General features: G+C 63.4%; 88 protein-coding genes. 28 read left to right on the forward strand and 60 right to left on the reverse strand.

Annotated features, from left to right (window positions below; translation table 11 throughout):
- The first annotated feature begins 82 nt into the window (after positions 1–82).
- Positions 83–781, forward strand: a complete 699-nt coding sequence (locus tag ACPEES_RS10635; protein ID WP_435103544.1) for a transposase — start codon at positions 83–85, stop codon at positions 779–781.
- 336 nt (positions 782–1,117) lie between these two features.
- Here ACPEES_RS10635 and ACPEES_RS10640 read toward each other — a convergent pair whose 3' ends face one another.
- Together ACPEES_RS10640 and ACPEES_RS10645 are read right to left on the reverse strand one after the other, a co-directional pair.
- Complete coding sequence (locus ACPEES_RS10640; protein WP_435103457.1) at positions 1,118–2,998, reverse strand: hypothetical protein; 1,881 nt, start codon at positions 2,996–2,998, stop codon at positions 1,118–1,120.
- Between the two features lie 162 nt (positions 2,999–3,160).
- A complete protein-coding gene (locus ACPEES_RS10645) occupies positions 3,161–4,234 on the reverse strand; it encodes a glycosyltransferase (RefSeq protein WP_435103458.1) in 1,074 nt (357 codons plus the stop codon).
- Positions 4,235–4,484: 250 nt separating this feature from the next.
- Here ACPEES_RS10645 and ACPEES_RS10650 point away from each other — a divergent pair, with 250 nt between their 5' ends.
- Positions 4,485–5,195 carry a phosphoadenylyl-sulfate reductase gene (locus ACPEES_RS10650; protein ID WP_435103459.1) on the forward strand — a complete coding sequence of 237 codons (711 nt, stop codon included), beginning with the start codon at positions 4,485–4,487 and terminating at the stop codon, positions 5,193–5,195.
- A complete protein-coding gene (locus tag ACPEES_RS10655) occupies positions 5,192–6,109 on the forward strand; it encodes an NAD-dependent epimerase/dehydratase family protein (RefSeq protein ID WP_435103460.1) in 918 nt (305 codons plus the stop codon). Before ACPEES_RS10650 ends, ACPEES_RS10655 begins: the two co-directional genes overlap by 4 nt.
- Before the next feature lie 71 nt (positions 6,110–6,180).
- Here ACPEES_RS10655 and ACPEES_RS10660 read toward each other — a convergent pair whose 3' ends face one another.
- The 12 genes from ACPEES_RS10660 to ACPEES_RS10715 form a co-directional block, all read right to left on the reverse strand.
- On the reverse strand, positions 6,181–8,310 hold the full coding sequence (locus ACPEES_RS10660) for a glycosyltransferase (protein ID WP_435103461.1): 2,130 nt from the start codon (positions 8,308–8,310) through the stop codon (positions 6,181–6,183).
- On the reverse strand, positions 8,307–9,290 hold the full coding sequence (locus ACPEES_RS10665) for a glycosyltransferase family 2 protein (RefSeq protein ID WP_435103462.1): 984 nt from the start codon (positions 9,288–9,290) through the stop codon (positions 8,307–8,309). Before ACPEES_RS10665 ends, ACPEES_RS10660 begins: the two co-directional genes overlap by 4 nt.
- Positions 9,277–10,167: an ABC transporter ATP-binding protein gene (locus ACPEES_RS10670; protein ID WP_435103463.1), complete on the reverse strand. Its 891-nt coding sequence runs from the start codon at positions 10,165–10,167 to the stop codon at positions 9,277–9,279. The genes ACPEES_RS10665 and ACPEES_RS10670 overlap by 14 nt, the downstream gene beginning before the upstream one ends.
- Positions 10,168–10,174: 7 nt before the next feature.
- On the reverse strand, positions 10,175–10,960 hold the full coding sequence (locus tag ACPEES_RS10675) for an ABC transporter permease (protein WP_435103464.1): 786 nt from the start codon (positions 10,958–10,960) through the stop codon (positions 10,175–10,177).
- 208 nt (positions 10,961–11,168) lie between these two features.
- On the reverse strand, positions 11,169–12,446 hold the full coding sequence (locus ACPEES_RS10680) for a hypothetical protein (RefSeq protein WP_435103465.1): 1,278 nt from the start codon (positions 12,444–12,446) through the stop codon (positions 11,169–11,171).
- A gap of 95 nt (positions 12,447–12,541) precedes the next feature.
- Positions 12,542–13,552, reverse strand: coding sequence for an NAD-dependent epimerase/dehydratase family protein (locus tag ACPEES_RS10685; RefSeq protein WP_435103466.1), 1,011 nt, complete (start codon positions 13,550–13,552; stop codon positions 12,542–12,544).
- A complete protein-coding gene (locus ACPEES_RS10690) occupies positions 13,549–14,745 on the reverse strand; it encodes a glycosyltransferase (protein ID WP_435103467.1) in 1,197 nt (398 codons plus the stop codon). The genes ACPEES_RS10685 and ACPEES_RS10690 overlap by 4 nt, the downstream gene beginning before the upstream one ends.
- An 83-nt stretch (positions 14,746–14,828) precedes the next feature.
- A complete protein-coding gene (locus ACPEES_RS10695; protein ID WP_435103468.1) occupies positions 14,829–16,400 on the reverse strand; it encodes a glycosyltransferase in 1,572 nt (523 codons plus the stop codon).
- A 342-nt stretch (positions 16,401–16,742) separates the two neighbouring features.
- Positions 16,743–18,587, reverse strand: coding sequence for a glycosyltransferase (locus ACPEES_RS10700; RefSeq protein WP_435103469.1), 1,845 nt, complete (start codon positions 18,585–18,587; stop codon positions 16,743–16,745).
- Between the two features lie 20 nt (positions 18,588–18,607).
- Complete coding sequence (locus ACPEES_RS10705) at positions 18,608–19,792, reverse strand: NAD-dependent epimerase/dehydratase family protein (protein ID WP_435103470.1); 1,185 nt, start codon at positions 19,790–19,792, stop codon at positions 18,608–18,610.
- A 64-nt stretch (positions 19,793–19,856) separates the two neighbouring features.
- Positions 19,857–20,900, reverse strand: a complete 1,044-nt coding sequence (locus tag ACPEES_RS10710) for a polysaccharide biosynthesis protein (RefSeq protein WP_435103471.1) — start codon at positions 20,898–20,900, stop codon at positions 19,857–19,859.
- A gap of 15 nt (positions 20,901–20,915) precedes the next feature.
- Positions 20,916–22,205, reverse strand: a complete 1,290-nt coding sequence (locus ACPEES_RS10715) for a glycosyltransferase (RefSeq protein WP_435103473.1) — start codon at positions 22,203–22,205, stop codon at positions 20,916–20,918.
- Positions 22,206–22,315: 110 nt separating this feature from the next.
- Between ACPEES_RS10715 and ACPEES_RS10720 the strand changes: the two genes are divergently transcribed.
- Positions 22,316–23,455: a glycosyltransferase gene (locus ACPEES_RS10720; RefSeq protein WP_435103474.1), complete on the forward strand. Its 1,140-nt coding sequence runs from the start codon at positions 22,316–22,318 to the stop codon at positions 23,453–23,455.
- 130 nt (positions 23,456–23,585) lie between these two features.
- Here the strand turns inward: ACPEES_RS10720 and ACPEES_RS10725 are convergent, their stop codons facing one another.
- The gene (locus ACPEES_RS10725) at positions 23,586–24,536 is read right to left on the reverse strand and encodes an Rpn family recombination-promoting nuclease/putative transposase (RefSeq protein WP_435103475.1); all 951 of its coding nucleotides are present in this window, start codon (positions 24,534–24,536) and stop codon (positions 23,586–23,588) included.
- Positions 24,537–25,016: 480 nt separating this feature from the next.
- Between ACPEES_RS10725 and ACPEES_RS10730 the strand changes: the two genes are divergently transcribed.
- The 3 genes from ACPEES_RS10730 (at position 25,017) to ACPEES_RS10740 (ending at position 29,220) form a co-directional block, all read left to right on the forward strand.
- On the forward strand, positions 25,017–25,919 hold the full coding sequence (locus ACPEES_RS10730) for a DUF4351 domain-containing protein (RefSeq protein ID WP_435103476.1): 903 nt from the start codon (positions 25,017–25,019) through the stop codon (positions 25,917–25,919).
- Positions 25,920–26,662: 743 nt separating this feature from the next.
- Positions 26,663–28,402 (forward strand): hypothetical protein, encoded by a 1,740-nt coding sequence (locus tag ACPEES_RS10735; protein WP_435103477.1) that lies wholly within the window; start codon positions 26,663–26,665, stop codon positions 28,400–28,402.
- Entirely contained in the window at positions 28,399–29,220 is an 822-nt protein-coding gene (locus tag ACPEES_RS10740) for a VanZ family protein (protein WP_435103478.1), read from the forward strand. Before ACPEES_RS10735 ends, ACPEES_RS10740 begins: the two co-directional genes overlap by 4 nt.
- Before the next feature lie 58 nt (positions 29,221–29,278).
- Here the strand turns inward: ACPEES_RS10740 and ACPEES_RS10745 are convergent, their stop codons facing one another.
- The 5 genes from ACPEES_RS10745 to ACPEES_RS10765 all read right to left on the reverse strand — a co-directional run bounded on the left by ACPEES_RS10745 (position 29,279) and on the right by ACPEES_RS10765 (position 33,020).
- Positions 29,279–29,707 (reverse strand): type II toxin-antitoxin system VapC family toxin, encoded by a 429-nt coding sequence (locus ACPEES_RS10745; protein ID WP_435103479.1) that lies wholly within the window; start codon positions 29,705–29,707, stop codon positions 29,279–29,281.
- A gap of 2 nt (positions 29,708–29,709) precedes the next feature.
- Entirely contained in the window at positions 29,710–29,958 is a 249-nt protein-coding gene (locus tag ACPEES_RS10750) for an antitoxin (protein ID WP_435103480.1), read from the reverse strand.
- 252 nt (positions 29,959–30,210) lie between these two features.
- On the reverse strand, positions 30,211–31,950 hold the full coding sequence (locus ACPEES_RS10755; RefSeq protein ID WP_435103481.1) for a hypothetical protein: 1,740 nt from the start codon (positions 31,948–31,950) through the stop codon (positions 30,211–30,213).
- The gene (locus ACPEES_RS10760; RefSeq protein WP_435103482.1) at positions 31,937–32,320 is read right to left on the reverse strand and encodes a DUF2304 domain-containing protein; all 384 of its coding nucleotides are present in this window, start codon (positions 32,318–32,320) and stop codon (positions 31,937–31,939) included. The genes ACPEES_RS10755 and ACPEES_RS10760 overlap by 14 nt, the downstream gene beginning before the upstream one ends.
- Before the next feature lie 4 nt (positions 32,321–32,324).
- On the reverse strand, positions 32,325–33,020 hold the full coding sequence (locus tag ACPEES_RS10765; RefSeq protein WP_435103483.1) for a glycosyltransferase family 2 protein: 696 nt from the start codon (positions 33,018–33,020) through the stop codon (positions 32,325–32,327).
- A gap of 548 nt (positions 33,021–33,568) precedes the next feature.
- Here ACPEES_RS10765 and ACPEES_RS10770 point away from each other — a divergent pair.
- From ACPEES_RS10770 to ACPEES_RS10780, 3 genes are all read left to right on the forward strand, one after another.
- Entirely contained in the window at positions 33,569–34,534 is a 966-nt protein-coding gene (locus tag ACPEES_RS10770; RefSeq protein ID WP_435103484.1) for a hypothetical protein, read from the forward strand.
- Positions 34,535–34,649: 115 nt separating this feature from the next.
- On the forward strand, positions 34,650–36,020 hold the full coding sequence (locus tag ACPEES_RS10775; protein WP_435103485.1) for an MBOAT family O-acyltransferase: 1,371 nt from the start codon (positions 34,650–34,652) through the stop codon (positions 36,018–36,020).
- A 9-nt stretch (positions 36,021–36,029) separates the two neighbouring features.
- A complete protein-coding gene (locus ACPEES_RS10780; protein WP_435103486.1) occupies positions 36,030–37,709 on the forward strand; it encodes a hypothetical protein in 1,680 nt (559 codons plus the stop codon).
- 343 nt (positions 37,710–38,052) lie between these two features.
- Here the strand turns inward: ACPEES_RS10780 and ACPEES_RS10785 are convergent, their stop codons facing one another.
- The 21 genes from ACPEES_RS10785 to ACPEES_RS10885 form a co-directional block, all read right to left on the reverse strand.
- Complete coding sequence (locus ACPEES_RS10785; protein ID WP_435103487.1) at positions 38,053–38,973, reverse strand: peptidylprolyl isomerase; 921 nt, start codon at positions 38,971–38,973, stop codon at positions 38,053–38,055.
- Between the two features lie 98 nt (positions 38,974–39,071).
- Positions 39,072–39,767: a hypothetical protein gene (locus ACPEES_RS10790; RefSeq protein WP_435103488.1), complete on the reverse strand. Its 696-nt coding sequence runs from the start codon at positions 39,765–39,767 to the stop codon at positions 39,072–39,074.
- A gap of 180 nt (positions 39,768–39,947) precedes the next feature.
- Entirely contained in the window at positions 39,948–41,207 is a 1,260-nt protein-coding gene (locus tag ACPEES_RS10795; protein WP_435103489.1) for a hypothetical protein, read from the reverse strand.
- Between the two features lie 356 nt (positions 41,208–41,563).
- Positions 41,564–41,995: a hypothetical protein gene (locus tag ACPEES_RS10800; protein ID WP_435103490.1), complete on the reverse strand. Its 432-nt coding sequence runs from the start codon at positions 41,993–41,995 to the stop codon at positions 41,564–41,566.
- Positions 41,996–42,061: 66 nt separating this feature from the next.
- Complete coding sequence (gspD, locus tag ACPEES_RS10805) at positions 42,062–44,314, reverse strand: type II secretion system secretin GspD (protein WP_435103491.1); 2,253 nt, start codon at positions 44,312–44,314, stop codon at positions 42,062–42,064.
- 5 nt (positions 44,315–44,319) lie between these two features.
- Positions 44,320–44,931 carry a hypothetical protein gene (locus tag ACPEES_RS10810; protein WP_435103492.1) on the reverse strand — a complete coding sequence of 204 codons (612 nt, stop codon included), beginning with the start codon at positions 44,929–44,931 and terminating at the stop codon, positions 44,320–44,322.
- Positions 44,928–45,524: a type II secretion system protein GspM gene (gene gspM, locus ACPEES_RS10815; protein ID WP_435103493.1), complete on the reverse strand. Its 597-nt coding sequence runs from the start codon at positions 45,522–45,524 to the stop codon at positions 44,928–44,930. The genes ACPEES_RS10810 and gspM overlap by 4 nt, the downstream gene beginning before the upstream one ends.
- Positions 45,521–46,492, reverse strand: coding sequence for a type II secretion system protein GspL (locus ACPEES_RS10820; protein WP_435103494.1), 972 nt, complete (start codon positions 46,490–46,492; stop codon positions 45,521–45,523). Before ACPEES_RS10820 ends, gspM begins: the two co-directional genes overlap by 4 nt.
- 84 nt (positions 46,493–46,576) lie before the next feature.
- A complete protein-coding gene (locus ACPEES_RS10825) occupies positions 46,577–47,500 on the reverse strand; it encodes a general secretion pathway protein GspK (protein WP_435103495.1) in 924 nt (307 codons plus the stop codon).
- Positions 47,497–48,135, reverse strand: coding sequence for a prepilin-type N-terminal cleavage/methylation domain-containing protein (locus ACPEES_RS10830; protein ID WP_435103496.1), 639 nt, complete (start codon positions 48,133–48,135; stop codon positions 47,497–47,499). The genes ACPEES_RS10825 and ACPEES_RS10830 overlap by 4 nt, the downstream gene beginning before the upstream one ends.
- Complete coding sequence (locus ACPEES_RS10835; RefSeq protein WP_435103497.1) at positions 48,132–48,521, reverse strand: type IV pilus modification PilV family protein; 390 nt, start codon at positions 48,519–48,521, stop codon at positions 48,132–48,134. Before ACPEES_RS10835 ends, ACPEES_RS10830 begins: the two co-directional genes overlap by 4 nt.
- Positions 48,522–48,710: 189 nt before the next feature.
- A complete protein-coding gene (locus ACPEES_RS10840; RefSeq protein ID WP_435103498.1) occupies positions 48,711–49,169 on the reverse strand; it encodes a GspH/FimT family pseudopilin in 459 nt (152 codons plus the stop codon).
- A gap of 15 nt (positions 49,170–49,184) precedes the next feature.
- Positions 49,185–49,628, reverse strand: coding sequence for a type II secretion system major pseudopilin GspG (gene gspG / locus ACPEES_RS10845; protein ID WP_435103499.1), 444 nt, complete (start codon positions 49,626–49,628; stop codon positions 49,185–49,187).
- A gap of 455 nt (positions 49,629–50,083) precedes the next feature.
- On the reverse strand, positions 50,084–51,298 hold the full coding sequence (locus ACPEES_RS10850) for a type II secretion system F family protein (RefSeq protein WP_435103500.1): 1,215 nt from the start codon (positions 51,296–51,298) through the stop codon (positions 50,084–50,086).
- A 273-nt stretch (positions 51,299–51,571) separates the two neighbouring features.
- Positions 51,572–53,284: a type II secretion system ATPase GspE gene (gspE, locus tag ACPEES_RS10855; protein WP_435103501.1), complete on the reverse strand. Its 1,713-nt coding sequence runs from the start codon at positions 53,282–53,284 to the stop codon at positions 51,572–51,574.
- Between the two features lie 160 nt (positions 53,285–53,444).
- On the reverse strand, positions 53,445–54,536 hold the full coding sequence (gene rfbB / locus ACPEES_RS10860) for a dTDP-glucose 4,6-dehydratase (protein WP_435103502.1): 1,092 nt from the start codon (positions 54,534–54,536) through the stop codon (positions 53,445–53,447).
- A 139-nt stretch (positions 54,537–54,675) separates the two neighbouring features.
- Entirely contained in the window at positions 54,676–55,551 is an 876-nt protein-coding gene (gene rfbD / locus ACPEES_RS10865; protein ID WP_435103503.1) for a dTDP-4-dehydrorhamnose reductase, read from the reverse strand.
- On the reverse strand, positions 55,548–56,096 hold the full coding sequence (gene rfbC, locus ACPEES_RS10870) for a dTDP-4-dehydrorhamnose 3,5-epimerase (RefSeq protein WP_435103504.1): 549 nt from the start codon (positions 56,094–56,096) through the stop codon (positions 55,548–55,550). The genes rfbD and rfbC overlap by 4 nt, the downstream gene beginning before the upstream one ends.
- Positions 56,086–56,985, reverse strand: a complete 900-nt coding sequence (gene rfbA, locus ACPEES_RS10875) for a glucose-1-phosphate thymidylyltransferase RfbA (protein ID WP_435103505.1) — start codon at positions 56,983–56,985, stop codon at positions 56,086–56,088. Before rfbA ends, rfbC begins: the two co-directional genes overlap by 11 nt.
- Positions 56,986–57,132: 147 nt before the next feature.
- Positions 57,133–58,857, reverse strand: a complete 1,725-nt coding sequence (locus tag ACPEES_RS10880; RefSeq protein ID WP_435103506.1) for a bifunctional sulfate adenylyltransferase/adenylylsulfate kinase — start codon at positions 58,855–58,857, stop codon at positions 57,133–57,135.
- 13 nt (positions 58,858–58,870) lie between these two features.
- Positions 58,871–60,079 carry an MFS transporter gene (locus tag ACPEES_RS10885; protein ID WP_435103507.1) on the reverse strand — a complete coding sequence of 403 codons (1,209 nt, stop codon included), beginning with the start codon at positions 60,077–60,079 and terminating at the stop codon, positions 58,871–58,873.
- Positions 60,080–60,197: 118 nt separating this feature from the next.
- Between ACPEES_RS10885 and uvrA the strand changes: the two genes are divergently transcribed.
- Positions 60,198–63,059: an excinuclease ABC subunit UvrA gene (gene uvrA / locus ACPEES_RS10890; protein ID WP_435103508.1), complete on the forward strand. Its 2,862-nt coding sequence runs from the start codon at positions 60,198–60,200 to the stop codon at positions 63,057–63,059.
- A gap of 49 nt (positions 63,060–63,108) precedes the next feature.
- On the opposite strand, the gene ACPEES_RS10895 is transcribed toward uvrA, so the two are convergent.
- Positions 63,109–65,097, reverse strand: coding sequence for a methyl-accepting chemotaxis protein (locus ACPEES_RS10895; RefSeq protein ID WP_435103509.1), 1,989 nt, complete (start codon positions 65,095–65,097; stop codon positions 63,109–63,111).
- A gap of 421 nt (positions 65,098–65,518) precedes the next feature.
- On the opposite strand from ACPEES_RS10895, the gene metH reads away from it, so the two are divergent.
- The 3 genes from metH to ACPEES_RS10910 all read left to right on the forward strand — a co-directional run bounded on the left by metH (position 65,519) and on the right by ACPEES_RS10910 (position 70,592).
- Positions 65,519–69,211, forward strand: coding sequence for a methionine synthase (gene metH, locus ACPEES_RS10900; RefSeq protein WP_435103510.1), 3,693 nt, complete (start codon positions 65,519–65,521; stop codon positions 69,209–69,211).
- Positions 69,212–69,403: 192 nt separating this feature from the next.
- Positions 69,404–69,931, forward strand: coding sequence for an REP-associated tyrosine transposase (locus ACPEES_RS10905; protein ID WP_435103511.1), 528 nt, complete (start codon positions 69,404–69,406; stop codon positions 69,929–69,931).
- 280 nt (positions 69,932–70,211) lie between these two features.
- Positions 70,212–70,592, forward strand: a complete 381-nt coding sequence (locus tag ACPEES_RS10910) for a hypothetical protein (RefSeq protein ID WP_435103512.1) — start codon at positions 70,212–70,214, stop codon at positions 70,590–70,592.
- Between the two features lie 63 nt (positions 70,593–70,655).
- Here ACPEES_RS10910 and ACPEES_RS10915 read toward each other — a convergent pair whose 3' ends face one another.
- Complete coding sequence (locus tag ACPEES_RS10915) at positions 70,656–71,096, reverse strand: YtoQ family protein (RefSeq protein ID WP_435103513.1); 441 nt, start codon at positions 71,094–71,096, stop codon at positions 70,656–70,658.
- Between the two features lie 87 nt (positions 71,097–71,183).
- Entirely contained in the window at positions 71,184–71,405 is a 222-nt protein-coding gene (locus ACPEES_RS10920) for a glutathione binding-like protein (protein ID WP_435103545.1), read from the reverse strand.
- Positions 71,406–71,473: 68 nt separating this feature from the next.
- Between ACPEES_RS10920 and ACPEES_RS10925 the strand changes: the two genes are divergently transcribed.
- Positions 71,474–71,752 carry a hypothetical protein gene (locus ACPEES_RS10925; protein WP_435103514.1) on the forward strand — a complete coding sequence of 93 codons (279 nt, stop codon included), beginning with the start codon at positions 71,474–71,476 and terminating at the stop codon, positions 71,750–71,752.
- 9 nt (positions 71,753–71,761) lie between these two features.
- Here ACPEES_RS10925 and ggt read toward each other — a convergent pair whose 3' ends face one another.
- Positions 71,762–73,486: a gamma-glutamyltransferase gene (gene ggt, locus ACPEES_RS10930; protein ID WP_435103515.1), complete on the reverse strand. Its 1,725-nt coding sequence runs from the start codon at positions 73,484–73,486 to the stop codon at positions 71,762–71,764.
- A 364-nt stretch (positions 73,487–73,850) separates the two neighbouring features.
- On the opposite strand from ggt, the gene arfB reads away from it, so the two are divergent.
- Positions 73,851–74,267: an alternative ribosome rescue aminoacyl-tRNA hydrolase ArfB gene (arfB, locus tag ACPEES_RS10935; RefSeq protein ID WP_435103516.1), complete on the forward strand. Its 417-nt coding sequence runs from the start codon at positions 73,851–73,853 to the stop codon at positions 74,265–74,267.
- A 19-nt stretch (positions 74,268–74,286) separates the two neighbouring features.
- Here arfB and ACPEES_RS10940 read toward each other — a convergent pair whose 3' ends face one another.
- From ACPEES_RS10940 to ACPEES_RS10950, 3 genes are all read right to left on the reverse strand, one after another.
- Complete coding sequence (locus tag ACPEES_RS10940) at positions 74,287–74,727, reverse strand: DUF6691 family protein (RefSeq protein WP_435103517.1); 441 nt, start codon at positions 74,725–74,727, stop codon at positions 74,287–74,289.
- A gap of 241 nt (positions 74,728–74,968) precedes the next feature.
- Positions 74,969–75,406 (reverse strand): YeeE/YedE family protein, encoded by a 438-nt coding sequence (locus ACPEES_RS10945; protein ID WP_435103518.1) that lies wholly within the window; start codon positions 75,404–75,406, stop codon positions 74,969–74,971.
- Entirely contained in the window at positions 75,403–76,305 is a 903-nt protein-coding gene (locus tag ACPEES_RS10950) for an MBL fold metallo-hydrolase (protein WP_435103519.1), read from the reverse strand. Before ACPEES_RS10950 ends, ACPEES_RS10945 begins: the two co-directional genes overlap by 4 nt.
- Before the next feature lie 400 nt (positions 76,306–76,705).
- Here ACPEES_RS10950 and ACPEES_RS10955 point away from each other — a divergent pair, with 400 nt between their 5' ends.
- From ACPEES_RS10955 to ACPEES_RS10995, 9 genes are all read left to right on the forward strand, one after another.
- Entirely contained in the window at positions 76,706–77,395 is a 690-nt protein-coding gene (locus tag ACPEES_RS10955; protein ID WP_435103520.1) for a MarR family winged helix-turn-helix transcriptional regulator, read from the forward strand.
- On the forward strand, positions 77,392–78,141 hold the full coding sequence (locus tag ACPEES_RS10960) for a hypothetical protein (RefSeq protein ID WP_435103521.1): 750 nt from the start codon (positions 77,392–77,394) through the stop codon (positions 78,139–78,141). The genes ACPEES_RS10955 and ACPEES_RS10960 overlap by 4 nt, the downstream gene beginning before the upstream one ends.
- A gap of 177 nt (positions 78,142–78,318) precedes the next feature.
- On the forward strand, positions 78,319–79,362 hold the full coding sequence (locus ACPEES_RS10965; RefSeq protein WP_435103522.1) for a LacI family DNA-binding transcriptional regulator: 1,044 nt from the start codon (positions 78,319–78,321) through the stop codon (positions 79,360–79,362).
- A 127-nt stretch (positions 79,363–79,489) separates the two neighbouring features.
- Positions 79,490–79,750, forward strand: a complete 261-nt coding sequence (locus tag ACPEES_RS10970) for a hypothetical protein (protein ID WP_435103523.1) — start codon at positions 79,490–79,492, stop codon at positions 79,748–79,750.
- Positions 79,747–80,727: a TRAP transporter substrate-binding protein gene (locus tag ACPEES_RS10975; protein ID WP_435103524.1), complete on the forward strand. Its 981-nt coding sequence runs from the start codon at positions 79,747–79,749 to the stop codon at positions 80,725–80,727. Before ACPEES_RS10970 ends, ACPEES_RS10975 begins: the two co-directional genes overlap by 4 nt.
- 337 nt (positions 80,728–81,064) lie before the next feature.
- Positions 81,065–81,619 carry a TRAP transporter small permease gene (locus ACPEES_RS10980; RefSeq protein ID WP_435103525.1) on the forward strand — a complete coding sequence of 185 codons (555 nt, stop codon included), beginning with the start codon at positions 81,065–81,067 and terminating at the stop codon, positions 81,617–81,619.
- Positions 81,606–82,913, forward strand: a complete 1,308-nt coding sequence (locus ACPEES_RS10985) for a TRAP transporter large permease (RefSeq protein ID WP_435103526.1) — start codon at positions 81,606–81,608, stop codon at positions 82,911–82,913. The genes ACPEES_RS10980 and ACPEES_RS10985 overlap by 14 nt, the downstream gene beginning before the upstream one ends.
- 9 nt (positions 82,914–82,922) lie before the next feature.
- Entirely contained in the window at positions 82,923–83,870 is a 948-nt protein-coding gene (locus ACPEES_RS10990) for a 2-hydroxyacid dehydrogenase (RefSeq protein ID WP_435103527.1), read from the forward strand.
- Entirely contained in the window at positions 83,867–84,379 is a 513-nt protein-coding gene (locus ACPEES_RS10995; RefSeq protein WP_435103528.1) for a gluconokinase, read from the forward strand. Before ACPEES_RS10990 ends, ACPEES_RS10995 begins: the two co-directional genes overlap by 4 nt.
- 22 nt (positions 84,380–84,401) lie before the next feature.
- Here ACPEES_RS10995 and ACPEES_RS11000 read toward each other — a convergent pair whose 3' ends face one another.
- A complete protein-coding gene (locus ACPEES_RS11000; RefSeq protein WP_435103529.1) occupies positions 84,402–86,339 on the reverse strand; it encodes a winged helix-turn-helix domain-containing protein in 1,938 nt (645 codons plus the stop codon).
- Between the two features lie 475 nt (positions 86,340–86,814).
- On the opposite strand from ACPEES_RS11000, the gene ACPEES_RS11005 reads away from it, so the two are divergent.
- Together ACPEES_RS11005 and ACPEES_RS11010 are read left to right on the forward strand one after the other, a co-directional pair.
- On the forward strand, positions 86,815–87,420 hold the full coding sequence (locus ACPEES_RS11005; protein ID WP_435103530.1) for a DUF1326 domain-containing protein: 606 nt from the start codon (positions 86,815–86,817) through the stop codon (positions 87,418–87,420).
- Positions 87,421–87,446: 26 nt separating this feature from the next.
- The gene (locus ACPEES_RS11010; RefSeq protein WP_435103531.1) at positions 87,447–88,187 is read left to right on the forward strand and encodes a DUF2182 domain-containing protein; all 741 of its coding nucleotides are present in this window, start codon (positions 87,447–87,449) and stop codon (positions 88,185–88,187) included.
- 24 nt (positions 88,188–88,211) lie between these two features.
- Here ACPEES_RS11010 and ACPEES_RS11015 read toward each other — a convergent pair whose 3' ends face one another.
- From ACPEES_RS11015 to ACPEES_RS11055, 9 genes are all read right to left on the reverse strand, one after another.
- Positions 88,212–89,393: an NAD(P)/FAD-dependent oxidoreductase gene (locus tag ACPEES_RS11015; RefSeq protein ID WP_435103532.1), complete on the reverse strand. Its 1,182-nt coding sequence runs from the start codon at positions 89,391–89,393 to the stop codon at positions 88,212–88,214.
- On the reverse strand, positions 89,393–90,790 hold the full coding sequence (locus ACPEES_RS11020; RefSeq protein WP_435103533.1) for an NAD(P)/FAD-dependent oxidoreductase: 1,398 nt from the start codon (positions 90,788–90,790) through the stop codon (positions 89,393–89,395). Before ACPEES_RS11020 ends, ACPEES_RS11015 begins: the two co-directional genes overlap by 1 nt.
- Positions 90,787–91,083, reverse strand: a complete 297-nt coding sequence (locus ACPEES_RS11025; RefSeq protein ID WP_435103534.1) for a (2Fe-2S)-binding protein — start codon at positions 91,081–91,083, stop codon at positions 90,787–90,789. The genes ACPEES_RS11020 and ACPEES_RS11025 overlap by 4 nt, the downstream gene beginning before the upstream one ends.
- A complete protein-coding gene (locus tag ACPEES_RS11030) occupies positions 91,064–92,176 on the reverse strand; it encodes an NAD(P)/FAD-dependent oxidoreductase (protein WP_435103535.1) in 1,113 nt (370 codons plus the stop codon). Before ACPEES_RS11030 ends, ACPEES_RS11025 begins: the two co-directional genes overlap by 20 nt.
- Positions 92,177–92,178: 2 nt before the next feature.
- Positions 92,179–92,973, reverse strand: a complete 795-nt coding sequence (locus ACPEES_RS11035) for an ABC transporter permease (RefSeq protein ID WP_435103536.1) — start codon at positions 92,971–92,973, stop codon at positions 92,179–92,181.
- A gap of 3 nt (positions 92,974–92,976) precedes the next feature.
- Positions 92,977–93,888 carry an ABC transporter permease gene (locus ACPEES_RS11040; RefSeq protein WP_435103537.1) on the reverse strand — a complete coding sequence of 304 codons (912 nt, stop codon included), beginning with the start codon at positions 93,886–93,888 and terminating at the stop codon, positions 92,977–92,979.
- On the reverse strand, positions 93,881–94,948 hold the full coding sequence (locus ACPEES_RS11045) for an ABC transporter ATP-binding protein (protein ID WP_435103538.1): 1,068 nt from the start codon (positions 94,946–94,948) through the stop codon (positions 93,881–93,883). The genes ACPEES_RS11040 and ACPEES_RS11045 overlap by 8 nt, the downstream gene beginning before the upstream one ends.
- A 52-nt stretch (positions 94,949–95,000) precedes the next feature.
- Positions 95,001–96,038, reverse strand: a complete 1,038-nt coding sequence (locus ACPEES_RS11050; RefSeq protein WP_435103539.1) for an ABC transporter substrate-binding protein — start codon at positions 96,036–96,038, stop codon at positions 95,001–95,003.
- A 142-nt stretch (positions 96,039–96,180) separates the two neighbouring features.
- Positions 96,181–97,077 (reverse strand): LysR substrate-binding domain-containing protein, encoded by an 897-nt coding sequence (locus tag ACPEES_RS11055; protein ID WP_435103540.1) that lies wholly within the window; start codon positions 97,075–97,077, stop codon positions 96,181–96,183.
- A 205-nt stretch (positions 97,078–97,282) separates the two neighbouring features.
- On the opposite strand from ACPEES_RS11055, the gene ACPEES_RS11060 reads away from it, so the two are divergent.
- Positions 97,283–97,747 carry an RT0821/Lpp0805 family surface protein gene (locus tag ACPEES_RS11060; RefSeq protein WP_435103541.1) on the forward strand — a complete coding sequence of 155 codons (465 nt, stop codon included), beginning with the start codon at positions 97,283–97,285 and terminating at the stop codon, positions 97,745–97,747.
- A gap of 95 nt (positions 97,748–97,842) precedes the next feature.
- On the opposite strand, the gene ACPEES_RS11065 is transcribed toward ACPEES_RS11060, so the two are convergent.
- Both ACPEES_RS11065 and ACPEES_RS11070 read right to left on the reverse strand, forming a co-directional pair.
- The gene (locus ACPEES_RS11065) at positions 97,843–98,898 is read right to left on the reverse strand and encodes an alpha/beta fold hydrolase (RefSeq protein WP_435103542.1); all 1,056 of its coding nucleotides are present in this window, start codon (positions 98,896–98,898) and stop codon (positions 97,843–97,845) included.
- Positions 98,899–99,167: 269 nt separating this feature from the next.
- A partial coding sequence (locus tag ACPEES_RS11070; protein ID WP_435103543.1) for a transketolase-like TK C-terminal-containing protein occupies positions 99,168–99,376 on the reverse strand: 209 nt, incomplete at its 5' end.

Below are 99,376 nucleotides of genomic sequence, written 5' to 3' on the forward strand. Positions count from 1 at the left end.
CACGTCCGGTTCGGAAGGCGGGTCGCAGAAACCCAGCCGGTGAAAACCGGCCAGGGCGCTGCGACCCGACCCTTACACCAAGCTGCCCACGATCCAGCGCGGGGTCTATCTCAACCTCTACCAGGTGCTGGATCTGTTCAGCCGCTACCCGGTCGCCTGGATGATCAGCGGCAAGGAGAATGCGGCGTTGGCGCGGCATCTGTTCGAGCACGCCTTCCAGGCCCATGGCATCGAAGCGGGCACGCTGGTGATCCATCAGGACCGCGGCGCACCGATGATTGCCCACAGCTACCGCGACTTTCTCGATGCCTACGGCGTGCGCCGCAGTTACTCCCGACCCCGGGTCTCCAACGACAACCCCTACAGCGAGGCGCAATTCAAGACTCTGAAGTACACGCCCGGCTATCCGGGCCGATTCGATGACATCGACCATGCCCGGGCCTGGATGAGCGGCTTCACCGCCGAGTACAAACACCGGCCCCACGAGGGGCTGGCCTTCTACACACCGGCCGATGTTTTCGAGGGACGGGTGGACGCTGTCCATGCCAGACGACAGGCCGCCATCGATGCCTACTACGCCGAATACCCGCAGCGTTTCCCGAAGGGGCCGCCGGCCGCAAGCCGGCCCCCCAAAAGAGTCTGCATCAACCCGGACGACGGCATCACTTCTCCGGCCGGTGGCCTGCTGACTGATTCGGGCGCCTGTGAGCGCGCCAATCCTCCGGTCAGCACCGCGAACATTGATGAGCAAACCGATCGCTCACTGTCGGATAAAGGTTGACACATTCCGATGGGCTGGATATATACGGAAAAACAGCAAGGTACGGAGCGCCTTGTGCGATGCCGCAGTACCTACAATGACCACGTTATACGGAACGGCCTTTGTCCCAGCAATTGGAAGGAGGAAATGGAACTCGGATGGGCTTATCCTAATTGATAGGGGAATGAGACTGCCGCGGGCACAGGTATTGACCTGTGCCCATAGCCTATTGACGGGATGAGGTTTCAGTCTCCAGACTTAGGTGACTCGACGCCCGCAGAACAGAAGTCATCTGACGATAGCAAGCCTGCGAAGCGCTACCGTTCCGATAGACTCAAGACATATTTGATTTAGCGGTCACTGGTGTGCAGTAGCGCTTTCGATACTCGGCGTGCGTTCGGAAACCTGAGCGGCTTCCCCGGTCACCGCATCATGGCGAGACACGACTTCGGCGGCCAGCTCAAGCGCCCTGCGCAACCGTTTCCCTTTGATGGCACTTTCCAGCGCCATCACCGACGCTACCAGCAGCATGTGCTCGATACTGACATCTGCTCGTACTGCGCCCGCTCGCTGCTTCGCCGCCAGTGTCTCCGTCAGCATATGCCTATGCATTCGCAAGAGCGCAGGCTCACCCCCCAGCGGCTCTATACTCCAGTTAGTCCAGGTCAGGCAGATTGGCTGGTCATGGTCGCCCAAGACCCAATTCGCGCGGTTTGTTAGCGCGGGATTACGCAAGACGAGCGGCAGGTCGGCGATCACGTCACGCACACTTGCCCAGCGCTCCTGCAAGGATGCCAGAGCCGTTTCCTCATCCGGCGAGTCCGCTGCAGCATGCATCTGCCCAAACGCACGGGGACCAAGCCGGTCTGTTGCCAACTGGTGCGTTCGTAGGTACGCCTCCACCAGCTCCTCTCCGGGGGAGAACGCCCACACATCCAGTAACGCCTCGACCTCCAGTGCATTCCACTGTTCGGCGCCCGGACGCCGCCACGCCCCTCCCTTGAACACCAGAAGCCGATTATTTCCCACGAAGGTCTCACCGAGGTAACGGGGAGCGCCGGGAATCTCCTCGGGATACGTCGCGAGCAGATATGCCTCATGCGCCGCGCGCAACGGGTGGCGCTTATAATACTTGACGAAATAGTATTCCGGCTTATTCGTCGTCCAAGCGTCCAGAAAAACAACCCCTGGGACACCGCTATCAACCCAACGGGAATGCAGGTCCGGAACATCCTGACTCAACGCGTTGCTCACTGCCTTTGGCAGCCAGACATTTCGACGTGCCGGCTCCAGCTCATCCGGCACCCCCTCCTGCTCGGGGACATACTGTACAGAAGCGAAAAACAATGCCTGGAGCCGCATTCTGTTGTTCGCGAGATAGCTCAGCCCCCGTAACAGGCTCCCCATCTGCTGCAGCAGCTGCCGCGTGAGGACGATGCTTGCAACTGCCATGAGCGGATGCAGTCCACCGACAGCCATCAATTGCGTCAATAGCAGCGTAAAGAAAACTAGGAAGTTGATTGAGGTCAGAACACCACAGGCGGATCCGAAACGGTTTTCGAAGGCATTGGCCAATACTCTTGAAACCGTGCCGCGCATGGCGAGTAAACCGGCTATCAGCAGGTACTCGGCCACTGCCATCGCAGTGAAGGCCAAGTAAAGAGTGCTATCGAGCACCATACCCAACGCCAAGAACAACGTGACCTGGAATACGGCAGATAGCACTTCGGCCACACGATGGCAGCCCCGATGAGCCAACTCATCTTGATCAGCAAAAACATGTAGCTTACGCGTATCCGCCTGGGCGCGGGCCGCAGCGGCGGCCAATGCCGTGCTAGCCGCCCACCTGCACGCATGAAACAAGCCATAGCTGGCGATAGCTCCCGCAGCAATACCGGCTATGAAGGCATCCTTGTTTGCCGGAGTGACTACAGGGGCGAGAAACGCCGGTACACCAGGTCGTGCTACCAGTAGGAGGATCTTGATCGGGAGCATGAACGCGAGCAGCGTGAACACTTGGCTCGCGGACAGCGCCGCGACACCGAACGCGATCTGCAGTGGTGCGATACGGCACATGGTCCGCGCTAGCTGGTACAGCCAATGCAACTGTTCCCCGGTGATACGGAACAGATTCAGGCGCGTCCCCCCGTGTATATCGACAGACATCTCGTTTACCCAGCTGCGAACCGCACCAGTCGCCGAATAACTGATCGTATCACCCACCCGCAATGCGAGCACTCGACCGCTCCAGCGGGCCCCTACCAGCATTGGTTAGCATGGACTACGCTCCCTTGGCGATCACCCGCCGCCCGTCGAGTAAGGCTCATGGAGCAGCGACCCACACAGACCCGCACGACGCACGACTTGAGCCGCATCACTCCGAGCCACGGGTGCCAGCTATTAACGCTGGCCCCGTACGATCTTCCGCATAAGATCACGAAAATGATCGGCAGAGAAGAGCGCGGCACGAGCTTCGCAGGCCTGTCGCATCCCTCTGACGTCAGACGGCGACAGCTGCTGCACGGCACACACCACATCGTCTATGCTGGGCTCCGCTGGTATCAGCAAGCCCGTCTCCTCGTGAACCACGGTCTCGAGCAGCCCGCCTTCAGCGACCCCGATCACCGGTTTACCCGCCGCCATCGACTCGACGGGTGACATGCCAAAGTCTTCGTCCCTGGGAATATAGACCGTGGCCCGGGCACCGCCGACGAGCGCACGCAACCTTTCACCATCGCACCAGCCGACGAACGTAATATTCGGAGCGTCCGCGGCAAGCCTGCGCACGCGCACCTCGTCGCTACCGCCGGAGGCGACTACCAACCGCTTGTCGGGCATTCTGCGAAAAGCTTCGACCACCAGGTCGACCCGCTTGTATGGCTCCAACCTCGCAGTGGAGAGGTAATAGTCGCCCTCTTCCCGCCACTGGTAACTGTCGACATCGCAGGGCGGATAAACCACCTCGGCGTCTCGCGCCAGATAGCGACGGATACGCGCCCGTACGTTCTCGGAATTTGCCACCAACGTGTCCATCCGGGCCATCGCCGCCTCGAATTGCGGCTGCACATAGCGTATCAGGGCTGCCAGGAACGGCCGCTGCCATGGGGACAACGACTGCATGTAGTACGCCCGCAAGTCGTAGATGAACCGCGGAATCGTATGACAATAGTAGACGTTAAGCGCATTCGGATGATGGCGGACTGCCACAGGTGCAGTCGTTCCGCTATACACAATCCAGTCGTACTCTCCGCCCCGCGCGGGGTGTCTACGAAAGGCACGTAGCCCACTGATGGTCCGCCAAACAGGATGATGCACCGCTGTGCCGAGCTCGGTTAACCCGGTGCCCGTAAGCATCTCGTCCGGAAATGCCGCCACATCGCGAAAGGCGCAATAAAGCTCTGCCCGAAAATCCCGGGCAAGCTGCAGCGTGACCTGTTCTGCACCGCCACGCACGTACAGCGCATCATAGAGCACAGCCCCTCGCCGCTCGCCAGGAGCTATCCGCTGCCCTTTCACCGCCAAGCTATCACCTGAGCTCAACGTATACACCTAAGGCTCCCTCGACACGAAGGGGATCGCTTGCCGACACCGAATACACACCGTACGCGCCGTCGGATGCTCGCCGCAGCAATGGCGGGCGGCGTATTCTAGTCTCCGTGCGACGCGCCTGCTACTATCACGGGCCCTGCCTGGATCAGGAACCGCCCACAGATCGCGAGGACTCATGAACCCACGAGGCCAGGACGCACTGCGCTCCGCGGAAACCAAGGCAGAGTGGATTCTGCAACGCTTCGAGGCGTACAGTGCCGAAGACAAGCGCCTCTTCGCCACGTCTTCGTTTCAAACTCAGAGTCTTCCACTGCTACATATCCTATCGCGTAGCCGAATCGCGGTACCGGTGGTGTTCCTGAACACCGGCTATCTGTTTCCGGAAACGTTACGGTTTCGCGACCAGCTGGTGCAGCGGCTGGGCCTTCAGCTGGTCGACCTCAGGCCGAACCTCCCGAAGTCGGAGCAGCGAACGCCGGACGGCAAGCTGCTGTTTGCAGCGAACCCGGACAAATGCTGCCACATCAATAAGGTCGAGCCGCTTGACCCCTATCTAAGCGCCTACGATGTCTGGATCAGCGGCGTCAGGGCAGATCAGAGCAGTACGAGAGCCGGCTTCGAATTCGAGCAACAGGGGCCGCATGAGACCGTGCGCTTCCACCCGATGCTCGACTGGAACGCACGCGAGGTGCACGCCTACAGAGTGGCGCACGAGCTTCCCGCCCACCCACTTGAGAGTCAGGGCTACCTCAGCATCGGTTGCATGCCCTGCACGATGCCCTACACCGCAACCCTTAATGAACGTGGCGGCCGCTGGAGTGGCCAGTCCAAGACCGAGTGCGGATTGCACACGGAACTCGCATCAACGCAAGAGAACCAGGCATGAAAGTAGTCGTGACCGGCGCAGCCGGCTACATCGGATGGAGTGTCGTCAACGCCCTCATTGACCGCGAAGCGGTCACGGAAGTGGCTGTTTACGACAACTTCTCCCGCCGCAACTACGGCCTGCTGCTTACCGGCAAGCGTCCCGGCTACGAAAAGCTCTCCGTCAACGTGGACGACATCCTGAACTCGCGGGGACTACGCACTGTATTCAGCGGCGCGGACTGCGTATGTCACCTGGCCGCCCTCGCACCTTCGCCATATAGCGACGATCACCCCCACTCGTTCGACCAGGTCAATCACTGGGGCACGGCGGAGGTATGCTACGCCACAGAAGACGAAAACGTCCCCCGTATCGTCTACGTCAGCAGCGGTGCCGTCTATGGCTTTGGCGACAGCCCATTCGATGTGAGCGTCGACCCCATGCCGGCAACAGCGTACGGCACCTCCAAACTTGCGGGAGAGCGGCACGTCGACCGCCTCTCGGATAGCCGCGACGCCGTCATCCTGCGGGCGGGCACCGTCTACGGACTGAACCCAGTCGCACGTTTCGACACGTTCCTGAACCGGTTCGTCCTCGATGCCGCACTAGGCCGGCCGGTACAGGTTCACGGCAGCGGCGAACAATCCCGGCCCGTGATCCACGTCGAGCGTCTTGCCGACGTTATCACCGCCGCAATCCTTGGCGAGGTCGGGACCGGACGCTACGATGCAGTTGACGAGAATGCCACCGTCAACGCAGCCGTGGATGCCCTGCGCAGCCACACGGAGAAGCTGGAGGTCATCCACATGAGCCAACAGGAGCGGTTGCGAGACCTGAAGATGCGGCCGGACACCAAGATACAGAGTGTAAGCGGCACGACCCACGCGGTCGCTTCCGAACTCCCGCAAATGCTCGACCAGGTCGCGTTGAAGTAACGAACCGAAATCCGGCCACATTGTCCCGGTAACGACTACGACACTATCCGGCGCTCACCCGACTCCGTACGTTATTCAAGCAGGTGATCAAGCTCGGACCGACCCCCCACGGTCGCCGAACGCCGCTTGAGCTCGCTGTCATCGGCACGCCAAGTATGCCGACTCTTGTCCCCTTGCCGAAGGGCAGCGAAACCGTAGATGCTCGAGAGATACACGCGTAAGCCAGCAGCTTTGCAGCGTCTCATGAACTCCGTATCCACTGACGCCCGGAGCTGCTCGGAAAAGGGCTCGCGTGTTATTGACTCACGCCGTCCCGAGATAGTGGCCCCACACATGTGAGGGACCTCCTCACAGCCGTACAGGTGCTGCGCGTTCAATGCGCCTCCCCGACGGATTAGCAGGTTTTCCGCTTCGAGGTAAACGAACGCCGTCGGCTTTCCAAAGATATCCGCTTCTACCCCGCGCAGCTCCAGCATCATGTCCGCAACGTAGTGCGGACCATAGAAATCGTCGTCATCCATCTTGAACCAGTAACGGCCGTTCGAACGGCGAATCCCCAGGTTCAGACAGGCGCCAATATTATGCTCCCCATGGACCCGGATCACCTGCACCGCGGGATCCGCACGCAGTGCTTCCAGGCTGTCTTCCTGACCCTCCTCAACGTCCGTGTTCACGAGTACGACCCATTCCTTGTTGGGATAGCTCTGCGCACGGAATACCTGATGCGCCGCTGGAAGATAGTCAGGCCGCTTGGTTGGCGTGATGACGCTTACCGGAGGGAACTCCTCCCAGTCATTATCGATACCGGTCAACCGGCAGATCTCTCTGAGACGGTGTACATAGGTGTGTTCGGACAGAACAATCCGCCTTGCCCACAACGCGGCAAGCTCGGTACCGTGTCTATCCTCCAGCAGCTCTCCGCACAGCTTGGTAATCTCTTTCTCACTGCCAGCGCGCGCCACCACACCTTCCGGCAGGTACGGATTGGGTGAGCCAAGCCACATGACGCGCGCACCACATGCCGCCGCTTCCATCGCCCGCACTGCCTGGGTCAACGGTGAAGACAGCGAGCGTTCCGTCATCAGAACGAGGCGGTACTCCCTGAGTGCCGTAAGCAACCCGCGATAGGAAATATTGCCGAGAATGCTCGACTCCAGGGCAGGCAAGTCATCGAGCTTGTTCGCAACGAAGCGGTATCGCGACTCCACGACGCGCAGACCGTGCTTGATCAACTTTTCGAGGTAACTGAACGATTCGGGCCATTCCAACGCGTCCGCCCAACCATCGAAGAGCACGGATCCCGCCCGGCTACGCGGCCCATCCCCCGCCGGCCGGGCCGGGTTGTGCAATGCCGGCTGCACCGCCGGCGGCAAATGCCGAACGCGGGAATTCTCCACGACAGCACCGTAGTGCTCAGCGCTCTTCGGATCGGCGGCGAAAATGAAATCAAAGTGTTGCGCAACGGGTTCGAACAGTTCGCAATGAGTGTGGTGATGCGTATCCCAAAAACACGCAGGAATGCCCCTCTCTTGGCAAAACGCCACGAGGCGCTGCAACTCCCCGCCTTCACCACCGGCAACCGCTTCCGCCCAATCGCCGTGGCTGAAACGCCAACCCGCCTCAACGATGACAAGATCCGGCCGGTGCTCCGCAAGCTGGGTCTCCCAGGCCTCCGGCTTAAGCGGAAGAAGCTCGGCGTCCCAGTCGAGGCACTCGAACAAATGCTCCGAAACGACACAACCGATCTTTAGCGACGTGCTACGGGTTTCGCGGACGGGGGAATACGCCTTATACGCATCGCACCAGTGCTCCTCGATACCAGGCTGAAGATACCGCCGCGTATTCTCCGGAACCGCCAATCCTGATGGCCCCGCCTCACCATATGGCCCCTCCGCGCGCGAGGAACGCAGGTAATCACGTACAAGCCGATGCAGGTCGACCGGCAGTCGCCTACCCTTACGCCACGGCGACACGAGCGCTTCAACAAGGAGGTTGCCCAAACGGAACGAGACGGACTGGCGCGTAGCGGCCAACTCACCTCGGAGCTTGACGATGAGCTCACGATTTCGCCGATCGAATTCCGCGTTGCCAGTCGAGTCTCCATCACGGGTTTCCGCGGTTCCCTTGTGTTTACCACCCTCGGACGGACGCTCCCCCCCTCGGTTCCACTCGCTCGACGCCGACTGTTCCGTACGCTTCAACGCACACCTCCGCCGCCCCGTGGCAGCCACCGCGCAGCGGCCATGCTCATCTCACTGATACGCGCCCGCAACTTTTCAACCGTACCCCTTCGATCGTATGGGTCGATCGCTCCCGGTCTTCTTTGATACCAACGTCCATACTGCTTCTGAAGCCCGTTAATCTCCGGTGCCAGATAACGAAAATACCGCCGGGAAAGCGCATGTCTCGCTTTCTTCGCTGCCAGATTTGCCCCTGCCGCATAATCGTGATAAATCTTGATGCCTGGCCAATAAAAAATATCCCGCTGTGGGAACATTTTCTGACAGCGGTAGGTCAACTCGGTTCCCTCTCCGCCAAATACCAAAGGGTCGAAACCGCCCACTTCGCGAAACACAGATGCAGGGATCGCCATATTTCCTTCTGTAATCAAAACCGCAGGGACTGGGAACTGACCTAAATCGTAATGCCCCACAAAATCTTCATTCCCCGCGCCCCCCTTTGGTAGAACTCGACCCCGTATAGCCGAAAACTCAAAATTCTTCCAAGCATATTTTAAACTGGTGACATAACCTCTATCGACCAATGCGTCATCATCAATGAACGCGATATATTCACCTCTCGCAAACTCTCCTCCTATATTTCTACCTTCCGATGGAAACACGTTCATCGGTGGCGCAACATGCAACAACCGCCTCGTCTTCAATTCACCCCATACACCTTCATTCCCACCGTTATCAACAAGAACAATTTCAAAATCGGGATCTTCTTGCGCTAGTAGTGAATCAATACACTCAACCAGACCCTGCCTCCCTTTATGCGATACGACAACAAATGTAACCGTAACCGCCACATCCGAACGCCGGTCTGATTGCCAGAGACTATAGTAATCCACCTCCTCCTGATACTTTTCCTTTACAGCCACCGCCCTCTCAAAAAAACCATTACGATAATAATCTAGCGAACGGCGGAACAACTCAAACGAATCATCAACAGTGCTCATTTTTTTTCTCAGAGACTATATTAGCCACCCAACCTTCACCTTCCTGACGCTCCATAGCAAACATTTCGGGATTCGCGCGCCGGTAGGCGTCTGGATTCTTTGAAAAACGCTCATAGGCTGGGACAACTTCCGCCGGACCTCCCTGAAGCACACACCGACCGCGGTCCAACCACATCACCCGATCACACAACTGCCTGACCTGTCCAGTGCTATGCGAGACTATCAACGCACACTTTGCAACTGCGTGAAGATCTTTCATACGCGCAATAGCCTTTTCCTTAAACGCTTTATCCCCGGTCGCCATAACTTCGTCTAGAATCAGTATTTCAGGGCGAACTGCAGTAGCAATTGCGAATCCTAAGCGGCCGCGCATACCACTTGAATAGGTCCGAACCGGTTCATCAATAAAGTCGCCGATATCAGCAAAATCTTCTATTTCGCCCATCCTAGCCCGGATTTCCCTCTTCCTCATGCCCAGCAAAGTCCCACTTACATAGACGTTTTCTCTCCCGCTAAGGTCTTGCTGAAACCCGAGACCTAGCGTCAACAACTGCACGCGCCCATTTACCGAAACACTACCCCGGTCCGGCTTATACACTCTCGAACAAACGAGCGACAGAGTGCTTTTCCCGGATCCATTTCGCCCGATAACCCCTAACGTTTCCCCCTCATAGATCGAAAAACTAACATTTTTCAGCGCCCAGAATTCCGAGGCATTAGAGCGCTGCCTCCGGCGAAGCATATCCAGCAAAGATCGATGTCGCCGGAAACGAAGCCCAACGGAATCAAACTGAACAAGAGGGCAACTCGCAGCCGATGTCGCCTTCCCCGCCTGCTCCGTTCCCACACCTACCTCATTAACTGGTTGCTTACCCATTATTCATCTACAAACGCTTCGGCAAATGCGGAGCCGCGACACGAAAGAACGACAAACCTACTTGTATAACCGCGAGAGTAATGGCAAGCATAATCATCAAACTAGACCAGTCCAACACCTTCCCGTAAAAGAGAACGTCTCTAATCCAAGTTATTATATGCACCATTGGATTAATTTCATAAAGCGCCAACGACCACTCGGGCACCCCTTCGAGACCATATACTCTATCCGGTGAATACAAAACGGGGCTAAGATAGAAACCAAACCTCAACAAATATGTCACCAATTTTCCCGTATCTCGCGAGAACACTTCAAACACAGAAAGAAAAAGCCCTATCGCAAAGGGCACCAAAACCATAACTGGAAGAACCGCTAAGATCGAAAAGCTATGCCAGCCTGCGTCATCCCAATTCCATACAAGAATAATAGACAAACCGATAAGGTAAAAGAAGACCTGAACCACAGGCGAAATGATTACATATACCGTCATAGGCAACGGCGCCTGCTTAATAAGCGCCGCATTCCTTGTTAACGCACCAGTACACAGGTTTACAGATCGCCCAAATGCTTGCCACGTAACTATCCCGCATAGCGCAAAAAGATGGTACCCCTCCCCTCCCCTATCAAAAACTACTTTCACGACAAAATAATAAATCAACATCAAAAACAAGGGGTCAAGTATCCACCATAAAACGCCTAGCCTAGTTGTGGCTACCGTTGTCTTTATGTTTACGTAAAACTGACTCTGCAGCGCGTAACGGCTGCCCCAAAGCTCTTTAACAAACTCAATCATTCCTAATCGCCAGCTCCAATACATCCCGACTTTCGCAATCGCCTGCGGCCCTGCGTTAAAAGCACCTCTAGATTAGCCTTTCTACTAAACGGCAAATCAACATGATAAAGATCAATGACTAAAAAAATTAGCGCCCTACTTAAAATCAGTCGCGGACATCCGTCATCAAAAGCCGACTCTCACATCCACTTTCCGGAACGGTCGCCAGTCAGCGACGAAGAACATATTCTAGAACAATACGCACAAAGTTAAATGGCAGAAGAACGGTATTCTTGCCGGGCTTAGCAATAGCGTTCACAAAAACCTGACCAATTCTAAACGAATACGATTCACGCACGTCGTGCAACTCTTTTTGCAAACGTGACACGTCATTGTATCTAACATCACGCCTAGGACCACTTTCCCGAGCATCAAACTGCTTACGTCCGCTTCCACGTTGCGAATTTTGCTTCTCACTACCCGCCTCTCTAGCAAGTCGCTCGTTCTCTTTCTGCAGCCCCAAATTTTCTCTTCTGAGAAACTCGACCTCGTCATTCAACTCTTTAATCGCATTCAGGTATTTCCCGTTTTCTTGCACAAGAGATTCGGCATCAGACCTCACCGACTCATACGCCGCTTGCATTTCGCTCTGATCCATTTCTTTGGCATGCACTTCCACGTCAAGATCCTCCGAAACGCATCCTATTTTTTCAACCATCCCCTCCCCCTTTTTTCCCGGAAACGCTCGCCACACGGAAAACCCATCGATCATTTCTCGCACGTCCCGCACAACTCCCATCACTTTGTCGCGATCAAAATCAGAGCCGCTGGCATCCGTCAAAACATCATAAAGGTCCCGCACACACCTGTTGCGTATAACCGTACCCTTGCTCCAATAAACCGCCCGATTCCACTCGCTGCGTACTATATGCGCGATGCCCGACGCGACGTCATGAGTTCGAGGCCCATTTAAACCGGAATAATCAGCGAGCTCTCTAGCTAATTCACTTGGACGTGAAAACCAGTCCTCATAGTGCAGAACGAAACAATTTCCACCGCTCCAATACAACGACTCCACAGTTCGCTGCAGCCAAAGCAGCTCATTAACGGCGCTATTTCGATTCGTCTGAGACGCGAGCGAAGCCATAACGTCATTGGGGTTCCGCATCGCGAGGACATAAACAGGTACTATACCTGGTGTATCAAACACACTAGTCCAAAGAGGCATAAAATTCGAAGATCGAGGATCTTTAAAACCCCAAATCCCGGTGCAACCTTTCAGCCTGTCTCTAACTATCCCACGTAGGCGATCCCGCATGCGCTTCGCCGCCTGGGACTCGAGCCATCCTTCTGGTAGCGGCGCTGCCGGATGTCCTCCTAAAGTTGCTAAAAGCTCTTTATGAGCATCCACAATTTCCTTGTCTTCATAGAAACCGCCAGGGTTAGTTCCACTGCCTGGAATCATCTGTGCAGACGTAGACATTCCAAGCGCTTTCAGAACCTGCATGAGCAGAGATGTACCCGATCTTCCCGGGCCCAATACAACAACTACCCTACGCGATTCTGCTAGGTTTCGGCTTGAAATAAGGGAACGTTCGACCGCTACCACGACGTGTCTCCGGCCAGGAAATATGCGACTGTTCGCTCAATACCTTCCTGAAGTTCTATTTCCGCTGACCATCCAAGTAGTCTGCGCGCCTTACGCGTATCGGAAAAATTCCGTCGAACATCGCCAGTACGGAACTTACCGTGCAAAACACGCATATTTCGGCCATACCGTTCCAACGCATTGCCGACCAATTCCGCAACCTCGCTCACGGTTCTTTCATTCCCCGTTGCGATTTGAAACGTCTCCCCATCGACGTTCTCGTGCATTGCGAGCATAATAGCACGCACAAGATCGTCGATATAAATAAAATCTCGCGTTTGCTCACCGTCCCCAAATATCTCACAGACCTCATCATTGAGAGCTTGTCGAACGAACTTTGCCACCACACTGGATTTATGCAAAGAGCCTGGGCCATAAACGTTCCCAAACCTCAGACAAACCGTTCCCACACCAAATGTATGAAAGTATGCTGAACAATACCCCTCACCTGCCAGCTTACTCGCCCCATAGGGCGACGTCGGATGTGGGGCCAACTCCTCATGAATAGGAGGAGTTACCTGTCCTGCAGGTGCTCCCGACGAAGCAAAAACAAACCGTCGTACTCGGTTTATGCGGGCTGCTTCCAATACATTGAATGTCCCAACAACATTGTACTCCATATCCACGCGCGGATCGGCAACCGATGGGGCAACGCCAGTATTCCCCGCAAGATGTATGACACAGGCACAGCCACGGGATGCAGCTATAACAGTATCTCTATCCCTTATGTCACCTTTTATGAGGACAACGCCTTCTTTTCCTACGCAGTTCTCTGACGATTTTCGTTCGAAAGCCGCCACCTTTCCTAAGCGTTCTTCTGACCCAGTTTCTAGATTATCAAGAACGCGAATATTTAAATTAGGCCACGTAGCGCGAACAGCAGCAATCAGCGAGGTTCCAATAAAGCCACATCCGCCCGTCACTAAAATTGATTCTTTTAACATAGACAAAAACCAGCCCTTCACCCAATGATACTGGACAACATTCTTTGCCGATGCATTACCATCTCTTTCTTTATCCCTCTACCTGAACAGACCGTCTTTTCACTATTGCCTACAGATTTAAAAAAATCCATCCAATTTTTACGAAACTGCTCAGGACCATATTGCTTGGCGTCGACCACCGCCTTCTTTCCAAACCGAGCACGTAACGTATCGTCCTCCATCAAGGTCTTAAGAGATTCCCGCAAGTCGCTGGAATCCTCAATTGAATCGACCAAAAGTCCGTTCTCATTTTGGGCGACGAGCTCACGAACGCCAGCACAACAATTCATTCCAACCGTAGGAACTCCACATGACATCGCCTCCAATGTCGAAAGGGAAAAATTCTCCTCCAACGAGGTAATCACGTGAATGTGTGCCTGTGCGTACTTCTCATATATATGATCAACTTCTCCATGGAAAAACACGTTGTCATCTAGCGCTCGCTCTTCTATAAAATCCATAACTTTATCTGCATAGCCTCCCTGCCATGATGACGGTATGGTACCGAACACGTCGATAACCCAGCGATCATGCAGCTCTTTTAGCTGGGAAAACGCCTCAAGAAAAAACAAAAGATTTTTGTTCGCTTTCATCCCCCCAATAAATATTACACGATACAACCCATCGCCACCTGGTATCCCTACGTTAGCTACAAGGTTATGACGCTCATATGAATTAAAAAACACGGAAACCTTGGCCTGAATGTCGGAAGGGACGGAGTCAACAAACTCATGCCTCGTGAACCTTATACGTGAAGCACAGGAGAGAGCGATTTCTCGTTCCCATCTTGCACCTGTTTCAGATAGTTTCGTGCCAACTCGCCAGTTTCGAATAATACGATCCGGAGTTGTGCATTCTTGCAATGTGATGGACACATCCTTCGGGCAACTTCGCAAATACTTGAACAAGCGTCGGTTAAAATAAAATATTTGACATATGTCTAACTCCAACTCCTCCAAGACCTTACGAAGCCGCACTTCCCATCCTTTGCCTACGGAGTACGGTATTTGCCCCACAGCGGCATCGATTGTATACGCTGGCGGACGACCCGTTTCTTTATAGGCAACCCAAACCTCGTGCCCTTCATCCGCCAACTCGTTACATAATCGTGCAGCAACTCGTTCCGCGCCACCTTTTCCTGCCGCTAATGAATCGCACATGATACAGATACGCATAAATCAAAACCTCAAGACAGAAACGAATCCCAAAGAATACAATCACTATAAATTATCATTGATACTCAAAATATACTGATTTTCTACGGCATGTAGTGCTCTATATCGTCAGCGGCCACTTCCAGGCGCTCTTTTAACTTTTCACGAGAAACTTGCCAAGTATGCGTGGTCGCGTCGGCCCTTCGTTCGGCGATCAAATTGAAATCGTCCCCAAGAAAAATAACCGCGTTCCTTTCTGTATTAACTATAGCAGCGGAATCATTCCCATCTATCGCATAGAACGGGTAAGGTGTCATCTCGAATGACTTAGCGCGACCGGCAATAGAATTTCCTCCTGGCCAAATGGAACCCCGCGCAAACACCTCCCCCTCTGCAACGGTAAATGGCTGTGTACGAGGAGTCTTGCGCCGGTAGACTTCGTTTTCACCTTCAAAAGCAAACGGGCAGGGCGGCTTACCAAAACGGTCAGAGTCGATGGCGTGCTGAGCAAGCATTAAATCCAATATGTAGTGAGTGCCATAATGATCATCGTCGTCTACCTTGAATGCGTAATCGCCCTTGATGTTTGCATGCCCAATTTCCATAGCGGAGCCGGTAAAATGACCTTGAGGCAAGTACGTCAAAACCACATCTTTTCTCGGTTTATCTAAACCCAACTCTTGGTAGGTTGGAGGTTCATTGCCATTGAACACAAGCACGAGCTCTTTATTGGGATAACTCTGCCGCTCGAAAGTTTTATAGCAACGCGGCAACAGCTCTTTGCGATATGTCGGGGTTATCAATGACGCTTTTGGATACTCTTCCCAATCGTGGCTCACATTTAGCTGTTCACATATCGACCGTAACCGGTGGGAGAAAGTATGGCTCTGATATGTCTCACGCCAAGCAACATGCGCTTGGCGCTTTCGGTAGAGCTCATCCTGTTTCAAACGATAAAGCTCGATCAGGAAGCCAGATTCCGTCTCCTCTGCCAACACCAAGTTATGGCGTACGTCAACCCTATTCAATTGCCCTAGATGCACAATCGGCAAGTAGCTAGCCGCGGCCTCGAGCGCCATCCATTGCTGAGTGGTCGGTGTCGACAATGATCGCTCAGTGCTTATATAGGCCTTCGCGTATTTAAGCACATTGATACGACTTTCCCGTGTAACACAACCACGTATGCACGGGGCGAGCTCTTTATCGACCGCTTCCAACCGCCGTTTCGTTAGCTGATACCGCGACTCTACAATATCTAAAGCATGATCACGAGTCACTTCCTTGAGAAAATCAAAATTCTCCGGACGACGATCAAGGTCTCCCCATCCGTCAAACAGCACGCCCAATTCCAAGGCGTCATAATATTCATGCTTCCGGAAAGGATTATAAAGTGCAGGCTGTACACACGGAGGCAAATGCGTTGACTTAACTCCTTCAGCAGCCAAACGGCCAACTTCTCGGTAGTCCGCGCAAAAAACTTTCCGAAAGTTTTTTGCGAAATCCTTGTAATGATGATGATAAACCTGGTCAACCGTCAGCCAATAAGCTGTAGGAACTCCTGCCTTCTCAAAAGCATTAACTAACTCCACAAGGCTCTCAGCTTCCCCACCAAAAGTACACTGCGCCAAGCTCCAATGCCCCGTCGCCGTTTCCCACGTAGACTCAACGATTAACAAGTCGGGGCTTCCGTAATCCAGTATTGAACGCCAGTTCGAAGGGGTAAGCAGAAACAGTTCTCCCTCAAAACGCAGTCCGTGATATAAGTGATCACTAACTATCGCTGCAATGCGAAGTGTCGAATTAGCTGACTTTCTCGGCTCCCACCGTGGCACCGCAGGTGACCAATAAGCGAACATCGCCAACGCTCGATCCGACATACGCCGCTGCGCTAATATTGGTGCACACGCTGAAGAAACGCTATCTAGAGACTCTTGACACATACTCAAATTTCTTTATCCACGGATACAAAGAAAGCAGGGACACACGAAAAGAAACGCACCTTTAATTAAAGAACAGCACTAAACCATTAACTCATCAATGCTTTCATATATAACAGCATCTTTCTTCAAAGGAGCTGCGTTAATTTGCCAGGTATGAGTTGTCAAATCAACGCGCCGCTCTGCTACCAAATTCATGTCGTCGCTTGTCAATACGACAGCATCTTCAGCTACATTCCTATTCAAAATAGTATCCGCACCATCAATTGTACTTGGATGGTAATCTTGTTCGACGAAACTCCTCTTAGATCCTGACATGGAGTTCCCCCCAATCCACATATCACCTGCAGCAAGGTTTTTTCCATCCGATAACGTGTGGCGACGCATCTTGATTTGTCGGCGCAAATAGACACCAGGCTCCTTTTCAAACACGAAGGGACAAGGAGGCTTACCGAAACGACTAGCATCAACGCTTCTCTGAACGAGCATCAGGTCTAGAGTATAATTTTCTCCGTAATAGTCATCGTCATCGACCCTAAAAAAGAACTTTCCCTCCGCTCGTTTATGCCCCATATTTAAACATGCACCAGCGAACCACTCTCCCGGCACATACGTCAAAACCACATCTTTTCTCGGTTTATCTAAACCCAACTCTTGGTAGGTTGGAGGTTCATTGCCATTGAACACAAGCACGAGCTCTTTATTGGGATAACTCTGCCGCTCGAAAGTTTTATAGCAACGCGGCAACAGCTCTTTGCGATATGTCGGGGTTATCAATGACGCTTTTGGATACTCTTCCCAATCGTGGCTCACATTTAGCTGTTCACATATCGACCGTAACCGGTGGGAGAAAGTATGGCTCTGATATGTCTCACGCCAAGCAACATGCGCTTGGCGCTTTCGGTAGAGCTCATCCTGTTTCAAACGATAAAGCTCGATCAGGAAGCCAGATTCCGTCTCCTCTGCCAACACCAAGTTATGGCGTACGTCAACCCTATTCAATTGCCCTAGATGCACAATCGGCAAGTAGCTAGCCGCGGCCTCGAGCGCCATCCATTGCTGAGTGGTCGGTGTCGACAATGATCGCTCAGTGCTTATATAGGCCTTCGCGTATTTAAGCACATTGATACGACTTTCCCGTGTAACACAACCACGTATGCACGGGGCGAGCTCTTTATCGACCGCTTCCAACCGCCGTTTCGTTAGCTGATACCGCGACTCTACAATATCTAAAGCATGATCACGAGTCACTTCCTTGAGAAAATCAAAATTCTCCGGACGACGATCAAGGTCTCCCCATCCGTCAAACAGCACGCCCAATTCCAAGGCGTCATAATATTCATGCTTCCGGAAAGGATTATAAAGTGCAGGCTGTACACACGGAGGCAAATGCGTTGACTTAACTCCTTCAGCAGCCAAACGGCCAACTTCTCGGTAGTCCGCGCAAAAAACTTTCCGAAAGTTTTTTGCGAAATCCTTGTAATGATGATGATAAACCTGGTCAACCGTCAGCCAATAAGCTGTAGGAACTCCTGCCTTCTCAAAAGCATTAACTAACTCCACAAGGCTCTCAGCTTCCCCACCAAAAGTACACTGCGCCAAGCTCCAATGCCCCGTCGCCGTTTCCCACGTAGACTCAACGATTAACAAGTCGGGGCTTCCGTAATCCAGTATTGAACGCCAGTTCGAAGGGGTAAGCAGAAACAGTTCTCCCTCAAAACGCAGTCCGTGATATAAGTGATCACTAACTATCGCTGCAATGCGAAGTGTCGAATTAGCTGACTTTCTCGGCTCCCACCGTGGCACCGCAGGTGACCAATAAGCGAACATCGCCAACGCTCGATCCGACATACGCCGCTGCGCTAATGTCGATCCATTTCGCGTGAACTCCTCCGCCACTGCAGAATCCTGATAGGTAAATTGCATATCCGTGCCCCTTCTGCCACCTACCACTTCACGCCACGGAAAATCACATCCTTGCGGATGTTACCTCGGTAACGCTCCACCACTCGGAACATACCGGCCATCACCTCATCGGTGAGGTAGTGTGGCTCGACGCCGATATCGATCAGCCCCTGGTACGTCGGGTTGTAGTAGTGCTCCTCGGCCTCCTTGCGCGGATTGTCGAGGTGGTCGATCTGCACGTCGTAGCCCAAGTTGGCGCCAACGCGCTGGGTGAACTCCGCGAGCTCCAGCGCGGTAAACGTCTCCATGATCTGGTTGAAGATGCGGAATTCGCCGGCTTTTGCGGGGGTTTCGACCGACTTGCCGACGCACTGGAGCGTGTCATTGATGTTGAGGTAGCCACGGGTCTGACCGCCACGCCCGTAGACAGTCAGCGGATAGCCGACGACGGCCTGGGTGATGAATCGATTGACGATCGTGCCGAACACTTCGTCGTAATTGAAGATAGGGTAAAGACGCTCGTCGCCCTCGGTCTCGTGGGTCTCTAGTCCGTAGACCGGCCCCTGCATGAGGTTGGTGACGCGAAGCCCCCACATGCGCACGCAAAACCATATCAGGTCCGTGTCCATGACCTTGGTGGTATGGTAGAGAGAGCCAGCCTGGCGCGGGAAGAGGAATCGGTCCTGCCGGCCCTTGTGCTCGATATCGATCCAGCCTTCTTCGATATCGATGTTGGGCGTGCCGTACTCACCCATGGTCCCGATGTGCACGACGTGCGTGTCAGGGCTCAGGTCCTTGAGAGCGAACATGAGGTTGTTCGTCACCAACAGGTTGTTGGAGACGGTCAGGTTGGCCGTCTTGTAGTCGATCAGCGAGAACGGTGCGGAAGGCTGTTCGGCATAGTGAATGACGGTTTCCGGTACGCCCGTAAATTCGTCATTTACCGCCCAGCTATATGTCACCCGACCGTCGAACAGCGACCGCATGAGCTCCGCATCGGTCAGATCGCCGATCACGACCTTGATTTCCCGCCCGGTCTTCTCGTACCAGAGCTTGGCGCGCGCTTGCAGCGTCGGCACCGGGTAAAGCATACCCACGTCAATGGCGGTGCAGTTGTTACGGCGCAGATAGTTGTCAACGACGGTGACGTCGTATCCACGCTTGGAGAAATACATGGCCGTCGGCCAGCCAAGGTAACCGTCACCACCGAGGATCAGAACGTGCATGCTATTCACCTTAAACCAATACGTTCGCAGACCTGAGTCCACCCCTCACGGGCAGAAGCGAATCCTAGTCGTCGTCCATGAGGCCGTTGCTCAACAGGAAGTCGCGAATTGCCTCCTGGCTCAGAACGGGCTCATTGCTCGAGTTATATGGATTTCTCACCTCGCGCGAAACGACGTCAGGATACTCGTATTCAATATCCTGGTAGAGCGCCGTAAACGCGGGCAGGACGGAGAAATACGATTGCAGCTCGACGGTCCGCCGCATCTCCTCCGCGCTCATCAGCTCCTCATAGAGTTTCTCGCCGGGCTTCGAGCCGATCACCTTGATTTCGATCTCGTCAGCGTCCAATCCGTAGCGGGGTGCCAACTCACGGATCATGACTTCGGCGAGGTCTTCGATGCGAATGACGGGCATTTTGGTGACGAAGACTTCGCCGCCATGGGCAAGAATGGCAGAATCGATGACCAACCGGGTCGCCTCGTCGATGCTCATGATGAAGCGCGTCATATCCCGGTCGGTGAGGGTTATCGGACCGCCCTTGCGGACCTGATCCCGGAACACCGGTATAACAGACCCCCGGGAGCCCAGCACATTCCCGAACCGCGTGGAGGCGAACACGGGGCCACCTGCGTGGCCATTGCTGTTGGCTGCCGTGATCAGGCGCTCCCCCATCAGCTTGGACGTTCCCATCACATTCGTGGGGTTCACCGCCTTGTCCGAGCTCGTGAAAATTACAGTGTTAACATCCGCCGCCTGGGCGGCTTCTATGACGTTCTGAACGCCCAGGATGTTCGTTTGAACCGCTTCGAATGGAGACCGCTCGCACAGGATCACATGCTTGAATGCAGCAGCGTGGAAGACGATGTCGACGCCCCGGAACTTCTCGGTTAGCTTCGCGGTGTCGCGAGCATCCGCCAGGAAGAAGTGTACCTCTGGGTGCTCCGCGTACTGCTGGTCTATGAAGAAAAGCTCGGATTCGTTGTTATCCAATCCGATGAGGGAACCGACGTCGTAGTCACTGACGAGATGCTCGACAAGCTTCGAGCCGACAGTTCCACACGCGCCAGTCACCACAACCTTTTTGTCGCTGAAGTAGGCCTGTTTCATCCCGGGTTATTGTCCTTACGCTAGGTTCAATGCAGCCAGGATCCGGCCTAGCTGCCCATTCCAGTCATATCTTTCGGCGTATCGCCGCCCCGCCGAAGGATCGTGTGAGTGGGTGAGCGCACGTTCCACCAGAGCAACGAGGTCGTCGACGTTCCTGTACCGCCACACAGGTATATCCTCTGCCTCGGTCTCTGCCCAGCTTGCGGAGATGACCGGCAGGCCAGCCGCGAGGTATTCCAGCATCTTGAGCGGACGTACACCGCGGAGTGCATGCGGCTCGTCCGCCGCCCCCCTGAACGGAACGATCCCCGCCACTGCATGCTGCATGCAGGCGGGCAACTGCTCGTGAGCGACATGCCCTGTAAAGACGACGTTTTCGGGCAGGGACATGCCTCGCGACGAGACGTCCCGCGGCCCCATCATGACGAACGATACGTGCGGTAACCGTCGTGCGGCCCGTGCGATCGTGTCAAGGTCCACCCGGTCATCTATGGCCCCCGTATACAGCACCAGGGGGCGCTTTACGCGCCGTATTGCGTCGGGAATTGTACGCGTGCACTGTCGGCCGGAGAAGGCATCGACGTCCACGCCGTTGGGCACCAACGCAGCCTTACAGGGGTTCAGGCTATCGACATAGTCCGCCAGCGTCGCTGCCGAATAGACCGTGAGGTCGACCTTCTGTGCAATGTCCCGCGCGAGGCCGTGCGCTCTGCCCTGCCACCCCGGAAATCGCTCGTGGTCATCCATCACGCGAAAAACGGAATAGTCATAGGGCAACCAGTCGAGCAGCCAGCCATAAGAAAGATTGTCTATGTAGAGCAACGTCGACTCGTGCCGTAGGACGTTGCCGCGTAGCCGGCGTCGAACTTGCGGGAGAAGCGTTCGCCACCAGTGGCGGCTCGTAATCGGCGCTCGCAGAAACGGACGACCATCCGGTGCGACAACGGCGAATGGGACATAGGACTCTATGGCGCCGCCCTCGTGCCGCGTCGGCGATGAGCATGCCGTGCGTACCCGCTGCGACACCTCCGGTGCAGCGATCCTGGCCATGTGAAAAGGCGTGACGGCCGCGGAGAGGTAGTAGACTTTCCAGCCGCGCCGGGCGAATTGACGCGCCAAGTGCTGGCTACCCACTTGTCGGGCGGACCAGTAGGGGTGCGTACACGCCATCACCACCGCGTTATCGCCGCTGGCCGGCTCGCCGTTGTTCGTCTCCATGGTTCCGGTGACTTCGGAATAGGTCGCCCATGTGGGCAGCAAGGCTACCAGATGGCGAACCGCGGCAGGCAGGACTACGTCGCACATACACCGCATTTGTGTCACATGCCGACGGACGGCATCAGCGGGCTACGCAACTTCGTGTGCTTGCCGTACCCTGCTGCCACGATTCTACCCGGTAGCCCCCTTGGAGCAAGATGCGCGTCCTCCATATCGGCAAGTACTTTCCGCCATTCAACGGCGGCATCGAGAACTTCATGGCGGACCTGGTGTTGGCCACGACACCGCTCGGGGTCGACGTATCCGCGGTCGTGCATCACTCGCCGGATGCGCCGAAGCACGTCACTCGGGAACACTGGCATGGTACGGCGATTCATCGGGTACCTTCGTATGGCCAGATCGCCTACGCACCGATCAGCCCGGCATTCCCATGGGCCTTGCGCCGTGCGATCTCCACGGAACGCCCCGACGTTCTCCATGTTCACATGCCCAATACGTCGGCTTTCTGGCTGCTGGGCCTGCCGGCGGCCCGGCGTCTGCCCTGGGTGGTGCACTGGCACGCCGATGTGGTTGGTCCGGGCATGGAGGAGAAGCTGCGGCGTCTCTATCCATTCTACCGGCCGCTGGAGCAGACGTTGTTGCGGCGTGCGGATGCGATTGTCGCGACCTCGCCAGACTATCTCTCGTCCAGCGAGGCGCTGGCACGGTGGCGGAGCAAGGCCGAGGTCATCCCGCTCGGCCTGCCGCTGGAGCGCGTATCGGCCGACGCTGACGGCATGCCGTGGCAGTATCCCGAGCGGCTGAAGGTTCTCTGCGTGGGACGGCTGTCGAAGTACAAGGGTATCGACCGGCTCATCGAGGCGGCTGAACGGGTATCCGGCCTGGAGGTCGTCGTCGTTGGTGACGGGGAGGAGAAGCCGTCGCTTCAAGCGCTGGCGCAGGGCGGTGACGGGCGGTCTTCGATCCGTTTGGCGGGCCGCGTGACGGATGCCGAGCGCAATGCGCTCATGGCGAGTTGTGACGTGCTCTGCTTGCCCTCGCTCAACCGAGCGGAGGCGTTCGGGGTGGTGCTGTTAGAAGCGATGGCGCTCGGTCGGCCGGCTATAGTAAGCCGGGTGCCTGGCTCCGGAATGAGCTGGGTCGTTCGTGACGGTGAGACGGGGTGGCATGTGCCACCGGGGGATAGTGCGGCACTGGCGGAGCGTCTGGCCTTGTTGCGCGATCAGCCCGAGCTGTTGGCCCCTGCGGGAAGGGCGGCGCGGGCGCGGTTTGATGCAGAGTTCCGTATCGATCGTATCGCCGCCCAGGTTAGCGCGCTCTACCGCACCTTGGCTTGAGCGATTCCCTGTAGGGCACATGGAGCGAAACGGAATGTGCCGGCGGGCCAACGTCGGAAGCGGCCACTGCGCTTCGCTTCATGCGCTCGACACACTGCCGGCCAATACGCTGACGCGCCCAGGGGTCCACTTACTGGTGGAATACCTCTTCGACGCACTCGGCGGTGAGGATATTCTCGCCCCACAGCAGCAGCGTCTCCGCGTCGGCCTCGGCGATGCGCTGGCGCGTCGCCTCATCAAGCGCACCGAACCGGCGCTCCATCTGGCGTACCAGCAAGGCTGCCTCGCCCTCTTTGCGCCCCTCTGCCAAGCCCTGCTCGCGCCAGTCCCGGCTCCAGTCGATTTCGCGTTCCGAGAGCATAGTATTCACCTCTTCCAGATCCGTGACCTCCGGGATCTCCGCCCCCGGCACCCGCCGGGGCAGCAGCACCCGCTTGATCCACACGGTAAACGCCCGGCGCAGACCGGTCTGCTCCGGGGCGGCCAGCCAGTCCGCGAGCGCCGTGATCACCGCTCTTAGATCGCCGGGGCCGCGGCTTCGTTCCAGCCGGAAGAGCGCAGCCGCCAGGTTGCGCACCGACGGCAAATCATGCTCGTCCAGCGCGCCTTCGTCGAGCAGCAAGTAATTGAGTGTCGGGCGGTAATGCTCGAGTCCGCCGGGCACTGTCTCGATCAGCTCGGCCATGCTGGTCGGCGCGCGCCAGGGTCGGTCCCCATTGTAGAGCACCAGCGGCAACACCGGCGGCAGCGTGTCTTCATCGGTGACCTGATCGCCCCGGACGAGCTCTTGGTAGAGAAGGCCCACGTAGGTGAGCATGCGCACGGCCATGAACCGGTCATTAGTGGATTGGAACTCCAGCAGCAGGTAGACGTAGAGCCAGCTGCCGCGCCAGCGCACCCGCCAGATGATGTCGTCCTCGCGGTCGAGGAGGTTGTCGGTGACAAAACTCTGGTTGACGCGTTCCAGCGTGGTGAAGTCCACCTGCGCCACCCAGTCCTCGTGGACGAAGCCGCGGATGAGGTCGGCGACCATCACCGGATGGGAGAACAGTAGCCTGTAGCTGTGATCGTGGTCGGGCATGCGTTGTCGTCCTTGACGGTTGCTACCGCTCGGTACCGGCGGCACGAGGGCGCGTGAGGCGTTCCGGTGCCCACGTCTGTCGCGATTGCGCTTCAACGTAGCATGGATCAGAACGTGCGCATAAGCGGAGGCCTTCGCGCTTATCCGTCAGATGGAGCCCAAGTTCGATATGCGCCCCCCGACCAGCGCCGGCACATCGAGACCGCCGACGCCGACAGCCTGTTGGCGTGGTCCGAAAACATTCTCACCGCCGAGCGGCCCGAGGACGTGTTGCGCTGAGGTGGGGTGGTCGTGTGGGGCGCATGGAGCTTGGCGGAGTGTGCGGCCGGGAGCAGATTGTTCAACCATGGCGCATTGCGCTTCGCTCCATGCGCCCTACAGCGACAGCGACGCGGGTTCAACGGGGCGCTGCCGGCTGGCATAGTAACTTTTCAGCCCGCGCGGGAGGGACACCCGCACCACGGCACAAGGACCGGCCCGATGAACCACGACCAGAACTTCAAGAACCTCATTCTCGACTATCCGCGCCAGGCGCTGCGTTTTTTCGCCGCCGAGGAAGCGGCGGATGTGGACGACGCGGCCCACATCGTGCCCATCCGCCAGGAGCAACTGCAGGAACGTCTCGGCGAGCGCTTCCGCGAGCTGGATGTCCCGCTGCTGGTGGAGTGGCCGGACGGCCGGCGTGAGGCAGTGCTGTTCGCGTTAGAGGAGGAGAGCACTGCCAGTCGGTTCAACATCTACCGCCTCGCCCACTATTGTTTGGATCTCGCGGAGCTATTCGACACCCATCGTGTGGTGCCGGTGGTGATCTTCCTTCGTGGCCAAGCCGCACCGGCGAAGCTAGCGCTAGGCGGGGACCATCACCGCTATCTCCGCTTTCACTACCTCGCCTGTGAGCTCACGACGTTGCCGGCCAAGCGCTACCTGGCGAGCGACAACCTGATCGCCAGGCTGAATTTGCCAAACATGGCTTATCCGACCGCCGACAAGGTGACCATCTTCGCCCAGGCGGTACGCGGGCTGTTGGGGTTGGAGGCGGATCCGGACCAGCAGGCCAAGTATCTGGATTTCATCGACATCTACACAGCGCTCGATGATAATGAACGCGACGAATTCGAGCGCCGCTATACGGACGAGGCACGCACTATGAACTCCTTCGCCGAGCGTTTCACCGAGCGGGGTCTGCAACGGGGGCTGCAACAGGGTCTGGAGCAAGGGCGGCAAAAGGGCGAAGCCGCGGTGCTCATCCGGCTGATGGAACGAAAGTTCGGTGCGCTCTCAGCGGCGCAGCGTCGGCGTATCGAGGCGGCCGATGTCGATACGCTGCTGGTGTGGTCCGAGAACATTCTCACCGCCGAGCGACCCGAGGACGTGTTGAGTTGACACAGCGTGACCGCGTAGCGCACATGGCGCGTTGTGGGAATGTGCCAGGCGGGGCGCTGTGATGGTGGACGCCGCTTCGTTTTTCCCACCGAACAGTCCCTAACGCCCCCTTCCGGCTTGTCGGTTGCCGAGAGCAACCGACTTTCCCCGCACGGGTTCCGCCCTTCGCACCCGGCAGCCGAACCCGTCCCACAGAGTAACCGATGTCGGGCACCGCCTGCGGCGGTCCCCGACCTACGTGACCGAACCCACGGAACCGACCGGGCAACGCCGCCGTGCTCGCCGAAGCACCGCCGCTGCACCAATGGCCGTAGGTCGGCGGCACTTGGCAGCCGACATCTCTGCGACGGGAATGTCGGCCCACGCTGTGCGCTCGCCGACCTGCGGCGATCGTTCAGCGATGTTCATGCACAGCGCGCTTGGCCGACAAAGGAGTATCCACGGTGATGGTGTGCGCTTCGGCTACCCTACGACCCCTGACGCCCCCTATCCTTCTGTGACGCCAGCTACAGCGCACCGGTATAGCGAGAACCCCGGTGGCGTGCGCGGGATGCCGGGTTGGGCAACGCAGTAACTCACTGCTCCATGCGTCGGGCGTCGCTCGTCGGTATAGTGCGCTCATGTCGACCAGCGAATCGCGATCTCCCCTCGGCATTTTGATGCGGCCTTGCATTGCCCTGGTCGCGCTGATGGCTGTAGCGCCGTCCTTTGTGGCCGGGCAGACCGCGTGTGGCGGGCCGGAGGTGGCACGGACTTTTGCGACGGTAATCGATGAAGCCGGCGTCAACGCCGACTGGAAGTTGCTACGCGAAACACTGGCCAGCTCACTGTCAGCAGTCGATGTGCCGTTCAAGACCCCAGCCATCGACGACGCCCTGAGCCAGCCTTTTTCGCCGGAGATGGTCTTTACGGCACGCGACGTCTTGCCGGCGCTGTTTCGGCGCTCGTCAGCCACCTGCCAACGGGAAAGCGCCTGCCCGGTAGCCAGCCGGGAAGGGTCAGCAGTCGAGGCGCTGCTTGCGCGCATGAAGGCCATTGACGCCTCTCTCGCACGAGCCTTTGCAGAGCTGCCGCCCGACGTCGACACCGCGGCCTTGCAGGATGCACTGCCGGCGTTGCTGGAGCGCACGTCAACCGGCACTGATCTCTCCGATCACCCCCTGGGTACGACACTCCTGGCGGCAGCGCAGGCCATCGACCGCCGGGCGCTGCACCAAACCGCGGCGATTCTGCGGAACCTGGTCTCGCCGGCGCAGCTAGAGGCGTTGCGCGCAGCGCTCATCCAACGATCCCCCATTCCTACGCCGGAAGCACTGCACAAGCACGTGAGCGGCCCACTTCTGGCGGCGCGGCAAACGCCGATTGGCTGGCTCATTATCGGCGGGGCTGACGATAACGTTTATCGGGGCCCGGCTGCGCTCATCATCGATCTCGGCGGCAATGATCAATACGAGGTGCCCGCGCCGGCACGCACCCACGCGGTGATCGATCTCGCCGGCGATGACCATTACCGTGCCGACGAACCGGGTGGCCTCGCCGGTGGCATCCTGAGCGCTTCCCTGGTGGTCGACGTGGCAGGCGATGACCACTACCGCGCCCAGCTCGTGGGTCAAGGGGCCGCGGTACTCGGCATCGGGGTGCTGGTGGATCACGAAGGTCATGACCGCTATCGGGCCGGCACGCTCGCTCAGGGCGCTGCGCTATTCGGTATCGGCATGATCGAGGATTCGGCCGGCGACGACCATTATCGCGCCGCCAAATACGCCCAGGGCTTTGGCGGGCCGGGTGGGTCGGGCATGCTGCGGGATTCAGCGGGCGATGACCAATACCACGCCGGCGGAGTTTATCCGTCGAGCTACGGCATCGACGGTCACTACCAGGCGTTTTCCCAGGGCGTCGGCATGGGATCCCGCGGCAGTGCCGCCGGCGGTGTGGGCGTCCTCGAGGACCTGGCCGGAGACGACGTCTACCATGGTGGCAATTTCACTCAGGGCGTGGGCTACTACCTGGGTGTCGGTCTGCTCGCTGACGCTACCGGAGCCGACCGTTACCGGGGTGGGCGCTACAGCCAGGGCGCAGGCGCTCACCTTGGTGCTGGTATGCTGCACGAAGGTGCAGGTAACGACAGTTACACGGGCCGTACCGCAGCCAACCAGGGCGCCGCCTGGGACCTGGCTGTAGGAAAGCTTCTCGACTGCGGTGGCGACGACGACCACTACGCCGCAGACCTATCCCTGGGCGCGGCGGCACAGCATGCCGTCGGTGCGCTATTCGATACCGAGGGTGTTGATACGTATATCACGGGCGCCCATGCGCTGGGCGTTTCCGGCAAACGCGATTACGGTGACGGACGCGATGGCGCCGGCAACCTCGGCGTTTTCCTCGATGCCGGCGGGACGATCGACGGGTATCCCGTCGACGGTCACGGCAAGGACGATTCCACTATCCTTCGCGGACAACACGGCCTGTTCATCGATCAATGAGCGAACGACGTGCGGGCATCGGCGCGGTCATTCTGACGGCTTACTGGCTCGCCACGAGCCTTGGACACCTGGCGTTCTCGAAGCTCCTGGTCACCACCTGGCAGTGGCCGCTGGTCGGCGCGGTTCGCCCGGCCGACCACATTGGATGGGCTGTCCTGTTGGCGGCCTTCTTTGTCTTCCCGCAACAGGTGCGCCGGGCCCGGCTGGCATCCGTGCGCTCACCGACCCTGATCGGCTGGGGCCTGTGGCTGGCGATGTTCGTGGCGGTCGATCAGTGGCTCATCTACTCGGTTGCTGAGTATCTGCACTATCCCCAGTACGCCCTGCTCGCCTATCTGCTCGCTTGGTTCGCCGACCCGGATCGCAGCCGGCTATTGCTCGGTCCGGTGTTGCTGGCGACGACACTGCTCGGCATCGCCGATGAACTGCTTCAGTATACCTATGTCACTGTTTCGTACAGCGACTATGTGGACTTCAACGATTTCCTGCTCAATCTGCTCGGCGCAGCGGCGGGCGTATTGCTCTATTACGGCTTTCGTCCCTGGCGAGTGAACGGCCAGCCGCCTACCGCCACGGAACGCGTGTGCGCGGGAACGGTCGGATTCGCCGTGCTGTCGTTGTCGTTACTGGCTGTGGCGGGGTTGGCTGCGACCGGCGCCGATGGCATGTCATTCCTGGCACGCACTCCCGAGCGCTACGGGCACTGGCTGCCAGGGTCTCACCAAGGCCACTACTGGGCGGTGCCGCCATGGCTCGGGAGTTTGCTGCTCGGTGCCACCGGGGCGCTTTTTTCGAATTTGCCGCGGCGGTTGCGGTAAGCCCGGTTTCGTGTGGCTTCGCAGCGGATGTTTCCCCGGCGTAGCGGTCTACGCTTCGTTACATCCGCCCTGCGAGTCCTTGATCCGAGAGCCAGTCCTCGACCGCCAGGTCGGGGACACGCTCGAACTCACGAATGTTCGCCGTCACCACGGTGAGCCCAAGCGCCCGTGCATGAGCAGCTATGAGCATGTCATTCGGGCCGATAGGTGTGCCCGCTCGCTCGAGGTCATGGCGCAGTGCAGCGTAATGGGCATCGACAGGCGGCTCCAAAGGCAAGATCTTGACCGCCGAGAGAACCGTTTCGAGCTGCCGAACGAGACGCTCGGAACCGCTCTTCGCTGCGCCGAAGCGTAGCTCTGCGGTAACGACCACGCTCGTACATACGCTGTCCTCACCGACGGCTGCAATACGTGTCGCCACCGATCCTCGGGGCTTGCGCACCAGCGCGGATATGATGTTGGTATCGAGCAGGTAGCCTGGACTCATCGCTAGAACTCGACATCATCCGGCGGCCCGAGGCCTTCGTCGATATCGGGGAAGGGCTCGTCCAATTCGGGCAACTCGTCGAGTATCGACAAGAGACGCCGGTGACCAACCGGTTCGATGACCAGGTGATCTCCCTCCCTGCGGATAATCGCCTCGTTACCCTCGAGCTCGAACTCCCGCGGAATCCGTAATGCCTGATTGCGCCCGTTACGGAACAGGTGGACTCGTCTCTGGTCCTTTCGTGACGGCATCGCTCCACCTCCATAGCCACGCCGGCATATGCCAAGACATAGGCTGAGTATCTATCGCCAACGCTACGCCGTCAACACATAGCCCCCCCTGGATACCACGCCCGTTAGCGATGGGGTGAAGTTGCCCAGCACTCACCAGGGTCACTACGCGACGGTGTCGCCGGGACGGATGGGATAACCCCGGTTTCGTGTGGCTTCGCTGCGAATGTTTCCCCGGCATGGCGGATTGCACTGCGCTTCATGCGCCGGACTTCATCGTTCGGCCAGGCGTTTGAGCACCTTCTTTGCGAGCGGGTGTCCGGGATTTACCTCGAGAACCCGGCGGGCCCGCTTCAGGGCCCTATCCGGGTGATCCTGCGCCAGATCGAGTGCGGCGAGAACGGCGAGTGCGTTGACATTCGGGTAGGTGTCTACCGCCTCCTCGATCTCCTTTCGGGCCCGGCCCATGTCGGCGAGGCTCAGCAGTGCCAGGCCGCGCGCCTCGTGAAAACGGCTGCGCTCAACCTGCGTGAGCTCATCAACGGGCACTTTGCGAGCGAAATGCAGCGCCTTGCGATTCTGGCCCGTGTAGTGCAACGCCATGACCGTATTCACGAGCGTCGCACCAGGCACTTCCAGGCCATAACTGGTTCGGCCCTTGTTGAGCGCGGTACCGAGGGCATCCAGCGCCTCCCGGTGCTTGCCATCGCGCATGAGCTCCTTGGCGAGGCTGGTCCACGCACGGGGCGAGGAGGAAGACAGCTCCGCGTCAGCACGGAGGAACGCGATACGATCCTGCCACAACAGGTTCCGGTTCACCGTCAAACCGCTGAAGGCGGCGACCGCAAGCCCTACCGCTACCCATCCCGCCACTTTGAAACGGCCTCGCCCGATGAGCCAGGCCAATGCACTGCCCACGGCCAGGGCGATACCGGCGTTCGGAAGGTAAGTACGATGCTCGAAGGCCAGATCCGTTATGGGGAATATGCTCGACTCCACGGCGTGGGCGATGTAGAAGAACAGCATCCCGAACGCTGCCATCGGAAGACGCCGCCAGAAAGCGAACGCGCCGGCGATCAAGGCGAGGTGCCCGACAGTGGCCAGGGCAGTGCCCCATTGATGGAAACCACCGGCGAGGGCAATATCGTACTCGAGGCGCTGATCCACGGGCAGGAAGAACAGACCGACGTACCGCCACAGCACCTCCATCTGCGTGGCGAGGTAGTCCAGCCGGGAGATGTCCATGGTCTCGCGGGTGATGCCCACCTGGTTCAGACTGTCCAGGTTGACCAATGCGTAAACCGCGATCGCCAGCAGCGCCGCGGCTGCGGCAAGTACCGCGCGCATGCGCGGCGAAAGCTTCTGGAAGAAGACCAGCTCGACCAGCAGCAACGCAACGGGCAGCGTGGCGGCGTTCTGCTTGGTGAACAGCGCCAAAGCCGCGCAGAGCGCGCAGGCAGCGAACCACCGATACGATGAATGGACGCGCGCCCAGGCATAAAACGCCATGCTCGCCAGATAGAACATCGCTACCAGCGAGGCATAACGCTGGACTATATACGTGACCGCCTGTGTCTGGAGGGGGTGAGCGACGAAGAGCAATGCGGCAATCAGCGGCAACCACTTGGCCCAGCCATCCCCGGCGGCGCCCGCCATTGCCTCACTGCGGATCAGAGCGGCACCCAGAGCCCACAGCGCCAGCCCGGAACCGATGTGGATCAGCACATTGACCAGGTGATAGCCGAACACGTCCTGGCCACCCAACGCATAGTTGGCCGCCAGGGTCCAGGAACCGACAAAGCGCGATGGCGCGTGATTCCAGATCGCGCCCAGATCCGTGGGATCGTGTAGCGCGAAATTCTCCACGATGGAGCTGAAATCGTCGAAATAGAACGGTACCTGCATAGCGGGCAGATACAGCGCCGCCGCCAGCAACACCAGGATCGCCAACTGCGCCCAGTGGGCAAGGGATAGCCTCGTCGGCGCAGCTTCATTCGGGCTAGCTGCGGCCATCATCACCTCCGCGCGGGTCAGAGCGTTCTTCCTGCACCCGCGTAAGCTCCTCTTCCAGGATCGCCAGACGCTGGGCTAGCCGAACCACCTGCTGGCGCGCGCGAGAGCGTTCGATATCCCCGATCAGTGCCTTGAGCAACAACGCGACGATACCGAAAAGGAAAAGCAGGGACGGCGGATAGCTTATCCCAAGCGCGCTACCGGCCAGGTCCACCAGTGACGGGAACACACCGAAGACGATGGCCAGTGTCGCCACGACGATCCACCACACGGAATACTGGGCGTGCAGGTGGTCGCGCCGCACCGCCCACACGATCACTGCGGCGAGAAACACGCCTACCACGGCGGTCAGAATCATATAACCTTCCATGCGCCTATCCCTCGGTCTCCCGGTGCCACTGCCGCGGTTCGCCGGGGAGCACGCGCCGTTTACTGAAGCACATCAACGCTGAGTAAGCGAGGTAGTAAGCCACCACGAACCATGACCGGAAGATCCGGGATTTACCGTCGGCGCGCTTGCACATGGGCACGGACGTCTCGACCGCACGGCAGCCACGACGCATCAGCAACAGCAGCACCCCGACATCCTGATACTCGATGAGGGTGGCTTCGGCCGCGGAGACGACTTCCATGGCGCGCCGATCGTATAGCCGGTAGCCGGAGGTCAAATCGTTGATGCCGAGGCCGCCAAGGTGACGGAGCACATGGCAGGCCATGCGTCGCGCGGGACTGCCCCGCGACCAGCACGCGGCAACCACTACGTTGACAGGGCGCTTTCCCGCGCACATGACCTCCAGCAACTGACGAATGTGCGCGGGGTCATGCTGGCCGTCGGCGTCGATGGTGACGGTCCACCGATAGTGGCAGCGAAGCGCATACCGAATGCCCGCCTGCGTCGCCCCCCAGGCGCCAGCCGAGAACGGTAATCGGATCACGGTGGCACCGTGGCCACGAGCCACTGCCACGGTCGCATCCGTCGAGCAGTCATCCACGACCAGCACGTCGAACCCTTCCGCCCGCGCACTGGTGACCACAGCCCCGATGGCTGCTTCCTCGTTTTTGGCCGGCATCACCACAAGGGTCTCGTGCCGGAACTCACACCACGTCGGTGCGTCCAAGGCGTTCCCTTCCTGGCCCGTCGCAGCCTGGCTGTTCGTGGATAGCGGCATTAATGACGTCAAACCGGATGATTGCAAATGCGACCACGCGGCACAGACAACGCGGCCGCTGCGAGGCCGTATCCTACGGGAAGATACCGCCTCGAACCATCAACGCATGTACGGTGCGCCCGTTCGCCTGAGCCGCTGCGATCCGGCTGCTCCGTTGGGAAAGGGCGACACATTCGGCAGCAGGCGAACGGTTGCTTGACGATGCGCCGACGCCAACCCGGCATCTTCCACGAAGGTGTCTGTGTGACCATAATGCGCTCTTTCGATACCTTTGGCCGGGCAGTGGCAAACGCAGGGACACGAAATAGTAGTGACGTCGACCTTCCGGTGCTCGCCTGCACAGCCAACAACGCCAGCGCCCAGGCAGACCCTTTAAGGCAGCGACACGTGCGCAGACTGTGACCGGCGCCATGCGACAACCTCCGCACACGCGCAGCGGGTCCGCGGTAATGCGGCGCTATCTCGCAATGCTGGCAGCCTGTATCTGCCTGGTGTATTGCGCTGTGTGGGCCGCGACAGAGCTCGGCCGCTGGCATTTCCTCGGCCCCGAGTTCGGCATGTGGCAGGCGAAATCCGATCTACTCGCCCAGGCGGGGGAGACGACACCAGATACACTCGTCATCGGTGACAGCCGTGCCATGGCCGCTGTCAGGCCCGGGCTGCTGCCGGGGCGTAATGTCTATAACCTTGCCCTCGGCGGCGGCACCACCGTCGAAGCCTACTACGTGCTCAGCGAGCTCGCCGCCAGCGATGCGTTGCCGGAAACACTGGTGCTGTCGTTCGCGCCGTTTCATCTGGAGTTCGAGGATGCGTTCTGGGCACGAACCGTCGCATTCCGCTTTCTGACACCCTCGTACCTGCTGGATCTCTACGCGCGTGGCGGCTGGCGCACGTTCGGCAAAGGGCCGCTCGAAGCGACCGGCCGATATCTCGGCCTGCCCTACTACCGCGTGCCTGCGCTCCGCAAGGCGCTCGACGAAGGATTCCACGGGCGGACGACACGCCGTCTTTATCGGGAAACCATGACCCAGCGGGGATGGCACCTATTCGGTGACATGCAGGCGCCGCGCTGCCTCGTCCAGGAGACCGCACTGGAATCATTCACCCCCGACGCCCTGCTTACGGGGTACCTGAAGAGAACGCTCGAGATAGCCCAAGACAACGGTATCGATATCTACTACGTCAGCCTGCCCTACAGTACGTACAACATATCGCGCATACGCCCGGGCTACCTCGCCGGGTATCGATCGTACATCGCGGATCTGACGGATCGCTACGGCGCGGCCCGCATCGCGACCCCCGCTGCCGTGCCCCTCACGATGATGGGCGACTGTTCACACGTAAACGTCGCGGGCGCCAAGGTGCTGACGTCGCTCATCGCGCAAGCGATCCGCAATACAGAACGAGCGGGATAGCGACGTGCTATTCCACTCTTTTGCATTCATATTCGCCCTGCTACCAATTGCAGTCACTACGTATCGGTGGCTCAGCCGCACAGCGGGGCCCCACCGCGCGCCGGCGGTCGCGGCCGTGCTCGTATGGTCGCTGGTATTCTACGGTTGGGGCGAAGCCGCACATTTGTGGCTGCTACTGGTATCCATCGCCGTGAATTTCGGCTGCGGCAAGGCGCTGGAACGAACCGGCAGCCGCTGGTTACTCGCCGCCGGTGTCGTCTTCAACCTGTCGCTCCTGGGCGCATTCAAGTACGCCGGCTTCTTTGCCGAAGCGGTCAACGGAATCACCGCACTGGCAGTGCAACCGCCCCCCCTGGCCCTGCCGCTTGCGATCTCGTTCTTTACGTTTCAACAGATTGCCTACCTGTGTGACGCGAGGGCAGGCAATGAAAGCGGCGGCTCACTACTGGAGTACGCCGCGTTCGTGAGCTTCTTCCCGCAGCTTATCGCCGGCCCGATCGTGCACCACAAGGATCTCATCCCGCAGCTGCGTGACGGCCCGGACCGTCGGCGCTTCGGCGAGGACGTCGCCGTCGGCACCACACTGTTCGCCATCGGCCTGTTCAAGAAAGCCGTCATCGCCGACGGTATTGCGGTACACGCGGATGAGGTCTTTTCTCAAGCCGCCAATGGCGCAACGCTGACTGCCGCCCAGGCCTGGACCGGTGCAATCGCCTACCACTTTCAGATCTACTTCGACTTCTCGGCCTACTCCGACATGGCCAGCGGTGCGGCACGGCTGTTCGGCATCATCCTGCCCCTGAATTTCAATGCCCCCTACCGCAGCACCAGTATCATCGAGTTCTGGCGCCGCTGGCACATCACGCTGTCGCATTTCCTGCGGGACTATCTCTACATCCCGCTCGGCGGGAGTCGACGTGGCCCACCACGCTGGTTCGCCAGCCTGATGATCACCATGCTGCTCGGCGGCCTGTGGCACGGAGCGGGCTGGAACTTCCTCGTCTGGGGTGGACTGCATGGTGGCTACCTGGTCATCAACCATCTCTGGCGGCACCTCACGCCCGACTTCCGGCGGCGGGGGCACGAGGGCTTCGCCTGCCGCGCGCTGGCGTGGCTGGTGACCAGCGTGGCGGTCATCGTTGCGTGGGTGTTCTTCCGCGCCGAGGATCTGACCACTGCTGCGGCGATGCTTGAAGCCATGAGCACCGCGGAAGGGCTCACCGGGGGCTGGGACGCTCTTTGGGCCGGGCTGTCAGCGTCGTCGCTCAGCGCATCGCTCGCGGCACTCTGGGCAGGCATTCTGCTACTGCCGACCGGCCAGCAGCTGCTTCGGGACTATCGCCCTGCACTCGGCATGGCCGCCGTTCGGCCGCATCCGATACGGTGGCGACCAACCGCCGGCTGGGCGTTCGCGGTGGCGATTCTCTTCCTTACCGCGGTTACCGTGACGAATTCCTCGGAGGCGTTTGTCTACTTCCGCTTCTGAAGCGCGGGCATGATTATGAAACCCAACGCGGCCACCACAATGCGTCGAACCGACACGCGCCCGCAGGTGCGCGCCCTGTCTGCCCGCCTGACAGGCCATGCGGTGATCGGTCTGGGGATATTCGCCGTATTCCTGTTCGCCATTTCACCCGGCGAGGTCAATCGATACGACGAGGGCCTGATCCTGAACGGCGCCGCTTGGGTGCTGGACGGGGCAGTACCGTACCGGGACTTCTGGACGATCTACGCACCGGGGCAGTTCTGGGCACTCGCGGGCTGGTTCAAGCTCTTTGGCACGAGCGTTCTCAGCGAGCGAATCTACGACGCGCTCGCACGCACACTCCTGACCATCGCCTGCTACAGCGCCGCCTGGGCGTTTACCAGGCGCCGTGGCCCCACGGCGATGACTGCCACGCTCAGTGTCGCCTGGCTATGGTACATCGGCTTCTACGGCTACCCGTTGATACCCGCCTCGGCCGCAGCAATCGGCGCCTGCGTCGCACTCGTTCAGTGGCTTGAAGCAGAACGAAGCACAGGCTTGCTCGTCGTCGCCGGCCTGCTCGCGGCTGTAGCAGCCGTCTTTCGACATGACGTAGGTGCTTACACGGCGCTGGCGCTGCTCATTGGCGTTGCCCTCGCGGGTAACCGACAACGCCGCGCCATCCCCATCCTGCTGAGCACGATGCTGCTGGGGGGCTTACCTGCCCTGTTGTTTCTGCTGGTGAACGTTCCGATCCGTGAGCTATGGGCACAGCTCGTCGCATTCCCGCTAACCACCTATGCCGACGTACGTGCACTGCCCTTCCCCAGCATCAGCAAAAGCCTCCATGCGGCGATGACCCAACCGGGCGATCTTCACCGCCTCAGCAATGCCGTGGTCACCGTCATGCTGGGTCTGCCCTTGCCGGTGGCGGTATTCGGCCTCTACCTGGGACTGCGGAACGGTTACCGCCATCGGGTTGGGAAGGATGCGGCCAATGACCTCAACGGTCACGCCACCGCGTTGATTTTGTTGAGTGTTCTGACATTGCTCCTGTTCAGCAAGGGACTCGTACGCCCCAGCGCGGTCCAGATGCTTCCCGCAATTCTGCTGGCGAGTACCCTTCTGTGCTGCTGGCTCACCAGCCCACACGCACGTGCGCGCCGCCTCGCGCCGTCGATCCTGCTACTGTTTCTGCCGCCGGTAATCGCGTCCGGCCAGGCCCTATTCCAAGATGGTTTGGGCCCACACACGATGGTCGGCGTTATCGAGCGGAGCAATCACGAAGCGGTTGGGGAGATTCCGAGGGCTCGGGGCTTCAAGCTGCCGGAAGACCAGCGGCGCGCCGTCAGCTTTCTGCGTGAGCAAACCGCGCCGGATACGGCTATTTACGTCGGTAAGCCCCGGCACGACCGGATATTCGTCAATGACGTGTTGTTCTACTTCCTCGCGGAACGCCCGTCGACGACGAGATTCGCGGAGCTACACCCCGGCGAGGTCACGACTCGGGCCACGCAAGCCGAAATGATTGCGGCGCTGGAGCGAAACGCCGTGACTTGGGTCGTCATCTGGCGCGGGGCGATGCACCAGGAACCGAACGCCAGCGGACGAAGCAGCGGCGTTCGCCTTTTGGACCGCTATATCGGGAATCACTACGCACAAATCCAGGCATTTGGTGACTACCTGATTCTGAAGCGTTCCAAAGACTAACCTTTTCGAAAGTATTGCCAGCCACGCAGATCGGCTGGTGCTAGCTCCCGGGATGTCGGCCAGCGCTTCGCGCTCGCCGACCTACAGCCGCGTAGGTCGGCTGCACTTGGCAGCCGACATCTCTGCTGCCCTACGCGCCTTCCATTATCCCCCCTGTTAGCCGCACGAGAGCGCGCCGCCGCAATGCGGCAGTGACCCGCCGGTCAACCCACGCGAAATGCGACACCGCTCGCGTACATGGGAATCGCCCGAGGCGATTACCTCGGGCGACATCGGGCACGTCTAAGTCAATACACCGGCTTCACTGGTGGTGGGCAACCTCTGCCGGCTGACATCGGAACCCCTATTTGCCGGCAACGCCGACCTTTTCCTGCAGAGACTCGTGAAGTGCCTTTACCGCGGCCTGGTCGACATCGATACCGTCGGCACCGCGAATATCACTGATGATCGAACCACGAATCTGGTTGCGGCGCTCTTCACGAAGCGAGCTGATGATCCCCGGCTTGACCTTCTCGAATGGCTGGAGCTTCGCCGGCTTCCGGTCAGCGAGCTTGATCACGTGATATCCGAACCGGGTCTTCACCACGTCGCTGACATCTCCCGGCTTCTCCAGTCCAAAGGCGGCCTTGGCGAAGGGATCGACCATACGATCACGGGTAAAGTAACCCAGATCGCCCCCTTTCTCCGCGCTGGAGCCATCGGAGTACTCCTTCGCCAGCGCTGCGAAGTCTTCTCCGTCCAGAGCCTTCTTTCGGACCTTCTCGGCGAGCGCCTTCGCTTCCGATGCACTGCGATCGGACGTATTGATCAGCACATGTGCCGCCCGCACCTGTTCTTCAGTGCGATACTTGTCCGGGTTCGCCTTGTACTCTTCCCGCGCCAGTGCGTCGAAATCGACGTCCTGGATCTTTCGGGCGACCATGGTGTCCAGGTAGGCCTTCCCCAACGCACGTTGCTCGGCCATCTTGACCTTCCAGCGCACTTCGGGGTCGTCCGCAACGCCTGAATCCGTTGCGTCACGGGCGAGTTGGCGGATCACGTAGATCTGGCCGATCATTTCGCGCAGATTACCCTCTTTCGCGAGAACCCGGGAGCGCATTTTCTCAGGCACCTGCGCGTTCAGATAGCGCTCGGCGTCCGTCGCTGTGACAGCAATGTCGTTTTTCTCGACGAGCGCATCCTCGGCCGCCAGGACCGAACTTCCGGCCAAAACACCAACCGTTGCGAGCAACAGATAGCCAAAGCCCCGTCGGGGTCTATTCATCGAATCCTCCCACGCAAGTCAACTGGTCGCAGGTAAGTCAAACAAAAAAGGCGTGGGCCGACGGGCCCACGCCTTCCTTAGTCCACGACGAACCGTCGTTAGTTCACGTAGTTCGTAATATACGTCTCACTGTACGTGACGTTGGACGAGGAATCGTCCACAGTGCCAATGCGCATGTGGAGATAATAGGTAGCGCCCGGCTCCATCACGCAGTAACGCTTGTACTCGAACGTGAGCCACCCGAGCGTCGCGTTTTCGTAGCCGTCAACGGAGCAGTTGGGGTCCACCTGCGCCGCGGGAATGCCCGGTTCGCTGGCGATCCAGAGCGTGCGATTGGATGGGTTCGTGGTCGTGTAGGCCGACGAGAGCTTGCCACCCACTTGTTCGCTTGGCGCCGTGAACGGATACACGTAAGTGGTCTGCCGCACCTCGAACTTCTTCTCGTTCAGGCTCGTGAACTCGATCGGGTCCTGGCATTCGTAGCCTGACTGACCACCGAGCAGATCCGAACAAGACCCTGATGTGCCGCCTCCGGACCCATCACCGTCGCCGGACCCGTCGCCGTCGCCGTCGCCGTCGCCGGACCCATCACCGTCGCCGGACCCGTCGCCGGATCCATCACCGTCGCCGGACCCGTCACTGATGCCAGTGATAGTGATTCCATCCTCAGTGAAAGAAACGTTTGACGCGGGAACGGTGTGATTCTCGCCATCAATCGTAATCGTCAATGCCGACGCCGTGGTTGAAACCAGGAACGCAGCCAAAGAGATCGCGGCAGTGCGCTGCAATGTCATCCAGACACCCCTACATCATGGTTCGACTAGTACGGTGCCTTTTTACCACGCGCCGGCACGCCCAACAACGTTCAAAACTTGACCCAGTGCGCAGCTTCAGGCGCACTCCAAAAAGAAAGGGGCCAAACGGCCCCTTTCTTCACGAGCCACATTACTAGAATGCGGCGTTCAGACCACGGGTTACTGCGTGATGTTACGCTCACCCTTGTGGTTGAACAGACCGGCGTAGTTCGACAGCAGACCGCCAACATCGCCGTTGACGAACTCGACCACAGAGAAGCCGAGCACCGGCAGACCGCGATAGGTCTCCGCGGGGCCGGTGGTACCCAAGCTCTCCAGCGTGCGGACGTTACCGCTGCCGAAGTTCGTCAGGTCCATGGTCAGCCAGCCGTTGTCGAACACGACGTCCAGATTACGCTTCACGCGATCCGAGGGCGCGAGCACGTTCGAGTCGTTGAACGTAACCACGTTGGCCTCGTAGCACAGGGACGTCGGCGGCTCACCCGGGGGCTGCGGGGAGAAGTCGGAATCGTCCGGCGTCTCCTGCTGCTCCTCACGGTCGAAGTAGGTGATGCCGATCTCTTCGCAAGCCTTCTCCGGCTCGCCCGACGCCGAGCTCGCCCAGGTCGTCGTGAACGGATCCATCGGAGCGGAGGTTCCGTTGACGTAGAAGCGCTTGGTCGGGAAGGTCACGACCCAGTCCGTGCCGGCCTGCAGCGACGGCTCGGTCACGAAGTCGTTCGCGATCTCGCTACGCATCAGGGTCGCGGTTACCGCGTCCACACCGGTGTTGAAGTCCGAGGTGTAGACGGTCGTGCCGTCAACCACGTTCGCCGTCGCGGTGGCGTTGTTCAGCGACGGGTTGGTGCTACCCGGATCGGTGTGCAGCGGCGAGGACAGCGGATCGTTCGGGTCGACGAAGTTGTCGAGCGCCTTGGCGTCGTAGGCCGCGTCGATGCCGCCCTGGACGTTGATCAGCGTACCGGTGCCGTACAGACCGCCCGTGGGCAGACCGATGCCGTCGTTGTTGTTGGCGCTCCAGACGCCGCCGTTCCAGGCATCGCTGATCGCGCCACAGTCCGCGGGGACACCGTCGTCGGTGTGGGTCGCCGCGGCGGCCAGGGTGGAATCCTGGACCACGCCCATCTCGATGATCTCGAGGTAGCCCTCACGGGTACGCTCGACGCCATTGATCACGTCATCCAGGTACTGGAAGTTGACGAAGTCCTTACCGTCTTCCGGGATGGTACCCACGGTGCAGGACGTGTCGCCCGTCTTCAGCATGGCGGCACCGCTGCTCTCATTAGCGGTAACCACGCCACTCCAGACGTCGTTCGGCGACAGGTACAGGTTAAAGTCCAGGACCTCCTGGCTGTTCTGCGCCTCGAGGAAACGGACCTTAACGGCCTTGACGCTGCTGGTGGTATTGGTCAGCGACACGTAGGTGTCGAAGCCACCCTCAACCGTATAGTACGGGTACAGGAGAACCTGACCCTCTCCGGTTGTGCTCTCGAAAAACAGCGTGGGCGACGCCGGTCGTTCCGACCATGGCGGCGGCCAGCGCCAGAGAACTGAGCTTCTTGTTCATTCAGTCACTCCTTGATGTCGGCCAGATGCGACTTCAGTGGAACCGTTTGCGACTATCCAAACAGCCACGCCGGAAAGCTATCACAGCCCGTGGGGCTCTACAACACATCACACCCCGCGGCGGGGCAATTGGTGACATGTTTGCAACAAACCCCACGGCCCGACAAAACCCGATTGCTTCGGACGCCTACTGAAAGGCGGATTTCCACTCAGTCAGAGGGATAAAACCACCATTCGCCTTCGGAACGCAACCACGTTTCCGTCAGGCGTCGCGTATTCTCCATACCCAGGCGCGGGTGCATGTACTTTACGTCGACCCCGACGACACAGCGCTCCGCCTTGCAATCGACTTCCTTGACGTCCTGCTTCAGCCAGCGCACCGCGCCGCCCAGCGTGCTCCGGTAATCGTCCACCGAGTTGCCACTCCGGTACGCCGGGGTCAGGTAGCTGTATGCCGTTTCGATGTCGCCATCGATGAGCGCCTGCCAGCGCTCGCCGGCCCGAGCCTCGACCCGTTGTTCCGGCGCAACACTGTTGCCCGCAAGCGACGAACAGGCGGTCAGTGTGGTAAGGACGAGTAGCGAAAGCGATACTCGCATTATATGACCGCTGATGCGGATACCACGGCTGTCGTGCGCCATGCCTCTCAACCTTTTGTCTTGCCTCACATTAATCGTTCGCCCACGGGCGGGTGCAAACACCAGCGCCTATTCACTCTCGTCGGCACCTGCCGGCTTTTCGTCGGCTGATTCGGGCCAGCGCGATTGCGACTGTCGGCGGAAGAACTCGGCGCTTTCCTCTGATAGCCCCTCCATGCGCTGCCGGAACTCCTGGGTGATGGCGGCCGTCTCCGCGGCGTTCTCCGCGACCCGCGGCGTCAGCAGCACCAGGAGCTCGGTGCGCCGCCGTTCCTTGCTCCGGGTGCTGAACAGCGCCCCAAGCACCGGGAGCTTGCGCAGGCCGGGGATACCCGACTCGCCCGTGGAATTGGTCTCGCGGATCAAACCACCGAGCACGATGGTCTGGCCGCTGGGGACCGCCACGACACTCTCGAGTACGCGCTGGGTAATCGTCGGCGAATCGATGCCGGAGTCCGTCGTCTCGGAGACGTCGTTGACTTCCTGACGGATCTCCATGGTCACCATGCCACCGGCATTCACCCGGGGTGTCACCTCCAGGCTCACGCCGGTATCCCTGTACTCGATTCCCGAGGTAATTATGTCGGAATCCGAGTCATCCCTCGCCCGGGTGCTCTGGGAGGTGCGCACGGGCACCTGATCGCCCACCTGTATCGTCGCGGTCTGATTGTCCAAAACCATCACGGACGGTGCCGACACGACGTTGACCTTATTGTCCGACGCCAATGCATTAAGCACGGCACGGATATCGCCCGCGTTGTTAACCAGGGAATAGCTGAACCCGGGAAACGTCTTGTTTGGCGTGGTCTGGTCTTCTCCGAAAACCAGCTCACCCTCCGCGACATGTCCGTCGTCGACTCGATTCTGGAAGAACCACTGCATGCCGTACCTGAGGTCCCCGCTGAGGCGCACCTCAACGATGGTCGCGTCCACCAGTACCTGCAGCGCGGAGATATCGAGCTTCTCGATGGCGGACTCGATGGTGTCGTAATCAGCGGGGCTCGCCATGATCAGCAACGCATTGTTGGTCTTGTCGGCGATCACCTTGACCTGGCTCTTCAGGCCGATGCTATCCTCTTCGCCGCCCAGGGTCGTGGTCATACTCCCCCCGGAGGTATCAGACGCGCTCTGACTGTCTCCCCCCGCACTGTCGGAATCGGCCGTGTCACCAATGCTCTGGGAGCTGGCCCCCGGCGCGAGGGACGGTCCGCCCACGGAGCTGGAGCTGTCGCTCGATTCTCCGCCGAACATGGACTGGAGCATCTTCGCGGCATTCTCCGCGTCGCCATGTCTCATGCGGTAGACGTACAGGCGTTGCCCGCCGCTGCCGCCTCCGCGGTCGAGGCGGTGCACCCAGGTGCGTGCCTGGTCCAGGTACTCGCTCTGCGGCGTCACCACCAGCAGGGAGTTCAGGCGTTTGATGGGAACGAACCGGAACATGCCCGCCAGCGGTCCGTCACCGCTGCCACCGAAAACGGTCTCCAGCTCTTTCGCCAGCTCTTCGACGTCGGTGTTCTCGAGGGCGAACAGGCCAACGGACATACCCTTGAGCCAATCCACATCGAAGATGTCCACCGTGTTGATCCAGGTCCGCAACTCCTCGCGGGTGCCGGCAAGGATGAGCAGATTGCGCTTGTCGTCCACGCGCACGAGGCTGCCCGGGCTCAGGAACGGCTCGAGAATCTTGCGCATTTCGCTGGCCGCGATGTATTCGAGCGGCACGATGCGCACATTCAACCCGGGTCCGGTTTCGCTGAGGGAGGGCGCCGCCGTCCCTCTAAGCGCCTTCTCGCTGGGAACGATGCGATACAGCGAACCATCGCGCACGAGGGCGGCACCGTTCATCCGGAGAATCTCTTCGAGCGTCGGCAGCACGGCGTCACGCTTCAGCGGGCGGCTGGTAGCCATCGTGACGCGCCCTTTCACCCCGGGATCCAGAGAATAGTTGAGGTTGAGAAGATCGCCCATGACGTAACGAACGACTTCCCGGAGATCCGCGCCCTGGAAGTTGAGCAGCACCGACCCGCCCTCGGTCTCTCGCACCGGCGGCTGGCTTTGTGCGGCTTCCCGGTCGATGAACTCGCCGGTTCCCTCGAACACCTGCGTCGACGGTGCGTCGTCCTGGCCCTCGCCTCCGGTTCCACCAGGGCGGCGTTCAGTCACCGCGTCCCGTGCTGAGCTGTCCGCCGGTTCCTGCACGACGGTGGACGCATCGGCAGTGCCCTTGGTTTGCTCGCCCTCGCTCAGGGCGGCACAGCCGGTCAGCACGACCGCGACCAGGAACGACACGACAACAGAGCGCAAGGCATGCGTTGCGGGCATACGACTTATCCCTTGGAGTTCGATGCTTCGTCGGAATCGCCAGCGGCGTTCTCCCCCTCGGGAGGCTGCGGGAGATCAATTCCGACGGGTGGTGCGTGATTCTTGGGAGGTCCGGATGGACGGAGCATCAGCTCCTGCGTTCCCGCGTCTGAACGAAACATCACCGAGTCCGGGAAAACGGCCATCACCTGCCAGCCGTTGTATTCGTCCCCGGGGCTGAGACGCCGATCGCCCTTCTCGCCCTTGCCTTTCACGCGGGCTAGGGCGAACTGCTCCTCCGGCGTGACGACGATGCTGCTGAGCCTCAGATTGAGCTTGCCGGCTTTCGGTGCCGGCTCCTTCGGCTGGGGCTTCTCCGGCGGTTTGGGTGGACGGCGCGTCGGCAGGAACAGTGGCCGGGCCACCATGTCCTTCACCTGCCCGACGGCGACGAGCTCGTCCGCCGGAGCCCACACATCGTCCGCCTGCGCCGTATCAGGCTGTGGCGCCTCGCGGGCGACCGATTTCACCGATTCCCGCCAGCGCTCCAGGACCACTGCCTCCACTGCGACAATCGCTGCCAACACGGCCACCAGCACGAGTAGCCAACGCACACTCCTGTTTCGCGTCGCGGTCACGTGTCGTCCCCCGCCGCCATCGTCCGGGCCATGAACGCGTTGAGCTCGAGACGAACCTTGAGCTCTCCCGAGAAACGCTGCTCGCTACGGCGTCGCGACTGCTCCGGGCTGATCGTCACATCGTCGATCATCACCACGGGACGCCCCGTCTCCAGGCTACGCAGAACGGCCGCCAGCGTACCGCTGTCCGCGCGGATATCCGCCCTTACACGAATCCGAGTGAAGTTCTCGTCCTCTGACGGTCCCATCACCTGCACGGAGTTGATCGAGCCGCCGTGCTCGCCGATCACTTTCTCCAGAAGCTGCTGCAACTCCGCAGCCGCCAGGTCGGGGGTCTCTCTCGAAAGGAAAAGGCCGCTATCGTCGACCCGCTGGCGCAGCACCGATACCTCCTTCTCGAGTGAAGGCAACGAAGCGACGACCTTTTTGAAGCGTTCCAGCCGGAATCGCTGGTCGGCGATCTCGGCACGATAGCCCGTGTAGGCTCCGATCAGAGGCTGCACGATCAACAGCGCAAGGCCGAGGAGCACGGCAACCAGCAAGCCGACGGCGAGCACGCGCCGCTCGCGCTGGCCTAGCTGCTCAGGGCTCATGCCTGCCCCTCCATCAATCTCATCGCGATCTGGAAACGCTCGCCCCCGTCCTCACGAGTGATCGGCGCGTTGAAGCCCACTCCCTCGAATAACGGGGATTGCTCGATGCGTTCGATCAGTCCCGACGCGGACGGGGCCTTTCCGCGAATCACCAACTCGTCACCGTGAAGTTGCAAGGCCCAAATCCAGGTGTCATCCGGCAGCAGGCGGGCGAGCTCCTCGAGCGCCGCGAGCACTGACGGTTGGTTCGCGCGCATGTCCGCGACCGACTGCGCCTGCGCCAGCAGGCGATCACGGGTTTCGCGCAATGACTGCGCCCGCTGCGCGGGCTCGGCAAGATCTGCCGCCTCCTCGCGCAGCGTCCGTGCTGCCCTGTCCAGCTCCCACAATGGGAACCCGACCGCTGCGACGAGCAATATGCAAGCAGTGGCCGCAAGCATGCCACGTACGCTCGGCCGCCACGCCGTGCTATCCGACGTAGCGCTCGGTGTCAGGTCGATCCGCGGTTCGCCGGCTGGATGCATACTCGCCGGGGAGAGGCCGGCGGTGGCCAGACGCTGGACCAATGCGTCCATCCGCTCGCGGGGTACCACTGCAAGCCGGACGGGAATCCCGCCACTGGCCGTCGGGCCACCGAGCCGGCGGCAACCGTAGTGGACCTGGGCGGCGGTGAACGGCGTGTGCCGGTCCATCTCGTAGCCGACCACACCCTTCAGGTTTTCCTGCGCAGCAGCTGGCAACGCGATGTCGGTCACGAGCACTTCGTCGGCAGGCAGCACCATTATGACGTCCGCCTCCGTGGCCGCCCGCGCCACCTCAGGCGGCAACTGATCACCCCACGCTGACCGCCCCAAATGGCGCCTGCCCTCAAGGCTTTCGAGCTCGACGTCACACCCCGTCTCTCCCACGGTGACCAGCAATCGTGGGCGCGACAGGTGTAGCCGCGACACGAGCCGCGGTGGGAGCATTCCCACCAGCTCGCCTATCCACCAGCGCAGGAACGCGCCAGTCTGCCGCCTGAATTGTGAAAGCGTGCCTCGCTTCACGAGTGCTCAACCATCCTGCGCCGCCTGCCGCGGCGCGTCACCGGCATCCAGCTCCCGCAGGGAGAGCAATATGAAGGGATCCCTATTCCGGCCGACGGTATCCACCACCTCGGCACCACGGCCAACCCAGAGCCCGCCGGGCAGCTCCGCCCAAGCCGCGATAGCATACGCGCCAGTACCGAAGCGCTCCAAATACCTCTTACCGGCGGGAAAAGGCGGCAATGGCGCGCTCTGCTGATAGGCACGATCAACGCGCTTCAGATAACTGTCGACCATTGCCTGGTTGGCGCCGGGGAGAGCCAGCAGTGTCGTCGGGTTGGCACCCCATGGCGTAATGACCGGCGTACCGTTGAATACGGTGAGGTTCGGCGCGAGGCGGCGGTATAGCTCCGGGGTAATCCCGGGAACACGTTGCAGCTCCGCGATATCCAGAAAATCACGATCATACGGCCCCGGATCGCCGGCGCCCGTGGACCGCTCACCGGTACCGCCGGGGCGCGTCGCGTTGTTGTCGTCCCGCCAGTCCTGGATGTTTGCGGCAAGCGTCTTCCGACGGCTCTCATCCTGAACACCGACCGCCCGCAACAACCCTTCCAGTAACTCCGGCGGCGCCCGGTTCAGGTCGATACGGCCGCTGACCTGTCGCGCTCGTGCATGCACGGTCACGCCGCCCAACCGGAACCGGTGCCATTGGCCATTGGGGCGCCAGCGCGCGTCCGCGCTCGGATGTTTCAGCTGCAGGAACGTATAGCGGATGCCTGCCTCGGCCAGCGCCCGACCACGCGCGAGATCCACATTGTTGCGAACTGCATTGACCTCTCGACGGACCGTCAAAGTCAGACTACCGGCTATGACGGCCAGCAACGTGAGCACCCAAAGCACCGTGATCAAGGCGAGCCCACGCTCGCGCCCGAAAGTCACCGCCCTCATGGCCTTGGCCCCTGAACGCCCGCCGCCTGGGAGGAAACCAACCCGGGTGCCCCGACTACGTCCATGACTTTGTCGTCACCGCGGAAGACCTGCATGCGCACCATTCCCGGCAATTCCGGGCGTTCCCACTGATCATGCCACGCGGCATCCTCACCGGGCTGTCGACTGCCGTGGTAAGTAAACGCGATACCATTGGCTCCACTCAACACCAGTTCCGGATGACGTCGCTCTTCGTCCGCCTCCAGTGGCACCTCCGGGTGATACGGCCACCAGGTGAGAATCAGCCCTGCCTCTCCGTCGGCTTTGCCGATACCCAGCTCCACGACCTGCAATCCACCGCCACCGCGATACGCAGGCAATGCGGTTATGAACGTCAAACGCTCGCTCTCACCACGAAACCCGAAACCGTCCGCCTCGCTCGAGGTGGTCCACTGTAGCGGCCGGGCCTCATCGATGAGGCGCTCCAGTACCCGTGAGGCCTGTCCCGCCGCGGACGCCTGCTCGATGCGCTGCTCCGCCGCGCCCCAGCTTCGTCCGGCGATCTGAAGCGCCGGTAGCAGCACGGCGAACAGCAACGCCAGCAACACCAGGGCGATCAGCGCCTCCATGAGGGTGAAACCGGCCGTGCGCCTCATGTATTCCGCTCCACCCGCAGACTGGTGAGCCGCACGTCGCGCTCGCTGCCGTCCCCCCAGCTCACCCTTACATCGATACGCCACAACCGGAATTGCGCCTGCTCGTCCGAGTAGTCGCCATTCCAGTCCACCGGCGTCACCCGCTCGGTCCAGCGGAAGCGCTCGCCGGCGCGGCCGCTGCGCTCACCTTCAGGCACCGGCTGTTCCGCCTCGGCGAGGGTCAAACGCCGCTCTGCGATCTGCAGCGCCTGCGTGTAATCGCTGGCGATGGCGGTATTGCGCAGGCCCCCGGAAATCGCCTGCAGCACGACGGTAAGGCCGATGGCCATGACCGTGAAGGCCACCAGCAGCTCAAGCAGGGAGAAGCCCTTCTGCCGGGCTATCATGAGCCCTGCCCAATCAGGTTCGCCCGGGCGGTCAAGGCCTGTCGGCTGCCGTGAGCAGCCGACCTACAGGTGACTGCCCGGTTATGTCCGCGTGGGCATCGCGCCCGTTGTCGGCGGCCATGGGCAGCCGAGCTATGGGCGACGGCACGGCGTACACGCTTTGCATCCACCGCACACGCAATCATCGCTTCAGCTATCCGCCTGATCATCCAGAATGCGGACGCGGCCAGTGAGCCAGTTCACGTCCACGCGGAACTGCCGGCCGTTGTTCGCCAGCGAGATCCGGCCACCGCTCGACGAGCCATCGGGAAAAAACACGATTCGGCCCTGGGAATCGGAGGAGATATCCGCCCCCCCGGCTACCAGACCGACTTTCGTACCCTCGGGCAGCGCGCGACTCTCGCTGGCGCTGGAAAGCTGGTAGAGGCCGCGGTCGACGTCGATTAGCACGGCCGCGTCCCGGCGTTCCCGCAGCGCTTCGGTGCGGGCTGCGCGCAGCGCCGAAGCCACGTCACGAGTAGCCGCCTGCAAGCGTACGCTCTCGATGGCGCCGGCGAAGCGCGGACCGACGAGCACGGCGGCCACCGCCAGAATGGCGATGACCACCATGAGCTCCAGAAGGGTGAACCCCCGGGCGCGGCCGCGCATGCCGGTCACCAGCGACTATTGCGCCCAGCTGGTGACGTCGGAGTTCTCGCCTTCGCCGCCCTCACGGTTGTCGGCACCGTAGGTCCAGACGTCGAACTGACCGTGCTCACCGGGCTGGCGGTAACGATACTCGTTACCCCAAGGGTCCAGCGGCACCTCACTCTTGCGCAGATAGGGGCCGTTCCAGGAGCTCACGCCCTGCGGCTTGCTCACGAGCGCCTCGAGCCCCTGCTGTGTCGTGGGATAACCGCCGTTCTCCAGCCGGTAGAGATCGAGCGCGGAGCTCAGATCCTCGATCTGTACACGTGCCGTCTTGGTCTTGGACGTTCCCAGGTACTTCATGACCTGCGGCCCGACCAGGCCAGCCAACAGCCCCAGGATGACGAGCACGACGAGCAGCTCGATCAGGGTGAAGCCGCGGGCGCGGCGGGAATGTTGAGAATGCGTGATTCGCGTCATGCCACGATATTCCGTATTGATCCCCAGAGTGTCGATGCAAGATACGGCCTACGGCCGTGATCGTTCATGTGAGCTCAAGCTCGCTGCGCTCACCTGAACCCGGGCTACGCAACCTTTGCAGGGTGGACGGAACGTCAGCGAAGCCCACCATCTCGGCCCACCACGCGACGTCAGAATTGCGCGCCTGGCACGCTGGCGGATTGTGCTGCGCTCCATTCGCCCTATCCCAGCGTCGCCCCGTAGGTCGGGTGCAACCAGCAACCGACGTCACCGACCGGGCGACGCCTGTGTCGGGTACCGCCTGACAGCGGTTCCCGACCTACGGGAGCTTCGGGGGCACAGCCCCCGCCGCCGCACCGTCGTGAGCTCACGAAACCCGGCCGCGAACGCGCCACCCTCACGCGCCTGCACGTCTTCCGAAGAGAGACCGCCGCCTCACCCGGTTGGTTCCGTCATCAGAATGCCAGCTCGTTCACGCTCAGGATGGCCGTGAGGATCGCGATGATGATGAACGCGATCACCAGTCCCAGGCCAATGATCAGCACCGGCTCGAGCAGGCTCAGCATACGCTTGACCGCTACTCGAACCTCCTCGTCATAGAGCTCCGCCACCTGGCCCAGGGTGTATTCCATGTGACCGGTCTCCTCGCCCACCCGGATCATCTGCAGCCCGAGGCGGGGAAACAGGTCAGCCTCCAGCAGCGGCCCGGCCATGCCGCGCCCCTCCTTTAGCCCGTCCGAAGCGACGCCCAGCGCCCGAGCCATGGCGCGGTTGGAAATCGTCTCACGCACGATGCCGAGCGCGGTGAGCATGGGTACACCGTTCTCCAGCAATGTGCCAAGGGTGCGGCAGAAGCGCGCCGCTTCCAGCTTGCTGGTGAGATCGCCGAGCACCGGGAGGCGCAGCTTGAAGCGGTCCCACGCCTCGCGGCGCCCGGGATCGGCGAGAATCTGCCGAAACAGCAATACTGCCGCGACGATGCCCAGACCGATCATCCACCAGTAACCGCGCAGGAAGTCACCGGCTGCTACCACGATCTGCGTGCTGACGGGCAGCGCCCGGCCGGCATCCTCGAACAGCGCGGTAAAACGCGGCACCACGAAGGTAAGCAGGACGAACACCGACAGCACGGAGACCACCAGCAGGATGGCGGGATAGATAAGCGCCGACACGACACTCTCGCGCAGCTCCCGCATGCGCTCCAGGTACTCAACCAGACGCTTGAGCACCGCGTCCAGGGAGCCACTGAGCTCGCCAGCGCGTACCATGTTCACGTAAAAACGGGAGAAAGTCTTGCCCTGCGCCTCCAGCGCGTCGGATAGCGGGTCACCGCCGCGCACGCGATCGAGCACGTTGTTCACGAGCGACTTGACGTGCTCCTCGGGCGCGAGGTCGGCAAGAATCTGCAACGCCCTGTCCAGCGGCAACCCCGCCTTCAGCAACACCGAGAGCTCCTGAGTGAACACCCGGATATGCTGGCCTTTGACCCGCTTGCCCGAAGAACGCAATCGCCGCAGGCCGCCGAGCGCACCGCCCGCCGGCTGCACGCGCACAGGGATGAGGCCGCGGTCCTGCAGCCGTGCGACGGCCTGCCCGTCATCGGCGGCTTCGAGCTCTCCCTCGACCACCTCTCCGGCGGCATCCGCAGCCTTGTAATAGAACAGCGCCATGCTAGCTAGGACCTGTTTTCAAACCCGGAGCGCGACACGCCGGGCGTTTTCGCGCAAGACAAAACGGCACCAGCGCGGTGTAGCGGCGCAACACACGCGAGCGCCAAGGTCGTATTACCCCAAGATGGACCCGGCCCTTGGGGTCGGATCTGACATTCGCCCGTGCTGCGTTGCTCGTCGCTCATTTGGAATCACTGAACTTCGCATCCTCGCGCCTTGCCTGGCTGACTGTCAGCCTCAACGCGGCGCGCTTGGGGTACGAAAGCAGGGCCTCTACTCCCGCGTCACCCGCAGAACCTCGTCAGTGGTGGTGAGCCCGCGCACGGCCTTGGAGATACCGTCTTCATACATGCTCACCATGCCTTCCTCGCGGGCAATGCGGTCGACCTCCTGGCTGGAGGCGTGACGAACGACCGCCTCGCGCAGGCGCTCGGACATCACCAGCAGCTCGTTGATGGCAAGCCGGCCACGGAATCCCGTATGGCTGCACGACTCGCACCCCACGGGCCGGCGCAGATCCACGGCGGCGTCGGCGGGCACGCCAATCTGTTCGAGCAGCGCCGCGCTCTCCGTGTACGGTTCCGCGCAGTGCGGACACAACCGGCGCACCAGGCGCTGGGCCAGAATACCGTTCACCGTTGAGGCGAGCAGGTAGTCGTCCACGCCCATGTCGAGCATGCGGTTGACGCTGCCCGCGGCGTCGTTGGTGTGCAGGGTCGAGAGCACCAGGTGACCGGTGAGCGCCGATTGCACCGCAATCTGGGCGGTCTCCAGGTCGCGCATCTCACCGATCATGATGATGTCCGGATCCTGACGCACGATGCTGCGCAGCGCCGAGGCGAAGTTGAGACCGATCTGCGGTTTCACCTGGATCTGGTTGACGCCGTCGAGCTCGTACTCCACCGGGTCCTCGACGGTGATGACCTTGCGCTCGGGCGTATTGAGCCGCTGCAAGGCAGTGTAGAGGGTCGTGCTCTTGCCGCTGCCCGTCGGGCCGGTGACCAGCATGATCCCGTGGGGAAGATCGAGGACGCTGCGCAGGCGCTCCAGTGCCTTGCCTTCGAAGCCGAGCGCCTCGAACTCCAGGGTCACGCTCTCCTTGTCGAGCAGGCGCATGACCACGCTCTCCCCGTGCAGCGTAGGCGTGGTGGAAACGCGCAGATCCAGCTCCCGCCCCGCCACGCGTACCTTGATGCGACCGTCCTGGGGCAGGCGGCGCTCGGCGATGTTCAGCCGCGCCATGATCTTCACGCGCGAGATGACCGCGGCCGCGGACTGCGCCGGTGGCGCCTCCACCTCGTGAAGAACGCCATCGATGCGGTAGCGTACCTTGAGCTCGTTGTCGAACGGCTCGATGTGCACGTCCGATGCCCGGGACTCCACGGCGCGCTGCAATACCAGGTTGACCAGGCGTATGACGGGCGCTTCGCTCGCCATGTCGCGGAGGTGCTCGATATCCTCCTCGGTGGCGCCGTCCTCGCCGTCGACACTCAGGCCCAGACCGCTCTGGTTGGTGTCCTCATCGTCGCCAAGATAGTGGTCGAGGGTACGACGGATATCGCCGGGAAGCCCCACCACCACCTCGACGCGACGGCCACTCGCCATGGCGAGCGAGTTGCGCAGAAAACCGCTGCGGGGATCGGTCACCGCGACGAGCAATCGCTGGTCATCGACTTCCAGAGGAACCGCTGGCGCATCGCGCAGAAAGCGCACGGAGACGCCCTCGGGCATCTCGCAGAAATCAGGATAGTCCTCGGCCGCGAGAAGGCGCGTGCCCGTGACCGCGGCAAACGCGCTGGCCATATCCGCCTCGGTAACGAGACCGAGCTTGGGCAGCAACGTGGTGAGCGCGGCGCTGTCGGCGCTCGCAAGCCTGCGGGCACGCTCCAGGTCTGCATCCTTGAGCTTGCCGTTTGCCTGCAACCACGCAGCGACGGCCTCGTCGCTGCTATCGAGTTCCACGTCGGGCACGGGGTGTTGGGTCATGGTTCCTGCCGGGGGACCGGCGGCCGAGATGAAGCGCCGATGATACTAGCCCGGATATCGTACGCAAACCCGGTCCGCCGGCAAGTGGTGCGGCGCGCAGATTACGTCCATCGGCCCGGAAGCGCGACCGTCGCCACGGTTGCCGAGCCGATCGGGGCGATCAGCCATACTGGCGCGCGAGCCATTCCTTGTAGGATCCATCCATGACCGAACGCCACCAGCCTTCGTTCCCGAGGTACCAGTCGACGGTATCCTTCAGGCCCTGCTCCACATCGAAACGCGGCTTCCAGCCGAGCTCATCGGTGATGCGCTGCGGATCGATCGCGTAGCGCCGGTCGTGCCCCGGCCGGTCGGTGACGAATCGCATCAGCGAGTCTGCCGCTTCACCCCGCGCCGCCGGTGCCTCGGGGAACCGCGTCGCGAGGGTCTCGTCAGTGGCGAAACGCTCGTCGACGACGCGGCAGAGTGTGCGCACGAGCTCCAGGTTGGTCAGCTCGCCGTAGCCACCGATGTTGTAGGTACCGCCGACCTCGCCGTCGCGCAGGACTGCTTCGATGCCGCTGCAGTGATCGGCCACGTGCAGCCAGTCGCGCACGTTGCTGCCGTCTCCGTAGATGGGGAGCTCCCGGCCGTGGAGTATGTTCACGATCACCAGGGGGATGAGCTTCTCGGGGAACTGGTAGGGGCCGTAGTTGTTGGAGCAATTGCTGGTGGTCACCTGCAATCCGTAGGTGTGATGCCAGGCGCGGACCAGGTGATCGGAAGCCGCCTTGCTCGCGGAATACGGCGAATTCGGGGCGTAGGCGGTCGTCTCGCTGAAGGCCGACTCATCGGGGGCCAGCGAGCCGTAGACTTCATCGGTGGAGATGTGATGAAAACGGTGGGGCTGCCCGCTGCCGGCCAACCATACGGAACGGGCGGCCTCCAGCAGCACCTGGGTACCGACCACGTTGGTTTGTACGAACTCGGCGGGGCCGTGAATCGAGCGGTCGACGTGGGACTCGGCGGCGAAATGCACGATGGTATCGATGCTCTCTTCACGCAGCAGCCGCTGTATGAGATCGCCATCGGCAATGTCGCCCTTGACGAAACGATACCCCGGCGCACGCTCGGCATCGGCGAGGTTCGCCGGATTACCCGCGTAGGTCAGCGCATCGAGAGCGACCACGCGCTCCTCGGGACGAGCCGCGAGCCAGTGATGCACGAAATTGCTACCGATGAATCCGGCCGCGCCGGTAACCAGAATTGCCATGGGAGCTCCCAAGTCGTTCCTTCGTCAAATGCGCTCGCCCGGGGGGCGGCGCTTCAAACCATTCGGTGGATCACGCTGCGCTTCATCCGACCTACCCGTCGCAGAGATGTCGGCTGCCAAGTGCAGCCGACCTACCCGGCTACCGATTGCGGGCGTCGCGATACTCGTCGAGCATCGCCGCGAGCTGCGCGCGCCAGTGCACGCTTTCGACACCGACCGCCTCCCGCAAGGAAGTCTTGTCGAGCACCCCCTGCGGCGGACGGCGTGCCGGCGTGGGCCAGGCGGCACCAGGGATAGGTGCCACTTCCACGCCCGCCGGCACCAGCCCGCGGGCGGCACCCTCGTCCCGAATCGCCACGGCGAAGTCGTACCAGGAAGCGACACCCGCATCGGTCCAGTGGTGCGTCCCCGTGAGTCCCGCCTCGACGGCGCTCCACAAGACCTCGGCGAGCCCGCGGGCCCAAGTCGGCGTGCCGATCTGATCCTCGACCACGGTCAGGCGCTCACGCTCCGTCATGAGGCGCAGCATGGTGGTCGCGAAATTGTGCCCGTGCGCGGCATAGACCCAGGCCGTCCGGACGATGAGCGCTTCCTCACCGAGGGCCGAACGCACACGCGCCTCTCCCGCGGCCTTGCTTGCGCCATACTCGCCCACCGGCGAAGTCGGCGCCTGCGGCGACCAGGCACGCCCGAGCTCGCCGGAGAAGACGAAGTCGGTGGAGACGTGCGCCAATCGTGCGCCATGCCGGGCGACCGCCTCGGCAAGATGGCCGGCGCCGTCGGCGTTGACCGCCCAGGCACGTTCGCGTTCGGTTTCGGCGCGGTCCACCGCCGTGTAGGCCGCAGCATTGACCACCACGGCCGGACGGTGCTCGGCAATCGTCGCCTCGACCGCGGCAGCGTCGGTAATGTCGAGCTCGCCGGCGGACAGCCCGACAGCCTCTACGGCGTGCGGCGCCGTGCGCAGGAGCTCGCGGCCGAGCTGACCGCCCGCACCGGTGACGAGCACCTTCATGAATACACCTCCGCGCGGTCGAGCGTAACGCCCGCGAGGTCCTTCTCGGAGAGCACCGGCTCCACGCCCTCGGGCAGCGGCCACTCGATGGCTACCTCCGGGTCGTCCCAACGCAGGGTTCGCTCATGCTCGGGGGCGTAGAAATCCGAGCACTTGTAGAGCAGATCCGCGCTCTCGGAGGTCACCACGAAGCCGTGGGCGAAACCCGGCGGCACCCAGAGCATGCGGTGGTTTTCCTCGGAGAGCGCCGCGCCCACCCACTGGCCGAAGTGTGGCGAGCTGCGGCGCAAATCCACGGCCACATCGAATATCTCGCCGCGCACCACGCGCACGAGCTTCCCCTGTGGCTGCTGGATCTGATAGTGAAGTCCTCGAAGGACACCCTGGCTGGACCGGCTGTGATTGTCCTGTACGAAGCGGTCGGGAATGCCGACCTCGGCGAAGCGCTCCGCCTGCCAGGTTTCGAGGAAGAAGCCGCGATGATCGCCGAAGACTCGCGGCGTCACCAGCAGCACGTCGGGTATGGCAAGGGGTTCAACCTGCATCGGGTTCCAGTCCCTGATCGAGCAGTGAATTGAGGTAGTCGCCGTAGCCGCTCTTGCACAGCGGCTCGGCGAGCCGCCGCAATGCCTCGGCGTCGATGAATCCCATGCGATAGGCAATCTCTTCGGGGCAGGCGATTTTGAGCCCCTGACGTTTCTCGACCACACGCACGAAGTTCGCTGCGTCGAGAAGCGAGTCGTGGGTGCCGGTATCGAGCCACGCCGTGCCGCGACTGAGTAGCTCGACGTCGAGGCGCCCCTGTCGGAGATAGGCGCGGTTGACGTCGGTGATCTCCAGCTCGCCGCGCCAGGAAGGCTCAGTGTTCCGGGCGATGCTCACCACGTCGTTGTCGTAGAAGTACAGGCCCGTGACCGCATAGTGGGAGGCCGGATTCGCCGGTTTCTCCTGGATATCCACGGCTCGACCGTCGGCACCGAAGGAAACCACCCCGTAGCGCTGCGGTTCGTTCACGTAGTAGCCGAATACGGTCGCACCGTCCTGTCGCCGGGCAGCCGCCTGCAGCTTATGGGACAGGCCGTCCGCGTAGAAGATGTTGTCACCGAGCACGAGCGCCACGGGCGAGTCGCCGATGAACCGATCGCCGATTAGGAATGCCTGGGCGAGGCCTTCCGGTCGCGGTTGTTCCGCATAGCTGAGGCTGATGCCCCAATCACTGCCGTCGCCGAGCAGACGCTGGAATGCGGGGCCGTCTGCCGGAGTGGTGATGATGAGGATGTCCCGGATACCCGCCAGCATGAGCGTGGACAGCGGGTAGTAAATCATCGGCTTGTCGTAGACCGGCATCAGTTGCTTGCTCACGCCAAAGGTGAGCGGATATAGCCGGGTCCCGGAGCCCCCGGCGAGGATGATGCCCTTGCAAGCTGTAGTCATGCGCCCCCAGATGTCCGTTATCCAGATGGCGCCGAAGTCTACCAGCAGCCGCGAAGCGAGTCGTCCGCGACCGCGGTGCCGGCGGTATCGCCGCGTGGCGGCGGGGGAAGAGCCCCGACGCCGTGCGGCGACACTCACCGGATCGCATCAGCGAAGGCTGATATAGCCCGCCTTCTCCAGCTTGAGGATGACCTCCTGTGCGGCCTCGTCCGGCGTGCAGTCAGTCGTGTCGAGAGTGAGCTCCGGCGCCTCAGGAGCCTCGTAGGGGTCGTCGATACCGGTGAAGTTCTTGATCACGCCTGCGCGAGCCTTGGCGTAGAGCCCCTTGCGGTCACGCGCCTCGCATACCTCCAGCGGCGTGGCCACGTGGATCTCGATGAAGCCGGCACCGGTCTCCTCGACCATCTCGCGGACCTGTCGTCGGGTCGCGGCATAGGGCGCAATGGGCGCGCAGATGGCGACACCGCCGTTCTTGGAGATCTCGCTGGCGACGAAACCGATACGCTGGATGTTGAGATCGCGGTGCTCCTTGGAGAAGCCGAGCTCGCTGGAGAGGTGCTTGCGCACCAGGTCACCGTCGAGCATCGTCACCCGCCGCCCGCCGATCTCCATGAGCTTGGCCATCACCGCATTCGCGATCGTGGATTTGCCCGAGCCCGACAGCCCCGTGAAGAACAGGGCGAAACCCTGCAGGTGCTTGGGCGGATAGGTCTTGCGCAACTCCTCGACCACCTCCGGATAACCGAACCAGTCCGGAATATCCAGGCCTTCGCGCATGCGCCGCCGGAACTCGGTGCCGGAGATCTGGAGCACCGTTTCCTTGGTGTCGTCCACCTCGTCGATAGGCGCGTACTCCGCACGCTCCTTGACGTAAACCATCATCTGGAACGGCACCACGGTGATGCCGATCTCGTCGCGGTGTTCCTCCACCAGGTGCTGCGCGTCGTACGGCCCGTAGAACTCCTCACCCTGGCTGTTCTTGCCCGGGCCGGCGTGGTCACGCCCGACGATGAAATGGGTGCAGCCGTGGTTCTTGCGGATGATGGCGTGCCAGACCGCCTCGCGCGGCCCACCCATGCGCATGGCAAGCGGCAGCAACGACAGCGCCGTGGTCTGCTCCGGGTACTTCTTCAGCACGTGCTCGTAGCAACGCACACGGGAGTAGTGGTCGACGTCGCCCGGCTTGGTCATGCCCACCACCGGCTGGATGAGCAGATTGGCCTCGGCCTGCTTGGCGGCGCGGAACGTGAGCTCCACGTGGGCACGGTGCATCGGGTTGCGGGTCTGGAATGCCACCACCCGGCGCCAGCCGCTCTTGGCGAAGCGCTCGCGCAGCTGCCGCGGCGTGGAGCGCAGGTGCCCGAAATCGTAGTGCACCGGCTCGGTCACGCCGTGCACCCGTCCCCCCACGTATACCGGGTTGCCCCGGTTGAGCAGATAATCGACACCGGCGTGGGCGGTATCCTCGGTGCTGAAGACGCCCACCGCTTCGCGGCGGAAATCCGGGCGCCAGATGGCCTCCACGTCCATCACCGCGATCAACACACCCTCGGGGTCGCGCAGGGCAATGCGCTGCCCTTCGCTGATGTCGCCGGCAAACGCCTCGGTGACATCCAGCGTGATCGGCATCGGCCAGAGGGTGCCGTCGGCGAGCCGCATCTCGTCGACAACGCGGTCGTAATCAGCCGGTGTCAGAAACCCCTCGAGGGGCGAAAAACCACCATTGAGCAACAGCTCGATGTCGCAGAGCTGACGCTGGCTGAGGTCCCAGCTCGGATACTCCGTGGCACGCCGCTTCTCGGCGGCCGCCTCGTCCTCGGCGAGGTACAGTTCCTTCAGCGTCCCGCCGTGGGGCTCGATCAGATGACTCATGCAGCTTCTTCCCTCAATGGTTATCGGCAATCTGATTTGCGCAGACGTCGGCATTGCGTACGCTCGGCGCCTGCAGACCCAAAACCAGCACCAGCCAGAGCGCCGCCAGTGCCGCCGATGCGACAAAAACGCCCTCGGCACCGAAGCGGCCATAGGTGGCGCCACCCAGCACCCCCCCGAGAAACGCACCCACGAACTGGGCCGTTGAGAACACGCCAAGTGCCGCGCCTCGCGCATGCGCGGGCGCGAAACGCGAGACCAGCGACGGCAGACTGGCCTCCAGCACGTTGAAAGCCGTGAAATACACCAGCAACGCGGCGACGAACGCCCACGGCCCCACCCCGATGGTATCCGCCAGGGCAAGCTCGCCGGCGATCAGCAGCGCGACCGCCACCACCACCAGGCGATGCATCACCCGCTTGGCCTCACCCACCCCGATGGCGGGAAACATCAGGAGTGCCGAGACCATCATCACCGGCACGTAGACCTGCCAGTGCGCCGCGGGGCTGAGGCCCACGACCTCGCCGATCACCACCGGCAGCACCACGAATTGAGCGGTCATGATCAAATGCAGCAGCAGCACGCTCGCGTCCAGGCGCAAAAGATCGGGGTGGCGCAGCACCTCGGTGAACGTACCGGCACGGATATCGCGGTCATGGCTGCGCGTCGCCGGCGCCGGCACCAGCCAGTGCAGCAGCCCCATGGCGCCCAGCGCCAGGGCGGCGGTTATCCAGAACAGGCCCGACAGCCCCATGGCGGCCGCCACTGACGGTGCGATGATGAGTGCCAGCATGAACGCCAGCCCGACACTCACGCCGATGAACGCCATCGCCTTGGTGCGCTGACGCTCGCGGGTGTGATCCGCCGCGAGGGCCATCACCGCCGCCGCGATCGCGCCGCTGCCCTGCAGAGCGCGCCCGGCGATCACGCCCCAGATGCCGGTGGACAATGCCGCGACGACACTGCCGAGGGCGAACACCGCCAGCCCACCGAAGATCACCGGCCGGCGGCCGATGCGGTCGGAGAGCATTCCCATCGGAATCTGCAGCAATGCCTGAGTGAGACCGTAGGCGCCGATGGCGAGACCGATGAGCGTGGGCGTGGCACCGGTAAGCCCGTCGGCATAGAGGGCGAACACCGGCATGATGAAGAATAGCCCCAGCATGCGCAGACCGAAAATCGCCGCCAGCCCCGCGGTGGCGCGGCGCTCGCTGGCGGACATGGCTGCCGTGCTGGAGTGTTTCGATCGTTTGCTCAAGGTTTACTGCGGCCGAACGGCCGCCGCCGAAGAATTGACAGAAGCGGTATAGTAGCAGGTTGGTTCAGCCCGGCCCAACGTAATGGATAGCATCCGCATCGATGGTGCGCGCACGCACAACCTGAAGAACGTCTCCCTGGCGTTGCCACGCCAACGGCTGGTGGTGATCACCGGGCTGTCCGGCTCCGGCAAGAGCTCGCTCGCTTTCGACACCATCTACGCCGAGGGCCAGCGTCGCTATGTGGAGTCACTCTCCGCCTACGCGCGGCAGTTCCTCTCGATGATGGAAAAACCGGACGTGGACCACATCGAGGGCCTGTCGCCGGCAATCTCCATCGAGCAAAAGGCGACTTCGCACAACCCGCGCTCCACCGTGGGCACGGTCACCGAGATCCACGACTACCTGCGGCTGCTGTTCGCCCGTGCCGGCACACCGCGCTGCCCGAGGCACAGCATCGAGCTGCGCGCCCGCACCGTCAGCGAAATGGTCGACCAGGTGCTGGGACTGCCCGAGGGCACCAAGGCCATGCTCCTCGCCCCACTGGTTAGCGAGCGCCGCGGCGAGCAGCGCGAGGTCTTCGACGAGCTCCGAGCCCAGGGCTTCATTCGTGTGCGCGTCGATGGCACCGTGCACGAGATCGACGCAGCCCCGGCCCTCGACGCCAAACGCCCCCACACCATCGAAGCGGTGGTGGACCGCTTTCGCGTACGTGCCGATCAGGCCACGCGCATTGCCGACTCCGTGGAGACCTGCCTGAGCCTCTCCGACGGCCTGCTCAGGGTCGCGTTCATGGACGCGCCGGAAGCCGAGGAGCCCCTGTACTCCTCCCGCTACGCCTGCCCGGAATGCGGTTACTCGCTACCGGAGCTCGAGCCCCGGGTGTTCTCCTTCAACAATCCCCACGGCGCCTGCCCGACCTGCGACGGGCTTGGTGTGCACCAGTTCTTCGACCCGGCACGCGTGGTCGCTCACCCCGAGCTCTCCCTGGCCGGCGGCGCTATCCGCGGCTGGGACCGGCGCAATGCCTACTACAGCCGCATTCTCGCCGACCTCGCGAGCCACTACGGCTTCGACGTGGAGACGCCATGGCAAGCGCTCCCGGAGCCGATCCGCGAGGTGGTGCTGCGCGGCAGCGGCGACGAGGATATTCCGTTCTCCTACAGCGGCCCGAGCGGCGAGCGCACGCGCCATCACCCCTTCGAAGGCGTACTCAACAACCTGGAGCGACGCTACCGCGAGACGGATTCGGCGGTAGTTCGCGAGGAGCTCGCGCGGTTCATCAATACCGAGTGCTGCCCGGACTGCGAAGGCTCGCGGCTGAACGAGGCGGCCCGCCACGTGTTCATCGGCGAGCACAGCCTGCCGGCGATCACGGCGCTTTCCGTGGGCCGCGTGCAGGCGCTTTTCGAAGGTCTGCATCTCGAGGGCGCCCGCGGCACCATCGCGGAACGAATCCTGCGCGAGGTGCGCGACCGCATCGGCTTCCTGGTGAACGTGGGCCTCGATTATCTGAGCCTGGACCGCGGGGCGCACACGCTCTCCGGCGGCGAAGCCCAGCGTATCCGCCTGGCCAGCCAGATCGGCGCTGGCCTGGTGGGGGTCATGTACGTGCTCGACGAGCCGTCCATCGGTTTGCACCAGCGGGACAACCGCCGCCTGCTGGATACGCTGCTGCGCCTGCGCGACATGGGCAACACCGTAATCGTGGTGGAGCACGACGAGGACGCCATCCGCGCCGCCGACCACGTGGTGGACATGGGGCCCGGCGCCGGCACCCACGGCGGCGAAGTCGTGGCGGAGGGAAAACCGGAAGCGGTGGAGGCCAACACGGCATCACTCACCGGCGACTACCTGGCCGGCCGCCGCGCCATCGCCGTACCCGAACGGCGCACGGCGCCGGGTGACGAGTGGCTGCGCATCCGGGGGGCGCGGGCCAACAACCTGCAGCACATCGACGTGGACCTGCCGCTGGGGCTCATGGTCTGCGTCACCGGCGTGTCCGGCTCCGGAAAGTCCACGCTGGTCAACGACACGCTCTACCACCAGGCTGCCCGCACCCTCAACCGCGCCAGCATCGACGCGGCGCCGTGCGACGGTATTGATGGTTTCGAAGCCCTCGACAAGGTCGTGGACATCGACCAGAGCCCCATCGGCCGCACACCACGGTCCAACCCGGCGACGTACACCGGGCTGTTCACGCCCATCCGCGAGCTCTTCGCCGGCACCCCCGAGGCCCGTGCCCGCGGCTACGGCCCGGGGCGCTTCAGCTTCAACGTCAAGGGCGGGCGCTGCGAGGCCTGCCAGGGTGACGGCGTGCTCCGGGTGGAAATGCACTTCCTGCCCGACGTGTTCGTGCCCTGCGACGTCTGCCAGGGCGAGCGCTACAACCGCGAGACCCTGGAGGTGCGCTACAAGGGGCTCAATATCCACCAGGTGCTCGAGCTCACCGTGGAAGAGGCTCACGAGTTCCTCGGGGCCGTGCCGGTCATCGAGCGCAAGCTGCAGACACTCATCGACGTGGGCCTTGGCTATGTGAAGCTCGGCCAGAACGCCACCACGCTCTCCGGCGGCGAGGCCCAGCGCGTGAAGCTCGCCCGCGAGCTCTCCAAGCGTGAGACCGGGCGCACGCTCTACATCCTCGACGAGCCCACCACCGGCCTGCATTTCCATGACATCGCCCAGCTCCTCACGGTGCTGGAGCGCCTGCGCGACCACGGCAATACCGTGGTGGTCATCGAGCACAACCTGGACGTCATCAAGACCGCGGACTGGATCATCGACCTGGGCCCGGAAGGCGGCGAAGGCGGCGGCCGGCTACTCGCTACCGGCACGCCGGAGGATGTGGCCCGGACGGAGGCCTCGCATACTGGACGCTACCTGCGCGCCGCACTCGAGCGGCAATCGGCGATGGGGGAGGTAGCCCGGACACGCTCGGGGACCTAGTCACGTCGTCACGCAGGGCGGACGAAGCGAAGCGCGGTCCGCCGTCGAACTAGACCCGGAACCGCCCGACGAGCTCGCGCAAGCGTTCGCTCATGGCGGCGAGCTCCTGACTGGAGCTGGTGATCTGACCCACCGCGCTCACCGACTCGTCGACCACCCCGTTCACCTTGTTGACGCTCTCGGAGATGTTTCCGGATGTCGCGGTCTGCTCTTCCGCGGCGCCGGCGATCTGGGTGGTCATTTCGGTGATGCGCTGAACGCTCGCGGCGATCTCGGAGAGCGAATCGCCGGCCCGCGCAGCCTCTTCCACGCTCGTCCGCGCGGTCCCGCGGCTCGCCTCCATCTGTTCCGCGGCCTCGCGGGCGCCCTCCTGGAGGCGCTCGACGATACTCTGTATCTCGCCGGTGGATTCCTGGGTGCGCTGGGCGAGACCACGCACCTCCTCGGCGACGACGGCGAAGCCGCGACCGGACTCGCCAGCCCTGGCAGCCTCGATGGCCGCATTCAACGCCAGCAGGTTGGTCTGCTCGGCGACCTCGCGGATCACGTCGAGCACCTTGGTCACGCTGTCGGTTTCGGCATTGAGCGCACGGGTACGCTCGGCGCCCTGCTCCACCTGCTGCGCGAGCCCCTCGATGGTGTCCACGACCTCGTGGACGATCCGCCGCCCACGGTCGGCGGTCTCGTGGGAGCCTTCGGCCGCCTCGGACGCCTCACCGGTATTACGCGCGATCTCCTGGGCCGTAGCCGCCATCTCGTTCATAGCGGTGGCGAGCTGCTCGATCTCGGCGCGCTGACGGCGGATGCCGTCGTCGGTGCTGGCGGTGATCGAGGAGAGCTCCTCGGCTGATGTCGCGAGGCTCTCGGTCTCACGACCGATACCCTTGACCACGTCCTGGAGTGTCTCGATGAAGCTGTTCATCGCCCGCACCAGATCGGCGACTTCGTCACGACTGGTCACCGGCAGACGCGTGTTGAGATCGCCCTGCCCCTGACGGATATCCTCGAGCAGGCGATTCAGGCCATCGCGGGCGCTACGAAGCGGACGCGTGACGCTGCGCGTGATCCACCCAGCGAGCAACAGCCCGGCGAGCACGGCCACACCGACTACCGCCGCGGTGAGCGTAATGGTCGTACTGACGCGCTGGTCCGCAACCTCCGCCTGCGCCGATAGCGCACCGAATACCTCGTCTTCCAGCTCGCGGGCGCGGGCGGCGATCTGCGGCCCCACGTCGTCCATCTCCGCTTTCGCGGTCCGCAGCCGATCGACGGCCGCCTGCAGCTGCCGCACACCCGCCAGATAGGTCGCCAGGGATTCCTGGGCGGTAGAGAGGCGTTCGGTGTTCTCGTCACTGAAAATCGCATCCTCCAGGGCGGCGATGGCTTCAGCCGCGGCACTCGTGCGCTCGGAGATCGCCTCGGCATTGGCATCGGACGGGGTGACCAGGAAGGTATTCACTGCCGTTCGCAGCTGGACCATGCGACGATTCGCCGTTTCGGCCTTGAAGGCGAGGGTCGCGTAGCTCATGTCCTGGGCGGCGGTGACGATGCCACTCAACATTTCCTCGGTCTTGGGCCCGGCGGTTGCGAGCTTGTCCGCCTTGATGCGCTCCATGGTCGTGATGCTATCCACCACGTCCGTATCGAAGCCTTCGGTGAACCGCGCATGCATGTCGGCCAGCTCGTCGACCAACGCCCGCTGCCGGGGGTCGTCGATACGCTCGCGCGCCTGCTCGAGCAGGGCCCCGAACTCCTCGCCGTACTGCCCGAACGCCGCCCGGGAGGCCTCGTCGTGGTCGAGCACGTACGCTTCCAGCCGCAGCCGCTGGCGATACAACGTCACCAGCATGTCGGTCGCCAGCGCGGTATCCGGGGCAAGGTCCTCCGTGACCGTGTACATATCGGCCTCGATACCCCGCAGCGACATCACGGTAGTGACACCGGTGACCACCAGTGCAACGACCATGATCAGCGGCGCGGCGAAGACTTTCGCGGCCACTCCCAGGCGACGGCGTGAAAAGGGTTTCTTCGACTTCATCGAGTGCGGCTCCGGTTCACGATGACAGCGAGCGATTCGTACAGTGTCGCTATCGGCAGTCCGACGCATTCCTTGACCCGGCGAAACGATGCCGCACGCACGCGATTTGCACCACTCCCGTCGATAACACCGCGCATCAAGGGCGCTGCCGGCGCGAAAATCGCCATGGCGAGGCGCTCGCGGGTGCGCTCCCCGAGAGGTTGCACGAGCAACCGACCGACGCTGCCACGGGCACTGACTGCCCCGTGGATCCGATCGCGTCACACGGCTGTCACCAAATCAATATCTTCTTGAAAATCAATAAACTGCACATGATACAGGCATACTCTCTTGGAAAATCGGGGCCGAATTCTCACGAGAGCGGCCTTTATCCCGTACAATGGCTTTTCGCCTGAATACACAGCAGACGAAAGGATCGTACATGTCCAACCGCACCGAGCAACTGAGAAGCGACCTTTCCCGCCGCGTTGTGCTGCTCGACTGCGCCATGGGCACCATGATCCAGCAGCACCCGCTCGAGGAGGCGGATTTTCGCGGCGAGCGCTTTGCCGATCACCCGGCAGCGCTTAAGGGAAACAACGACTTACTCACGCTTACGCGCCCGGACCTGATTCGCGAGATCCACGACCGGAATCTCGCCGCCGGCGCCGAGATTATCGAGACGAACACCTTCAACGCCACGCGGCTGTCGCAGTCGGACTACGACACCGAGGACCTGGTCCCCGAGCTCAACCGCGAGGCGGCCCGTCTGGCGCGGGAATGCGCCGACGAATGGACGGAGAAGACCCCGGACCAGCCCCGCTACGTCACCGGCGTGCTCGGCCCCACCAGCCGTACGGCCTCGATTTCGCCGGACGTAAACAACCCGGGCTACCGTAACGTCACCTTCGACGAGCTGCGCGAGAACTACCTGGAAGCTGCCCGCGCGCTGGTCGAAGGCGGCGTCGACCTGATACTGGTCGAGACGATCTTCGATACGCTCAACGCCAAGGCCTGCCTGTTCGCGCTGGAGGAGTTCTTCGAGGAGCTCGGCTACAAGGTCCCGGTGATGATCTCCGGCACCATCACCGACGCTTCCGGGCGAACGCTCACCGGCCAGACCACCGAGGCGTTCTGGAACTCCGTGCGCCACGTCGAGCCGTTCTCCATCGGGCTGAACTGCGCCCTCGGCGCCGAGGATCTGCGGCCGTACATCGAGGAGCTCTCGCGGATCGCGAGCAATACCTACGTCTCCGCCCACCCCAACGCCGGCCTGCCCAATGAAATGGGCGAGTACGACCAGTCGCCGGAGTACATGGCGAAGCTCATCAAGGACTTCGCCGAGAGCGGATTCGTGAATATCGTCGGCGGCTGCTGCGGCACCACACCGGAGCACATCGCCGCGATACGCGAGGCGCTCACCGACATCGCCCCGCGCGAGATCCCCGAGTTGCCCCCGGCGATGCGCCTGTCCGGACTGGAGCCGATGAACCTCGGCGAAGGCGACATGTTCCTCAACATCGGCGAGCGCACCAACGTCACCGGCTCGGCGAAGTTCCGGCGCCTGATCAAGGAAGAGGACTACGACACCGCCCTGGAAGTCGCCCGCCAGCAGGTGGAAAACGGCGCCCAGGTGATCGACGTCAACATGGACGAGGGCCTGCTCGATGCGGTCGCCTGCATGGAGCGCTTCCTCAAGCTCGCCGCCGCGGAGCCGGACATCTCGCGCGTGCCGATCATGGTCGACTCCTCCAAATGGGAAGCCATGGAGGCGGGCCTGAAGTGCATCCAGGGCAAGTCGATGGTGAACTCCATCAGCCTCAAGGAAGGTGAGGAGGACTTCGTCCACAAGGCCAAGATGGTGCAGCGCTACGGCGCCGCCGTCGTGGTGATGGCCTTCGACGAGGAGGGCCAGGCCGACACCCTGCCGCGGCGTATCGAGATCGCCCAGCGCGCTTACCGCATCCTCACCGAGGAGGTGGGTTTCCCGGCCGAGGATATCGTCTTCGACCTCAACATCTTCCCGGTAGGCACGGGCATCGAGGAACACGCCCGTTACGCCATCGACTTCATCGAGGCGACCCAGCACGTCAAGGCGAACCTGCCCCACGCCAAGGTCTCCGGCGGGCTGTCCAACCTGTCGTTCTCCTTCCGGGGCAACGAGCCCGTGCGCCGGGCGATGCACTCCGCGTTCCTCTACCACGCGGTGCAGGCCGGCCTCGACATGGCCATCGTCAACGCCGGCCAGCTCGACGTTTACGACGACATCGACAAGGAGCTCCTCGAGCTCGTCGAGGACGTACTCTTCGACCGTCGCGAGGACGCCACCGAACGCCTCGTCGACAACGCCGATCGTTTCAAGAGCGGCGGCGCCAAGGCGGACGACAAGAACCTGGAATGGCGCGAATGGCCCGTTGAGAAGCGTCTGGAGCACGCCCTGGTCAAGGGCATCACCGAGTACGTGGTGGACGACACCGAGGAGTGCCGCCAGCGGTTCGATCACCCGATCAAGGTGATCGAGGGGCCGCTGATGGACGGCATGAACGTGGTCGGCGACCTCTTCGGCTCCGGCAAGATGTTCCTGCCCCAGGTGGTAAAGTCCGCACGCGTGATGAAGAAGGCGGTCGCCCACCTCATCCCGTTCATCGAGGCGCTGAAGTCCGAGGGCGACACCAACGGCCGCGTCGTGCTCGCCACGGTCAAGGGTGACGTCCACGATATCGGCAAGAACATCGTCGGTGTCGTCCTGCAGTGCAACAACTACGAGGTCATCGACCTGGGGGTCATGATCCCCAACGAGAAGACCCTGGAAGCGGCCGAGGAGCACAACGCCGACATCATCGGGCTGTCCGGGCTGATCACGCCGTCCCTCGACGAAATGGTGGACATGGCCAAGCAGATGGAGCGCCGCGGGATGAAGATCCCGCTGCTCATTGGCGGCGCCACCACTTCACGCGTGCACACGGCGGTGAAGATCGAACCCCAGTACAGCGGCGACACCATCTACGTGAAGGACGCCTCGCGCGCCGTGGGCGTGTGCTCGAAGCTGCTGAGCAAAACGCTGCGCGACGACTACGTCGCCGAGATCAAGACCGAGTACGAGCGGGTGCGCGAGCAGCGGGCCAAACGCCAGCACAAGCAGAAGTGGCTCGCCATCGAAGACGCACGGGCGAACCGCACGCCCATCGACTGGAGCGCTTACGAGCCCACGCAGCCCGCCAAGCCCGGCATCCACGTGATCGAGGACCAGCCGCTGGAAGAGCTGCTGGAATACCTCGACTGGACGCCGTTCTTCCAGGCCTGGCAGATGACGGGCAAGTTCCCGAAGATTCTGGACGACGAGAAACAGGGCGAGCAGGCCCGCAAGCTCTATGACGACGCCCGGGCGATGCTCAAGCAGATCATCGAGGAGAAGTGGCTCACGGCTCGCGGTGTCTTCGGGCTGTTCCCTGCGAATGCCGTCGGTGACGACACCGAGATCTACACCGACGACAGTCGTGAGCAGGTGCGCCTGGTCACCCATCACCTGCGCCAGCAGACGGAGAAGCCCGAGGGCCGGCCCAACCAGTCCCTCGCCGACTTCGTCGCGCCCAAGGAAACGGGCCTGCGTGACTGGATGGGCGGCTTCGCGGTGACCGCGGGCATCGGTATCGACGAGCACGTCAAGCGCTTCGAGGCGGATCACGACGACTACAACGCGATCCTGCTCAAGGCACTCGCCGACCGCTTCGCCGAAGCCTTCGCCGAGATGCTCCACCACCGCGTGCGCCAGGATTACTGGGGTTATGCGGCCGACGAGCAGCTCAGCAACGACGAGCTCATCGCCGAGAAGTACCGCGGCATCCGTCCGGCGCCCGGCTACCCGGCCTGCCCGGACCACACCGAGAAGGACCTGCTGTGGGAGCTGCTCGATGCGCAGAACAAGGCCGGCATCGAGCTCACCTCCTCCAAGGCGATGGTGCCCACGGCGGCGGTCTCCGGCTGGTACTTCGGCCACCCGGACAGCCGCTACTTCGGCCTCGGCAACATCTATCGCGACCAGGTCGAGGACTACGCCAAGCGTAAAGGCATGGATGTCGCCACCGCGGAACGCTGGCTCAACCCCAACCTGGGTTACGACCCGGACGAGACCTAACCGGAAGGCGGACTTTGCGAGCGTCCCCGCCACCCCGCGCCCACCGGCGCGGGGTGGCGGGACAGAGGCGGATTGCGCTGCGCTCCATCCGCCCTACGCCACTCGTCACCGCGACGCGCCCTCCTGTAGGGTGGACGAAGCGAAGCGCAGTCGACCTACAGTTCAGGTCAACAAGAGCACGGACGCTCGATCATGCCCGAGTATCGCCGTAACCGGGCCCCGGGTGGCACTTATTTTTTCACCGCTACACTAGCTAATCGACGTAGCGACCTGCTCACCCGACATGTCGCTCTCCTGCGCGAAGCCTTTCGCACCACCCAACGTGAGCTCCCCTTCCGCTGCGACGCCATCGCCGTCCTGCCCGAACACCTCCACTGCATCTGGACCTTGCCCGACGGCGACGCAGATTACCCGCGACGCTGGCAACGGCTGAAAGCCCGATTTTCACGCGCTTTAACGCGCGAGTACGACAACGCCGGCAATCGACGACGCCGCGGTGAACGAGGCATCTGGCAGCGACGCTACTGGGAGCACACCATTGGCGACGAGAACGACTATCGACGTCACATGGACTACATCCACTTCAACCCCGTGAAGCACGGCTTGGTAGCCCACCCGGCACAATGGCCGTACTCGAGCCTTCACCGTTACGTGGCGGCGGGATGGCACCCGCAGGAATGGGCCGGTAGCGAAGTCGAAGACCTGCCGGCAGGAGAGTGAGAGCGTAGCGTATGAGTGTAGAGAAAGAGGCGGATTGCGCTACGCTCCATCCGCCCTACGCCACTTCGGTATACTGGTTAAATATCGGACTTGGCCTTGCCGCCTCCGACCTGCCCCGTTTCTCGCCAACACCCGCGGCCGCATCGCGCAATACGTATTAACCCGTATGCCTGTGGCTAGTGCCGCGCATTTTGCTGAAGCCCTCGTGCCCCCATATTTATCAGCAAGGCTGGAGACCAACCAGCCAGCGCCGACACATCAATTCAAGGGAGGCACTGCCATGCATGCCAAGTATCTCGCCATAAGTCTGATCGCCGGCCTGGGCGTTGCGGGCAGTGTGGCCGCCGCGGGGCCGAGCACTTTCGAGACCCTGCGAATGGGCGCTGAAAAGAGTGAACTCGCTTATCGCTACGCGACTGACGACGTCGCGGGTGAGCGGATGATGACTCGCGCACCGCAAGGCATCTACGGCTCGCTGGTTCAGGGCCTGGATCAGGGAGAGGCAGTCACCGCCGGTGTTATCGACCGTGGCAGCACGGTGCGGGCGACAGCACGCCCCGCCGAGGCGGAGTTCGCACGGATGCAGCTGCGCACGAGCAACCCGTCATTCGAGCGGGCGGTTAACGGCCTCAAGTTCAGCGAGGCCCATACCCGATTCTGACGTCCGCGGCCAGAGGTATCGCAACGACGCCGCAGGGCGACTGCCCTGCGGCGTCGTTCTGTCTCATGCAGTGGTGATGTAGCGCAGGATCTCGACCACCTGAGCGGGCGTTTGCGCCCACGCCATTGCGGCCGCGTCCACCTCCTTCAGCGGATGGACGATGTCCTCGGGATGCAGCGTGATATACGGCTTGCCCAGCGCGGCGCAATACCCCGCGTCGAAAGCGGCATTCCACTGCTTGTACTTCTCGCCGAAACGCACCACCACCACGTCCGCACGCTCGATGAGCGTTTGCGTGCGAATGGCATTCACCTTGGCGGACTTGTGGTCGCGCCAGAATCCGACACTTTCCTCACCGAGCACATCGCCGGCGGCATCGCTCGCATCGTGGTCGGTCACTGCGGATGTGAACTCGATGGGTAGCCCGAGCTCGCGGGCGCCGTTTTCGATCTGCTCACGCCAATCGGTGTGAATCTCACCGGAGAGATAGACGGTCCAGCTCATGGATGACACCTCCATCCTGGTCTCACGAACCACAAAACGGAAAATAATTCCAGTAAGGATGATCGTAGCACGTGATCACCCGGCACGTCATTGCAACAGCGTGTGGGGACCACCTCGGTCAAGCGCACGACGATAGCCGGGGCGCGCGTGAATGCGTTCCATAAAAGCCTTCAGCGAAGGATGATCGGCACCGAGCACGCCGCGCGCCTGGGTACCCTCCAGAGGGAAATTCATCCGGATATCCGCCGCCGCGAACTCGTCCCCGGCGAAGCAGGTCCGTTTACTGAGAACCGATTCCATGTAGCGGATATATCGGCGTCACGCCCCCCCGAAGAGAACGAATCTATGAGGCGATCAGTCTCCACCTCAACCCCATTGTGTCCGCCAGGGACGCAGGCGCCGAGGCGGCCCTTCTGGCCCGGGGCGCCACACTCGATGTAATCGGCAGCGACCTGCATCGGCTGCCGCGGATCGTGGTCGGTGAAGTCCTCGCCCGCCACCCTCGCGACGGCTTCGCCGAGGAGATCGCGGCGACCATGCAGTGGCTCCATGGCCGCCGAACCCGTGCGCACCTGCTTCGGCGTTTCGGTTTCCAGGGGATGGCGAAACGCCACCCCCTGGACACGAGCCCCGGGACACCCCGGAAGGAGAAATAGAGCGCCGGGTTACAAGCCCATGGCGGAGGACGTGGAACGGCGTGGGTCCTCGGCACCGTGGAAACCATCGTCATCGATGAGCAGCGACTGGCTGGCGCCCATGGCGCTCTTGGTCACCACATCGTGGCCTTTCTCTTCCAGCAACCGCACCGTATCGGGGCTGATGCCGGCCTCGATGCGCAGCTCCTCCGGCAGCCACTGGTGATGGACGCGCGGCACGCTCACCGCCGACTGGATGTTCATGCCATGATCGATCACGTTCATGATCACCTGCAGTGTCGTGGTAATGATCCGCGAGCCCCCGGGGCTGCCAGTGACGAGGAAATTGTGGCCGTCCTTCCTGACGATGGTTGGCGACATGGACGAGAGCATGCGCTTGTTGGGCTCGATCTTGTTGGCCTCACCGCCGATCAGGCCGTAGGCGTTGGGCACACCCGGCTTGGCGGAGAAGTCATCCATCTCGTTGTTCATGAGAAAGCCCGCGCCGTCCACCACGATGCCGGAGCCGTAGCTGAAGTTGATGGTGTAGGTGTTGGCGACGGCGAGCCCATTGTCATCGGCGATGGAGAAGTGCGTCGTCTCGTTGGACTCGTAGGGTAATGGGTCGCCGGGAGCGATGGTGTCGCTGGGCGTGGCCTCGTCCGCATCGATCCCTTCACGCAGCGCCTTCGCGTAGGCTTTCGACGTGAGCCCGTCCAGCGGGACCTCGACGAAATCGGTATCGCCCAGGTACTCGGACCGATCCGCATAGGCACGCTTCATCGCCTCGGCCATGAGATGGACGGTCTGCGCGGAATTGTGCCCGAGCGCCGCGATGTCGTAGCCCTCGAGGACGTTGAGGATCTGCACGATATGGGCGCCGCCGGACGACGGCGGGCTCATGGAGTAGATATCGTACCCGCGGTATGTGCCGTGCACCGGCTTGCGCACCGCCGGCTCGTAAGCGGCGAGATCCTCCAGCGTCATCAGCCCGTCGTGCTTCTGCATCTCCGCGACGATGAGCTCCGCGGTCCTGCCTTCGTAGAACTCACGTGGACCGTGCTCGGCGATGCGTTTGAGCGTTGCCGCCAGATCGGGCTGCTTGAAAACGTCGCCGGGCTGGTACGGGCTACCGTCGGCCTTGAAGAACTTCTTGCGGGTGGATTCCCAGCGCTCCAGGCGGTTCCGCGCCTCGCGAATGCCGTTGGCGAACCGCGGTGGGACGACGAATCCCTCTTCGGCGAGCCGGATGGCCGGCGCCAGCGCCTCTTCGAGCTCGATGGTGCCATAGCGCTCCAACGCCAGCGCGAGGCCGGCCACGGTGCCGGGGACTCCGGAGGCGTTGGCGCTGAAACGCGAGCGCTCCGGCACCACGTTGCCGTCCTCGTCCTGGAACATGGTCTCGTGGGCCGCCGAAGGGGCCTTTTCACGGTAGTCGATGGCGATCACTTCACCGCTCGACTCGTCGGAGATCAGCATGAAGCCGCCGCCGCCAATGTTGCCCGAGCGTGGCTGGGTCACCGCGAGGGCGAATCCGGCGGTCACCGCGGCATCCACCGCGTTGCCCCCTTCGGCGAGCACGTCGTGCGCGACCTCGCTGGCGAGGAAGTGGCTCGTCGCCACCATTGTGCTTTCGCCTTCCACCGGGTGGAAACGCTGCCCTTCGAGGATAGCTTCTGCGCCGTGCGTCAGTGGCGAAAGCGTCAGTGCCGCCCCGAGCACGGCCATACGGATTCGATTGTGAATTCCCGGCATCTCGAACTCCCTGTCGTGCTGCATCCATCAGGCGCGCTACAAGAACGCCCCTGGGGCCTCTACTAACCTTCTCGAAAGTATTGCCAAGTCTCAGCGTCACTGCGCGGTGTCTCGGCAAGGCGCGGGAGCGCCGGCGTGGCGAGGCTCACGTCAAGCGAGCGCAACGCCGCCGAGGCGCCGCGCAGTGGCGCCCTGCGGGTGGCCGTGTGCGCCGCTGTGGACTGCGTTGCTCGTCGCTCATGTAGACCTTGCTACACCACGCTCCTCGCGCCTTGCCACAGCGGCGCACACGGCCACTGAGACATGGCAATACTTTCGAAAAGGTTAGTAGCATAAACGCCATCACAGACGAGACAGCCAACCCGTGCTCAAGATATCCAACAACGTCGCCATTCCCTTGGACGAAATCGAGCTGAATGCCATTCGCGCCCAGGGCGCCGGTGGGCAGAACGTGAACAAGGTGGCTTCGGCGGTGCACCTGCGCTTCGACATCGGTGCTTCGTCGCTACCTGCGTTCTACAAGGAGCGCCTGCTCACGCTCGGCGACCAGCGGATCAGCCGCGATGGCATCGTGGTTATCAAAGCGCAGCGCCATCGCAGCCAGGAACAGAACCGGGAAGCGGCCCTGGAGCGGTTGCGGGCGCTCATCCGCAGCGTCGCCGAGACGCCGAAGCAGCGACGCCCCACGAAACCCAGCAAATCGGCACGCAGCAAGCGTACGGACCGCAAGGTTAAACGGGGGAAGGCAAAAGCCCTGCGAAAGCCACCCCGGCTCGATTGAACCGAACGGCTGTGCGCCGCTACCCGGTGGCGCGTCGGGAAATACGGTAGCCGATCATCCCCAGCACAAGCCCTGCCACGAACCACACGGGTACCGCGCTGCCGATGACCAACGCAGCGATCCCCGGCCCCGGGCAGAAACCGGCGACGCCCCAGCCGATACCGAAGATCCCCGCGCCGAGCACCAACGGGCCATCGATGTCGCGGCGCCCGGGGAGCTGAAAGCGGGCGGCATAGACCGGCCGGCTCCGGCGCAGGACGACACGGAAGCTCACCACGGTGGTGATGACCGCGCCCGCGAGCACGAACACGAGCGTCGGATCCCACACGCCGGTGATATCGAGAAAGCCCAGTACCCGCGCGGGGTCGGTCATCTGCGAGAGCGCCAGCCCCGCCCCGAACAGTACGCCCGCGAGAACACTGACCAGCAGGCTTACTAATCTTCTCAGAGGTATTGTCATGTGTCAGAGCGCCACAGCGGCTCGGGGGCAAGGCACGTTCGCGCCGGCGTGGCGCGGCTCACGTCAAGCGAGCGCAACGCCGCCACCGGGCCGCTGCGGCGCTCCCTTCGGGCCGGTCTGTGCGCCGATGGTTCTGCGTTGCTCGCCGCTTGTGTAGCCTGGCTACACGGCGCACCTCGCGCCTTGTCCCATCGCCGCACAGACCGGCTGACGCATGACAATACCTCTGAGAAGATTAGTATCATGAGGCGATCCCCAGCAGGTGACGAACCGCGAACACGGTGACCATCGCCGTTGCGACGAACGTCACCACCGCGACCAGTGAACGCGGCGACAGCCGGCCCAGGCCGCAGACGCCGTGCCCGCTGGTGCAGCCGCTGCCGAGCCGCGTGCCGAAGCCCACCAGTACCCCGGCGATCAGCACGCCCCACCACGGCATTCCGGAGCGCAGTGCCGCACGCTCCGGCCACAGCACGAACACCAGCGCTGCGCCACCCAGCAGACCAGCGAGAAAGAGCAAGCGCCACACACGCTCCTCGCCGCGTTCCTCCATGGCCCCCGCCGCAATACCGCTGATACCGGCAATGCGCCCGTTCAACCACAACAGCAACGTGGCGGCAATTCCGATCAGCACTCCGCCGACCAGCGCAGGCCAGGGGTCGAATGCCGCGATACTCATTGCTCCCCCCGCTCGTGGGTCTGGCTGAACGCATCGCCATGATTCAAGGGCACTTTGAGATACGCCGTGCCGTTGTTTTCCGGGCCGGGCAGCATGCCGCCGCGGATGTTGACCTGAATCGAGGGAATGATGAGCTGCGGCATTCCCAGCGTCCGGTCACGCTGCTGCCGGGTGGCCACGAACTCGGCCTCGCTGACCCCGTCATGGACGTGAATATTGTGCCGGCGCTGATCGCCGATGGTGGTCTCGTTGCGGTACTCGCGACCGCCGGGCCGATAATCATGGAGCACAAACAGCCGGGTGGACGCCGGAAGCTCGTAGAGGCGCTGGATGGAACGATAGAGTGTAGCGGCGTCGCCGCCCGGGAAGTCGCAGCGTGCGGTCCCACCATCCGGCATGAACAGGGTATCGCCACAGAAGGCGGCATCGCCGATCACGTAAGTCAGGCTGTCGGACGTATGCCCCGGCGTGGGGATGGCCTGCGCCGCCAGGCCGCCCACCTCGAAGCGCTCGTCGTCGGCGAATAGGTGATCGAATTGCGAGCCGTCGACGGGAAACGCATCGCCGAGATTGTATACCCCGCGGAAATGGCGCTGTACCGCGCGGATGCCCACGCCGATTCCGGTTCGACCACCGAGCTCCCGCTGCACACGGCCACCGCCGGCGAGGTGGTCGGCATGCGCATGGGTCTCGAGCACCCACTCGACGCTCAGACCGGCATCCCGCACGAACCTCACGATTTCGTCCAGGCTGTCGGTGCCGATGCGACCGGAAGCCGCATCGTAGTCGAGCACTGCATCGATCACTGCAGCACGTCGAGTGGCCGAGTCCCAGGCAACGTAGGAGAACGTGGACGTGGGCTCGTGGAGGAAACGCTTCACTTCGGTACGCACCGCCATGATGGCCTCCGCCGGGGCTTAAATCTTATATGAATAAGGTTATTCATATATTGCATATAACGCAACAACCTTACATCGCAGGACACCTCGGCGTGCCGAGAAGCCCTGCGAGGCACATGAGACCCAACGTCTCCCACTTCGCGAGACCCGCCGCGGCTACGACACCGCAGCATTCAGCGCCGAGCTGACCGCCGGTGCCATCACCGCCGCAGTGCTCATCCTTCAGGGTATGGCGTATCGCTGGGAAATGCTCACGCCGGATCGCGTGCACCGTTTCACCGCCGCCGCTACCCCCCTCGGGGGCGAATCCGGGGAAGCGCCGTAACAACCGCCAACCGCCGTGCGAGCCAGGCGTCCAACGATCGTGACTTTTTTTATTAGCAGTGGTAAATATAGTGCCATGGATACCCCCTTCGATGAGCTGAACGACTCGCTCGCACACCGCATCACCACGGGCCTGGCACGCCTTGGCGGCGCCATGCGCAGTCACGACTGGGCGCAAGCCTCGCCCGGGAACCTCACCCCCACCCAGGGCCAGATCATGGCGTTGCTCCGCGCCCGGGCCCCGCAGAATATGCGCCTCAAGGCAATCGCCGAGCAGCTCTCGGTGCGTCCGGCAACCGCCAGTCGAGCCGTGTCCACGCTCGTGCGGAAAGGCCTGGTCAGCAAGCAGCCCAGCCCCGACGATCAGCGCGCTGTCGCCCTGACGCTCACAGCCCGTGGCCGCGCTACCGCCGATGCCGTCGCGGGCTGGCCCGACTTCCTGCTGCGGGCAGTGGACGGTCTCTCCGAAACGGAGCAGGCGACGCTACTCACCGCGCTGATCAAGGTGATCCGTAACCTGCAGCTTGCCGGCGAGATCCCCGTGAACCGATTGTGCGTGACCTGCCACTACTTCCGCCCGTACGCCCACGCGGACGCCGACACGCCCCATCACTGCGCGTTCGTGGATGCACCTTTCGGGGCGCACCACCTGCGCCTCGACTGCCCGGAGCACGAGCCCGCGGCCGCATCGGAAGCGGCACGGCTGTGGTCGCGCTTCGCGGCGCCGCCATCATCGTCAACACACCGACAAGGAGAGCCACGATGACCACCCGACTCCGCCAGCCCTGGCCCGTTACAGCTACCGCCGTGCTCGCCGCAACGCTCGCGGGCGCAGTCCACGCTCACAGCATCGAGGCCGAGGATGGCGACGCCGAAGCCGCCTTCGACGTCGTTCACGCCCGCGTCAGCGCCGACGGCCCACACCTGGTCTTTCGCATGGCCGTGAGCGATGACGCCGGCACCAGCAAGCCCACGGCCACCGGCGAGCTCGCCGGCAGCGACGTGTTCTCCTACGTCTGGCCTACCGGCCTGGACACCAGCGAGGTCGGCTTCGGCGAGGATCAGGGTATTCTCGCCATGGCCGTGACCGCACACCCCGATTTCGACGACACACCATTGTTCGACGAGAACGGCGACGGCAATCTCGACAACGACGGCAACGTCTGGCACAGCCATTGGGTGGTACTGGTACCGGACGAGGCCTGTGGCGACGGCGCGCTCAAGGTCAAGGACATTCCCGAAGGCTCCGATCCCAAGCTGCCGCCCACCTGGCCGGGGCTGCCGATCTTCATCGACAGCCCCGGGTATTCACCGGTAATCGGTGAGGAGACCGTGCGCGTCCGCGCCCCCTTCGGCGATGCCGAGCGCCTGGTGGACACCAGCTACGACGCCGTGACCGCCGGCCTGCGGGTCAACGAGAGCGTGCATGCGCCATTGCTGTGCGTGGTCGATGTCTTCGACGTCGCCTCCGGTGATCTGAGTCAGCCGGGTCGGGTGACGAGCGGCGAGTGACGAACGGGCCGAAATGCCCATTGCCCGGGGGAGCGCCGGCCGGCAGGCGTGCGCGCTCTCCCGGGCGTCTGTAACGACGCCCTTGACGAGGCGATGAGCTTTGTCTAGATTTTAGATCGATCCAACACTTCGATCGCGGCTTTACGACACGTGCTCGCCCAGGAGGAGACTCGCCCTGTGAATCGCCCGCTCGCGCACAAACGATCCGGCCAACGCGTGACGCTTCAGGATCTCGCCGCCCACGCCGGGGTTTCGCGCTCGACCGTCTCCCTGGTGCTGCGCGGCAGCCCGCTGGTCGCTGACGACACCCGCGAGCGGGTCAAGGCATCCATCGCCGCGCTCGGCTACATCTACAATCGCGGTGCCGCCACGCTACGCTCCCGGCGTACCTACACTGTCGGCCTGCTCGTCTGCGACGTGACCAACCCTTTCTTCGCCGAGCTCACCGCCGGTGTCGACGCCGCGTTGGATCGGCACGGCTACGTCGCCTTCCTCGCCAACACCGGCGAGTCGCCGGAACGCCAGCGGCGCTTCATCGAGCGCATGCGCGAACAGCACGTGGATGCCATCGTCATCTGCCCGGCGGACGGCATGCCGAAGTCGTTCGTGGACGAATCATCGGCATGGGAAACGCCCTGTGTGCAGGTATTGCGCTACCTGCGCGGCCACGACGAGGACTACGCCGGGCCCGATTACCTGATGGGTGCCGACATCGCCACCGAGCACCTGATCAAGCGCGGTCACACGCGCATCGCCTTCATCGGCGGCGACACCCGGCATTCGGCGACCCGCGAGCGCTACGCCGGCTACCGCCAGGCGCTCGCCCGCCACGGCCTGGACTACGAGCGCATCCTGCATACACCGCTCACCCGGCGCGAGGGCGCGGCAGCGGTAGCCGACCTGCTCGACGCCGAGACGCCGGCGACGGCAGCGCTGTGCTACAACGACGTGGTCGCCTTCGGCGCCATGCTGGGACTGCAGAGTCGGGGCATCACCCCGGGCGAGGGATTCGCCGTGGTCGGCTTCGACGACGTGCAAGAGGCCGCCCTCACCCGGCCAGCCCTGACGACGGTCTCCACCAATGCATTTCAGATAGGCGAAGAGGCCGCACGTCTGGCGTTGCGCCGCATCGACCGCCGCGGCGAGGCCCATGAGCGCGTCGTGCTTCCGCCGCGCCTTATCGTCCGCCAGTCCTGCGGGCGCCCGCACGACGAGCACTGAGTGGCATCCGCCGCACCGTAGCGGCGACCAGGGAATCGCAGGGACGAACCGGTTCTTTTTTGCATACTAATTAGATCGTTCTAAAAGCAAGGATCCGGCACGGATCCGAACGAGGAGGTAGAGAGCCATGCAAATGATCAGTCTGCGCAAGGCCATTGGCGGGGCGATCGCTGCCGCGATACTGACCGCCGCCGCGGCGCCGACCCACGCCCTGGAGCTGCGCTTCGGCCACGGCGGCACCGAGGACACCGCCTATCACGCTGGTGCCAAGCGCTTCCAGGAGGCACTCGAGTCCGCCAGCGACGGCGACCTCTCGGTCACCATCCTGCCCAACTCCGTGCTCGGGCACGAAACCGAGATGTTCGAGCAGCAGATGGCCGGCGCATGAGGGTCTGGTGCCGGTCGAATCGCGTTTGCGTTGGGCCGAGACATCGCATCCGGCAAGGCGCGCGCCGCCGCGCTGGGCTGATTGCCCAGTCAAGGCGTGCAACGCCGCCGGGGCGGTGTCTCGGCCCAACCCGAAGGGAAGCTACCAGGCAGCGCGCAGCCCGGCGTTGCTCGTCACTTATTGGCAGTCAGCCAACTGCGCTCCTCGCGCCTTGTTCTGCACGCTGCCTGGTAGCTTCGCAGACGCGATTCGACCGGCACCAGACCCTAAACATCTCCATCATCAATCCGGGGCTCATCACCGACTTCTCGCCCACGGCCAACGTCTTCTCCATCCCCTTCATGTACCGCGACGTGGCGCACTGGCGGACGGTGCTCACCGGTGGCGTGGGCCGGGAGATCGCCGGGCGCATCGAGGACGAGACGGGCGTGCGCGTGATCGGCTTCTTCGGCGGCGGCACCCGCCAGATCGTCAGCCGACGGCCGCTCGAAAGCCTGACCGACCTCGAGGGCATGAAGCTGCGCACCAACCCCACCGACCCGCTGATTGCCGCCTGGAAAGCCCTGGGCGCGGAGCCCACCGTGATGGCGTGGAAAGAGATCTACACCGGCCTGCAGCTCGGCGCCATCGACGGTCTGCTCAACGAGGCGGAGTGGATCCACCGCATGCGCTTCCACGAGGTGGCACCGCACATCGGGCTCTCCCGGCACGACATCACCGTGCGGCTGCTCACCATCTCCGGGGCAACCTGGCAGCGGCTGAACGACGCACAGCGCGAGCAGGTCCAGGCCGCGGCCAGGGAGGCCGCCGGTTACGCCCGCGAGGTGCAGCTGCGCCAGGACCGGGAGGCCCTGGACACCCTGGTCGAGGAGGGCGCGACGCTGCACGAGCTCGACCGCGAGCGGATGAAGACCATGGTGCGCGAGCCACTCGCTAGGGCCTGCTTCTACCTGCCAAATGCGTCGCGTTGCGGCTGACATCCGACTAGGCAAGGCGCGAGGAGCGAAGTTTAGTGATTCTAAATGAGCGACGAGCAACGCCGCGTAGGCGGATGTCAGCCGCAACCCAAAGGGCCGGGGCCCTTGTCGACCAATACCGCGTTGGCGCTCGCTTATGTAGCGATGCTACACCGCGCTCACGCCGCCTTGTCTTGCCCGACAAGGGCCCCGGCGCGACGTATTCGGCAGGTAGAAGCAGGCCCTACTCATCGAGGATATGGCGCTCACCGAGCTCCACGCAAAGATCGTCAACGCGAAGTAGCCGGCAACGCCGGTCCGCCGCTGGCGGGCCGGCGACCCCACTGCGGAGGTCACCATGCGAGCCACCCTGCATGGCCTGCGAGGTTTCAACGACACCCTGGAGCGGGTTCTGCGCGCGTTGCTGCTGCTCCTGCTGGCGACGTTCTTCGTGCTCGTGCTCTACCAGATCGCGAGCCGCAACCTGAGCGCGCTGCCCCGCATCTACTGGACCGGGGAAATGAGCCGGTTCGCCTTCCAGTGGATGGTGATGCTGGGCACGGCGCTGGGCGTCCGCCACGCCGATCACTTCGTGCTCGAGGCCTTTCTGGCGCGCAGCCGACTCGCCCGCATGAGCCACGGTGTGCGCGAGCTCTCCTTTATCGCCATGGGCGTTCTCTTCGTCTACTACGGCTGGGATTTCGCCGTCTCCGGGCTGCGCCGCACCTTCACGGCAGCCGGTTTGCCCATGGTCTACGTCTACTCCGCGTTCGTCGTCTGCGGCGCGCTCACCCTGCTGTTCGCCATGGCGCGCACGCTAGCCGCTCTGTGCGACGGCCTCGAGACACTGCCCCCACAAGCGCCGGACGCCGAGCCGGCGATTACCCCGGAGGGGCCCCATGATCTCCGCTGAGTGGTGGCCGCTGCTGCCCTGGCTGCTGTTCGTCGGCCTGGGCATGCTCATCGTGGCGGGCGTGCCCATCGCCATCGCGCTGGTGCTCGTCTCCTTCACCGTGATCACCCTGGACCCGCGCCTCACCCCCTGGGTGCTTTTCCAGCGGATGTACTACGGCATGGATTCGTTCGTGCTGCTCGCCGTGCCGCTGTTCCTGCTGGCGGGCAATCTCATGAACGCCGCGCGCATCACTGACCGGCTCATCGCCCTGTGCCTCAACCTGGTGGGCCATCTGCGCGGTGCCCTCGCTCACGTGAACGTGCTGGTGAGCATGCTCTTCGCCGGCGTCTCCGGCTCGTCCACCGCCGACAGCGCCGGCGTGGGCACGGTGCTGATCCCCGCCATGAAGCGCGAGCGTTACCCCTCGGATTTCGCGGTGGCGGTCACGGCGGCCTCGTCGGTGATGGGCATCGTGATCCCGCCGTCGATCAACATGATCGTCTGGGGTGCGCTTACCAACACCTCCATCGCGGGGCTCTTTCTCGGCGGCATCGTGCCCGGTGTGCTCATCGGCGGCGCCCAGCTCGCGCTCAACATGGGCTACGTACGGCGCTACGACATCCCGGTGCGCCAGCGCGCCTCCCTGCGCACCCTGTTCGCCTCGGGCAAGGACGGGGTACTGGCCGGCGGCATTCCCGTGCTCATCATCGGCGGTATCACGCTCGGCATCGTCACGCCCACCGAGGCGGCGGTCATCGCTGTGCTGTACGCGCTCATTCTCGGCTTTACGGTCTACCGCGAGCTGACGCCGGCAAGCGTACTCGACGCGTCCACGGACACCGTGCGTTTGTGTTCGCTGTCGCTCTTCAGCCTGGTGGCAGCGGCCATCTTCGGCTACCTGATCAGCTTCTACCGCGTGCCGCCCAAGCTCATGGCCGGGATCGACATTACCGATCCCACCGTGCTGCTGCTCGTCATGGCCGCGGTCATGGTGCTGATCGGCACGTTCATGGACTCCCTGCCCGCCATGGCGATTCTCGCCCCGCTGTTCCAGCCGCTGATGCTCAACGCCGGCGTCCACCCCGTCCACTTCGGCGTGGTCGGCGTCATGGCTCTGGGCCTGGGGTTGATCACGCCGCCCTACGGCCTGTGCCTGATGATCTCCGCCAAGATCGGCGGTATTCCCATGCTACGGGCGCTCGCCACCACCGGGCTCTACCTGGCGGTGATGCTCGCCGTGATGCTCCTGGTGATCCTCTTCCCCGGGCTCGTGTTATCCATACCGCGACTGCTCGCCCCCAACTTCGTTTAGAGGTACGCAATGACCCGACCCCATGTGCTGCTCACCGCCACCCTCGCGCCGCCGCCGGTCATGGAAGCGCTGGAGGCCGACTACGTGGTGCACAGGCTGGACGCCCATGGCTCGGCCGAGAGCCTGCCCGCCGAGACGCGCGAGGCGATCACCGCCGTGGTCACCACCGGCGGCTTCGGCGCCTCGGCGGCGCTCATGGACGCCCTGCCCAACCTGGCCCTGATCGCCTGCTGCGGCGTGGGCGTCGACGCCATCGATCTCGAGGCTGCGGCCCGACGCGGCATCCCGGTGACGAATACGCCCAACGTGCTCACCGAGGACGTGGCGGACATGGCCGTCGCACTCTGGGCGGGCCTCGGGCGCGATCTGGTGCGCGCCGACCGCTGGGTGCGCGAAGGCCGCTGGGAGCGGGACGGCAACCTTCCCCTGGTTCCGAGCCTGGGCGCGCGCACGGTGGGCTTTCTCGGCTTCGGCCGCATCGGTCAGGCCGTCGCGGCGCGGGTGCGCGCCTTCGGCGCGAGCGTGCTCTATCACAAGCGCACCCCGCTGCCGGCGAGCGACTACGAATACGTCGCGAGCCTGCCGGAGCTCGCCCGGCGTTGCGACGATCTCGTGGTGTGCTGCGTCGGTGGCGAGGCCACCCGCCACCTGGTGGATGCCGACGTGCTCACCGCCCTCGGCGAGCACGGCCATGTCATCAACATCGCCCGCGGCACCGTGATCAACGAAGACGCGCTGGTGGCGGCACTGGAGAGCGGACGGCTCGGCGGCGCGGCGCTGGACGTGTTCGCCGACGAGCCGAACGTGCCCCGGGCACTGCGCGAGCGCGACGACGTGCTGCTCACCCCCCACGTCGGCAGCGCCACCGTGGAGACCCGCCAGGCCATGGGCGATCTGGTGCTCGCGAACCTGCGCGCCCACTACGCGGGGGCGCCGCTGCCCACACCCGTGCCATGAGCGGCGATCGGCGCCGTACGCCGCCGCCCATGGCGGTGGTGGTCTGTGGTGTTTCCGGCTGCGGCAAGACCACTGTCGGCCGCCTGCTCGCCGAGCGCCTCGGGCAACCGTTCATGGACGCCGACGATCTCCACCCGAGCGCCAACGTCGCCAAGATGCGCCGCGGCGAGCCCCTCGACGACGCGGACCGGCGACCCTGGCTCGCTGCCGTACGCGCAACCCTGCAAAATCACGTGGCACGCGGTGAGGGCATCGTCGTCGCCTGCTCCGCGCTCAAGGCGAGCTACCGGCACCAGCTCCACGTCCCGGGCGGGGTACGATTCGTCCACCTGCACGGCACACGCGCCGTGCTCGCCGAGCGGCTCGCGGCACGGGGCGAGCACTTCTTCGACCCGGGGCTTCTGGACAGCCAGCTCGCGACCCTGGAGCCGCCGCCGGAGGCGATCCGTCTCGACGTGCGCGAGCCACCTCAGACGTTGGTTCACAAGGCGATCGACGCTCTCCGGTGACTTCGGCGCTGCAGCTCCGCGCTCACGGGCGATAGCGGTAGCCCACACCGGTGACCGTCTCGATGCGGCGGGCGTGATCGCCCAGCTTGCGCCGCAGCCCGGCGACCACTGCGTCCACCTTGTTGCTCCAGCCCGTATAGCGGGTACGCCAGACCTCACGCAGCAACCGCTCGCGGTCGACGGCTTCACCGGGTCGGTCCACGAGGTAGACGAGGACACCGAACTCGAGGGGAGTCAGGGGCGTTCGCCGGTCTCGGAACACCAGTTCCCGGGCATCGCGGTCCAGGAACTCGGGTCGCCCGGAGATGCCGAGCTCCGCGGCGGCGAGCCCGGCGAGCCAGCCCTCGACGGAGGCCTCGCCGAAGTCGAGGGCCGCCGTGGCGTGCGCGCGCCCGTCCAGGGCCACGCTGCGTTGCGGCAGAGGCCGGATACCCAGCTTCTCCGCAACCGCGGCATACGGGCCAAGGTCGCACACCGTGAGATAGACGCGGCGCAGCTCGGGGCGCATCTCCATGTAAGTCCGCTTGAGATCGAGCCACAGAGCGGCCTGGGCGTCACACGGGTTCTCTCCGGCCTCCCGGTCCAGCCAGCGCCGGATGAACAGCGACCGGCTTCCCGGTGGCATCGGATTCTCCCGGAGGTCGGTGGACCAGGTCCGGGTAACGGCGTCCTCGGCGAGGGCGCCCGGGTCCACCTTCGCCGGGTCGAAGCGGCAGCACAGGCCCCGGCATTGCCCCCAGGCATCACGCGCCACGACGAACGCCTCGGGCAGCCGACGCCACCACCGCAGCAGTGCCCGCGCGCCATCGGGCCCTTCGTGAGTCTCGATGAGCGCCCGGATTGCGGGAAAATCCTCGCTGTGCGCCTGCTCCACCACGAGCTCACTGGCGCCGGAAGGGAAGAACGCCTCGCGCACGACCGGGTTTTCGATCAGGTAGAGAATGTCGGCAGTGTAGCGCCAAAGCTCCGGACGAGGGGCATCCCTCGCCTCCCCGACCAGGGTTCGCCACGCCTGGCGCCGCAACTCGAAGTAGCGTTTCGGGTCGCGTGCACGCAGCGTCTGGGCGAGCGCTTCCTTGACGGCGTCGTGGAGGCTCAACCCGTCCGGCAGAACCTCGGCGAAGTCGAGCTGCTTCAGCAGGCCATAGGCATGCTCCGGATCATGCGCGGGAAACAGCGTGCGCAGCAACGGGACGCTCACTCGACGGACCAGAGCGGCGCCCTCGAGCAACGGCCGAATGGTGGGGTCATCCACGTCCGAGAGATACACGCTGGTGAGCTCGTCCATGACTTGCTGCAAAGAGGCGTCCGGCAGCCGAAGCCCGGGGCGCTGGCGCAGCGTGCGGGCCGCGAGCCGTATGGCGAGGGGATGACCGTGCAGCATACGGGCAAGGCGGCGGCGCCCGGAGCTCACGCCGAGACGCTGCAGGAGATCCTCGGCGGCTTCGCTCGCCAGAGGCCCCAGAGGCAGGATTAGCGTCGGCTTCTCCCAGCCGCCGGCGTACCACCCAACGGAGGGCCGGTGCCGCCCGGCGAGAACGATGCGGGCATTGGCAGACAGGGCGGGCGCAAAGGTAAGCCGCAGCCAGGTGTCCAGCAGGCGCAGCACCTCGAAGCTGTCGAGAACGATGACCGGCCTGCGTTGGTGCGCGGCAAGTGCGTCCACCAGGTGGGCAAGATCCGGCCTCGCATGACCCATGGCCGCCGCGAGCGCACCGAGGAAGCCCTCGGCCGTCGGTTCGATCTCGCGGCAATCCATGAGGATGCACTCAGCGTCGTGTTGCTGGGTCATCGCCGCGAAAAGGCCTACCAGCGTGGATTTGCCGATACCGGCATCCCCATAGACGTGCGCGACCCGGGGCCCCGCGTCGGCGAAAAGCTGCCGCAGCTCGGCGAGCTCGCCGTCCCGACCCACGACATCCCCGCTCGCGTAGGCGTTGAGGAGCTCGGCGACCTGCATGCCTAACCCCGCGAATACCGCTTGGCCTAAGCCTAACGCAACGCTGCCGGTCTGCCATCGCCAGGCATTCCGTGTATGGCCATGCCCCGCGTGCCTTCTCATCAAATTCTCATTGATCACTCAAGCCCGCCCGGCACCGCTCGGCTATAGCTAGTGTCCTGGAACAGAAGTTCGTTGCGTTTCTGAGCGCCCCAGTCCCGCCAGGGCTAGGCGCGGCGACGAGTCGTAGTGGGGCCTACGGCGAGGAGACGCAACACCGCCCTGGCGGGACTGGGGCTCTCCCTTCGGGCGCGTCATGGCGCCGCTGTCGCGGTGTTGGCGTCGCTCGACGTGGCGCCCACCACGCCTTCGCGCCGCCGTCTAGCGACAGCGGCGCCATGACACGCAGAAATTCAACGAACTCCTGTTCCAGGACACCAGGAATGCGCATAGCCCGAACCGATACACAACCGAGCGACGAAGAGGAGACGGTGTCATGAGCACACAGTGGCAACTGAGCGGAACATACTTCGAGGCATGCACGTGCACCGGTGCGTGCCCCTGCCTGTACGGCGAAGCCCCCACCGAAGGCACCTGCGACGCCCTGGTGGCGTGGCACGTCGAGCGAGGTCACCACGGCAGCGTCGAGCTCGACGGCATGAACCTGGCCATGGCGTTGCACGCCCCCGGCAACATGACCGCCGGCGGCTGGAAGGTGGCCGTCTATGTGGACGATGCGGCAAGCGAGGCGCAACGGGACGCGCTGGTCGAGATCTTCAGCGGGGCAGCCGGGGGCCACCCCGGCACGCTCGCATCGTTCGTCGGGGAAACCCTGGGCGTGGAGTCGGTACCCATGCACTACGACGCCAGCGGTCGCCGGCGCAGCCTCAAGGTGGGCGACCTCGCCGCCGCCTCCCTCGAGGCCATCGAGGGCCAGGGCGGCGGTGAAGTCAGAATCTCCGGACACCCCGTGGCCGTCTCGCCCGGCTACGACGTGACCGTCGCCAAGTCGGATTCGGTCTCCCACCGCGGATACGGGCTGGACTGGGAGTTCGGCGGACGCGTCGCGTACTACGCGCCATTCCGGTACGAAGCGGCCTGACCGAAGCGGCACGCGAGGACGGCGCCATGAGCGAGAAGGGTCTGCGAATCCTGCGCGACGAGCGTAGCCTGCTGATGGCGAGCCTCGCCCTCGCGACCGTCGTCAGCTGGCTCTACCTCATTCGCATGGCCGGCGGTATGTCGGCCATGCCCGCCGACAGCGGCTTCCGTGCCTGGCCGACCTTCATCATGTGGGCAGTGATGATGATCGGCATGATGGTACCGACGGCCATGCCCGGGATACTCACTCTCGCGGCAGCAGAGCGTCGTATGCGAGCCGCCCGGGCGCCGACCGTGGCCTATCTGATCGCGATCGGCTACGTGCTCGCATGGACGGCCTTTTCCGTCGGGGCGACAGCCGCCCAGTGGGTGCTCCACGAGCTGGCCCTGCTCTCCGCTGCACAGTCGCTGAACGATCCCACCCTCGCCGGCGGCCTGCTGGTCGTGGCGGGGGCGTTTCAGCTGACGCCGGTGAAGCACGCCTGCCTGCGTTACTGCCGCAGCCCCCTCGGCCTTCTCGTCGAGGGGTTCCCCTCCTGCCCCGGCAGTGCGGTGAGCGTGGGGATGCGTCTGGGGCTGTACTGCGTGGGATGCTGCTGGGCGCTGATGGCATTGATGTTCGCCGGCGGCGTGATGAGCCTGTTCTGGATGGCACTGCTCACGTTCGTCATCCTGCTGGAGAAGGTGGTCGCCAACTGGCACGGTTTCTCCAACCTGCTCGCGGCGGGGCTGGTAGTCTACGGCGTCTGGCTGATGCTCGGCGCTTAGCCCCCTCGAAGCCGCTCGGGGAAACTATCGAGCGACGGTCGAAGCCGCGCCCCCGTCGCTGGAAGCGGAGAATGCGGCGTCGGAATACGAGCCCTCCGCCGGGTTCGCCGCCGCAAAGCGCTCCACGGCAAAGGGCGCGATGGGCAACGCCGGCTCGCGCCCGGTGACCAGGTCCCGCACGATCTCCCCGGTGATCGCGCCGAGCTGGAAGCCATGGGCCGAGAAGCCGAAGCAATGGACGACGTCCGGGGCAACGGCGCTGCGCCCGATCACCGGAATGCCGTCGGGCATGACCCCTTCCATCCCCGCCCAGGTCCGCACGATCCGTGCCCGCGCCATGAACGGAAACAGATCGGTGACCGTACGCGCGTTGGCCGCGAGGCCGGCAAGCCGCGGGTGGGCAAGCCCATGCTCGACCCGGCCGCGGATGCCGCCGCCGATGAGCACGGTGCCGTTGGGAAACTGCTTGAACGACAGCGGTCGATGGGTCGCGCCCACGACCGGCTCCAGAAACGGCACCAGACGCTCGGTGATCATGAGCATGGGTGCCTCGGCCTGTACCGGCACGCGCTCGCCGAGCATCCGGCAAACCTCGCCTGCCCAGGCGCCAGCGCAGTTCACGACCACGTCCGCCGTCCATGCCCTCTCGCGCGATACCACGCGCCAACCGTCGGCAAGACGTTCGATTCCCGTCACCCGTTCACCTTCGTGACAGGCAGCGCCGGCGGCCTGCGCTGCGCGGCGCCAGGCAGTCACCGTGCGATAAGGGCTCGCGTAGCCGTCGCCATCGCAGACCAGGGCCCCGCGACAGTGTGCACCGATGGCCGGCACCCGTCGTCGGAGCTCGCCAGGGGTGACGAGATACTCGTGCCCGAAACCCAGCGCCCGAACCTCGGCAACCCGGGCTTCGAGTGCGTCCATGTCCGCATCGGATTCCGCGACCTTGATCTGGCCACAGGGCACGAACCCGCAATCCCCGCCCACCAGCTCGCCCATCCGCCGCCAACGCTCCGCCGCGGCCAGGGCCAGCGGAATCTCCGCGGTATGGCGACCGAGCCGGCGCACGCCGCCGGCATTCACGCCGGAAGCGTGGCGGCCGGCGTAGTCCTTCTCCACCACGCTCACGCGATGGCCGGCGCGGGCGAGGTGCAACGCCGCGGCAAAGCCGTGGAGGCCGCCGCCGATGACGACGATCCGCGCGGACACTACGCCGCCTCGTCGTCGGCGGTGGCCGCCGCCGCGAGCTGCGCCAGCGTGATCGGTTTGAGCGGCGGGCGGATGCGGTAATAGCCGACTGCCGCGACGCTCTCGGCGTTCGCTTCGGCGAGGAGCTCGGCCACGGTGAGCCCGCACATCCGGCCCTGGCACGGCCCCATGCCGCAGCGTGAAAAGGATTTCGCCTGATTGGGTCCGCTGCAGCCGAGTGCCGCGACCCGGCGGATCTCGCCGGCGCTCACCTCCTCGCAGCGGCACACCGTGACCTCGTCATCCGGACGCAGCCAGTGCTCGGCGGGCCGGTAGCGCACGTCGAGGAACGCGCGCACGGCAAGCTCCCGCGTCAGCGCCCGGCGCACCGGCGCGAGCTCGGCGTCCCGCACACCACGGTCCATCGCCCCCATTGCGTGGGCCGCGGCGAAAGCGGCGATCCGGCCCTGATGCTCCGAGGCCCGTGCGCCCACGATGCCGCCCCCGTCGCCGGCGACGGCGATGCCCGGGGCATCGGTCGTCAGATGCTCGTCGAGTCGCGGCCGCCACGACCGCTGGCGCGCGTCCCACACGTGTTCGCAGCCCAGTGCCCGGGTCATCTGCACGTTGGGCACCACACCGTGATGGAGCAGCGCGGTGGTCGCCGCGACCCGCTCCCAGCGCCCGGCCCGACGCCACGCCACCGCCGCGACCCGGTTCTCACCCTCGATACGCAGCGCGTCAACGCCGCGCACGTGGCGGACACCATGGCGGCGCAGCTCGGCAAGCAGCGCAAGGCCCTTGCGCAGATGCCCGTACCCGCGCAGCGCACCGGGGAGATGGCGCAGCGCCGCCCAACGATGGCGGGGTGCGGTGGTCTCCAGCACCGCCGCCACGTTGGCGCCGGAGCGCAAGTACTGGACCGCCACGAGGAACAGCAGCGGACCGGTACCCGCGATCACCACGGGTCCCTCGGGCACAAGGCCGGAGGTCTTCAGCAGCACCTGACCGGCACCCGCGCCCATTGCCCCCGGCAGTGTCCAACCGGGCACGGGGAAGGGTCGCTCCTGGGCACCCGTGGCGATGATCACGCGCTCGGCCTGGATCAGCGCGGCACGCCCTTGGCGCAGCACACCGACCTCGCGATCCCGGGTTAGTTGCCACACCATCGAGCCGGGACGGTAGTCCACGTCTGCGTGCCGCAGCGGCTCGGTCAGCGTGCGGCCGTGCCGATAGTCGGTACCGAGCAACTCGCCTCGGGTGCGGGGGGCCTGGTCGACGCCCCGATAGATCTGCCCGCCCGGCGCCGGCTGTTCGTCTAGCAGCACCGGGCGAATACCGTGCCGGGCAGCGGAGGCAGCCGCCGCCATACCCGCCGGCCCGGCGCCTATGATCACCAGGGGATGTCGCTCGCTCATGCGTCCACCTCCCGGGCGCCCTGCTGGCGAGCCACACGCATACCGGGGCGGACCGGCTCCTGACAGGCCTGGCGGTTGGGTTCGCCGTCTATCTCCACCAGGCACTCGTAGCACACGCCCATCATGCAGTACGGCGCCCGCGGCGCCGCGCTCACCGGCGTGGCACGGCAGGCAAGCACATCGTTCGCCAGCAGCGCCGCGGCGACGGTGTCGCCCTCCCGGGCGGCGATCGTCCCGCCCTCGAACTCGAAGGCCACGGGCGAGCGCCCGTCGTCAGGCAGCCGTTTGAACATGGAACCTCTCCGCGGTGAAGGGGTGAATGTCCGCGGGCGCCGTCTCGCCGGCGATCCACGGCGCGAGCCGCTCAGCGTGCGCGGCGGCCAGAGTCACGCCGCTGTGGCACGCCGCGACGAAGGCCCCGGGGCACTCACGCGACTGCTCGTAGAGCGGGAGGCCGTCGGGCGTCATCACGCGCAGCGCGCCCCAGCCTCGCACCACGCGCACGCTGCGCAGCCGGGGGAAAGCGGTGACCGCGCGGCGTGCGATCTCGGCGAGCACCTCGGTGCGGGTACCGTCATCGAAGCCCACATCCTCGTGGGAGTCACCGAGCAGTATCGAGCCCTCGCCGGTCTGGCGCATGTAGGTCGTCGGGCCATCGAGCAGCGGCACGGTGCGTTCGGTGACGAGGATCTGGCCACGGCTGGGCAACAGCGGTGCGTCGAGCCCGACCTGCGGCGCGAGCGCACGACTGCCGAGCCCGGCAGCGAGCACAACACGGCCCGCCTCCAGGGGGGCGGCGCCGTTTTCGATACGAAAGCCGCCAGCGATCGGCCGGACGCGTTCGACCGGCGCACCGCTGAGGTAACGGCCACCGTGGTGCACCAACCCCGCATGCAGGGCCCGCAGCAGGTAGAGGGGGTTGGCATGCCCGTCGAGATCGGACCAGGAGGCTCCGGTGACCGCCGGCGAGATCCCTGGCAGCCCGCGCGCGAGCGCCTCGTGGTCGAGCATCCGGTAGCGGAAGCGCCCGTTGGTCTCCCGCACGAGTCCGGCGAGTGCCGCTTCGCGGGCCTCGTACTCGTCCTCGCCGAGGCACAGATGGAGCCCGCCGGGGCGCCGGTGCTGCACGTCGATGCCCGTGACTTCCGACAGCTCGCCGGCGAATGCGGCCCAGCGATCCGCCGAGCTGCGGGTCCAGTGGGCGTAGGCCGGCATGCCCATACCCTTGCCCTGAACCCAGACGAGGCCGAAGTTGCCCCGTGAGGCGCGGTGGGCGACGTCGCCTTCGTCGAGCACCGCCACCCGGTGACCGGCCCGCGCAAGGCCATAGGCGATAGCGCTGCCGACCAGTCCGCCGCCGATGATCGCGATGTCATAGTCCGTCATGATCACCCCTTGCCGATGAGAACCCGATCGAGCCCGTACACCCGGTCGAGCACCACCATGAACACCGCCGTCATGACGATGAGCACCGTGGAGACCGAGGCGATGAGGGGATCGATGGTGTGAGCGATGTGGTTGTACATCTTCACCGGCAGCGTGGTGGTGCTCGGCGAAGCGACGAAGATGGTCATGGACAGCTCGTCGAAGCTGGTGATGAACGCGAGCACCCAGCCGCCGGTCACGCCGGGCAGGATCAGCGGCAGCGTGATCCGCCGGAACACCGTCCAGCGCGAGGCGCCGAGGGAACAGGCGGCACGCTCGGCGTCGCGGTCCATGCCCGTGACGGCCGCCAGCACCAGGCGAAGCGTGTAGGGCATGATGATCACCACGTGCGCACAGACCAGACCGATGAAGGTGCCGGAGAGCCCCGCCTGCGCGAAAAAGCGCAGGAAGGCGACACCGAGCACGATGTGCGGGATCATCAGCGGCGAGAGGAACAGCCCGGTCAGCCAGTCACGCGCGGCGAACTGGTAGCGGGCGATGGCGAGCGCCGCGGGCACCGCCAGCACCACCGCCAGCGTGGCCGCCGCGACCGCGAGATAGAGGCTGTTCCAGAACGCGTCGATGAACGACGGATTGTCGAGGATGGCCCGGAACCAGCGCAGCGACACGCCGCTGGTGGGATAGGACAAGTGCCCTTCCGGGGTGAAGGAGACCAGCACCACCAGCACCAGGGGCAGCAGCAGGAAAACGACGAACAGGGCGTGAAAAGCCAGGGCAAGCGATCCATTGCGTCGCATGGCTCAGCCCCCCTCGCCCATGATCCGGCGATAACGACGCTCGACGAGCCGGTTGTAGCTCATGACCACGGTGACGTTCGCCACCAGCAGCAATACGGCGATTGCGGCACCGAGCGGCCAGTTCATGGTGTTGAGGTATTCGTCGTAGGCGGCGGTGGCCACCACTTTCAGCCGGCGGCCGCCGATGATCGCCGGCGTGGCGAAGGCGCTCGCAGCCAGCGCGAAGACGATCAGGCTACCGGAGAGGATGCCCGGCAGGACCTGAGGCAGCACCACCCGGCGAATCACCGTGAACGGACTCGCGCCGAGGGACAGGCCGGCGTCCTGGACGGCGGGGTCGAGCTTCTGCAGCGATGCCCACACCGAGATCACCATGAACGGGACCAGCACGTGCACGAGCGCGATCACCATGCCCGCGTTGGTGTACATCAGGCTCACGCCGTCCCCGGCGAGCCCCAGCGCGGTCAGCGCCCGGCTCATGACGCCGTTGCCTCCGAGCAACAACACCCAGCCGAGCGTGCGTACCACCACCGAGATGAGCAGCGGCGCGAGCGTGATCACCAGGAACACCGAGCGCCAGGGGTTGCGCATGCGCGAGAGAATGTAGGCCTCGGGCGCACCGATGAGCACGCAGATGAGGGTGACGCCGATGCCGATGGCGAACGTGCGCAGAAAGATCTCGTGGAAGTAAGGGTCGGTGATCACCTCCACGTAGTTCGCGAAGGTCACCGTTTCCACGATGCCGCGACCGTAGTCGAAGCTGTAAACGCTGAGCACGGCCGTCATGGCCAACGGCACGCCCAGCAGTGCCAGGAAGAACAGCGCGCCGGGGGCGCTCAGCAACCAGGGCGCCATGCGCTGCGCGCCCCCTCGCCCGCCTGCCATCGCATTGGGCGCAATCGCCGTGTCAGTCATCGCCGTGCTCCTCCGTCACCACGCGCACGCCCTCGGCGGACCACCGCACGCCGACCTGCTCGCCGACACGCACGCCGCTACCTCCTCGATTGGGCCGCGTGGCGAGCAGCTCACCGACGGGGCTGTCGAGCTGGTAGAGCCAGTGGTCGCCGAGAAACAGGCGCGTCCGCACCGTCGCCTGCAACGCGCCTTCACCGGGGTCGGTGAGCTCCACGCGTTCCGGCCGGATGGAGATGTGGAAGTCGTGGGAAGACGGCAATTCCACCCCGGGCAACTCTATCTCGCTGTCGCCGACGCACACGCGCGGCACACCGTTGACGCGCTCGGGATGACGCGCGGCGAGCAGATTCGTCTTGCCCACGAACCGGGAGACGAAAGCGCTGGACGGCCGCTCGTACGCGTGGAACGGTTCATCGACCTGAACGATCCGCCCGCGATTCATGACCACGACTCGGTCGCTCATGGACAGCGCCTCGCCCTGGTCGTGGGTGACCATGATCGTCGTCGTGCCCACGCGCTGCTGGATGCTGCGCAGCTCGAGCTGCATCTCCTCGCGCAGCTTCGCATCCAGGTTCGACAACGGTTCGTCGAGTAGAAGCAGCGGCGGCCGTATGACGAGCGCCCGGGCCAGCGCCACCCGCTGGCGCTGGCCACCGGAGAGCTCGCGCGGGTAACGCTCACCGAGGCCGTTGAGGCGCACCAGCTCGAGGGCATCGTGCACTCGGCCGGTGCGCTCGCCACGGGGGACACGGCGCATTTCCAGGCCGAAGGCCACGTTTTCCGTGACGGTCATGTGGGGGAACAGGGCATAGCTCTGAAAGACGATGCCGATCCCGCGGTGATTCGCCTTGACGGTCGTCAGGTCGCGGCCATCCATGACAATACGCCCGGCACTCGGGTCCAGGAAACCGGCGATCATCTGCAGCGTGGTGGTCTTGCCGCAGCCCGACGGCCCCAGCAGCGAGACGAACTCGCCCTGGCTCACCTCGAGCTCGAAGGCATCGACGGCGGCGAACTCGCCGAAGCGCTTGGTCAACCCGTGCAGGTGCAAAAGACTCATCGTTGCCCTCCTGCCGCGCGGGCGGCGGCCCGCCCGCGCGCGCCCGCGGTGGCTAGCGCTCGACGCGACGGTTCCAGCGGTTGGTCCACTCGAGCCGGTGCTCGTTGATCACGTTCCAGTCGACGGTGACGAGCTGGTCGATCTTCTCACCGTAGGGCAGGCTGTCCGCCAGCGCCGGGGGGAGCTCGGCGGTGCGGTTGGTGGGCCCCCAACCCTGGCGCTCGGCAAGCACCTGCTGGATCTCCGGCGAGAGCAGGTGCTCGATGAACGCGCGCGAGAGCTCGGGCACATTGCTTTCGGAGACGGGACAGGCGCCGACCATGAGCGCCACCGCGCCTTCCTCGGGATAGGCGAAAGCGCCGGGAAAACCGGTGTCGGCGAGCGCCTTCAGCCGCCCACTGCCCCATACCGACAACGCGATCTCGCCGCTCTGGAACAGCTCCGACATCTTGCCGGCGGAGGGCTCGAAAGTAAGCACGTTGGGGGCGATGCGTTCCTTGAACGCCTCGAATCCAGGGTCGATGTTCTGCTCACCGCCACCGTTGATTCGCGCCGCCATCACCAGGGCATGCAGGCCGTAGGTGTTGTTCACCGGCGGCACGACCAGCTTGTCGCGGTAGCGGGAATCGGCCAGATCCGCCCAGGACTGTGGCGGCTCCCAGCCGTTCTCCTCGAAGAGCTCGCGGTTGTAGGCGAAGCCGGTCGCCACGAAGCCGATGCCCACCGCCTTGCCACCGGGCAGGTGCGCGATGTCGTAGACGTCGTCGAGAACGGGCACGTCACCGATGGACTCGCAGAATCCGAAGTTGACGGCCTGGTACATGGGGCCGTCGTCGAGCAGTACAACGTCCAGCTCCTGGTTGCCGCGCTGGGCCTGTAGCTTCGCCAGCGTGTCCGTGGAATTGCCGGGGACGTAGATGATCTCCACGTCGTGGTCGTCCCGGAACGAGGGAATGATGACCTCTTTCATCGCCCGCTCCGTGGAGCCGCCATAGGCGCCCACATACAGCGTCGGGGACTCGGCGGAGGCCTGGCCTGCTGCCAGGCCGCACGCCGCCATCGCGATGGCCAGACTCGCGGTCGCTCTCATCTGCATCTCTCCTCCGCAACGTTGTGGCCCGCCCTGCATCCGGAGCGGCCTGTTATATCGGCAGGAAAAACGCTAGCACCGGCAACCCCATGCCGCCCAATGCCGTTTTTTCGCTATGCCATGCGTTGATGTTATGGGCTTCTCAGAAATCGAGCGCCGCTTCGAGACGCTCGCTCAGCAGCGCCAGGAATGCCCGGGTGACACGCGAGGGCGGGCGAAAATCCGGCACCAGGGCGCTGTAATGGAAAGGAATGGCCGGTGAGAACGGCCGGCTGGTCAGTCCGCGCGCAGCATACCCACTCGCCGTCACCGGATCGACCAGCGCCACGCCGCTGCCCGCCAGCACGAACTCGCAAGCAACGGCGGAAAGCTGGGTCTCGATGCGCAGGCGCCGGCGCACGCCGGCCTCGTGGAAAACGCGGTCGACAGCGGGTCGCACATCCTGCAACTGGCCCAGAGAAACGAAAGCGACGTCAGCCAGATCCTCGACATGAACGGTTTGCTGCCCGGCGAGCGGGTGATCCGGCGGCATCACCAGCCGCAGGGGCGCACTCCCCAGCGCCACCTGCCGCACCCCGGTCTCGTCGAGGTCCATACCCACCAGCCCCAAATCACACTGCTGGGTGGCGACCCACTCGGCCACGCGCTGGGAGCTATGCACCTGCAGCGAGACGGTAACGCCCGGATTGTCGGTGGAATACGCCTGGAGCACCGGCGGCAGGAACGCCAGCGCGAGCGCCGGCATGCTGCAAATGAACAGTGACCCGGTGCGGAACTCCCGGATCTCGCGGGCCGCGGTCGTGATCTTCTCCAGGCCGACGAAGGATTTCTCCACCTCTTCATAAAGCCCCTCGGCCTCCGGCGTAGGCACCAGACGCCCCTTGCGCCGCTGGAACAGCGGGAAGCCGATGCTCCCCTCCAGGTCGGTGATCAGCCGGCTGACCGCCGGCTGGGAGACGTAAAGCACCTCGGCGGCACGCGTGACGGTCTTGTGCATCATCACCGCCCGAAATGCCTCGATCTGACGCAGATTGATCATGGCAGCCGCGACCCCTGGCCATCTCTCGAACGATGTCCGCCGTGCCACGTTGCCGGTGACGCATCTTCGCGGTCATCGGCGGTGGCCGGAAGCGTACGGTATTGCCCCAGGTCAATATCACGACCGGCGAGTTGTGGAAACTGGTGTGCAATCGCGCTCACGGACCGCTGGCACAGCGGGTGCCACATTCACGAGGGTTCGATCTATGCCCCCGATCAGGCGACTCGCCACGGCTTTTCTCGCAGCAACACTCACCGCCTCGGCCGGTTGCGCGAACAATGGCACGCAGGAACAAGGCGGTATGGTCATTGGCGGTGTCCTGGGCGGTATCCTGGGATCGGACGTAGGTCACGGACGCGGCAACGTCGCCGCCATCATCGTGGGCACGCTCGCCGGAGCGGCGCTCGGCGGTGCCATCGGCCGCTCCATGGACGAAACCGACCGCCTGAGAACGGCGATGGCCCTCGAAAACGTGCGCACGGGCGTTCCGTCGACCTGGCGCAATCCGGACACGGGCTACCGGTACGAGGTCACCCCGACCCGCACCTACGAGACCACATCCGGTCCCTGCCGGGAATTCACGCTGGACGCGCAGATCGGTGGCGCCACCGAGTCGGTTTACGGCACTGCATGCCGTCAGCCCGACGGAAGCTGGGCGATTCGCGACTGACACCACGGCGGCCCTCTTGCCCGCCGCGCATGCGGGCACCACCGGCCAGACCCCGGGGAGACGGCACGCGGCGCGCCGGGCAGGCGCTGACGCCGTTATTGATGGGCCGTCGCGGACGCTTGGCGATTGCGCATCCACGTGAGCAAATGCGGCCACAGGTGGCGATGGGCGTTCACCCCCGCGAGTACACCGACGTGCTGTAGCGACACGCCCGGCTCGTCGGTGTACCAAAGCACTTCGCGATCGGCCGTGCCGAACGCCTCGAGTACGGGAAGCACGGCCTCCGGCGGCGTGATGTCACAGTGCCGGCTCACCACGCACATCACCGGGCAGCGCACGTCGGCCGGCGTGACACGTTGCCCGTCGATGCGCACCTCGCCCCGCGCAAAGCCGTCCCGGCGGTAGAGGCGTTCCACCAGATCCAGGAACAACTGCCGGGGCATGGGCGTTTCGTCGAGCGTCCAGCGCTCGACGATGAGATGACGGCGCAACTGCCCGGCATCGGTCAGGCTCGCCAACCAGTCGTTGGTCCGCTGGACGATAAACGCCTGCGGCGAGGCCGTCGCACTGAGCAGGTTGAGCAACGATCCGGGAATCGCATTACCGCCAATCAATGCATCGGTGTCCGGAAACCGGGAAACGAACCGGCCCAGGGCTCCGATATCCGGGCCGAAATGCAGGGGTGACGCGAGCACGACCAACCCCTTGACCCGATCCGGGTAGCGTGCAGAGTACAGCGCTGCCAGCGTTCCCCCAATGGAGTGCGCGTTGATGAACACGCGCTCCTCTCCGGCATCCCGGCACACGGTGTCGATACATGCACCGAGCATCCACGCGACGTAGTCGCCGAGCCCGAACGCGTCAGCATCCGAAAACGTCCGTGGCCAGGCCACCAGACAGACCCGCGAGCCCTGCTCCAGGTGGCGCCGAACGACGCTGATTTCGGGGTCGAGATCCCAGATATCGGGGCTCTTGATAGGGGCGGGAACGAGTACCACGACCGGTCCGCGCGCCGCGCTGGCGGCGTACCGGTAGAGCCTGGCCGGTGTCCCCGTATCCAGAATGTCGTGGGCGGTCTCGCGCGGGCCGAGACCGAGTATGTCGCAGACCTGGCCCCAATGCCGGCGATACCAGTCAAGCCCCGTCAACACGGGTTGTGACATTCCGAGTTGGCCATGATGGTGCGGCTCGGCCACGGCGTGACGTCTCCGTCGGTCAAAGGCAGACCCTTCAGGGCCGTGGATCGCCGCCTGGCGTCGATGCCCTGCGCAGGCACTCGCCCTCCATTATGGTTACCCGACGGGGATCCCCCAACCCGACCACGCGACCGGCGCGCCGCCCGACGACGGACGGTCTCGCGCCACGCACGCATGGCGTCGATGCCCTGTGACAGCGGCGCCCCGGTTATGGTCCGTGGTCCCTAGATGAGCGCGCGCACCGCCTCGGTCACGGCCCCGGCCGTGAATCCGAAGTGCTCGTAGACCGCCGGCCCGGGGGCCGACTCGCCGAAAGTGTCGAGCCCCACGACCCGGCCCTGCGGGCCAACGACCCTCTGCCAGGAGTCGGGCACCCCCGCCTCCACCGCCACCCGCGCGGTGACCGAAGCCGGCAGCACCGACTCCCGGTAGG

Origin of the sequence: Arhodomonas sp. AD133 (assembly GCF_051195215.1) — a bacterium.
Classification (GTDB): Bacteria; Pseudomonadota; Gammaproteobacteria; order Nitrococcales; family Nitrococcaceae; genus Arhodomonas.

Bases quoted from the DNA above. Each gene is read 5' to 3' on its own strand.
- ACPEES_RS11055 (WP_435103540.1), bottom strand. From the start codon at position 97,077: ATGATCAATCTGCGTCAGATCGAGGCATTTCGGGCGGTGATGATGCAC.
- metH (WP_435103510.1), top strand. From the start codon at position 65,519: ATGTCCAACCGCACCGAGCAACTGAGAAGCGACCTTTCCCGCCGCGTT.
- gspG (WP_435103499.1), bottom strand. From the start codon at position 49,628: ATGACGCGAATCACGCATTCTCAACATTCCCGCCGCGCCCGCGGCTTC.
- gspD (WP_435103491.1), bottom strand. From the start codon at position 44,314: ATGCCCGCAACGCATGCCTTGCGCTCTGTTGTCGTGTCGTTCCTGGTC.
- ACPEES_RS10915 (WP_435103513.1), bottom strand. From the start codon at position 71,096: ATGAGCTGGACCGTCTATCTCTCCGGTGAGATTCACACCGATTGGCGT.
- ACPEES_RS10995 (WP_435103528.1), top strand. From the start codon at position 83,867: ATGAGCGGCGATCGGCGCCGTACGCCGCCGCCCATGGCGGTGGTGGTC.
- ACPEES_RS10985 (WP_435103526.1), top strand. From the start codon at position 81,606: ATGATCTCCGCTGAGTGGTGGCCGCTGCTGCCCTGGCTGCTGTTCGTC.
- ACPEES_RS10785 (WP_435103487.1), bottom strand. From the start codon at position 38,973: ATGAATAGACCCCGACGGGGCTTTGGCTATCTGTTGCTCGCAACGGTT.
- ACPEES_RS11035 (WP_435103536.1), bottom strand. From the start codon at position 92,973: ATGCGACGCAATGGATCGCTTGCCCTGGCTTTTCACGCCCTGTTCGTC.
- ACPEES_RS10885 (WP_435103507.1), bottom strand. From the start codon at position 60,079: ATGTCCGCCAGCGAGCGCCGCGCCACCGCGGGGCTGGCGGCGATTTTC.
- ACPEES_RS10720 (WP_435103474.1), top strand. From the start codon at position 22,316: ATGCGCGTCCTCCATATCGGCAAGTACTTTCCGCCATTCAACGGCGGC.
- ACPEES_RS10675 (WP_435103464.1), bottom strand. From the start codon at position 10,960: ATGATTGAGTTTGTTAAAGAGCTTTGGGGCAGCCGTTACGCGCTGCAG.
- ACPEES_RS10690 (WP_435103467.1), bottom strand. From the start codon at position 14,745: ATGCGTATCTGTATCATGTGCGATTCATTAGCGGCAGGAAAAGGTGGC.
- ACPEES_RS10700 (WP_435103469.1), bottom strand. From the start codon at position 18,587: ATGCAATTTACCTATCAGGATTCTGCAGTGGCGGAGGAGTTCACGCGA.
- ACPEES_RS10940 (WP_435103517.1), bottom strand. From the start codon at position 74,727: ATGACAATACCTCTGAGAAGATTAGTAAGCCTGCTGGTCAGTGTTCTC.
- ACPEES_RS10730 (WP_435103476.1), top strand. From the start codon at position 25,017: ATGAACCACGACCAGAACTTCAAGAACCTCATTCTCGACTATCCGCGC.
- ACPEES_RS11020 (WP_435103533.1), bottom strand. From the start codon at position 90,790: ATGAGCGAGCGACATCCCCTGGTGATCATAGGCGCCGGGCCGGCGGGT.
- ACPEES_RS10910 (WP_435103512.1), top strand. From the start codon at position 70,212: ATGCATGCCAAGTATCTCGCCATAAGTCTGATCGCCGGCCTGGGCGTT.
- ACPEES_RS10970 (WP_435103523.1), top strand. From the start codon at position 79,490: ATGCAAATGATCAGTCTGCGCAAGGCCATTGGCGGGGCGATCGCTGCC.
- ACPEES_RS10750 (WP_435103480.1), bottom strand. From the start codon at position 29,958: ATGCCGTCACGAAAGGACCAGAGACGAGTCCACCTGTTCCGTAACGGG.
- ACPEES_RS10755 (WP_435103481.1), bottom strand. From the start codon at position 31,950: ATGGCCGCAGCTAGCCCGAATGAAGCTGCGCCGACGAGGCTATCCCTT.
- ACPEES_RS10680 (WP_435103465.1), bottom strand. From the start codon at position 12,446: ATGCAGGTTCTGAAAGCGCTTGGAATGTCTACGTCTGCACAGATGATT.
- ACPEES_RS10705 (WP_435103470.1), bottom strand. From the start codon at position 19,792: ATGCACGTTCTGATCCTCGGTGGTGACGGTTACCTTGGCTGGCCGACG.
- ACPEES_RS11025 (WP_435103534.1), bottom strand. From the start codon at position 91,083: ATGTTCAAACGGCTGCCTGACGACGGGCGCTCGCCCGTGGCCTTCGAG.
- ACPEES_RS11050 (WP_435103539.1), bottom strand. From the start codon at position 96,038: ATGAGAGCGACCGCGAGTCTGGCCATCGCGATGGCGGCGTGCGGCCTG.
- ACPEES_RS11030 (WP_435103535.1), bottom strand. From the start codon at position 92,176: ATGACGGACTATGACATCGCGATCATCGGCGGCGGACTGGTCGGCAGC.
- ACPEES_RS10820 (WP_435103494.1), bottom strand. From the start codon at position 46,492: ATGCTCCCACCGCGGCTCGTGTCGCGGCTACACCTGTCGCGCCCACGA.
- ACPEES_RS10825 (WP_435103495.1), bottom strand. From the start codon at position 47,500: ATGAGGGCGGTGACTTTCGGGCGCGAGCGTGGGCTCGCCTTGATCACG.
- gspE (WP_435103501.1), bottom strand. From the start codon at position 53,284: ATGACCCAACACCCCGTGCCCGACGTGGAACTCGATAGCAGCGACGAG.
- ACPEES_RS10760 (WP_435103482.1), bottom strand. From the start codon at position 32,320: ATGGAAGGTTATATGATTCTGACCGCCGTGGTAGGCGTGTTTCTCGCC.
- ACPEES_RS10710 (WP_435103471.1), bottom strand. From the start codon at position 20,900: ATGAAACAGGCCTACTTCAGCGACAAAAAGGTTGTGGTGACTGGCGCG.
- ACPEES_RS10950 (WP_435103519.1), bottom strand. From the start codon at position 76,305: ATGGCGGTGCGTACCGAAGTGAAGCGTTTCCTCCACGAGCCCACGTCC.
- ACPEES_RS10740 (WP_435103478.1), top strand. From the start codon at position 28,399: ATGAGCGAACGACGTGCGGGCATCGGCGCGGTCATTCTGACGGCTTAC.
- ACPEES_RS10955 (WP_435103520.1), top strand. From the start codon at position 76,706: ATGGATACCCCCTTCGATGAGCTGAACGACTCGCTCGCACACCGCATC.
- ACPEES_RS10835 (WP_435103497.1), bottom strand. From the start codon at position 48,521: ATGATAGCCCGGCAGAAGGGCTTCTCCCTGCTTGAGCTGCTGGTGGCC.
- ACPEES_RS10670 (WP_435103463.1), bottom strand. From the start codon at position 10,167: ATGGGTAAGCAACCAGTTAATGAGGTAGGTGTGGGAACGGAGCAGGCG.
- ACPEES_RS10880 (WP_435103506.1), bottom strand. From the start codon at position 58,857: ATGAGTCATCTGATCGAGCCCCACGGCGGGACGCTGAAGGAACTGTAC.
- ACPEES_RS11040 (WP_435103537.1), bottom strand. From the start codon at position 93,888: ATGACTGACACGGCGATTGCGCCCAATGCGATGGCAGGCGGGCGAGGG.
- uvrA (WP_435103508.1), top strand. From the start codon at position 60,198: ATGGATAGCATCCGCATCGATGGTGCGCGCACGCACAACCTGAAGAAC.
- ACPEES_RS10960 (WP_435103521.1), top strand. From the start codon at position 77,392: ATGACCACCCGACTCCGCCAGCCCTGGCCCGTTACAGCTACCGCCGTG.
- ACPEES_RS10990 (WP_435103527.1), top strand. From the start codon at position 82,923: ATGACCCGACCCCATGTGCTGCTCACCGCCACCCTCGCGCCGCCGCCG.
- ACPEES_RS10830 (WP_435103496.1), bottom strand. From the start codon at position 48,135: ATGAGGCGCACGGCCGGTTTCACCCTCATGGAGGCGCTGATCGCCCTG.
- rfbC (WP_435103504.1), bottom strand. From the start codon at position 56,096: ATGCAGGTTGAACCCCTTGCCATACCCGACGTGCTGCTGGTGACGCCG.
- ACPEES_RS10980 (WP_435103525.1), top strand. From the start codon at position 81,065: ATGCGAGCCACCCTGCATGGCCTGCGAGGTTTCAACGACACCCTGGAG.
- ACPEES_RS10800 (WP_435103490.1), bottom strand. From the start codon at position 41,995: ATGGCGCACGACAGCCGTGGTATCCGCATCAGCGGTCATATAATGCGA.
- ACPEES_RS10850 (WP_435103500.1), bottom strand. From the start codon at position 51,298: ATGGCGCTGTTCTATTACAAGGCTGCGGATGCCGCCGGAGAGGTGGTC.
- ACPEES_RS10945 (WP_435103518.1), bottom strand. From the start codon at position 75,406: ATGAGTATCGCGGCATTCGACCCCTGGCCTGCGCTGGTCGGCGGAGTG.
- ACPEES_RS10905 (WP_435103511.1), top strand. From the start codon at position 69,404: ATGCCCGAGTATCGCCGTAACCGGGCCCCGGGTGGCACTTATTTTTTC.
- ACPEES_RS10715 (WP_435103473.1), bottom strand. From the start codon at position 22,205: ATGTGCGACGTAGTCCTGCCTGCCGCGGTTCGCCATCTGGTAGCCTTG.
- rfbD (WP_435103503.1), bottom strand. From the start codon at position 55,551: ATGAAGGTGCTCGTCACCGGTGCGGGCGGTCAGCTCGGCCGCGAGCTC.
- ACPEES_RS10840 (WP_435103498.1), bottom strand. From the start codon at position 49,169: ATGCGCGGCCGCGCCCGGGGGTTCACCCTTCTGGAGCTCATGGTGGTC.
- ACPEES_RS10765 (WP_435103483.1), bottom strand. From the start codon at position 33,020: ATGCCGGCCAAAAACGAGGAAGCAGCCATCGGGGCTGTGGTCACCAGT.
- ACPEES_RS10650 (WP_435103459.1), top strand. From the start codon at position 4,485: ATGAACCCACGAGGCCAGGACGCACTGCGCTCCGCGGAAACCAAGGCA.
- ACPEES_RS11005 (WP_435103530.1), top strand. From the start codon at position 86,815: ATGAGCACACAGTGGCAACTGAGCGGAACATACTTCGAGGCATGCACG.
- ACPEES_RS10975 (WP_435103524.1), top strand. From the start codon at position 79,747: ATGAGGGTCTGGTGCCGGTCGAATCGCGTTTGCGTTGGGCCGAGACAT.
- ACPEES_RS10780 (WP_435103486.1), top strand. From the start codon at position 36,030: ATGATTATGAAACCCAACGCGGCCACCACAATGCGTCGAACCGACACG.
- ACPEES_RS11060 (WP_435103541.1), top strand. From the start codon at position 97,283: ATGCCCCCGATCAGGCGACTCGCCACGGCTTTTCTCGCAGCAACACTC.
- ACPEES_RS10895 (WP_435103509.1), bottom strand. From the start codon at position 65,097: ATGAAGTCGAAGAAACCCTTTTCACGCCGTCGCCTGGGAGTGGCCGCG.
- rfbB (WP_435103502.1), bottom strand. From the start codon at position 54,536: ATGGCAATTCTGGTTACCGGCGCGGCCGGATTCATCGGTAGCAATTTC.
- gspM (WP_435103493.1), bottom strand. From the start codon at position 45,524: ATGAGCCCTGAGCAGCTAGGCCAGCGCGAGCGGCGCGTGCTCGCCGTC.
- ggt (WP_435103515.1), bottom strand. From the start codon at position 73,486: ATGCCGGGAATTCACAATCGAATCCGTATGGCCGTGCTCGGGGCGGCA.
- rfbA (WP_435103505.1), bottom strand. From the start codon at position 56,985: ATGACTACAGCTTGCAAGGGCATCATCCTCGCCGGGGGCTCCGGGACC.
- ACPEES_RS10665 (WP_435103462.1), bottom strand. From the start codon at position 9,290: ATGAGCACTGTTGATGATTCGTTTGAGTTGTTCCGCCGTTCGCTAGAT.
- ACPEES_RS10655 (WP_435103460.1), top strand. From the start codon at position 5,192: ATGAAAGTAGTCGTGACCGGCGCAGCCGGCTACATCGGATGGAGTGTC.
- ACPEES_RS10790 (WP_435103488.1), bottom strand. From the start codon at position 39,767: ATGACATTGCAGCGCACTGCCGCGATCTCTTTGGCTGCGTTCCTGGTT.
- ACPEES_RS11010 (WP_435103531.1), top strand. From the start codon at position 87,447: ATGAGCGAGAAGGGTCTGCGAATCCTGCGCGACGAGCGTAGCCTGCTG.
- ACPEES_RS10725 (WP_435103475.1), bottom strand. From the start codon at position 24,536: ATGCCCGACCACGATCACAGCTACAGGCTACTGTTCTCCCATCCGGTG.
- ACPEES_RS11000 (WP_435103529.1), bottom strand. From the start codon at position 86,339: ATGCAGGTCGCCGAGCTCCTCAACGCCTACGCGAGCGGGGATGTCGTG.
- ACPEES_RS10745 (WP_435103479.1), bottom strand. From the start codon at position 29,707: ATGAGTCCAGGCTACCTGCTCGATACCAACATCATATCCGCGCTGGTG.
- ACPEES_RS11045 (WP_435103538.1), bottom strand. From the start codon at position 94,948: ATGAGTCTTTTGCACCTGCACGGGTTGACCAAGCGCTTCGGCGAGTTC.
- ACPEES_RS10770 (WP_435103484.1), top strand. From the start codon at position 33,569: ATGCGGCGCTATCTCGCAATGCTGGCAGCCTGTATCTGCCTGGTGTAT.